General features: G+C 36.6%; 100 protein-coding genes (2 of these 100 running past the window's edge). 24 read left to right on the top strand and 76 right to left on the bottom strand.

All coding sequences use genetic code 11. The annotated features are described in order from the left end of the window. The 4 genes from MYP_RS09315 to MYP_RS09300 all read left to right on the top strand — a co-directional run. Positions 1–16, top strand: partial view of a PorP/SprF family type IX secretion system membrane protein gene (locus MYP_RS09315; protein ID WP_045461991.1) — the 3' end only. Its footprint begins 974 nt before the window's first position; 16 of the gene's 990 nt are visible here — the last part of the coding sequence; the start codon falls outside the window, past its left edge; the stop codon is at positions 14–16. A 25-nt stretch (positions 17–41) separates the two neighbouring features. Next, a complete protein-coding gene (locus MYP_RS09310; RefSeq protein ID WP_052430056.1) occupies positions 42–2,105 on the top strand; it encodes an OmpA family protein in 2,064 nt (687 codons plus the stop codon). Between the two features lie 229 nt (positions 2,106–2,334). After that, positions 2,335–2,877: a hypothetical protein gene (locus MYP_RS09305; protein ID WP_045461988.1), complete on the top strand. Its 543-nt coding sequence runs from the start codon at positions 2,335–2,337 to the stop codon at positions 2,875–2,877. 2 nt (positions 2,878–2,879) lie between these two features. Then, positions 2,880–3,746: a glycerophosphodiester phosphodiesterase gene (locus MYP_RS09300; RefSeq protein ID WP_045461986.1), complete on the top strand. Its 867-nt coding sequence runs from the start codon at positions 2,880–2,882 to the stop codon at positions 3,744–3,746. Between the two features lie 78 nt (positions 3,747–3,824). Here MYP_RS09300 and MYP_RS09295 read toward each other — a convergent pair whose 3' ends face one another. From MYP_RS09295 to MYP_RS09285, 3 genes are read right to left on the bottom strand one after another with little or no spacing between them, the layout of a single operon-like run. Then, positions 3,825–4,286 (bottom strand): hypothetical protein, encoded by a 462-nt coding sequence (locus tag MYP_RS09295; protein ID WP_052430055.1) that lies wholly within the window; start codon positions 4,284–4,286, stop codon positions 3,825–3,827. A gap of 56 nt (positions 4,287–4,342) precedes the next feature. Further along, positions 4,343–5,014, bottom strand: a complete 672-nt coding sequence (locus tag MYP_RS09290) for a response regulator transcription factor (RefSeq protein ID WP_045461984.1) — start codon at positions 5,012–5,014, stop codon at positions 4,343–4,345. A 30-nt stretch (positions 5,015–5,044) separates the two neighbouring features. After that, positions 5,045–6,868 carry a sensor histidine kinase gene (locus tag MYP_RS09285; protein WP_045461981.1) on the bottom strand — a complete coding sequence of 608 codons (1,824 nt, stop codon included), beginning with the start codon at positions 6,866–6,868 and terminating at the stop codon, positions 5,045–5,047. A gap of 125 nt (positions 6,869–6,993) precedes the next feature. Between MYP_RS09285 and MYP_RS09280 the strand changes: the two genes are divergently transcribed. Further along, positions 6,994–7,851: an urease accessory protein UreD gene (locus MYP_RS09280; protein ID WP_045461978.1), complete on the top strand. Its 858-nt coding sequence runs from the start codon at positions 6,994–6,996 to the stop codon at positions 7,849–7,851. A gap of 68 nt (positions 7,852–7,919) precedes the next feature. On the opposite strand, the gene MYP_RS09275 is transcribed toward MYP_RS09280, so the two are convergent. The 18 genes from MYP_RS09275 to MYP_RS09200 form a co-directional block, all read right to left on the bottom strand. Further along, the gene (locus MYP_RS09275; RefSeq protein ID WP_045461975.1) at positions 7,920–9,545 is read right to left on the bottom strand and encodes a T9SS type A sorting domain-containing protein; all 1,626 of its coding nucleotides are present in this window, start codon (positions 9,543–9,545) and stop codon (positions 7,920–7,922) included. A gap of 250 nt (positions 9,546–9,795) precedes the next feature. Then, positions 9,796–9,951 (bottom strand): hypothetical protein, encoded by a 156-nt coding sequence (locus MYP_RS26065; RefSeq protein WP_156140453.1) that lies wholly within the window; start codon positions 9,949–9,951, stop codon positions 9,796–9,798. 289 nt (positions 9,952–10,240) lie between these two features. Continuing rightward, a complete protein-coding gene (locus MYP_RS09270; RefSeq protein ID WP_045461972.1) occupies positions 10,241–11,872 on the bottom strand; it encodes a T9SS type A sorting domain-containing protein in 1,632 nt (543 codons plus the stop codon). A gap of 195 nt (positions 11,873–12,067) precedes the next feature. Continuing rightward, on the bottom strand, positions 12,068–12,802 hold the full coding sequence (gene ureG / locus MYP_RS09265) for an urease accessory protein UreG (RefSeq protein WP_045461970.1): 735 nt from the start codon (positions 12,800–12,802) through the stop codon (positions 12,068–12,070). A 15-nt stretch (positions 12,803–12,817) separates the two neighbouring features. Next, positions 12,818–13,510, bottom strand: a complete 693-nt coding sequence (locus MYP_RS09260; RefSeq protein WP_045461967.1) for an urease accessory protein UreF — start codon at positions 13,508–13,510, stop codon at positions 12,818–12,820. 16 nt (positions 13,511–13,526) lie between these two features. After that, complete coding sequence (gene ureC / locus MYP_RS09255) at positions 13,527–15,239, bottom strand: urease subunit alpha (RefSeq protein WP_045461964.1); 1,713 nt, start codon at positions 15,237–15,239, stop codon at positions 13,527–13,529. A 6-nt stretch (positions 15,240–15,245) separates the two neighbouring features. Then, entirely contained in the window at positions 15,246–15,995 is a 750-nt protein-coding gene (ureA, locus tag MYP_RS09250; protein ID WP_045461961.1) for an urease subunit gamma, read from the bottom strand. 3 nt (positions 15,996–15,998) lie between these two features. Beyond that, positions 15,999–16,706, bottom strand: coding sequence for an urea ABC transporter ATP-binding subunit UrtE (gene urtE / locus MYP_RS09245; RefSeq protein ID WP_045461959.1), 708 nt, complete (start codon positions 16,704–16,706; stop codon positions 15,999–16,001). A 27-nt stretch (positions 16,707–16,733) separates the two neighbouring features. Then, positions 16,734–17,480 carry an urea ABC transporter ATP-binding protein UrtD gene (gene urtD, locus MYP_RS09240; RefSeq protein ID WP_045461956.1) on the bottom strand — a complete coding sequence of 249 codons (747 nt, stop codon included), beginning with the start codon at positions 17,478–17,480 and terminating at the stop codon, positions 16,734–16,736. A gap of 4 nt (positions 17,481–17,484) precedes the next feature. Then, positions 17,485–18,588 (bottom strand): urea ABC transporter permease subunit UrtC, encoded by a 1,104-nt coding sequence (urtC, locus tag MYP_RS09235; protein ID WP_045461953.1) that lies wholly within the window; start codon positions 18,586–18,588, stop codon positions 17,485–17,487. Between the two features lie 20 nt (positions 18,589–18,608). Beyond that, complete coding sequence (urtB, locus tag MYP_RS26365; RefSeq protein WP_197060045.1) at positions 18,609–20,240, bottom strand: urea ABC transporter permease subunit UrtB; 1,632 nt, start codon at positions 20,238–20,240, stop codon at positions 18,609–18,611. Between the two features lie 154 nt (positions 20,241–20,394). Next, the gene (gene urtA / locus MYP_RS09225) at positions 20,395–21,726 is read right to left on the bottom strand and encodes an urea ABC transporter substrate-binding protein (protein WP_045461950.1); all 1,332 of its coding nucleotides are present in this window, start codon (positions 21,724–21,726) and stop codon (positions 20,395–20,397) included. 25 nt (positions 21,727–21,751) lie between these two features. Continuing rightward, positions 21,752–22,288: a HupE/UreJ family protein gene (locus MYP_RS09220; RefSeq protein ID WP_045461946.1), complete on the bottom strand. Its 537-nt coding sequence runs from the start codon at positions 22,286–22,288 to the stop codon at positions 21,752–21,754. A 110-nt stretch (positions 22,289–22,398) separates the two neighbouring features. After that, a complete protein-coding gene (locus MYP_RS09215; RefSeq protein ID WP_156140449.1) occupies positions 22,399–23,787 on the bottom strand; it encodes a hypothetical protein in 1,389 nt (462 codons plus the stop codon). Positions 23,788–24,377: 590 nt separating this feature from the next. Beyond that, positions 24,378–25,433, bottom strand: a complete 1,056-nt coding sequence (locus tag MYP_RS09210; protein WP_081990456.1) for a T9SS type A sorting domain-containing protein — start codon at positions 25,431–25,433, stop codon at positions 24,378–24,380. A 145-nt stretch (positions 25,434–25,578) separates the two neighbouring features. Further along, positions 25,579–26,247: a YceI family protein gene (locus tag MYP_RS09205; protein ID WP_052430054.1), complete on the bottom strand. Its 669-nt coding sequence runs from the start codon at positions 26,245–26,247 to the stop codon at positions 25,579–25,581. Positions 26,248–26,320: 73 nt separating this feature from the next. Beyond that, positions 26,321–26,692 carry a hypothetical protein gene (locus MYP_RS26060; protein WP_156140447.1) on the bottom strand — a complete coding sequence of 124 codons (372 nt, stop codon included), beginning with the start codon at positions 26,690–26,692 and terminating at the stop codon, positions 26,321–26,323. Between the two features lie 357 nt (positions 26,693–27,049). Beyond that, the gene (locus MYP_RS09200; RefSeq protein ID WP_045461938.1) at positions 27,050–27,544 is read right to left on the bottom strand and encodes a VOC family protein; all 495 of its coding nucleotides are present in this window, start codon (positions 27,542–27,544) and stop codon (positions 27,050–27,052) included. 223 nt (positions 27,545–27,767) lie between these two features. Between MYP_RS09200 and MYP_RS09195 the strand changes: the two genes are divergently transcribed. Then, positions 27,768–28,772 carry a GlxA family transcriptional regulator gene (locus MYP_RS09195; protein ID WP_045461935.1) on the top strand — a complete coding sequence of 335 codons (1,005 nt, stop codon included), beginning with the start codon at positions 27,768–27,770 and terminating at the stop codon, positions 28,770–28,772. On the opposite strand, the gene MYP_RS09190 is transcribed toward MYP_RS09195, so the two are convergent. From MYP_RS09190 to MYP_RS09105, 18 genes are all read right to left on the bottom strand, one after another. Continuing rightward, positions 28,759–30,126, bottom strand: coding sequence for a T9SS type A sorting domain-containing protein (locus tag MYP_RS09190; RefSeq protein ID WP_045461932.1), 1,368 nt, complete (start codon positions 30,124–30,126; stop codon positions 28,759–28,761). The genes MYP_RS09195 and MYP_RS09190 overlap by 14 nt on opposite strands. A 126-nt stretch (positions 30,127–30,252) precedes the next feature. Then, positions 30,253–32,502, bottom strand: a complete 2,250-nt coding sequence (locus tag MYP_RS09185; protein WP_052430053.1) for a glycoside hydrolase family 3 N-terminal domain-containing protein — start codon at positions 32,500–32,502, stop codon at positions 30,253–30,255. Positions 32,503–32,544: 42 nt separating this feature from the next. Then, positions 32,545–33,516 carry an aldo/keto reductase gene (locus MYP_RS09180; RefSeq protein ID WP_045461929.1) on the bottom strand — a complete coding sequence of 324 codons (972 nt, stop codon included), beginning with the start codon at positions 33,514–33,516 and terminating at the stop codon, positions 32,545–32,547. Positions 33,517–33,561: 45 nt separating this feature from the next. Further along, positions 33,562–34,473, bottom strand: a complete 912-nt coding sequence (locus tag MYP_RS09175) for a TolB family protein (protein ID WP_045461926.1) — start codon at positions 34,471–34,473, stop codon at positions 33,562–33,564. 127 nt (positions 34,474–34,600) lie between these two features. Further along, entirely contained in the window at positions 34,601–35,611 is a 1,011-nt protein-coding gene (locus MYP_RS09170) for a sugar phosphate isomerase/epimerase family protein (protein ID WP_045461925.1), read from the bottom strand. An 8-nt stretch (positions 35,612–35,619) separates the two neighbouring features. Beyond that, a complete protein-coding gene (locus tag MYP_RS09165) occupies positions 35,620–36,768 on the bottom strand; it encodes a Gfo/Idh/MocA family protein (protein ID WP_045462534.1) in 1,149 nt (382 codons plus the stop codon). Between the two features lie 143 nt (positions 36,769–36,911). Further along, entirely contained in the window at positions 36,912–37,859 is a 948-nt protein-coding gene (locus tag MYP_RS09160; RefSeq protein ID WP_370568869.1) for a sugar phosphate isomerase/epimerase family protein, read from the bottom strand. Between the two features lie 26 nt (positions 37,860–37,885). Beyond that, positions 37,886–39,163, bottom strand: a complete 1,278-nt coding sequence (locus tag MYP_RS09155) for an MFS transporter (RefSeq protein ID WP_045461921.1) — start codon at positions 39,161–39,163, stop codon at positions 37,886–37,888. A 621-nt stretch (positions 39,164–39,784) separates the two neighbouring features. Further along, on the bottom strand, positions 39,785–39,988 hold the full coding sequence (locus tag MYP_RS09150) for a hypothetical protein (protein ID WP_156140445.1): 204 nt from the start codon (positions 39,986–39,988) through the stop codon (positions 39,785–39,787). A gap of 301 nt (positions 39,989–40,289) precedes the next feature. Next, positions 40,290–41,315, bottom strand: a complete 1,026-nt coding sequence (locus MYP_RS09145) for a J domain-containing protein (RefSeq protein ID WP_045461916.1) — start codon at positions 41,313–41,315, stop codon at positions 40,290–40,292. Between the two features lie 3 nt (positions 41,316–41,318). Continuing rightward, positions 41,319–42,425 carry a DNA alkylation repair protein gene (locus MYP_RS09140; protein WP_045461913.1) on the bottom strand — a complete coding sequence of 369 codons (1,107 nt, stop codon included), beginning with the start codon at positions 42,423–42,425 and terminating at the stop codon, positions 41,319–41,321. Positions 42,426–42,545: 120 nt separating this feature from the next. Next, complete coding sequence (locus tag MYP_RS09135) at positions 42,546–43,880, bottom strand: sugar MFS transporter (protein ID WP_045461911.1); 1,335 nt, start codon at positions 43,878–43,880, stop codon at positions 42,546–42,548. Between the two features lie 455 nt (positions 43,881–44,335). Beyond that, on the bottom strand, positions 44,336–45,103 hold the full coding sequence (locus MYP_RS09130) for an SGNH/GDSL hydrolase family protein (RefSeq protein ID WP_045461909.1): 768 nt from the start codon (positions 45,101–45,103) through the stop codon (positions 44,336–44,338). A gap of 28 nt (positions 45,104–45,131) precedes the next feature. Continuing rightward, on the bottom strand, positions 45,132–47,138 hold the full coding sequence (locus MYP_RS09125) for a hypothetical protein (protein ID WP_045461908.1): 2,007 nt from the start codon (positions 47,136–47,138) through the stop codon (positions 45,132–45,134). 187 nt (positions 47,139–47,325) lie between these two features. Further along, positions 47,326–47,517, bottom strand: a complete 192-nt coding sequence (locus tag MYP_RS09120) for a hypothetical protein (RefSeq protein WP_045461906.1) — start codon at positions 47,515–47,517, stop codon at positions 47,326–47,328. 21 nt (positions 47,518–47,538) lie between these two features. Next, the gene (locus MYP_RS09115) at positions 47,539–48,060 is read right to left on the bottom strand and encodes a GNAT family N-acetyltransferase (RefSeq protein WP_045461904.1); all 522 of its coding nucleotides are present in this window, start codon (positions 48,058–48,060) and stop codon (positions 47,539–47,541) included. Positions 48,061–48,150: 90 nt separating this feature from the next. Then, complete coding sequence (locus tag MYP_RS09110; RefSeq protein WP_156140443.1) at positions 48,151–48,651, bottom strand: hypothetical protein; 501 nt, start codon at positions 48,649–48,651, stop codon at positions 48,151–48,153. A gap of 230 nt (positions 48,652–48,881) precedes the next feature. Then, positions 48,882–49,181, bottom strand: coding sequence for a hypothetical protein (locus MYP_RS09105; RefSeq protein WP_045461900.1), 300 nt, complete (start codon positions 49,179–49,181; stop codon positions 48,882–48,884). A gap of 317 nt (positions 49,182–49,498) precedes the next feature. On the opposite strand from MYP_RS09105, the gene MYP_RS09100 reads away from it, so the two are divergent. Further along, positions 49,499–50,425, top strand: coding sequence for a PCMD domain-containing protein (locus MYP_RS09100; RefSeq protein ID WP_045461898.1), 927 nt, complete (start codon positions 49,499–49,501; stop codon positions 50,423–50,425). Between the two features lie 84 nt (positions 50,426–50,509). On the opposite strand, the gene aspS is transcribed toward MYP_RS09100, so the two are convergent. Further along, a complete protein-coding gene (gene aspS / locus MYP_RS09095; RefSeq protein WP_045461895.1) occupies positions 50,510–52,273 on the bottom strand; it encodes an aspartate--tRNA ligase in 1,764 nt (587 codons plus the stop codon). A 241-nt stretch (positions 52,274–52,514) separates the two neighbouring features. On the opposite strand from aspS, the gene MYP_RS09090 reads away from it, so the two are divergent. From MYP_RS09090 to MYP_RS09080, 3 genes are read left to right on the top strand one after another with little or no spacing between them, the layout of a single operon-like run. Continuing rightward, a complete protein-coding gene (locus tag MYP_RS09090) occupies positions 52,515–53,147 on the top strand; it encodes a hypothetical protein (protein WP_045461892.1) in 633 nt (210 codons plus the stop codon). Beyond that, positions 53,147–53,596 carry a nucleoside deaminase gene (locus MYP_RS09085; RefSeq protein WP_370568868.1) on the top strand — a complete coding sequence of 150 codons (450 nt, stop codon included), beginning with the start codon at positions 53,147–53,149 and terminating at the stop codon, positions 53,594–53,596. Before MYP_RS09090 ends, MYP_RS09085 begins: the two co-directional genes overlap by 1 nt. A 52-nt stretch (positions 53,597–53,648) precedes the next feature. Beyond that, positions 53,649–54,275, top strand: coding sequence for a superoxide dismutase (locus MYP_RS09080; protein WP_045461886.1), 627 nt, complete (start codon positions 53,649–53,651; stop codon positions 54,273–54,275). A gap of 77 nt (positions 54,276–54,352) precedes the next feature. Here MYP_RS09080 and MYP_RS09075 read toward each other — a convergent pair whose 3' ends face one another. Then, positions 54,353–55,087, bottom strand: coding sequence for a hypothetical protein (locus tag MYP_RS09075; protein ID WP_156140441.1), 735 nt, complete (start codon positions 55,085–55,087; stop codon positions 54,353–54,355). A gap of 530 nt (positions 55,088–55,617) precedes the next feature. Between MYP_RS09075 and MYP_RS09070 the strand changes: the two genes are divergently transcribed. After that, positions 55,618–55,875 carry a hypothetical protein gene (locus tag MYP_RS09070; protein ID WP_045461880.1) on the top strand — a complete coding sequence of 86 codons (258 nt, stop codon included), beginning with the start codon at positions 55,618–55,620 and terminating at the stop codon, positions 55,873–55,875. Positions 55,876–56,219: 344 nt separating this feature from the next. On the opposite strand, the gene MYP_RS09060 is transcribed toward MYP_RS09070, so the two are convergent. Together MYP_RS09060 and MYP_RS09055 are read right to left on the bottom strand one after the other, a co-directional pair. Next, a complete protein-coding gene (locus MYP_RS09060) occupies positions 56,220–58,679 on the bottom strand; it encodes a bifunctional UDP-N-acetylmuramoyl-tripeptide:D-alanyl-D-alanine ligase/alanine racemase (RefSeq protein ID WP_045461872.1) in 2,460 nt (819 codons plus the stop codon). A gap of 3 nt (positions 58,680–58,682) precedes the next feature. Further along, the gene (locus MYP_RS09055) at positions 58,683–59,981 is read right to left on the bottom strand and encodes an MFS transporter (protein WP_045461869.1); all 1,299 of its coding nucleotides are present in this window, start codon (positions 59,979–59,981) and stop codon (positions 58,683–58,685) included. 30 nt (positions 59,982–60,011) lie between these two features. Between MYP_RS09055 and MYP_RS09050 the strand changes: the two genes are divergently transcribed. Further along, entirely contained in the window at positions 60,012–60,506 is a 495-nt protein-coding gene (locus MYP_RS09050; protein WP_045461866.1) for a regulatory protein RecX, read from the top strand. A 53-nt stretch (positions 60,507–60,559) separates the two neighbouring features. Here the strand turns inward: MYP_RS09050 and ribH are convergent, their stop codons facing one another. From ribH to pdhA, 3 genes are all read right to left on the bottom strand, one after another. After that, positions 60,560–61,036: a 6,7-dimethyl-8-ribityllumazine synthase gene (ribH, locus tag MYP_RS09045; RefSeq protein ID WP_045461863.1), complete on the bottom strand. Its 477-nt coding sequence runs from the start codon at positions 61,034–61,036 to the stop codon at positions 60,560–60,562. A 78-nt stretch (positions 61,037–61,114) separates the two neighbouring features. Then, complete coding sequence (locus MYP_RS09040) at positions 61,115–61,813, bottom strand: tetratricopeptide repeat protein (RefSeq protein WP_045461861.1); 699 nt, start codon at positions 61,811–61,813, stop codon at positions 61,115–61,117. Between the two features lie 72 nt (positions 61,814–61,885). Further along, positions 61,886–62,917, bottom strand: a complete 1,032-nt coding sequence (gene pdhA / locus MYP_RS09035) for a pyruvate dehydrogenase (acetyl-transferring) E1 component subunit alpha (RefSeq protein WP_045461859.1) — start codon at positions 62,915–62,917, stop codon at positions 61,886–61,888. Between the two features lie 178 nt (positions 62,918–63,095). Between pdhA and recF the strand changes: the two genes are divergently transcribed. Continuing rightward, a complete protein-coding gene (gene recF / locus MYP_RS09030) occupies positions 63,096–64,205 on the top strand; it encodes a DNA replication/repair protein RecF (RefSeq protein WP_045461857.1) in 1,110 nt (369 codons plus the stop codon). Further along, the gene (locus MYP_RS09025) at positions 64,198–64,524 is read left to right on the top strand and encodes a DUF721 domain-containing protein (RefSeq protein WP_045461855.1); all 327 of its coding nucleotides are present in this window, start codon (positions 64,198–64,200) and stop codon (positions 64,522–64,524) included. Before recF ends, MYP_RS09025 begins: the two co-directional genes overlap by 8 nt. A gap of 7 nt (positions 64,525–64,531) precedes the next feature. Here MYP_RS09025 and MYP_RS09020 read toward each other — a convergent pair whose 3' ends face one another. The 5 genes from MYP_RS09020 to MYP_RS09000 all read right to left on the bottom strand — a co-directional run bounded on the left by MYP_RS09020 (position 64,532) and on the right by MYP_RS09000 (position 66,723). Then, positions 64,532–64,933 (bottom strand): response regulator, encoded by a 402-nt coding sequence (locus MYP_RS09020; RefSeq protein WP_045461853.1) that lies wholly within the window; start codon positions 64,931–64,933, stop codon positions 64,532–64,534. 172 nt (positions 64,934–65,105) lie between these two features. Further along, a complete protein-coding gene (locus tag MYP_RS09015; protein WP_197060044.1) occupies positions 65,106–65,378 on the bottom strand; it encodes a DUF983 domain-containing protein in 273 nt (90 codons plus the stop codon). Positions 65,379–65,625: 247 nt separating this feature from the next. Beyond that, a complete protein-coding gene (locus tag MYP_RS09010) occupies positions 65,626–66,018 on the bottom strand; it encodes a response regulator (protein WP_052430052.1) in 393 nt (130 codons plus the stop codon). A 32-nt stretch (positions 66,019–66,050) separates the two neighbouring features. Then, positions 66,051–66,464, bottom strand: coding sequence for a response regulator (locus MYP_RS09005; RefSeq protein ID WP_051312866.1), 414 nt, complete (start codon positions 66,462–66,464; stop codon positions 66,051–66,053). 1 nt (position 66,465) lies between these two features. Then, positions 66,466–66,723 (bottom strand): acyl-CoA-binding protein, encoded by a 258-nt coding sequence (locus MYP_RS09000; RefSeq protein WP_045461847.1) that lies wholly within the window; start codon positions 66,721–66,723, stop codon positions 66,466–66,468. A gap of 245 nt (positions 66,724–66,968) precedes the next feature. Between MYP_RS09000 and MYP_RS08995 the strand changes: the two genes are divergently transcribed. Both MYP_RS08995 and MYP_RS08990 read left to right on the top strand, forming a co-directional pair. Beyond that, positions 66,969–68,171: a THUMP domain-containing class I SAM-dependent RNA methyltransferase gene (locus MYP_RS08995; RefSeq protein ID WP_197060043.1), complete on the top strand. Its 1,203-nt coding sequence runs from the start codon at positions 66,969–66,971 to the stop codon at positions 68,169–68,171. A gap of 29 nt (positions 68,172–68,200) precedes the next feature. Continuing rightward, entirely contained in the window at positions 68,201–69,184 is a 984-nt protein-coding gene (locus tag MYP_RS08990; RefSeq protein ID WP_052430051.1) for a diacylglycerol/lipid kinase family protein, read from the top strand. A gap of 8 nt (positions 69,185–69,192) precedes the next feature. On the opposite strand, the gene MYP_RS08985 is transcribed toward MYP_RS08990, so the two are convergent. Together MYP_RS08985 and MYP_RS08980 are read right to left on the bottom strand one after the other, a co-directional pair. Then, complete coding sequence (locus MYP_RS08985; protein ID WP_045461844.1) at positions 69,193–70,368, bottom strand: metallophosphoesterase; 1,176 nt, start codon at positions 70,366–70,368, stop codon at positions 69,193–69,195. A gap of 80 nt (positions 70,369–70,448) precedes the next feature. Further along, complete coding sequence (locus tag MYP_RS08980) at positions 70,449–71,972, bottom strand: FAD-dependent oxidoreductase (protein ID WP_045461841.1); 1,524 nt, start codon at positions 71,970–71,972, stop codon at positions 70,449–70,451. An 85-nt stretch (positions 71,973–72,057) separates the two neighbouring features. Between MYP_RS08980 and MYP_RS08975 the strand changes: the two genes are divergently transcribed. The 3 genes from MYP_RS08975 (at position 72,058) to MYP_RS08965 (ending at position 73,253) form a co-directional block, all read left to right on the top strand. After that, entirely contained in the window at positions 72,058–72,447 is a 390-nt protein-coding gene (locus MYP_RS08975; RefSeq protein WP_045461838.1) for a VOC family protein, read from the top strand. A 77-nt stretch (positions 72,448–72,524) separates the two neighbouring features. Beyond that, positions 72,525–72,857 carry a DUF427 domain-containing protein gene (locus MYP_RS08970; protein WP_045461835.1) on the top strand — a complete coding sequence of 111 codons (333 nt, stop codon included), beginning with the start codon at positions 72,525–72,527 and terminating at the stop codon, positions 72,855–72,857. Positions 72,858–72,998: 141 nt separating this feature from the next. Next, complete coding sequence (locus MYP_RS08965) at positions 72,999–73,253, top strand: hypothetical protein (RefSeq protein ID WP_045462515.1); 255 nt, start codon at positions 72,999–73,001, stop codon at positions 73,251–73,253. A 225-nt stretch (positions 73,254–73,478) separates the two neighbouring features. Here the strand turns inward: MYP_RS08965 and MYP_RS08960 are convergent, their stop codons facing one another. Continuing rightward, positions 73,479–74,876, bottom strand: a complete 1,398-nt coding sequence (locus MYP_RS08960) for an MBL fold metallo-hydrolase RNA specificity domain-containing protein (protein ID WP_045461832.1) — start codon at positions 74,874–74,876, stop codon at positions 73,479–73,481. Positions 74,877–74,971: 95 nt separating this feature from the next. On the opposite strand from MYP_RS08960, the gene thpR reads away from it, so the two are divergent. Together thpR and MYP_RS08950 are read left to right on the top strand one after the other, a co-directional pair. Then, a complete protein-coding gene (gene thpR, locus MYP_RS08955; RefSeq protein WP_045461829.1) occupies positions 74,972–75,517 on the top strand; it encodes an RNA 2',3'-cyclic phosphodiesterase in 546 nt (181 codons plus the stop codon). A gap of 559 nt (positions 75,518–76,076) precedes the next feature. Beyond that, positions 76,077–76,811, top strand: a complete 735-nt coding sequence (locus tag MYP_RS08950; protein ID WP_156140439.1) for a hypothetical protein — start codon at positions 76,077–76,079, stop codon at positions 76,809–76,811. Between the two features lie 376 nt (positions 76,812–77,187). Here the strand turns inward: MYP_RS08950 and MYP_RS24895 are convergent, their stop codons facing one another. The 10 genes from MYP_RS24895 to MYP_RS08900 form a co-directional block, all read right to left on the bottom strand. Beyond that, the gene (locus tag MYP_RS24895; RefSeq protein WP_052430050.1) at positions 77,188–77,775 is read right to left on the bottom strand and encodes a CAP domain-containing protein; all 588 of its coding nucleotides are present in this window, start codon (positions 77,773–77,775) and stop codon (positions 77,188–77,190) included. Beyond that, positions 77,772–79,223, bottom strand: coding sequence for an ArnT family glycosyltransferase (locus MYP_RS08940; protein WP_045461824.1), 1,452 nt, complete (start codon positions 79,221–79,223; stop codon positions 77,772–77,774). Before MYP_RS08940 ends, MYP_RS24895 begins: the two co-directional genes overlap by 4 nt. Beyond that, positions 79,220–79,762, bottom strand: a complete 543-nt coding sequence (locus MYP_RS08935; RefSeq protein WP_045461821.1) for a gamma carbonic anhydrase family protein — start codon at positions 79,760–79,762, stop codon at positions 79,220–79,222. Before MYP_RS08935 ends, MYP_RS08940 begins: the two co-directional genes overlap by 4 nt. Before the next feature lie 113 nt (positions 79,763–79,875). Next, entirely contained in the window at positions 79,876–81,354 is a 1,479-nt protein-coding gene (locus MYP_RS08930) for a glutamate synthase subunit beta (RefSeq protein WP_045461818.1), read from the bottom strand. After that, positions 81,347–85,903 (bottom strand): glutamate synthase large subunit, encoded by a 4,557-nt coding sequence (gene gltB / locus MYP_RS08925; protein WP_045461815.1) that lies wholly within the window; start codon positions 85,901–85,903, stop codon positions 81,347–81,349. The genes MYP_RS08930 and gltB overlap by 8 nt, the downstream gene beginning before the upstream one ends. A 593-nt stretch (positions 85,904–86,496) precedes the next feature. After that, positions 86,497–87,792 (bottom strand): hypothetical protein, encoded by a 1,296-nt coding sequence (locus tag MYP_RS08920; RefSeq protein WP_045461812.1) that lies wholly within the window; start codon positions 87,790–87,792, stop codon positions 86,497–86,499. Further along, positions 87,789–89,045, bottom strand: coding sequence for an outer membrane protein assembly factor BamB family protein (locus tag MYP_RS08915; RefSeq protein WP_045461809.1), 1,257 nt, complete (start codon positions 89,043–89,045; stop codon positions 87,789–87,791). The genes MYP_RS08920 and MYP_RS08915 overlap by 4 nt, the downstream gene beginning before the upstream one ends. A gap of 400 nt (positions 89,046–89,445) precedes the next feature. Next, positions 89,446–92,559, bottom strand: a complete 3,114-nt coding sequence (locus tag MYP_RS08910; RefSeq protein WP_045461806.1) for an ATP-dependent helicase — start codon at positions 92,557–92,559, stop codon at positions 89,446–89,448. 234 nt (positions 92,560–92,793) lie between these two features. Continuing rightward, complete coding sequence (locus tag MYP_RS08905) at positions 92,794–93,414, bottom strand: hypothetical protein (RefSeq protein ID WP_156140437.1); 621 nt, start codon at positions 93,412–93,414, stop codon at positions 92,794–92,796. 57 nt (positions 93,415–93,471) lie between these two features. Further along, positions 93,472–93,687, bottom strand: a complete 216-nt coding sequence (locus tag MYP_RS08900) for a hypothetical protein (protein WP_045461801.1) — start codon at positions 93,685–93,687, stop codon at positions 93,472–93,474. A 170-nt stretch (positions 93,688–93,857) separates the two neighbouring features. Here MYP_RS08900 and MYP_RS08895 point away from each other — a divergent pair, with 170 nt between their 5' ends. Both MYP_RS08895 and MYP_RS08890 read left to right on the top strand, forming a co-directional pair. After that, the gene (locus MYP_RS08895) at positions 93,858–94,775 is read left to right on the top strand and encodes a mechanosensitive ion channel family protein (RefSeq protein WP_045462509.1); all 918 of its coding nucleotides are present in this window, start codon (positions 93,858–93,860) and stop codon (positions 94,773–94,775) included. Positions 94,776–94,785: 10 nt separating this feature from the next. After that, positions 94,786–95,616: a glycerophosphodiester phosphodiesterase family protein gene (locus tag MYP_RS08890; protein ID WP_045461799.1), complete on the top strand. Its 831-nt coding sequence runs from the start codon at positions 94,786–94,788 to the stop codon at positions 95,614–95,616. Positions 95,617–95,722: 106 nt separating this feature from the next. Here the strand turns inward: MYP_RS08890 and MYP_RS08885 are convergent, their stop codons facing one another. The 6 genes from MYP_RS08885 to MYP_RS08860 all read right to left on the bottom strand — a co-directional run bounded on the left by MYP_RS08885 (position 95,723) and on the right by MYP_RS08860 (position 105,110). Further along, entirely contained in the window at positions 95,723–97,393 is a 1,671-nt protein-coding gene (locus MYP_RS08885) for a 3-coathanger stack domain-containing protein (RefSeq protein ID WP_045461796.1), read from the bottom strand. Positions 97,394–97,440: 47 nt separating this feature from the next. Beyond that, positions 97,441–98,493, bottom strand: coding sequence for a hypothetical protein (locus tag MYP_RS24890; protein ID WP_052430049.1), 1,053 nt, complete (start codon positions 98,491–98,493; stop codon positions 97,441–97,443). 423 nt (positions 98,494–98,916) lie between these two features. Continuing rightward, a complete protein-coding gene (locus tag MYP_RS08875; RefSeq protein ID WP_045461793.1) occupies positions 98,917–101,574 on the bottom strand; it encodes a T9SS type A sorting domain-containing protein in 2,658 nt (885 codons plus the stop codon). Positions 101,575–101,642: 68 nt separating this feature from the next. Then, positions 101,643–102,695 (bottom strand): DUF4200 domain-containing protein, encoded by a 1,053-nt coding sequence (locus tag MYP_RS24885; RefSeq protein WP_052430048.1) that lies wholly within the window; start codon positions 102,693–102,695, stop codon positions 101,643–101,645. An 888-nt stretch (positions 102,696–103,583) separates the two neighbouring features. Next, positions 103,584–104,444 carry an SMP-30/gluconolactonase/LRE family protein gene (locus MYP_RS08865; RefSeq protein ID WP_052430047.1) on the bottom strand — a complete coding sequence of 287 codons (861 nt, stop codon included), beginning with the start codon at positions 104,442–104,444 and terminating at the stop codon, positions 103,584–103,586. A 135-nt stretch (positions 104,445–104,579) separates the two neighbouring features. Beyond that, positions 104,580–105,110: an RNA methyltransferase gene (locus tag MYP_RS08860; RefSeq protein WP_045461790.1), complete on the bottom strand. Its 531-nt coding sequence runs from the start codon at positions 105,108–105,110 to the stop codon at positions 104,580–104,582. 270 nt (positions 105,111–105,380) lie between these two features. On the opposite strand from MYP_RS08860, the gene mutS reads away from it, so the two are divergent. Beyond that, on the top strand, positions 105,381–108,008 hold the full coding sequence (mutS, locus tag MYP_RS08855) for a DNA mismatch repair protein MutS (RefSeq protein WP_045461787.1): 2,628 nt from the start codon (positions 105,381–105,383) through the stop codon (positions 108,006–108,008). Positions 108,009–108,105: 97 nt separating this feature from the next. Here the strand turns inward: mutS and MYP_RS08850 are convergent, their stop codons facing one another. From MYP_RS08850 to MYP_RS08825, 6 genes are all read right to left on the bottom strand, one after another. Beyond that, entirely contained in the window at positions 108,106–109,089 is a 984-nt protein-coding gene (locus MYP_RS08850) for a radical SAM protein (RefSeq protein ID WP_045461784.1), read from the bottom strand. 55 nt (positions 109,090–109,144) lie between these two features. After that, the gene (locus tag MYP_RS08845; RefSeq protein WP_045461782.1) at positions 109,145–110,614 is read right to left on the bottom strand and encodes a PhoX family protein; all 1,470 of its coding nucleotides are present in this window, start codon (positions 110,612–110,614) and stop codon (positions 109,145–109,147) included. 218 nt (positions 110,615–110,832) lie between these two features. Further along, positions 110,833–111,762: a DUF6929 family protein gene (locus tag MYP_RS08840; protein WP_045462497.1), complete on the bottom strand. Its 930-nt coding sequence runs from the start codon at positions 111,760–111,762 to the stop codon at positions 110,833–110,835. A 7-nt stretch (positions 111,763–111,769) separates the two neighbouring features. Further along, a complete protein-coding gene (locus tag MYP_RS08835) occupies positions 111,770–113,518 on the bottom strand; it encodes a protein-disulfide reductase DsbD family protein (RefSeq protein ID WP_052430045.1) in 1,749 nt (582 codons plus the stop codon). Further along, on the bottom strand, positions 113,506–114,177 hold the full coding sequence (locus tag MYP_RS08830; protein WP_081990454.1) for a protein-disulfide reductase DsbD domain-containing protein: 672 nt from the start codon (positions 114,175–114,177) through the stop codon (positions 113,506–113,508). Before MYP_RS08830 ends, MYP_RS08835 begins: the two co-directional genes overlap by 13 nt. A 33-nt stretch (positions 114,178–114,210) precedes the next feature. Beyond that, a protein-coding gene (locus MYP_RS08825) for a dipeptidase (RefSeq protein ID WP_045461775.1) crosses the window boundary here: on the bottom strand, positions 114,211–115,343 show its 3' portion. It continues 235 nt past the right edge of the window; the window shows 1,133 of its 1,368 coding nt (coding positions 236–1,368); its start codon lies beyond the right edge, outside the window; it ends in the stop codon at positions 114,211–114,213.

The raw sequence follows: 115,343 nt of genomic DNA, 5'->3' as shown, positions 1-115,343 counted from the left end.
TTGCGATAGATATTAATTATTAATTATTTAAGTCACCGTTCATGGTTACCTTTAATACTTTCAGACCCGGCATAAGCAGAACATTTTTATCCTTGATGCTTTGTGCATTTTTTCACCTTACCATTTTCGCTCAGGTGGACAAGGACATTAGCCAAAAAAAGAAAAAAGACCGTGCAAAATATGCAATGGAAACAGGCAACGTTTATACTGCCCTTTTTTATTACGAAGAAATTACTAAAAACGATCCTAAAGACTTAGAGTCAAGATTTCAACTTGCAGAGGCATATCGACTGTCAAGAAATTACAAAATGGCATCTGAATCTTACGGCATTGTCTATGATAAAGCACCAACTTCATACCCTACAGCCTTATACTATAAAGGTCTTATGCTTAAAATGCAAGGGAAATATGAAGATGCTAAGAAATGTCTTGTGGATTTCAAGAAGATTTTAAAAGATCTAAATGACAAAAATCTAAGCAAGCTTATTAACAAAGAAATTGCAGGCTGCGACAGCGGAATGGTGTATCGCGATTTTCCTGAAAATACAGATCTGCAAAATGCAGGTAAATCTGTTAACCAGCCTCACACAGAATTCTCCCCATTTCTGCTCGACAGCATGAATATGCTTTTCGGAACATTAAGAGAAGATTCACTTAGATATTACGAAGTTGAATCTGAACATCCAGACAAGCAACCATTGCGTCAGATTCATAAAGCAGAAAAAGTGAATGGACAATGGAAAGACAAAGGGTTATTTGATATCCTTAATGATCCGAATGTTGATATGGGGAACTTTGTGTATTCTCCTTATACTGACAAATATTATTTTTCCAAGTGCTTTAAAAACGAAAAAGGTAAAGTCACCTGTAAACTTTATATTAAAGAAAGAGAGAAAGCTAAGGGTGCATGGAAAGATGCTTCAGAACTTCCATTTCCGGTAAATATGGAGGGTTATACATCTACACAACCTACCGTTGTGTATGACACCGCAACAAAAAGGGAATTGCTATACTTTGTATCAGACAGAGCAGATGGGAAAGGTGGTTTAGATATCTGGTATACTTCTTTCAATGCCAAAAAGCAGGAATGGGCTGAACCTAAAAACGGAGGTATCATGAATACCACAGAGACTGAATGTACACCGTTTTATCATATCCCATCTCAGACCTTTTACTTCAGTTCAGATGGACATGGATCGGCAGGAGGACTTGATGTTTACAAAACATACAAGGACAAAGATGGTCGCTATGTAAAACCTCAGAATTTATCATTCCCTATCAACTCACCGCAGGATGACCTTCATTTTATGCTTGAGAAATCAGGGAAAAACGGAGTTGTAGTGTCTAACAGACCAGGAGGAACACCTTTCTTTCATGAAACCTGCTGCGATGATATTTTCACATTTCATATCAATGAAGCAAAACCATTTAACTGTACCCTTGAAATAGCGATTGCTGATCCGGATACTATACGTAATAAATCCAGACTGCTTAAAGTCACCTCTATTGATATGAAGACCAAGCAGGAGAAAAAAGACACAATCAGACTTAAAGACAATAAATTTGTTCTTCCGTTAACGAAGAACCACCAGTATACTTTCAGAATAGATCAGGATGGATATCAAAAAGATAGTCTTGTAGTTGAAACCAGAGAAATGGCATCTTCTGATATTATCAAAAGAGAACTTACACTAAGACCAGTTGAAGTTGAAATCATTGCTGAAAAGCCTGTCGAAGATAAACCATTTGTTTTAAAGGATGTAACTTATGGATCTGATGAGTTCACTCTTAATGAAGATGCAAAAGCTGCCCTCGACTCATTGTTAATTCCGTTTTTAAAACTTCATCCTAAACATAAAATTACCATAGGTTCTCATACAGATGACCAGGGCGCACATAAGTATAATATTAACCTTTCGCAAAAAAGAGCAGACAATGTTGTTAAATATTTAATTTCAAAAGGTATTGAGGCATCCAGGATTACTGCTAAAGGTTATGGAGAAACAAAACCAATTGCCCCTAATCAAAACAGTGACGGCTCAGATAATGCAATAGGCAGGGCGATTAACAGAAGAACTGAATTCATGCTTGAAAAAGCTAAATAAAAAATTTACTAAATATCAAATCATTAAAGGCCTGGTTTCCCAGGCCTTTTTTTATCCATTTATACAATAAAAAGTAATCTTTACTTTTCATTAGATTAACCCTCAAAATAAAATTGGTGATTTAATACCACTTACCAAAATAATAAGTAAACTATCCTTAGTATTTAAATCATTTAATAACAAATTAGTCATTGAAGGGTTTAGCTTACTACACCTTTTCTTGTCTTATATGAGACATCTCATAACATTTTTACTTCTCTTTTACACCCTTGCTACAAAGGGACAGGACATTAACGAAAAGGACAAAACTCTATTTGGAGTTTCTGCATCTGCTAATTATTCCTTTTCAGGAATAAGCATTATTCCTACTATTGACATTGTTCTTAATAAACATATTATTTATCTGGGACCCAAATTTCTTACAAGTATGAATTACCTGCCCAATAAAGGCCCATGGGGAATAAATCTGGGATACAGACATGAATTCAGAAATACAGAAGGTAAGAAGCTTAGCTTTTTCTTTCTCACAGATTACCAAATGATTTCTGCCAAAAGCTTCTCAAGAATCAAAGACAGCAAAAAAAGAAATTATTATCACGAATTATTTATCGGATATGGAATGCAGTTACGTTTTTTTGATCATCTCTATATAGGAAATGCAATGGGAGTGGGCGCGCATATGGAAATATTCAACAATGCTGACCTGGAACTTAAGGAAACTTTTCTGGGCTACAATAATCTTTTCAGAATTTTTGTTCACTACAGATTTTAATAATGAAAAGGGCCATCACCATATTGTTCTTCCTTCAGGTTTTCATTTTTAATTCCTGTACCAAAATAGACCTTGATACTATTTCAAATCTTAACAACGGCAAAATTGATGTAATAGGACACGCAGGAACCGGATTTCAATCATTGATCAATCCTTATCCCAGCAACAGCTTTGAATCTATCAAACATGCTGTAAATGGATTGAATGCCGATGGCATCGAAATAGATATAGATTTAAGCAAAGACTGTACAATTGTTCTATATCATGACCAGACACTGGAAAAATCTACTAACTGTTTCGGCTGTGTAAATCAATATAATGCCTCCGAGCTTGAAAATTGTGAATACTACAATCAATATGGCGCCCAACTTCTGAATGATGTGAGAATTATCAGATTAACCAAAGTATTGGACCATTTCAAAAACAGAAATATCAAACCCCTCATATACCTCAATCTAAAAATCGCTTCACCATGCCTTTCTGAAAGTGAAGAAAGAGAAAGGCTATGGGTTAGTAAGATTTCCCAAACAATCCAAGCCTACCAGGCTCATGACTGGGTTTACGTATACGATGGTGACACCTCTCTACTAAAAAGATTTCGTGCAGCTGACCCTGAGATTAATATCATTTATAACGCACAATCATACGGTGATGCAATTGCAGTATGTACCAAAGCAGACATTGGTGCATTCGTGATCTCTAATAGCGATATAACGAAAGAACAGGTTAAGGATTCTCATTCTAAAAACATCAAAGTTATTATTTGGGGAATTTTAAAAAGAAAAGATGTTGTAGAGGCCATTAACAAAAGTCCTGACGCACTTATGACTGACAATATACCCTTAACACAGCAATCTTTGCAGAAATAGGAATTAAATAAAATAACGCCAGATAAAATCCGTATTATTCTTAGATAAATATCAGCAAACAAATAGCGATAAATGATTCTACTCTATTACCAGCTTACTATCTGAATCAATATTTGTTCGTTTGTCAAAATGGAATTCAAGGAATCTGGCATCGTCTGCTTTTCCTTCAACGGCAAGCTTTACCCTGCCCATCTCCTGTCCTTTAACATCAAATGCTTTTGCAACCAGAGTGCCTTTAAATTCATTATTAAAAATCACATAGACTACAAGTAAATTATCTGAGCCTAAACTATCACTGGAAATTATCTTTTTACCAAACTTTAAACCCTTAGCCTGAAGCGCTTGTGAAAGCTCTAAATTTGGCTCAAAAGTCTTTTCAACACCTGAAGATACTCCGGAGGAAAATTCACCAATCACCTGGCCTGTAACATCTCCGGATTTGTTAATACCTTTCTTAATCCCATCCTTGACTTCATTAGTAGAACATGAGGACAAATACAGTGTAATTATAAACAATGGTAAATAAAAAAAATTTTGCATTCTCAACATGTGATTAATTTATGATCCTATAATTATTTGTTTCTTAAAAAAACTCTTTATTCTTCCTCATTATACTTTTCGGTAACCTTTAATACCTCATCAAGATTACTGGTCTTGAATTTTCTTAACATATTGAGCCTGTGCGTTTCAATTGTACGAACACTTAAACCAAATGCCTCAGCAATCTCTTTATTCGTCTTCCCTATACGGATCATATTAAGAATTTCAAGCTCCCTTTTGGAAAGGCTGGGCAGACTGAACGATTGATGGACTATATCAGGAATACCTTTTTCCTGCTTAAGTTCTCTGTATTTTTTAACAAGTACATCAGACACCTCACTAGTAAAAAAGAACTGGCCATTAGCCACAGCCCTTATTCCATTCAGAAATATTTTGTTACTTGTATCCTTTAATATGTAACCATGAGCACCCATTTCAAGAGCTGAAATAACGTAATCTTCCCTGTCATAAAGACTAAAAAAAATGATATGAACATTACTACCGGATTTAATTATATTCTGACTCGTCTCAAGGCCATTTAAGCCAGGCATTCTGATATCCATAATAACCACATCCGGCTTTACCTCCTGTATGGCACGCATTGCTTCTTCCCCATCAGAAGCAGTACCTGCAACTTCCATATCCGATTCATTGGTAATTAGTTGTTTTACCCCGTCACGAAAAATCTCATGATCATCAACCAGAAAAACTTTTATCTTTTTCCCCATTTATTATAAAATATTATAGAAACTACTGGTTTATAACGGTATTTCCAACTGTACAATTGTTCCCTTTCCAGGTTCCGAAGTTACATTAAAATTTCCTCCCAGCAATTCTGCCCTTTCTTTCATATTACGCAGTCCATTAGACTTTCTCACGAATTCCCTGCTCAAAATCCTTCTTTCATCAAAATAAAAACCTTTTCCATCATCCTGGACCATCAGATGAACACAGTGTACATCACTGCTCACGTGGACAAAAATCTTTGAACCAGAGGAATGCTTAATGGCATTATTCAATGCTTCCTGAAGTATACGGAATACCCCAATTTCCACCTCCCTGGGTAATTTGGTTTTCGCCAGTTGATCTTCAATCTCCAAGTCCATGGTAGAAGAACTTTCACAAAGTTTCTGAAGCTCCCTTACTGCAGCACTAAGTCCGAAATCATCCAATACACTTGGCAATAAATCGGAGCAAATTTTCTTTGTCTCATTAATAATAGATTGAAGCAAATCATTGATTTCCGGAAGATCTTCGGAAAGACCTATATTCTTTTGTTCAATCATTTCAAGCTTCATCCGCATACTTGTCATCATCTGACCAATACCATCATGGATTTCGGCAGCAATCCGCTTCCTTTCTTTTTCCTGACCATTTAGAATAGAATAAGAGATGATTTTCTGTTCTACATCTTGTCTTCTTATTTTTTCTTCAGTAAGTAAAGTCAACTCACGTTCTGTATTCTTTCGTTTGGTAATATCAGTACAAATAACAAGATATTGATACAAACTACCCTTATAGTCAACGATAGGCATAAGTGTGACATCAAGCCAAAAACCTGTGCCATCGGAAGCATGATCAAAAATTTCTCCCTGCCATACCTCCTTCCTTCTTAAGGGATTTCTCACGTGCTCATAGATAATACTTTCCTTCCCACCCATATTATTATAAAATAAAGGCTTTCCTAGCAATTCCCCCATTGTATATTTTGTAACGTGACAATACTTATCATTGGCATATATGATACGACCATCCTGATCTGTCTTTACAAGATAAGTAGCTTTTTCCAAGGCAAAATTTACTTCTCTCAGCTCTTTATGAGATTGTTCCAGCGTATCATTGGTCTCTTTGAGTTTGTTTGCCAGGTTTTTCGCATTTGTCTCTGAAACAACCAAGTCTCTGATATTCTGGCGCACGCGCAAAGCAAGGGGATAAAAGATAAATACTGCCTCCAGAACTAGACTTAGTAAAACTATAAATAATAGGATGTATTCAATTTCTTTCAGTTTGTTAACGCCATTCCTCGAAAATCTGTCATAATCAAATACGATAAGCTCCATTCCTAAAAGATAAATTTTTTCATTTTCAAAAATAGTTGTTATATAAGGCTTTAAGTTAAGAGAATCTAACGGTTTAGTACTATAAAGCTCTTTGATCATTTCATTGGAAGCTCCTAAAATTTCCTCATAGGGATCTTCAATGATTTTGAACATCTGACTAAGTTCCTCTCTGTCATTAGCTGGCAGATTTAAAAAATCGCTTCCTGATTGTAGCGCTTCATGTGATCTTTGCCACTGTCTCAGAGTATTTACAAAAGCTTTTCGATTTGTTTCTATATCCCGTCCAGACTCAATAAGCAGCGCATTTTTGCTCAGTGTCTGACTATAAGTACGTTGCCTGGCTGCAATATTAATTATATGAGAGTCATGTATTTGACTACTTAAGTATTGTTGAATCAAAACCTGACTTAATATGGAAATGACTGCAATTAAAGAAAGGGCAATGGCATACATGACTGCTGAATATTTAAACAGCCTTTGCTCCTGCCCTAAAGTATTGAGTTTATTTCTAAAAAGACCCATCAAAAACGCTTAGAAGTGAAGAAGAAATTTAATTTAAAATAATTAAAAGAATCCAATACATGGCAACTTTTCCCATAATTATTAGTAATATTACTTAAGTAATTTCAATTTTTTCAAGAAATGCTATGATTAAGGACATGACCAGATCGGCAGTAGAAATATCCAGAATAGACAATAAATCCATTTTAACAGGGTCAAAAATCTTTCGTCCTTTAAAAATTTTTTCCCTTCAAAAAGGAAAATCCTGCCAGATAGTATTTTCAAACTATGGGGGCGGATTTGTAGAAGGAGATCAGATATTTCTTGACATCCACTGTAAAGCTGGCACTACAACTGTCTTTTCTACTCAGGCCAATACAAGAATATACCGCTCCGAACACGACAAATCAAGTTTGCAGGAAATCAGAGGGAAAGTCGGCAGAGATGCATTAACAGTGTTCATGGGGGACCCGATAGTTCCACATCAGGAAAGTATATTCGAACAAAGGATAAGATGGGAACTGGAAGAAGGTTCAGCACTACTATTTCTTGACTGGTTTGAAGGTGGAAGAATATTGAATGGAGAACGATTTGCCTTCAAATCCTTTTTTACAGATCTTAAAATAAATGTATCTGAGAGGACAGTAATCTGGGATCGATTTAAAATGGATCCTGAGCAAAGCAATATGAACTCTCCCGGTGCTTTTCTTAGCCACTCAGGTTATCTCAATATATTTCTTGCAGGTAATGAAAATCTGGAAAAAGTAAAGCTGATTGAAACCCAATTACACTTTCTGTCAAGAAAATATCTTTATGATGAAAAAGGGCACGATGTCAGCAAATGTGAAATCATTGGCAGTGCATGTAAAGTAAATGAGCATGTATTTATGATCAGATGCTCTGCAAAAAACAATCATGCCTTGCAACCCCTGGTTAAAGAACTAGCACAACTACTTTCAGACAAAGACCTGCTCGGCTTCAATCCAATTGAAGGAAGAATATAAAATACAGGCCTCAGATATATTATTTAAATGAGACCTGTATAGTAAATGAAACTATAATTGAATAGTGATTAATTATTTAGTATTAATCTCTTTACAATTGACTTCGAACCTGAGGTGAATTTGCAGAAATAAACACCGCTCGGCAACCCATCCGCATTCCAGTTAAATTCAATTTTTTCGCCCTCTCCAGCTGTACCTTCGAAAACTTTAGCCACCAATGCTCCATCAACTCTAAAAATTTCGGCTGTTGCATTTCCATTCGAATTGCTCATTATACTAAAATTAAACAAAGCATCAGAAGGATTGGGAAATGCAGTAAACTCAATTATAGATTCTTCGGAAGAAGCTGTCCTGAAACCTGAAGTAGAGGGGTCATAAACGAATAATTTCATTGGACATGAAGGACAACCACCAGCTAACGGATAATCATTATAGGTTGTAAAAAATAGTTTGCGATTTACCTCTGTCAAATTATTAGAACCAACATAGGATGTACCGAAAATACTTTTTAATGTGCTTGTATTTGAGGCCTCCAGCCCGCTTTGAAACAGCTGAAAGTAATTAGCGGAATCTTGAGGTAGTCCTCCATAAGTTTCTTCAGTATGATCAATAAAGAAAAGTAAGTCTCCCACAGCTATGTATTTTCTTGGGTATTCATTGAAAAAATGTAAAAAGTAAGGGCCTGAACCATTCGCGTCAGTAACTTTCAATGTTTCTAGCCAACTCTGACTTTGCCCATTATATACAAGATGGTTATTGACCACTATAAGATCAGACATACTTCCGTCATTATTCAATGTCACGACATAAGTAGTTCCTGACTCTGTCCCATTACTTTTGTATAGATTATCAATTCTTGCTCCTCCATCAAAGTAATACTTAAAATACAATGTATTATTGAACTTAATAAGTTGTTCGATTCCGATAAGGTCAAATATATCATTAGTATATTGTTTTACCAGAACGGTTCCCTGTGTTGTTCCATTTGTTTTCCACAATTCAGCATATTGGTTATTATTTACCATGTAATTTCTGGAGAAATAAAGCGTTGAGCCAACCTCTGTTAAAGATTCATAAGAACCTGTAAATGGGAGATTAGCTGCTATCTCGGTTACAGAGGTTCCGTTTGTTTTCCAAATATCAGATCCGGTAACCGGATGATTTCCTTTAAAATATAGTAAACTGTTAAACACTACAATTTCATTCCCAAGGCCTGAGCCCACACCAGGATATACATCTTTAACCAGACTAAAGGCATTTCCGGAAGTTGCTCTCCAAAGTTCATATCCATGAACTCCATCATCTATCCCTAAATAAAGGGCAACATTATAAGTCAGGAGAGGCTTGATAACATTGGCAGATCTTATTTTAATAGTATTATTGGCATATCCGTTACTCTTCCATAACGCAGTTTTACCGCTGGCTTCTTTGGTAGTAAAATAAAAGAAACTTCCAACTGTAAGATTTGTAAATTCTAAAATTGGTTCTCCAATACTTTTGACGAAGGTTGTACCCTGAGCTGTCCCGTCTGAACGATAAAGATCTGTCCCGGAAGTGAAGTATAGTTTTCCATTTGCGCTAATGAAATTCGTACTATTGGTAGGCACATTCCTAATAAATACAGGTTGGCAATAACCCATGACTGCAGTAAGGACTAATAGAAAAAATAGTCCTGTCATTTTCAGATTTTTCATGTGTTGAATGGTTTAGGTTAAAACATCCCGCTAAAACCAATTCAAACTGAAAATGTTTACAGAAATACTGGAAAAATTTGATTACTCCTGTATGAAAATCAAATGTATCGTTCAGAAATAAAAAAGACCCGCAGCACTTGCAGGTCTTTTGTATTGTATATTAAAAGACTAAAAGGATACATATATTAACTTTCATTACCAAAACGAAGAGAAAACTTGGTCGATTTCTCAAGAGCAAGCCGCTCTTGCATCAGAATATGACCAATAATGGTTTCAATACCAAAACAACCTTTAGCTTTTGCAAATTAAAAGGGCTCTCCACACACATCTTCTTTGCATCACGCTCCATTACTAATAAATCCACATTTACCAATGGAGCAAGATCGATCTTATTAATGACAAGCACATCTCACTGAGTAATTCCTGGTCTGGTTTTTTTAGAATCATATACCCACTGGAACTTCAATCATATATTAAAAATACACATTTGATGAAAAGGGGTACGATATCAGCAAATGTATTTATAGTAAGAAGTTCATCAAGAAACAAGCATATCTTGCAACCCTTGGTTTAAGAACTTGCACAACTACTTTTAGAGCTCGGCTTCAATCCAATTGAAGGAAGAATATAAAATACAGGCCTCAGATATATTATTTAAATGAGGCCTGCATTATATAATGACTATTGAATAGTGATTAATTATTTAGTATTAATCTCTTTACAATTGACTTCGAACCTGAGGTGAATTTGCAGAAATAAACACCGCTTGGCAATCCATTAGCGTTCCAGTTAAATTCTACCTTTTCGCCTTCTGCAGTTGATCCTTCGAAAACTTTAGCTACCAAGGTTCCATCAACTCTGAAAATTTCCGCCGTTGCATTACCATCAGTATTGCTCACTAAACTAATGTTAAACAATGCATCAGAAGGATTGGGAAATGCAGTAAACTCAATTATAGATTCTTCAGAAGAAGCTGTCCTGAAACCTGAAGTAGATGGATCATAGATAAATAATTTTTTAGGGCATGAAGGACATCCTCCACCTATCGGATAATCATTATAAGTAGTAAAGAACAACTTGCCACTTACCTCTGTCAGATTATCCGAACCGACATATGATGTACCAAAAATGCTTCTCAAAGTAGCAGTGTTAGCTGCACTTAAACCACTTTGATATAGCTGAAAGTAATTTGCAGAATCCAGAGGTAAAGATCCATAATTTTGCTCTGTGTGATCCACAAAGAAAAGCAGGTCCCCAACTGCTATATATCTTCTTGGATTATAACTATTAAAAGGATGCAAAAAATATCTATTAGAGCCACTTGCATCCGTGACAATCAAAGACCCAGGCCAACCTTGGCTTTCTCCTGTATATACAAGATGATTATTTACCTCCAGAAAATCACTCATGCTTCCATCTATATTCAGTCTCTCAACATAGACCGTTCCCGCTTCTGTACCATCAGTTACATGCAAACCTTCAAATTTAACTCCCGCATCAAAGAAATATTTAAAGTATAATTTGTTCTTAAATTTGGTGAGTTGTTCGATACCTATATAATAAAAGTCTCCCTCATTTGTATACTGCTTTACAAGGCCTGTTCCAGATGTTGTTCCGTTTGTTTTCCACAATTCAGCATATTGTACATTATTCGCTGTGTAATTCCTGGAGAAATAAAGCGTAGAGCCTACCTCTGTTATAGATTCATAAGAACCTGTAAAAGGGAGGTTCACTGCTATCTCGGTTACAGAGGTTCCGTTAGTTTTCCAAATGTCTGATCCGGTGGCAGGATGATAACCTTTAAAGTACAAAGCATTATTAAAAAGTACTATTTCACTTCCAAGACCTGATCCTGAACCCGGATATACATCTTTAACCAGACTGAAGGCATTACCGGAAGTAGCTCTCCATAGTTCATATCCATGAACACCGTCATCTATCCCTAAATAAAGGGCTACATTATAAGTAAGAAGAGGCTTGATAACATTGGCAGATCTTATTTTAATAGTATTATTGGAATATCCATTACTCTTCCATAAGGCAGTTTTACCGCTGGCTTCTTTGGTGGTAAAATAAAAGAAACTTCCAACAGTGAGATTTGTAAATTCTAAAATTGGTTCTCCAATACTTTTGACGAAAGTTGTACCCTGAGCAGTCCCGTCTGAACGATAAAGATCTGTCCCGGAAGTGAAGTAAAGTTTTCCATTTGCGCTAATGAAATTCGTACTATTGACAGGCACATTTTCAATAAATACTGGTTGACAATAGGCCCTGACTGCAAATAGGACTAATAAAAAAAGTAGTCCTGACTTATTCAGATTTTTCATGTGGTAAAGTTTAGGTTAAAACATCACGCTTAAACCAATTCAATCTGAAAATGTTTAGAGAAATACTAAAAAAAATTTGATTATCCCTTGTCGACAAGTCAATTGTACCGTTCAGAAAAACTGAAGACCTGCAGCAATTGCAGGTCTTTAATATTATTTGTTAAAAGGCTTAAAAGATAAATGTTTTAACTTTCATCACCTCATTCTAATGGAAAATTTGTTCGATTTTTCAAGAGCTGCAGCTCTTGCATACAGAATGTGATCAATAATGGCTTCCATGCCAAAACAATCTTTTGCTTTTGCAAATACAAAAGGACCCTCTCCCCGCATCTTCTTTGCATCACGTTCCATTACTGATAAATCAGCATTTACCAATGGAGCCAGATCGATCTTATTAATCACAAGCAAATCAGATTGAGTAATTCCCGGTCCGCCTTTTCTTGGAATCTTGTCACCACCGGAAACATCAATGACATAAATTGAAAAATCCACCAGTTCCTTGCTAAAGTGCGCAGCGAGATTATCACCACCACTTTCTACAAATAGAAGTTCTATATCCGGAAACCTTTTCATGAGCTCTTCAAGAGCATACATATTCTGCGAAACATCTTCTCTTATGGCCGCGTGGGGGCATCCTCCGGTTTCAACGCCAATAATTCTGTCGGCAGAGAGGGCTTCATTTCTCGTAAGAAACTCCGCATCTTCCTTAGTAAAGATATCATTGGTTACCACAGCGATATTCATTTTATCTCTTAAAGCTTTACAAAGTTGCAGAGTCCAGGCTGTTTTACCTGTACCCACAGGACCTCCGACTCCAACGGTAAAGGCTCGCTTCTTGTAGTTTCTCCGCTCATTAGTGAGTTCCCGATGATGAAAGTGACCAGGACCATCATGGTGCCCCATATGTCTGTACATGTTTAAAATTTTCATAGCTAAACAATTTTATTAATTCTGAAATAATTTTGAATAAACTTTGTCGTGAGATAGCTGAGCTATCTCCAATAAATAAGCAGACTTATAAGCATGCTTATGTGAAACCGGAACATATAGACTAATCTGTTCTGCAAACGATTCAAGAATGTATCTCAATTCTATATGTGCCCTTGAAGGACCAGCTAAACCAAGACGTATAAGCGCGCTGATCTGGTCTCTGAGCGCCATATAAAAATAAAGGTACAATGCTCTGTGATACGATACATTCAAAATTTTAATAGTCATTCCATATACTATTGGAAAATCATAAGACAGGTTTTTATTAGAAAATATCATATCCAGTTCTTCCAGCTTGATGGTGTCAGAAAGCTGCTTACTGATTCGGATCCAGTTCCGGCCTATTACACAGCTCGACTTCTTTATCATGGGATTCATCAGCATTGCATCGTAGTTCCCAAGTAGTTTTTTTAAAGAAGCCAAAGAATCCTTATCGGCATCAAGCCCAAAAGCATCGGAAACAAATGGAAAGTCAAATGAGATCAGTTGTTGGGAAAATGTAATAAGGTATTTTCTCAGATCTTCTTCACTCTTTATGAAACCCTGCTTAGCTGCAGACTCCAAACCGTAGGAATAGGCAAAACCACCAACTGGAAAGGCAGAGTCAGCAAGCTGGAATAAGAGCAGAAGATTATGATCTGAGCTCATATGTTGATTTAAAGATTTAAAACAGGTTATACAACTGCGCTAAAGGAAGCTTGCTTGCCGGAAGACAGGTTATCCATTCTCCATCAACTGTCACCTTATATGTTTCAGCATCAACTTTAATATCCGGCAGATAATCATTAAGCTTCATATCTTTTTTCTTCACCGACCTGCAACCTGATACCGGGGTTATTGATTTGTTAAGTTCATATGACTTAACAGTTGACAATGATGCCTGTGAAACAAATGCAAGAGAAGTTCTTCCAATAGCAGCTCCCCTTGCACCGAACATTGGTCTGGAGAAATATGGCTGTGGAGTAGGAATAGAAGCATTTGGATCACCCATCTGCGCCTGTACAATTACACCACCTTTTACAATCAGCTCTGGCCTGCTTCCGAAAAACTTAGGATGCCACAAGACGAGATCCGCCAATTTACCAACTTCCACAGAGCCTATTACATGCCCGCAACCATGAGCAATAGCAGGATTAATAGTATATTTCGCTATGTATCTTTTTATTCTGAAGTTATCAGATCCGGATTCCAAATCCTCCCTCAATGCACCACGTTGTTCTCTCATTTTATGAGCTGTCTGCCATGTTCTGCAAATTACTTCACCAACCCTTCCCATAGCCTGTGAATCTGAAGAAAGCATAGACAAAGCTCCCATATCATGAAGTATATCTTCAGCAGCAATAGTCTCTCCTCTGATCCTGCTTTCTGCAAAAGCAATGTCTTCAGGTATATTCTTGTCAAGGTGATGGCAAACCATCAGCATATCAAGATGTTCATCAATTGTATTTACTGTAAAAGGCTTAGTAGGATTTGTTGAGGAAGGAAGAACGTCAGGGTCTCCGCAAAGCACTATAATATCAGGAGCATGTCCACCACCTGCTCCTTCTGTATGATAAGTGTGAATGGTACGACCTTTAAAAGCCGCTCGACTGGATTCTACAAAACCACTTTCATTGAGCGTATCAGTGTGTATACAAACCTGAACATCATAATTTTCAGCTACAGCAAGACAATTATCTATTGCCGCAGGAGTTGTTCCCCAGTCCTCATGCAGTTTCAGACCAATTGCTCCAGCCTTTATCTGTTCTTCAATTTCTCCAGGATGAGAGGTATTTCCCTTTCCAAGAAAGCCTATATTCATAGGGAAATTGTCTGTAGCTTTTAACATCATCTCCAGATAAAAAGCTCCCGGAGTGCATGTTGTGGCCTTCGTACCGGTAGCAGGACCCGTACCTCCTCCTATGAAAGTAGTTATGCCGGAGGCGAGCGCCTCTTCCATTTGCTGCGGACAGATGTAATGGATATGGTTATCTATACCTCCAGCTGTTATGATCATTCCTTCTCCAGCTATCACTTCAGTTGTTGCACCTACAATCATATCAAGGTCAACTCCCTCCATGATATGAGGATTGCCACCTTTTCCAATAGCCTTAATATATCCGTTTTTTATTCCGATATCAGCTTTATAAATTCCTGTATAGTCAATTATCAGAGCATTGGTAATAATCAAATCAAGTACCTCAGAAGAATTATAACCAGAAGCCTGTCCCATACCATCCCGAAGAACCTTTCCTCCTCCAAACTTGCATTCTTCTCCATAAACGGTATAATCTTTCTCAACTTTAATGACAAGATTGGTATCTCCTAATGTTAACTTGTCTCCCGTTGTTATGCCAAACATGTCAGCATAACTCCTTCTTGAAAATTTATACGCCATAAATATTTATGATATAAAACCTTTTTCCATCATTCTATCCTTTATCAATTCAATACTGTCATGATCAATTTTCCCCTGAATAAGATTATTTCCCCCGAAGACAAGTTTTTGGCCTGCAATCTCTACCAGAGGCACTGTTTTCTTTTCACCAGGTTCAAAGCGGACTGCAGTCCCCGCTGGAATATCAAGTCTAAATCCTATTGCTTTAATCCTGTCAAACTCCAGTGCATTATTTGTTTCAGAGAAAATGTAATGAGATCCTACCTGAACAGGTCTATCTCCTTTATTGATCACATCTATGTTAATGGCCTTTCTTCCTTTGTTTAATTCAATATATCCCTCAGGAACATCCAATAAACCAGGCTTTGAATTGACAATATTATCTATAACAAGTTTTTTATCTGCCGCTACCAGACCTGATCCATAAAGTGCAAGACCATTGTTTAGGCCTTTATTACAAACAGGATTATGAACAGTTACAAGCTTTGTTCCATCAGGAAAAGTACCTTCAATCTGTACTTCATCCACCATATCAGCAACCCCTTCCATTACATCATCAACACCAAGAAGCTGTTTCCCTTTATCCATAAGCTCTGCAACACTATTTCCTTCTCTTATAAACTCAAGCAACTGAGCTGAAATAAGAGCAATTGCTTCGGGATAATTAAGAAGAATACCTCTTGCATACCGCTTTTGCGCCAGAAAACCCGCGTTATGCAACATTAGCTTTTCAATATCTTTCGGAGATAACTTCATACTTTATACTGATAGATGTTTTTTGATTTCCTGATGCTCCAATTCTTCCTTACCTCCCTCCATCACCATTTTACCTCTGTCCATGAAATAATAATAGTCTGTTAGCTGTTTGGCGAAATCAATCTTCTGCTCCACCAACAACACTGAAATATTTTTTTCTCTTGCAAGATTCTTAAGTACCTGAGCAATTTCCATTGCGATTGAAGGCTGGATCCCTTCTGTAGGCTCATCCAGAAGAATAAGAGACGGATTGCTGACCATGGCTCTCGCCAATGCAAGTTGCTGTTGTTGCCCTCCACTGAGATTTCCACCAAGTCTTTTTCTAAAGTCTTTAAGTATAGGAAACAGTTCATAAATCACCTCTTCAGGCAATTTGCCTTTCTTGTTCCCCAAGGCTTCCATGCCCAATTTTAGATTTTCATAAACAGTTAATTTAGGAATAATCTCTCTGCCTTGCGGGACATAACTTATACCCATTCTGGCCTTCTTATGCGGGGGCATTGCACCTATTTCTTCTTTCTGAAATTTTATACTTCCATCTGAAACTTTTACAAGTCCCATAATGGTCTTAAGCAAAGTGGTTTTCCCCACTCCGTTTCTTCCCATTATAGTTGTAATCTTGCCTTTAACAGCTTTAAAATTAACGCCCCACAGAATTGTGCTCTGCCCATATGCTGCCTGTAAATTATTTGATTCCAGTATTATCTCCATGATGATTCAATTTTTATTAAACACTGGTTATTCTAGTTGCGTATTCGTTCTTCCCAAGTAGCAGTCTATCACTCTCTGATCATTTCTGACTTCAGCAAATGAACCTTCCATCAATAGTTTACCTCTCACCAGAACACTCACCAAACGATTAGCAATTTGTTCCACAAAGCTCATATCATGCTCAATAACAATGACACAATGATGTTTGGCAAGATCTGTCAGCAATTCACCGGTCCTATAAGTTTCTTCATCAGACATTCCAGCAGCTGGCTCATCAATAAGCAATAACTTTGGGTCCTGTAACATTACAATAGCTATCTCCAGCCACTGCTTTTGACCATGTGACAAGTTTCCTGCAAGCTTACTTAAATGAATGTCGAGCCTTACCATTTTTGCCACCTGATATATTCTATCTTTAAGTTCCGATGAAATCTTAAAGAACATGGATTTGAATATTCCTTTTGGCATTCTGGCTGCCAGAAGCATATTATCATATACTGTCAGACTTCCGAATATGGAAGGCTTTTGAAATTTCCTTGCAATACCAAGATTGGCGATATCCACTTCTTTTCTTCCTAGAATAGGATTTCCATCAAAGACTACTTCTCCATCATCAGCCTGAGTTTTTCCGCAGAGAATATCAAGGAAGGTTGATTTGCCTGCCCCATTAGGGCCAATGATAACTCTAAGCTCATTCATACCCACACTAAAACCATGAAGATCAAGAGCCTTCACACCACCAAAGGCTACATTTAGATTTTTTACATTCAACATAATATCAGACGTTAGCTTTTAAACTTTCACTGCCTTTAACAGGCGACCATTCGGTCAGCTTTGCCTCCAGCATTTCAATCAATCCCCAGAAACCTTTTTCAAAGAAAAGGACAGTAAGGATAAATAATATTCCAAGGATATATAACCAGGATTCAGGGAACAGACTAGTACAAACACTGTAAAGATAGTTAACCAGCAATGCTCCGATTATAGCACCTTTCAATCTTCCTCTTCCACCAAGAGCAACCCACATCACCATTTCCACGGATGCTTTCACATCCATCCGACCGGGAGTGATGATTCCTGTCTGCGGCGCATACAACACTCCTCCAATTGCTGCGAGGATTGCAGCAATGACGAATACTGCCACCTTATAGTTTACAACATTGTAAGCAGTAAAACTCAATCTGGACTCGCTGTCCAGTATACCTACCAGCACTTTTCCAAACTTGGAATTAACAAGCCACCTGCAAAATAAATATGTACCGCAGAGCGTGAAAAAAGCAAGAAGGTAAAGACCAAGCTTAGTTCTCGGACTTGACAATTCAAACCCCAATAAACTTTTAAAGTCTGTTAATCCATTTGTTCCTCCAAGCATCGTTTCATTTCTAAGGAATATGAACCACACAGCCAATGCCAAAGCTTGAGTGATGATAGCGAAATAAACCCCTTTTATCCTGCTTCTGAAAACAAAGAACCCAAACAGGAAAGCAAAGAGTGCTGGTAATGCTAATGCCAGCAACAAAGAGAGACCGAAAGAATGAAATGGCTCCCAGAAAAACGGGAGTGTCTCTACCTGGTTCCATACCATAAAGTCTGGAATAGCAGCGCTGTAAACACCTTTGCCAGTTGCACTGAGCAACATGTGCATCGCTATGGAATAACCTCCGAGACAAAAGAAGAATGCCTGGCACATTGATAAAACTCCTGTATATCCCCAGATCAGATCAATGCCTAAAGCTGCTATGGCGAAACAGAAATAACGCCCCCAAAGGGAAATTGTGTTATTGGAAACAAATCCCAGGATATTTCCCAATGGGAGCACTATGAGAAATATGATTATTAATAATATATAGAATAAAGAATCTGCTGTTAAATATTTCTTCATACCGGTAAGTTTAAAGTTGACTAATCTTCACCAATTCTTCCTTTATCAGGAAACAAGCCTTTAGGTCTATACTGAAGGAACAATATGATCAGAGTTAGTATGAGTACCTTTCCATACACAGCCTGAAAGAATGATTCCAGCATTTTAAACAGAAACCCTATTCCAAATCCTGAAACAATTGAACCTGCAATGTTGCCAACACCTCCTGTCACCACAACAAGGAAAGAGTCAACTATATAAGTCTGTCCCATATCCGGAACCACATTACCTATGAGTGTCATCGCTGCTCCTGCAAGGCCGGCCAGACCAGATCCCAAAAAGAATGTCATAGCATCAAGTTTATTGGTTTCAATTCCCAGACATGAACTCATTCTTCTGTTTTGTGTAACTGCTCTTATCTGTAATCCCAATCTTGATTTGTACAAAACAAGATAAGTGGCCGTAATCATAAATGCACTAAGGAAAATGATGAATAACCTGTTATAAGGAAGAACAAGATGCTGTACAACCTCCCACCCACCTGAAAGAACTGAAGGAGTTCGGACTGCAGTAAGGTCTCCAAACAATGATCTGGCTATCTGAACAAGTACCAAACCAACCCCCCAGGTAGCCAGCATACTTTCCAAAGGCCTTGAATAAAGGTGTCTGATAATTAATCTTTCTATCACGAAGCCCCAGAAGCCTGAGACCAAAAAAGCCAATGGAAGCGATATCCAGAAAAAAAGATCTGAAGTCGGACTCATGATATTTTGGACGCAATAAGTAGTATAAGCTCCTATCATAAGAAATTCACCATGAGCCATGTTGATTACGCCAGCAAGCCCATAAACAATTGAAAGCCCCAGCGCAATCATAATAAGAATACTTCCAAGACTTAATCCACTGAACAAATTCTGGAACATTCTTAATCTTTCATGCTTTGATTGTAACTCCTCAGCTTTTTCTGAGGCAAAGTTCTTTAACTCTGGATTGGATTGAATCGCTGCGTACTGCTCAAGAATAGATTGAGTGTTAGGTCCCCAATTCAATGTAAGACTATCAGTCCACATTTTATGAGAAGCTTCCGGTGAAGAGTTCAATTGTATTGAAAATATTGTTTCCCTTCCCAATCTTAATATTTCCTGATGCTTCTCATGAGCAAGCGCAGAATATAACTTTGGCAGGATAGACTTATCCTTTAAACCCTGAAACTGAGAATAGGCAAGCTTTCGCTTTTCAACTTCAGGACTTAATAAATTCAGATAAGGAGTTATCGGAGCAAGCAATAATCTGGAACTTCTGCTAAACTCAACTTCTTTTAATTCTGATATAGGAAGGTATAAGGATTTTCCATCGTTGGAAGACAACTCCTTGAACTCTGGATAAACCTCTAATAGCTTAAATTTTTCGGTACCATCATCTGATGTTTGCTTTTCTCCAAGTGTGATCAGAATGTTATTATACATAAATAACTTCTTATCATTAATTGCAGAAAGCAATGGATACACTTCAGTTTTCTCAGATGATATTAGACTATTAATTACAACAGCCTTCAGTGAATCTGATCCAGAAATAAGAGTATTCACTTGTGTCTGAGTATCGCTTACACTAGACTCTGCGAGCAAACGCAATGGTAATGCGAAAACCAACAGAAAGTAGAAAATATATTTCATCTGGTTAATTATTAAATCAAACACAACTAATAGCAATCGTATTCGAAATCCTTTTTAAAACCGGCTGCACTTGGCTTTTGAGTTCCTCATACAGCCGGTAAATCTACCTTTACAAGTCATCAGAGTTACTGATGACTATTTACTCAACTAACAATTAATCATTAAGAGTATATGTACCACCATGACTTACGTGATCGCAATCTTTGTCAGGGGATGTTAGTTTAGACCATGGTTCTGGCTCAACAAGACCATCTGTTTTCCAGATGATATCAAACTGACCGTCGCTTCTTATTTCTCCAATCATTACAGGCTTAGCAAGGTGATGATTTTTCTCACTCATTTTAACAAGGCCCCCTGGTGATTTGAATTCAAGACCATATAATGCAGGCCGCATTTTTTCTATTTCAGTAGTACCCGCTTTTTCTACAGCATTTTTCCAAAGATAGATATCAGTATAAGCCCAGCAGATAGGATCGTCAGTCACACGGCTTTTGCCACCTGGTAATCCTTTTTTCTCACAGAATTTTTTAAAGTTCTCCACAAAAAGTTTGTTCTCGGGAGACTCAACAGACTGATAATAATTCCATGCAGCTAAGTGGCCTACAAGAAATTCTGTATCCATTGAACGCAACTCATCTTCTGCAACAGAGAATGCCATGATAGGACACATCGCTGCAGTAAGTCCCTGATTTGCGAATTCTTTATAGAATGGCACGTTAGAGTCACCGTTTACAGTACTTAATACACATGCTTTTCCGCCAGCTGCAAACTTCTTCACTTTAGAAACAATAGTCTGATAATCCTGATGATGAAAAGGAGTATATTCTTCGATGATATTTTCTTTAGGAACCCCTTTTGAAAGAAGGAATGCTTTAAGGATTTTATTAGCTGTTCTAGGAAACACATAATCTGTTCCTAGCAAATAGAACTTCTTATATCCACCGCCTTTTTCACTCATAAGATATTCAGCAGCTGGTATCAACTGCTGGTTTGGAGTAGCACCTGAATAGATTACGTTTGCAGAACATTCTTCACCCTCATATTGCACAGGATAAAACAAAAGACTGTTATGTTCTTCAAATACTGGCAACACAGACTTTCTTGACACTGAAGTCCAGCAGCCGAATACAGCAGCCACCTTTTTGTCAAGTATAAGTTCTTTTGACTTTTCCGCAAATAGATCCCAGTCAGATGCAGGGTCTACAATAACAGGCTCTACCTTTTTACCAAGCACACCACCGGAAGCATTGATTTCCTCCACTGCCATTTCTATAACATCTTTAAGAGAAACTTCAGAGATAGCCATAGTACCACTCAATGAGTGCAATACTCCGATTTTAATGGTTTCTCCTGATGCAGCTTCTGCTGATTTTTCTTGTTCCGATGCGGAGTCTTTCGATCCTGAACATGAAGAAAACAAGAGGCCAGCAGCCAGCATGAGCGACAGAAACTTATACAAAGTCTTTGATTTAAATGGTGTTTTCATACGAGTCGTTGTTAGAGTTAGTATTTTAGTAAAGTTGTCCGATAATTATTTTGATACCATAGATGAATGAACAAGCAGCAATAAGACATGAAAACCATGTCAGATACCTGGGATGTAAAAACTTTAGTCTTGTGATGGAAGCTGCAATAATTCCCATGCCTACTATTGTACCTAGTCCAAACAGCATCAGGAAAAGTATTTGCTCCTGTCGGTTCTCAGCAAGGCCTGCGAGCATGGCAGCGATAGATCCACTACCAGCAAGGCCGTGAACAACTCCAACATTGAAGAACAAAGTCTTGTTACCTGAAGAGTTCTTTTCCTTTCTTTTAAGAATATATAGGCGATAGATTCCAATCAATACCATCATCACTCCTACAAAAAGTTCAAAAGAAAAATGCTCGGGAAAGGCAATAAAGTTTTTAACAAATGATATAGAAAGAGCCCCGATGATAACAGAGCATGTATGACCCAAACCCCAGGTTGCGCCTAATATCGCTTCTTCCCGGAAGCTTCGTCTGATTTGAACAAGATTACCAACAGCCACTACATGATCTGTTTCCATTGAATGGCTTAAGCCTATAAGTAAAGGTGTTATCATATAAGAGCTAATGGATTGCTTTATCTTGATTCATTCCCCCTAAGGGGACATTGGATTATTAAGTTTTGAAATCTTTAGAAAATAAAGAACTGCAGCTGGCACCACAACTGTCCATAAGTCTTGTTGGAAATTTCTCCTGAATCCTGTGGAACTCCTTTTGTGAATGTCGTATAAGACAATCTTACGTTTGTACCATATCCATTGAAGAAGTAGTTAACACCACCGCCAAATACAGTTCCACCTTGAAGTTTGTTGTATGTAGTCGTATTTCCTTCGGCCTGTTCTTTAGTAGCACTTACTGCCTTATTCTCAAATCTGATCCATGGTTGAACCTTTATGTCTTTAAAGTAGTAGCCAAGTTCAAGGAATGATACAGTTTGCTGAGGGATCATTTTAGCAAAACTATATTTCGTATCTGTCTTAGAACCTCCGGACATGTAGGTAAATGCAGAGTTAAGCGTTACAGAACCTGCTTTTGAAACGGGCACATCAACAAACAAGTCCGCTCCCACATTATAATATGTAGCCTGAGCATCAAAACCTGCACCAAGCGCTACAGTCTTACCGGCTCCAAGTTTAGTTCCTGCATAGTAGTAGTCCTGCTCCGGATCAAGGAAGTTATAAACGACTCTACCGACAGTTCTAAAAGGAGCTTTATCGTCAAATCTTCTTCCTGAAAAAATACCGAAACGATACTCTAGCTTTTTCTTCAGGAAAAATCCTCTCGCATTCAATCCAAGATCACGACCAAAGTTTCCTTGCAGCGGGTCATTTGCAAAGAGATTGTATGGGTATTGATAATAAGTAAAATCATTGGCCATCAGAGATGCTGCTCCCTGAAGCCCGTTCCTGTTATGAGACACAAGTTGCATACCAGCTACAAGCATTATATGCTCATTGAAAGTATGCTCATACTGTGCATCAAGTATTATGGGTGATACTTTTACATTTTTAGTGCTTGAGTCTAGTCTTACTCCTATTGGTGAAGGAATATCCGTTTCAAGAAAGAAAGCTCCTTTTTTTGAAAGTTGTCCACCGACAAGTACCCTGGCTCTGTATAAAGTGATTCCCTTATTCCAGTCGCTACCAGCTTCACCATAGTTGGTGTTTGATCCAAACCCTGTCTGTTGCGAAGATGCAAACATGTGAACAATAGAACCTACACTTATAGATGGTTTAAAGGGTACTGAATCAGCTTTCTCTTCTTTATCAGTCCTAAAATAATGAGAAGGCATTTCTCTCATAATAAAAGTATTGACAGGTGCCTTTTGAAAATTACTCCCGGTAGGGATTCCTGTCTTTTTTCTGAAAGGACCGGAAACTGTAGAGTTTACATCCGTTCCTGATGAATTTTTTTCTTTTTCTTCAAAATCTTCTCCTTTTGAAAAAGCGCCAGTGTTTAACCCCAGCGACAGGGCAGCCATGCAAAAAGCTGTCGGTAAAAGTTTAATTGTTTTCATCATTTGTGTCCTTATTTAATTGTTCAACTAGAATACTTACGTATTTTAAACAATTATATTAAAGTACTTACGTATTTCAAAATGACTTTAAAAAATTCTATAATAATTCATATTTATACTTTTTTAAATAATACTAGTACAAATATTGACATAAATTAAGGAACAATAACAATTAATAGAATCATAAAATACTTTCATGAACAAAATAAGGAATATCTATTGAGCAAACTACTTACGTTCATAAACGTAGTCAATTATTTATCATGAAAATTAAAATTTTAACAAAAAAAAACTAAAACAGTCTAAATTTAACACCTATTTGCAAAAAAGATACATACAAATTAAATAATAATGGAATCATAACGACTTAAAACATCAAACTAAAGTTGGAAAATTAACACCCCATTATACCTGGCCTTTATACATACAATCAAAAAGTATGGATCTATTGGGTAAGGAGAAAAGCGACAAAAAACTTTTTTTAGATAAAACACAAAAAACAACCTGCCTAAGAGCAAGACACAAAAAATGAGACTATAAAAATAAAGGAGCCTCTGAATAATTTCCAGAAGCTCCTTTAATCGTAATTCTGATTATTTTAATACTTCACAGCGAGCGGTCCCCATTCTGTTTTTCCCAATTATCTTAACAAAATACTGACCATTGGCAACATTGCTTAAATTCACATTTACAATATTCCTTCCAGAAGAAAGATAAACAACAGAAGGATTTACAACATTTCCATACATATTTACCAACTCAATTTCAGCCATTCCTGGAGTATCATTTTCTATTTCCAGAGTAAGCTGATCAGTTGATGGTACAGGATAAGCCAAAAGTTTCTGGAAAGACGAACCAGAAGCTTTAACACCAGCGATAATATTATTAAGAGCAACAACTTCTCCGTCAGGCAAAGCAGCATATAAAGCTAATGCTGGCCCATCATTGTTTTGCAAAGGATTCAGAAAGCCGCTTGCAAATATCATAATTGCTTGTCCTGCATAGCCACTTAGGTCTGCAGAAAATGCACCTAAAGTATCTTCTTTATTATAAGTGCTGGTAAGATATATATTATAACTGCCAGGGCTGAGGACATCATAATTTGCATTAAGGTTATATCCAATGGATTTCACTAAGGTGTCACCATCTCCCGTTACAACATTCAATACAGGAGTATCTGTGCTGCCATGCCAGAAGTTAACTTCCACAGTAGAAGGATCGGTAGCTATGTCTTTGGCGGCATTAAAGACCTTTAGAGTAAAAGCAATGTCTTTATTTTCAGGGTTTGGCGCAAACCCGGTTCCTACTACACCAGTTGCCATAATGATATTTTTTGTACCGGGAGCCAGAGTAACTGTAGTACTATAAATAGCATCGGCAGAGCTTGTACTGTTTGCAGGAGCGATATCAATTTTAATGGGCACATCGGCAATAACAGTTTCAAATTCACTCGCCTGCCTGAACTGAACATTGTCAGCCCATAATATGTCACTGAGATAGACGTCGACTGTAAGAAGCTGAGGATCTGCGGCATTATGAATTACCTGAACTAATGCAGTAGAAAACTGAGCATACAAACACCCTGTAGGAAGGAGAACAGATGCAAATACAAAAATCACTTTCTTTAATTGAGTAAAGTTCATTCTCATAGCGTAAATTAATAAAGATTATCAATGATTAAGAAAAACAAACCAGCAGGAATGGTTTATGTTATGAACTTTCAAAAATGCCCTGAACAAAAAAATCCTCCGGTTTTCCCAGAGGATTCATAAAGGAATAATATTTTCTTTAAAACTATTTAGTTGCTTTAAGGTCAAACTCAATATCTACTTCATCATAAATTGCTTTATCTCCTAAGTTTTCAAAAAATTTACCGGAGCCGTAACGAATATCCCATTTAGTTCTGTCAATAACTGTAGTTCCTTTTGCTGTTAACTCATTTCCTTGGTGGTTAATTTTAACCGGTACACTGATTTCATCAGTTTTTCCTTTTAAAGTCAGCTTTCCGGTAACTACCTCTTCTTTCTCCGCTTTACCAGCGTCTAATCTTTGGATTTCAAAGGTAGCAGTCGGATGTTTTTCTACATCAAAGAAATCAGGAGATTTTAAATGTCCGATAAGCTTTTGATTGCTCTCTTTATCTGTTAAATCTTCGTTCTTAATTGATTTCATATCAATTGTAATTGTTCCACCGGTGATTACATTATTAACAACCTTTAATTCACCGCTTTGAATTTTGATCGAGCCGTTATGTTTACCGGTAACTTTTTTACCTGTCCATTTTATGCTGCTATTTGCAGTATCCACTTTATAAACAGCTTCTCCTTCTTGAGAGACTGCATTGCCACCTGTAGCTGTTGCTGTCGTGTCAGAAGTTCCGGATTCTTGTTTCTTAGTTTCACAGGAAAAAAGCAATACAAGAGAAAAGATAAAAAGTAATTTTAAGTGAGATTGTTTCATCATTTTGTGCCATTTTTTTGTTGAAACAAGACAACTTAAAAGTCTAGAAAATGTTTGAAAGAAATCGGAATTTTACCTAATTCTTTGTAACCAACATTCTACCTATGATACTGCCAATCCAACAAAGATTAAAAGAAACCAAAACCATAAAAAGCAAATACTGGGTAGTCAATGCTCCTGCCAGAACAAGCAGGCAAATCAAAAAAATAAGTGTTGTAAAAGAAATTCCTATGGAAGTAAGCCTGGAAACATTCCTTGAAAAGCCATAGAGCCATGTAGCCATTAAACCTGTAAATAGGGGCACTATGCCAAAGACCGCAAATCCAAAAATATGACCAAAATAAATCAGCAGGACATATAACCCACAATTTACAATCAATGTAAATGCAATAGTCAACCACCATCTCTTGGTATCAGACAATAGCGAAATTTTTTCCAGGATATTCATCTATTCTTCAGGAAGGTACCCCATTCAATACCACAACCGAATTCTAAGATACTATATAATTTCATAATTAAAGGAACAATCATTCAGAAAACATCAACTCCAAAATTTAAAAACCTGCTTAAGTACTACTTCCCATGCCCTTCGTCCGGTGACTTCTTGATTTAAAAAAGAACCACAACATTATTGTGGTCCGGTTCTATTATCAAATAAGTCTATAAGTTTAACTTTTGATAGCTTTCTGAAAGAGCATTTTGTTCAAAAAAAGGCTTCCATAATTAACAGAGTTGTTAATTCAACAAAATAGAGAATTTCAAAAGCAAAGATCTACAATTCTCTTTTATTAAGCATAAATTGATATTAAACCCCTTCAAATGCTTTCTCCAGCAAACTTATATCATACTTCTTCATTTGCAGATAGGCATTCATTACCCTTTCCCTTTTGCTTATATCAGGATCTGTTAACATCTTTTCCAAAACCTTTGGTACAACCTGCCAGGATAAGCCAAACTTATCCTTTAGCCATCCACATGGTCCCTCTTCACCATCCTTTGTCAGCTTTTCCCAATAATAATCTATCTCCTCCTGAGAATCACACATCACCTGCAGAGAAACTGCTTCTGAAAACTTAAACAGGGGGCCGCCATTTAGGGCATCGTATCTCTGCCCTTCGATTTCAAAAGAAACAACCATAACTGAACCGGCCTCTTTCTTATGAAACTCATAACCTGCTTCACCATAGTAGGAGATATCCGTAATTTTTGAATTCTTAAAAATAGAAGTATAAAACCTGGCGGCTGCTTCAGCCTGATCATCAAACCATAAGCAAGGTACAATTCTGTTTACTACACTCATCTTATTTAAAATTTATGTTTTGAAAATATATATAAAGCTTATTTAGAAATCATTCTGCCTATTAAGAAGAAAGGAGGATACATGTTTAAAATAATCATAACAAACAACCAGACAATTATTCCTAAGAGAGTACCAATTAAAGACCATTATTTTAATTTAATCTCCTGAAAATGCGACTATTTAAGGGGTAGATCGCGACAAATGAACCTTGTACATTTATGGAATGAAAAAGATTTCCATTCTGGTACCAATAGGAGCTGTTTTGGGCAGCATTGAAGGGCCTCGTCAGGTTTTTACAGAAGTAAATAAACACCTTATCCGCCTTGGAAAGGAGCCGATATTTGAAATAAAACTTACTGCCCTAAGCAAAGAAGTCTCTATCGCTAATAATCTATATAAAATCTATCCTGACAAATTGATCTTCGATATTGATAATACAGATCTTATCATCATCCCTGCCATTGATGGAGATCTAAAATCAATCATTGATTTAAACAGAGATTATTATCCATGGATAAAAGATCACTATTTTAAAGGTGCGGAAGTAGCAAGCCTTTGTCTAGGTGCTTTTTTACTGGCATCAACAGGACTATTAAAAGGAAAAAGTTGCGCGACACATTGGCTTTCTGCAAATGAATTTAAAAAGATGTTTCCGGATGTACGTCTGGTAGAAGATAAAATCATTACGGATGAAAACGGGATATACTCAAGTGGTGGAGCATTCTCCTACTTAAACCTCATACTTTATCTGATTGAAAAATATGCAGGAAGAGACATTGCTATATTCATGGCAAGAGCATTTCAGATCGATATTGAACGTCGAAGCCAATCACCATTTACAATATTTAATGGGCAAAAAGATCATGAAGACATAATTATTAAAAAAGCCCAGGAATTGATAGAAAGTAATCCGGCAGAAAAGTTTACAGTAGATCAGATTGCACTAAAATTTGCGTTAGGCAGAAGAAACCTTGAACGCAGATTTAAAAAAGCCACTTCCAATACCATCATAGAATATGTGCAACGAGTAAGAATAGAAGCCGCCAAACAATCCCTGGAGACAACACATAGCAATGTAAATGAAGTTATGTATGGCGTAGGTTATTCAGACCCTAAAGCTTTCAGAATGATATTTAAAAAATATACAGGAATGTCGCCAATACAATACAGGGCTAAGTACAATAAAGAATATTCTATGAATCTTACTGATAAACTTAATGACTTATAACTAATTTCTTAACAACAGAAGATTCAGGGCTTTCCAATTTTAAATAATAAAGACCATCTTCAAGAGAATTAACAGGAATTACCTCCTGATCAGTTTTAATTATTCCATTAAGAATTACTGAACCATAACAATTGATAAGCTCATAATCCGCCCCTTTAGCATTTTCTATATTGATATACTCTGATGCCGGATTAGGTAGGATCTCTATCTTAGAATTCACTATCGCCGGTTTAGTGTCCAAAATGATAGCCAGCAACTCATCACAATTCCCCAAAACTTTATCTCCTTTATTGAAACAGACAGTAGTCAATTTATACTGATTCAGTCCACCACCCCAATCAGCATTATGATACGAAGTAAGTCCAATTCCAGGGAAATAGACATAGTAATAACTACTCTCAAAATTTGTAATGGATTGAACTATCAGCGAATCATGTTTAATATAAACCCTATATTGAAAAGGATCATCAAACCCAATTTCATATGTAAGAAGGTCAAACATATCAATATAATATTCAATCGTCTCCTTTCTGTATTGCTCCAGAGATAGCGTATCAACCGTGGTTTCCCGAAAAAATTTATTCCTTCTAACCCTCCGAATTTTGTAATCATAAGATGAACTCCCTTCAATTAACTCTTTTCCAATAACTTCATAATAAATGTTACCGCTTGGTAAAAATATTGGTCTTGGGTATAAAGCATCTTCTTCCTGCTGTCCCCACCTATCACCCACTTCGAAATTGTATATATTTTCCAGAGTGGCAAAATAAGAACCTAAATTCAATTCCTTTATAGCATCAAGTTTATAAGAAAAGAAATTCACTGAATAAAAACTTCTTTCAGCTAAATCATTATATTCAAAGGGAGTTTCGGTACTATAAAGACCAAAAGATTTTGTAATCTTAATTTCTTTTCCATCGCTCAATCTGATGGTAATCAAAGAATCCATAAGATCAAAAACTTTTTCATAAGTTTTTGAAAGAATTATTGCTTCGAGATTCCTTCTTTTGGAAAAAGTCCAGGGTGTGTTTAGTGGTACATTCAGCTTTAATACTAATGTATCTTTTGACAATGTAATAAATGAATAAACCTTATAAGGAGACTTAATTATTTTTCTGCCCAAAATATTTGAATAACATTCTCCATTCAAACATCCAAAATACTTCTTATCCAACTCGAATATAGAATCTGATCCAATCGCATATACAGAATCAAGCCTCAGAGTGAATAATGTATCTCGATTAGCTGTTGCATATTGATAAGTTAACCCCTTACGCAAAGGATTATAGTCCTGTGCAAAAAGTACATTTAATGAAAGGCATAGGAATATACAGAATGTTGTAAAAAATTTCATATTGATAAAAAAGTGTTTTAACAAAAATACAAAAAAGAGAGAAGGCCGCAATTTTGAATATTTTTTAATAATAAAGAGGCCTGATTACGTCGAACAAGCCTCTTTATTAAAGCTTTAAGAAAAAACTTATTGTCTTCTATAATTTAGCAGAACCTTTAAATCTCCAACCATTATATCAAAAGCCCCTGGCTCAGTGATCCATTTCATGTCTTCTCCTACAAAAGCCAGATCACTTGCGGAAATTTCATATTCAACAGTCTTTGTTTCTCCCGGCTTCAATTCAACCTTTTTAAAACCTCTCAAACGCTTTACAGAAGGTGTAACCGAAGCAAAATGATCTCTTGAATACAACTCTACCGTTTCTTGACCACTTTTCCTCCCGGTGTTCTTAACATCCACTGATACCTTGATTTTAGAATCTCCTGTAAGCTGATCATTGCTTAACTTAAGATTACTCAACTCAAAGCTTGTATAGCTCAATCCGAATCCAAAAGGATACTGAGGATCAAATTCGTAAAAATATTTATATTCAGGTTCTACAATCTCTACTGCTTCATCCAGCCACTTGTGATCATAAGTCATAAGCTCTCCTGAATACCGAGGATATGTAAAGGGCAGTTTGCCACTAGGATTATAATCTCCGTACAATACATCCGCTACTGCATTACCTCCTTGTGAGCCTGGCCAGTAAGCCATTAATACTCCCTTTGCATGAGGTTCTATTTCTCTGATAAGCCTTGGTCTACCTTCTGTGAGTATATATACTAACGGAATAGTAGGATACATCTTTACAATATTACGAACTCCTTCAATGTCCTCAGATGGAAGTTCAAGTGACTTTGTATTCCCTGGAGTTTCTGCGTATGCATCTTCACCTAAAGTGACAATGATGTAATCAGGTTTAACATCTGAAGGGATCTCTTTAAAATCCTTCTTGTAGACAATATTCGTCTCTCCAACCTTTCTTTTCAAGGCTTCAAGAATTGTAAGATCAGTCTTTGGGAAATACTCAGGTTTGCGCCCTTGCCATGTGTAAGACCAGGCCCCGTTCAAAGCTGTCAGTGAATTCGCATAAGGACCAACGACCAGGACCTTTTTATTCTTCTCCAATGGCAGCACCTGATCAGCATTCTTTAGAAGAGTAATTGATTCCCTTGCTGCAGCCAAAGCTGCTTGCTTATACTCCGGTAAACCAAAATTTTTAACTGCTTCCTTTTCTACATATGGTCTTTCAAAAATTCCCAGATCAAATTTCAGATCAAGGATTCTCTTTACAGATTCATTAATGCGCTCTTCTTTTATCCTGCCTTCTTTCACTAATGCTATCAAATCCTCATAAAAGCTGAAGTCAAAAGGAACAATACACATATCAATGCCTGCATTTACAGAAAGATAAACAGCCTCTTTATGATTCTCTGCTACCCTGTGACGTTCTGTAAGTTTTTTAATATCCTCCCAATCTGTGATGATAATGCCTTTGTAGTTCAATTCATTTCTCAACACATCCGTAAGTAAATATCTGCTGGCATGTACAGGAGTTCCATTGACCTCACCAGAGTTTACCATAAGCGTATGTGAACCCGCATCAACAGCAGCTTTGAAAGGTGGAAGAAAATACTCTCTCAGATTAATTTCCGGTATATATGCAGCTGCCCTGTCTTTACCATTAGCTGGAACAGAGTACCCAACAAAATGCTTCATGCAGGATGCGACACTGGCAAAATCGTTAAGGCTCTTTCCTTCATAACCTTTTATAGAAGCCACACCCATTATTGTTGATATAAGCACATCCTCCCCAAATGTTTCAGGGAACCGGGGCCACAAGGGTTGTCTGCCTACATCAAGGACAGGAGAGAAATTATATCTGATGCCCGAAGCCCTTACTTCCTTTGCTGTAATCTCCGCACATAACTTTACAAGCTCAGGATTTCTGGTAGCTGCAAGACCAAGATTGTGTGGGAACAATGTAGAATTAAGAGTAAAGTTTGTTCCATGTACGGCATCAATACAATATAAGAAAGGAATCTTAAGTCTTGTTTCAGTTAAAGATACTTTCTGTATTTCGTTAATCAACTTATGCCATTCTTCTAGACTGTAAGCATGCTTTACTACATTCTGAATAGAACCCACATGATGCTTTACTATAACATCCCTGAGCTTTACCGGATCAACCTTAAGCGGATTATCAGAAGGATCAGTAATGGCAGAAAGTGTAAGGTTAGTCATCTGACCAACCTTTTCCTCCAAAGTCATCTTTGAAATAAGCTCTGATACAATTTTGCTTTTGTCTCCTTTTTGGCCAAACGATGCAAAAGAAGTAACTAAAGAAAGAAATAGACAACAGAATTGCCTAATGAATTTTTTATTTGGAAACATACAGTCGTGTTATAAAAGTTTGGTTTTACTTTCAATGCAGAATTACTGAGACCATGAAGTCGGCACTCTGTCCCAGCGATGTTGCTTTAACTTTTCCAGCAACTCCTCTGAAAGGCCTTTCCCGTCACTGACAGCAAGATTACTTTTAGCATGATGGAGCTTACGCATACCAGGGATGGTAGTGGCTACTTCTTTATTGCTAAGAATAAACCTGAGTGCCATTTCAGGCATAGTCATATCAGAAGGAACCAGGGGCTTTAATTTATCAGCATGCTCAACACTTGAATTAAGATTTTCTGGAACGAAATAAGTTGCTCTCCAGTCTCCTTCTGGAAACTTGGTTTCCTTTGTAAGTAATCCGGTAAGTGTGCCTTCGTCAAATGGGACACGGGCAATAACACCTACATTGTTCTCCTTACATACAGGAAATAACTCATCTTCGGGGTTCTGATCAAAAATATTATAAATTACCTGTATCCCATCTATTAAACCTGTTTTAATAGTGTTAATGCAATTTGCAGGTTCCCATCTGTTAACACTTATACCCATCGCTGCTATTTTTCCTTGTCTTTTTAACTGTTCAACAGCCTTCTGCCATTCTTCCTGCTGAGCCCATGAATCCTCCCAAACATGGAATTGCTGAAGATCTATCCTTTCCACACCAAGGTTTTTCAAACTCATCTCAGTGTATTTGATAATATGCTCGGCTGGGAAACATTCCTCTAATTTGTAATGGCTTTTAGAAGGCCATTTAAAATTTTTAGGCGGAATCTTTGTAGCAACGTAAAGCTTTTTAGAAGAATTTCTTTTCAGCAAATCTCCAAGGATTCTTTCACTAGCCCCTTCTCCATACCCCCAGGCAGTATCAAAAAAATTACAACCTGCTTCTACAGCATAATCAAGTGAGCTTAAAGTTTCCTTATCATCATTGCCAGTCCAGCCAGCAAGTCCCCACATACCATAACCGATTTCACTGATCTTCCAGCCGGTACGTCCAAATGTTCTGTATTGCATCGTTAACTTTCTTTAATTGTTTTATTTTAATATTTAGAAAAGATTTTATTTATTCATCAGCTTGTAGCTCACAAAAGCAAACCTTTTGCTATCAGGTGACCATGAAGGAACATTGATAGTGCCTTGACCACCAAACAACTTTGTCAACACTTCAGGTTTACCGCCGGAAAGAGGCATTAGCCTCAAACGAACATATTTATTGGCAGGATGCCCATCTACATTTTTATCGTATGAAACAAAGACTAACCACTTTCCATCAGGAGAAGGGTGGGGAAACCAGTCGTTATAATCATCGAATGTCATTTGAGTTTGCTCGCTGCCATCAGGCTTCATTCTCCATATTTTCATTCTGCCAGTTCTCACAGAATTAAAATAGATGTATTTCCCATCATAAGAATAATCTGGACCATCATCAAGGCCCGTTGCAATAGTAAGACGGGTTTCTTTTCCTCCATTTACAGGAATAGAATAGATATCAAATTCACCATTCCTCTCGGCACAATAAGCCAAGGTCTTCCCGTCTGGAGACCAACCATGCCAGTATGAAGGACCAACAGGAGTAACAGCTACAGGATGTCCTCCGGCTATAGGACAAGTATAAATGATAGAATTCCCTGTTTTGCTTTCGTGATGACTTATCACCAATTGAGAATTATCCGGGGAAATGCCATGGTCATTGTTACAGTTTGTGGCAAAGCCGGTATTGATTAATTCAGGTTTGCCATCGAAATTAAATTTATATATTCTACCCTTGCTGTTGTAAACTAAAAACTTCCCATCTCTTGACCAATTGGGCGCTTCAAAATGTTCATCTGATTTATAGACCACGCTCCTCTTTCTTGTTTCCAGATCATAAATCTCCAGAAAGCTTTCAACCTTTTCTTCCTGATTCTTCAGCACAAAAGCAGAAGCCATAATGAGGATACAAAATCCGACAAAAAGAAATTTCTTTTTCATAAAATCATTAACTAGTAATTATAACTCAAAAGCCCACTTCTCAAACCCTCCTCATAAAGCAGAAAGGACAAGTTCTGAAATTACTACAGAGCCTATTACTTTTTACTTTCTACTTTATACTTTAAGCTTATTTCGCGAAGTCATCAAAACTACGCTCACTTACTTTTATAATATTTTTACTAATGAACTCAGCCCCTTCTTTCGCTCCATCCAATTGGTTTTTAAGGCAACATTCCCATTCAAGAACTGCCCATCCCGAAAAATCATATTGAGCAAGTTTGCTAAATATTGATTTGAAATTTACTTGTCCATCTCCCAGGGACCTGAACCTTCCTGGTCTGTTTATCCATTCCTGATATCCACCATAAACACCTGATCTTCCTGTAGGATTGAACTCCGCATCTTTCACATGAAACATTTTGATATATTCATGATAAATATCAATATAATCAAGATAATTGATCTGCTGTAACAACAAGTGACTTGGGTCATACAGAATATTTACTCTTTTATGATTTCCTGTAGCCTTTAAAAATTTCTCAAAAGTAATACCATCATGCAAGTCCTCACCAGGATGTATTTCATAACAAAGATCAACACCTGCTTCTTCAAAGGCATCCAATATAGGATTCCACCTTTTCGCGAGTTCTTTGAATGTCTCTTCGACCTGGTTTGGTTTTCTCTGCGGCCATGGATAAACAGTATGCCACATAAGTGCTCCAGAAAATGTAGCATGAGCATTCAATCCTAAGTTTCGACTCGCCTTTGCTGCATATTTTAATTGCTGAATTGCCCATTCAGTTCTTGCTTGATAGTTCCCTTTAAATTCTACTGGAGCAAAACCATCAAACTGATCGCTGAGAGCAGGATTTACTGCAACGAGCTGGCCTTGTAGGTGTGTAGACAGTTCTGTTATTTCTAAACCAGCAGCTTTAACTATGCCTTTTAATTCATCAGCATAGGTTTTACTTTCTGCTGCTTTTTTAAGGTCCATGCATCTAGTATCCCATGTCGGAATCTGTACTCCTTTAAAACCTAATTTTGTCGCCCATTTGCAACAATTCTCCAATGAATTAAAAGGAGCAGCGTCATCCATAAACTGGGCAAGAAAGATCCCAGGCCCCTTAATTGTTCTCATCTTTTATTCTATAATTTTACCCACTGGGCATTTTTACGTCCTGATTCAATAACAGCTTCAATAAAGCGCATCCCCCGGACTCCGTCTTCAATATCCGGAAAATCAAACTCATCTTTCCTTCCCTCTTGCGATCCTTGAATTGCTCTTGAAAACTCCCTATAGATATTTGCAAGGGATTCAATGTATCCTTCCGGATGACCTCCCGGAAGTCTCGTTTCTCTTAGTGCCGCTTTTGAAAGATAGCTCTTATCCACTCCGGTCCTATATACTTGAACAGGCGCTCCATTCATCTTAACTAATAGACTATTAGGTTCTGACTGCAGCCATTCCAAACTACCCATTTCACCATAAATTCTAATCTTCAATTCATTTTCTTCACCTATAGCGATTTGACTTGAAAATAAAACTCCTTTGGCACCATTTTCAAATCTTAGCAAAACACTTGCATCGTCATCAAGCTTTCTTCCTTTTACAAAAGTGGATACATCAGCACTCAGCTCAGAGATCTTTAACCCAGTAATATATTCGGCGAGGTTTTCGGCATGCGTACCAATATCTCCGACACAGCAACTTATTCCTGCTTTATCAGGGTCTGTTCTCCAGTCTGCTTGCTTCTGACCTGATTCTTCAATCCTTGCCGCAAGCCAACCTTGCATATATTCAGCAATTACCTTTCTAACTGGACCGATCCTTCCACTATTAACAATCGACCTGGCTTCCTTTACCATTGGATACCCAGTATAATTATGCATTAGCCCAAATAACAAACCAGAATGTTTAACTTTATCACGAAGCGCTTCAGCCTCAGAAGAAGAAAGCGATAGAGGTTTTTCACATAAGACATGAAAGCCATTTTCGAGAGCCAGGATCGCAGGTTTAGCATGGAGATAATTCGGTGTTACAATGGAGACAAAATCCATACGAACATCTTTCGGCAAAGCCCTTTCTTTATTAATCATTTCTTCAAAAGAAACATAAACTCTGTCAGGAGATAAATACAGCGCAGCACCGGAAGCTTTTGATTTACTTTCACTACTGCTAAATGCCCCGCAGACTAACTCAATTTCCCCATCCAAAGCTGCTGCCATTCGATGGACTGTCCCAATAAATGCATCCTGCCCTCCACCAACCATCCCCATTCTTACTTTTCTTTTCATCATGAAATGACTTAATTAAAACTCACAAGACCTCGTCCCCTCTCCTGAGGGAAAAAGGGAACAGTCTACAATTAGTATTAGGATCAATTTACACTTGGAGCTTCAAGCTTTGAACTTAATATCTGAAACTTACCACTTATAACTTATCCCAGCTCTGCTCTCACTCTCTCCAGCAACTTCTTAGTAGTTTTTATGCCAGTATATTCATCAAGTTTTTCTCCTTCATATTCAATACCTATGTAGCCTTTATAACCAGAGGACTTGATAAGTTCAAGCATCTTTTTATAATCAATATCCGGTTCATTCCCTTTTGAATCAAAATTGAAAGCTTTAGCGCTGACACCCTTTGCATAAGGTAACATCTCTTTGACCCCCTTGTATCTATCATACCAATCTACACATGGAGATTCCCAAAGGTCGCCCTTTTCTCTTCTCATACAAAAATTCCCGAAGTCAGGCAAGGTCCCGCAAAAAGGATTGTTGATTTGTTTTATTACTTCAGCCAGTAAAGCCCCATTTGAAGAATGCTGACCGTGGTTTTCTACGATGACATTCATCTTATATTTTGCCCCAAATTCAGCAAGTGTGCCTAATCCATCAATAGAAGCAGCTTTCCATTCTTCATCAGAACCTGCACCGTGCAGGTTAACTCGAATAGAATGACATCCCAGAAACTTTGCTGCTTCAATCCATTTATAATGATTCTCAACTGCAGTCTTTCTTTCAGTGTCTACTTTTGAAGATAAAGAACCTTCATTATCTACCATTATAAGTAAACTTTTTACTCCATTGTCTTTCGCCCTTTGTTTTAAACTCTTTAGATATTCCTGATCTTTTGCTTTATCTGCAAAGAACTGATTCACATATTCAACCGCATCCAGTCCGAACTCTTTTTTTGCGACTGAAGCAAAATCAAGCGTTGTGAGTTTTCCTGAAAACATGGCTTTGTGAAGGGACCACTGAGCCAGGGAGATTTTAAAATCGAATTTATCTGCTGCAAATAAAGCTGAAGGAAAGGAAGAAAGTAATGTAATCCCTCCTGCCAAAACTCCTGCTTCTTTTATAAAAGTACGTCTGTCTTTTGTCATCATTGAATCTGGAGACTATATCAATCTTCTTAATCCTTTTGGTATAATGTATAGGATGATGCCTTCTTTTTCATAAACTGAAAGAGCCATCCAAAAGCAAAGATCAGGAAGAATGGTAAAAGTGAAATGTATTTTAATGTTGTTGCTCCTGCTATAAGTCTGGCCTTAGCCAGCATGAGAAATTCGGGAGTATCGTTCGAAAATTCTTTTAATTCAGCCAGGTTAGCTCCATCAGGTAGATTTGCAAGCGTCTGAATATCATAAAATGCACCCATATATGGAAGAATAAAAGCTACAGACAACATACCTGCGCCGCCCATAATAGAAAGGCCAAGCTCACCTGTACGTGGTAAATATTCTGAAACAAATCCCAGCATGGTTGGCCAGAAATAACATATACCAGATGCAAATACAATAGCAGAAACAAAAAGCATATAACCTGAAGACTGACTTAACAGATATAAACCGGCTGAAGATAGCACTGCAGATGCCAGCAATATACCTGCCGGAGAAAGCAGTTTTTCCACTGGTCCGGCAAATGCCCGTCCTAAAGCCATTAATCCATTAATCAAAACCAAAAGGAGAATAGAAGGTATTCCAGCATTGCCTAGTAATTCTGCTACCCATTGGTTTGTGCCTAACTCAGTCGCTGCGGTGAGAAACATTCCAAAGACCATAAAAATAAAAAGCGGTGTTTTACATTCAGCCACCATTTCTTTCATGGATATGCCGGATGATTTTCTCTCAGTTGCAGGGAACTCCTGATCTAAAAAGAGTATACCATAACAAATAGTCGGGATTAAAATAACTGCAAGTTGAATTTGCCAGCCGAGGCCCAATTGATCTAAAAAATATGCACTGAGCCCACCAAGAACAATTCCTCCGGGAAACCAAAGGTGAAACTGATTCAATCTTTTAGTTTTTTCATCTTTATACAAAGTTGCAATCAAAGGATTACATGCTGCTTCTACAAGCCCGTTTGCAATGCCTATTAGCAGAGTTGATATAAATAATGAAATAAAACCAGTTGAAAATATAGTAAGTAAAACTCCTGAGATATGGCCAATAAAAGCACAGTAGATCAACCTGCGCATTCCCAGAATATCACAAAGGGGACCGCCAATAAAAATGGATAGTGTGAAACCCCAAAAAGCAGTTCCTACAACTATGCCCATGTTTTCTGATGATATGGCAAACTCTGCCCCAAGCTTTCCTATGAGGTTTGCACGAATGGCAAAAGTCATTGCGGTCGCAACTAATGCTATTCTGCTTGCAGTAAATAATCTTAAGTGATTAGGCTGATCCATTTTTCTTTTCTAATCATCTGAATTTGGAGACAAAAAGCACTCATTAAGTGCCTCAACTCTTCAAAGTTGCTGATATCTGAGTAAAATTGCAAGACAAAACACTATATATCAGAAAGTTAAACAAATGCCTTTGGCGCATAAGACTCATTTAGGTAAAAATTAAAATCCTTGCAATACAAAAAGATAGAGCAGTATATACTATAGAGGAAAAAAGTATTGAGGCATGTGAGTCCAATTCAAAATTCTTTAAGAGAATATCATTTTACCATTAAAATAAAAATCCCAACACATGGGCTGGGATGATTTATAACATAAAGAATAAAATTTGTACGATTTTACCCTCACCATCTTATCAATGCATCATAACATAATATGATCACATTATGAAAATAGTAGGAAATCAGTTCGTCATTCCCAATTAAAATTCAAACAGGAAAATCTCGAAGATGTACCCTATGCGGCAGTAGACAATGATGACATTAACAGGGAGGACTCACTCTATGATGCAAACAATCCTACAAGTGACCGTTTCTTTCATTTAACCAATGTACTAATAGAAGTAATTAAGGGTTGATGTATTTATCAATGTTGCAGTATTTATATATTACACAAATACCTATATCATACATTCAACTCCCACATTACTTTGTAGAAAGTACTTTCAGCGTTTGAAATAGGGAAAACACTGATGATGTTAATTTTGGATTTATCAATTTTTCTTCCGTTGAAGAATTCGTGCTTAGAAATAAAACTTTTCAGAGAAAGCTCAAAATCAAACTGATTTATGCTGTTGCCCAGGTTAGTTATAAATGATGTCTTTATCATGGCTATTTGTCTTTTTCTTATTAAACCTTCCCGAACAACATAAGGTTTTTGCACCACTTAAAAGCCCATTTATAAAAGTGCTAGTGGAATAGATCCAATAATTGACCAAATCAATGTTCTATTGTCAGATGAAACATTAATATTAAGGCACTTCAACAACTTTTAAACTATCAAATACAGATAATGACCTATAAAGCTAAGTGGGAACTGAAATAAAAAAATATTTTTATCGATACCTCTAAACTTCTATTTAATGGTTATTTAAGTATATCAAACATTTGAGCCTGCTTGGAAATTTAATCTAATCCATAAACTCATCATACCCTCCAAGATACGAGGCAATAAAATATTTCAGATAATTTTTGTCATTTTGCAACACAAACATCTGATGAACAAGGGCATCATTTCTTTCACTAAGTTCATTAGTCACCTTTCTCAAAAACTTTTGCTTATTGGAATTCTTCATGCACATTCCCCTGTAGACAACTTCATTTTTTATCTTTAGCAGATGGAGATTGTGTTCAAGGTCTTTCTTTTGTTCTGTGAGCACCTCATTGTATACTTTCAGCTTATCATCCGCTATTTCTCTTATCCTTGCTTTATCAGAAATCAAAAGGCTTGTTTCAAATTCCAGCAAGGCAAGGAGATCGTTTTTCTTATACGCCTTGGTAATCTCTTTGCTAATCTCTTCTTTCTCCATCTTTGCACCTTCATCCATCTCTTTATCCGGATGGAATACCTTTATTAAGCCCCTGTAAATCTCCTTGATAGAACGTTTCCGAACTTCTTCTTTAGCTGCTTGTTTTGCTGCTTTTTTCTTTTGTCCTGCATTTTGATAACTCCCTTCGTCTACAAAACCATTTCCTTCTTCATCTCCCAGAAAACCATCAAAAAAATTATTAAAGGCTTCATCAAACTCTGCTTCAGCCTTTCGTTCTTCCTTTGTGTAACCCGCATTCATTTGAATCTCAAACTCATCAAGCCACTTCCTGACCTCCTCATCACTGTCACCATATGCAATCAAGCTTTGGCACTCAGTAATTAAAACCTCAAGCAAATCCCTTTTCAAAGCTTTTGACAGCTTTTTGTTCCAATAGTAATCGGCTAAAATACGAAGACGTTCTTTTGTAAGACCGATAAAGTCATTCTGCAGTGGGATTACCTTCTTCTTAAATTCTAGCTGAGCAATTTCAAGAGCTGCAGATAGCTCTTCCAGCTCCTTCTTAAGACTTTTTATTTCTTTTACCTTTTTGTTAAAGGAATTTTGCTCTTTTGAGAGAGATTCTCCTCCTTCCAGATTCCCGTCTATTTTTAGTATATCTCCCATACTTTATTTGCTTAAATAAAAATCTTTTGAGACCATCTCCTTTCCGTTGATCACTAATGAAAGCTTATGTTCTCCCCGATAATGCTTTCTTGTAGTAAGGTCCCGAAAGGATTGCTTGCGCTTGAAAGCGTGCTTTACATCTGAAGCGTACATATTTTCAGTAATCTTAAATATCTTTTTATTCTGCTTACCGTTTGCTTTCATGTAGTAAATACAATACTCTATGCGGAGCTTTAGCGGTTCTTTTTCTTTATGAATTAACTCAAAAGAAAAACATAAATCATCGTTAAGAGCAATATCGCAATTATCTATTTTAAAATTCTTTACTGCAATTGTTTTGGCAGAAATCAGCCCGAAAAGTGACAAGGCATCAGGATTTGCTTTCTTTAATAAAGTCCGGCTACCATGCTTAATGATCCAATCTGTCTCATCGCACTTACCCTTCCATCTCAAAGCGATCTCCAATACCTTTTCAGGATGGTCTTTAGCTATATCGTTCAGGTTGTTTGCAACACTTCTCCTGACAAAATCAGAAGAATCTTTTTTTAAATTTTCAAGAATAGGAAAAATCGGAGATGGATTTTTCTTCAATGCAGGAATAGCCATTGCCCAAGGCAATCGAGGCCTGCAGCCTTCGCTGGCTAATCTTCTTACATGATGACTCTCATGCCTTGACCAATCAAGCATTGTTTTCATCATTTCCTTAGGATACTTTATTATGAAAGGTCGTATTGCAAATTCACAACTGGTGATCTGAGTAATGAACTCCATGCCTTTAACGGAAACCTCAAGATGATCAATGCCATATTGCTCAATGATTTCAGGGAAGAACATCAGTTCTACACTAGATTGTTTTATATTTTTCTTCTTTAACTCTGCAATCAGCTTACATGCAGCCGCAATGCATTTATCATAGTTTGCAGGAAGGAACTCTTTTAATACAGAAGCAATGTGCTTCATCCGTTGCTTTAACTCTCTTTGTTCCCATTCTTTGTCATAGATTTTTTTAAGAAAATCTTTTTTGTCAAAATCTTTAATGACTGTGCCTGTAATATCACAGAACTGGTCAAAGAATGCTTTATTATAAATATTTTTAAGTAAGTCAGCCATTAATGCAATAGGGTATTAATTTCTTTAAGTGTTACTCTTTAAGATATTTAAAAATCCTATAATAGAAAAGGGATAAGTATTGCTGCTTATCCCCTTCTATTATTAAATATAAAATTCTGATTAATTCCCAGCAGCCTTATGACCTTTAAAGCCGAAGAATGAGATGTATAAATAACAAATAATTGGGATAATCAATGCAAGTTTAAGATTACCGCCTGTCTGGTCAGCAACTGTAGCAAATAACAATGGAAGAATAGCTCCACCAACAATTGCAGTACACAATAAACCAGAAGCCTGGTCTGTATATTTTCCAAGACCTTTAATCGCAAGGGTAAATATAGTTGGGAACATTAGAGAATTGCAAAAGCCAACTAACAACAATGACCACATTGACAATTCACCATGAGAGAATATAGATATTGCAATAAGAGAAATTGCAAGTAATGCATAGGTACCTAACACTTTGCCAGGATTGAATTTTGCAAGGATAAGTGTACCAAGGAAACGGCCAACCATTGCTCCACCCCAATAATAAGAGACATAATTTCCGGCTTCTTTTGCAGACATTGCCATAACATCTTTCATCTCAAGATAATTGATAATATGACTTCCTATTGCAACTTCCGCACCAACGTAGGTAAAGATTCCTATCATTCCGAGGATAAGGTGACGGTATTGCCATACACTGCTTTTTTCAGCAACCCCTTCAGTGCTGATTTCTCCTTCACCATGGCCTATAGCTGGTAGTTTCATTATAAACAAAACTCCACCAATAACTAACAAAACAGCAGCAATACTCAGATAAGTACCTTGCAGGTAAATAAGTTTTGTCTGTTCAAGAAGATTATTAAGAAGGACATTAAGATTTTCCGGAAGATCAGAGTAGGATTTCAAGCCTTTTAACTCTAAAGGCATTTCAGGAAGATTGGAAAGGATAATGTAAGTACCTACTAGTGGCGCAATTGTAGTTCCAAGAGAATTTAAAGCTTGAGTAAGTGTAAGACGAGCTGAAGAAGTGTCCGGTGAACCCAATACAGCTACATAAGGATTACCTGCAACCTGCAATAGTGTTATTCCTGTAGCAAGAATAAATAAAGCCCCTAAGAACAATCCGTAGATCTTCATTTCAGCAGCAGGATAAAAAAGTATACAACCAATCGCAGCAATAACAAACCCAGTAATCATTATTGCTTTATATCCATACTTCTGGACCAGTTTGCCTCCTGGGATAGACATAACAAAATAGGCCCCAAAAAAACATAAATTTATCAGGTTAACCTGGGTATAATTAAGTTTGAATATAACCTTCAGATATGGGATTAATATATCATTAAAACAGGTAATAAAACCCATCATGAAAAACAGAACCATGAGGGAGCTAAGGGCAGTACCATATTTCTGGTTGCTATCAAGATTGGCGGAAGATATCTTCCCCGACGGTGCGCTAATTGCCATTTGGAAATTTGTGTTTGTTATTTGTTAAATAAAGACCTTAAATATAAAACTTTTTACCGGCTTATTATAATTCCCATATTCAAAAACTTTTCATATATGAGCCATAGAACACTGACAAGCAACACCTTACCCATAACTAGGTATAAAAACCCCACGGATCTATTCCGTTTAGATAATTAATCCTATAATTTTTACCAATTCTAAAATCTGCCTCTCCTTTAAGAGCCGAGTTGTTCAGAAAAAGCAGCCTGGGTCTTCTTACATCAAATCCATTAGGCTACAAAGAAAAAAATTGAATTGTAAAGAGCTCTAATTACTTAACCCTGAGCTTCTTATTTAATGTAATATTAAAACACTAACAGTGTTATGGAAGCTGGATTAATTTGAATTAAAGAAATTGTTGAAAGTCCATATTGAAATAATCTAAGCTAGTTGAACTTGTCATTTGTACTTTGTTATATCAACTTATTTTTTAACACATATTCCCCAATCTCTTTTCCCCATAGTTCATAAGACAATTTAGAAGGATGAACACCATCACAGAATAAGTCATTTACTGTTAGTCCCGGATCAATTCTGGGAGACCAGTTTTTATAATTGATTTCCTGATTTATAAAATAAACCTCTTGATTATTTCTGCATATACCCTTCATCGTTTTGGAGTAAAGAAACACCAGTCCACCGAAAATACATCTAAACAAAATGGAAAAGACCGGGCAATACCTGAGCGGTGGCATTGCTGCTATTACTATAGGACAATTAATATTTCTATTTCTTATAGAGACAATTATATCGGTGATTCCTTTCTTCCATTGCACCGGACTTTTCAATTCAAAAGCATCGTTTGCTCCAAGACCAATGATAATAAGATCAATAGGCTTAGAGGGTAAAAGAGGTATCAGCTTCTTATTTACTGCATCTGCTGAATATCCTGAATTGGCAAAGACATCCCAGTTAATTTTTTTACCAGTAAATTCTTGCAGTGCTTTAGCAATATTTCCTGTAAGACCTTGTTCATGATCATCCACCCCAACTCCTGCTACTGTTGATTCTCCTATTGTAACAAGGTTAATAGCATCACCATTCCCAATAAAACCAACTCTGTTTTTTTCCGCTTCTGGCAAAACAGGTATCTTTCGCTTCAAAATTTTTCCCTGGATAATTATTACCGGAAGCAGTGGAATACCCAGCAAACAACCAAAAAGATATATTCCCTGATACATCTGAATTTCTTTATCTCTTATTAATCTATTATAAAATTAAAACCTTATAGTCACTATAAGGAGCATTTTCACCCATAAAATTTGAAAACTTAACTGCATAAGAAAACTTACTATCCGAAGCTACAACGATTCCCAGTGGATAACCTGCTCCGTCAACAACAACAGCTCCCGAATCACCATTTTCTGCGGGAGCAACAATGGTTCCATCGACTTTGTACCTTACTATTGAAAAAAGATCTTTCAGCATGTAATTATTACCATCTGCATACAATATTGATTTACTCACCTTATCATTATAAATAACAGCACTCTGCTTAAAGGATCGTTTGCTTACAAAGAATACTTCTGTTTCATTCATTGCATCTGAGACAGTAACCATTCTCCATCCTCTAGATATGTTTTGTGATTTATTAAAATCAGAATAACTTTCTGGAGAACTTAATTCACCTATTCCGATATCAAAATTATCAGTTAAAGCACCATCAACTAAATAACCTATTATATCATCATTTCCGTTTGCAATCAGTTCAGTTTTTCCGGTATTTGCCCTCCATATTGTATCTCCTTTGAGAACATGCCAGCAAGAAAGAAAAAAGATTTTATCAGATTCATTCTTTCTTAAAAGGCAACTCACTACACCAAACCCATTTATCCTTGTCAGGTTTCCGACTTCTGCTCCTCCTGCCAGATCATTTGTTATGGGTTCTTTATTGATTATATAATTGACAGGCAGAGATTTAAACTCCTTACCTAATTTATTTTCTGCATTCCTCTGAACGGATATGTCCTGAACATTTACTTCAACCGCCTTAATCTTTTCTGAGCCCGATTTAATATACCCAAGCCCCACAGACCAAACACCAGCAATTGTTTGCAATTCCTTCCTTGCCTCTTCTGCCACATCGGGAATTATGGGATTATAAATTTCATTCAAAACATCATTGGAAGGACGGAAAAAATTAGTTGACTTTTCCTCTACCTCGAGTACTGGCTTCTTCTCCGGCTTAACTCCAGCCCCTCTTATTGACACTACCTTTTTCAGTAAATCAAACCAAAAAGGTGCCCCAAGTGATAGTGCTATTGCTGTAATTACCAATCCCCAAAAATTCGAACCCAAGGGATTAAGGGCATGATAAGGCAACTTAGCTTTTAATGTAAATCGCCAAAATCTTATTTCACTATCCGGAAGATTATCCCAACCAATACCCATCACCATATTTGCACTATCAGCTTCGGCCAGCAATGTCTTGTATTTTGCGGGTTGGGAGTCATAAAATTTACTATTTAGAATATAATCTGAAGACTGAGAAGAATCACGGGACTGCAGTGCCATTGATATCACTTTATCCCTTGCAGTCTTATCTGCAGAAAGCTTTCTGGTAATCGCGATACTGTCAACATTAAACATGATGGCGATAACAAATCCGACAAGGAAAAGTATCCATTGAATCTTTCGTTTGTACCATCCACTTGCCCTGTCCATAGTAGCATCAAACCAGCTTTCAAGCTTCTTCTGAAACAGAAATTCATCACGTCCGGAATCATTGTATAAATTGGTCAATTGCTTCAACGTCTCCTGCTGAATCTGACAGGTGTTAAATCTGAAAGAATAATCAATCTGCTCTGAAACTGAAGTTCCTGCACCCCTCTCCTTCAACATATTAATGATAGTTGTTGCAAAATTCTCAGCACTCAGATAAGAAGGTAGCTGGCTTTCTGTAAATTTATGTTTTACTGCTTCAAGTTTTGACAGGTATTTTATTGAGGGATACTGATAAAATTTCTGAGCAAATGTGGCAAGCTTGTTCTTTTCCCTTCCTAAAATTTTCCTAATCAGCAATTTAATCTTAACTCCTAAAGATTCATTCTTAACAAAGTTATCCGTCAACATTCTATTGATGGCTTTATAGAGCACTTGTGATCTCAGGCCGAGCCAGGTAGATACTATTTCTCCAATTACAGTAACAAGGAGACTGTATAATAAATATATGAACACCAGGCCGAGAACTACATCTAATGCAACTGAGTTAAACATTTGGTTGAAATTTAAAAATGTTAAAAATTATTTTAAGGACTTGTTAAAAATAGCACTGAACTCTATCGCCCCTAATACGCTCAAAATCAAGCTTAAAATAAAGAAAACTTTAAGTATTTACAAAAAAAGATTTATAAAAATAATTACTTATTCCTCCAAAATATTTTACAATGATTCGTCCCTAAAATCAATTCAGCTTTGCAATAACTTTTCTTATATAAAACATATTTGCCCAGAATATCCCCAAGGCAAGTAAAAAGCCACATACAGCCTTTGTTGTAGAAGAACTCAATAATAAAGATGTTACGGGAGAGATAAGCAACATATCTCCGATAAGGACTATGGGGATAAGAAAGAATATCCTATTGGATTTGTTCATACAATGATCTGTTTTTAAAAACTACTCAGTGAAAACACCAGGATACTGTACCATTCCTGCTGCATCATTTAAGGCATTTTCTTTTAATTGCAATGCCATAAATACTTCATTCGGCACATCAAATGGACATTTAATATTCCATCTTGAAGCATCCACAAAACCAAATTTTTTATAGTACTTCGGATGTCCTAAAACTATAACGGATTCAAAATCTAATTCTTTTGCTTTTTCCAGACCATATTTCATAAGCCTTGACCCGATGCCATGGTTCTGCACTTTGGGGAGCACTGAAAGCGGAGCCAATGCGAGTGATTCTTTAGTTATATTCCCCTCAATTTTCACTTTGGTAAAGAGAATATGACCAACTATTTGATTGTCTGATTCAGCAATAAGTGATAATTGAGGAACAAAAGCCTCTGTGTACCTGAGCTTATGCACAAGTATATGTTCTTTTTGATTAGAAAATTCAGCATTGAGAAAAGCTTCCTGAATAAGATTTTCAGTAACTGAATAATCATCTTTAACTTCTTGTCTGATATTCATACATACAGAGGCATATCATTTCAGCAAACAAGCTACAAAAAAAGCACGAAAATTTCGTGCTTCATTCCATAATGATAAAGTCTGCAGAGATTATTTTACAGCTTCAATATACATCAAGTCATTTTCTGTATCACAGATTACAATAGCTTCCATATGACCATTGGATATGATCTGATAATAACCATCAGAGTGAAAAACATTATAATCCCTTCCTGAGCCATATTCCAGGGCTTTGGTACGAATGTCTTCATTGAGGCTTCGTTCCGGGTTGAAAATGATGGGTCTTCCATCAAGAAACTTGCTTTTCTCAATTTTAGTAAGTTGCTTTAATGACGCCCTGCTGATCGGTAAATTATTCTGAAGCCTGAAGCCATTATTAGGTATTTTCACAATAGCTATCATGTGCCTTACTTTTTCTGTCGTCTTATACTCCTGATAGAATTGATAAACAACATCGTACTTCTCATTAAAATTGAACGCTTGTAATATCTTGTTATCAGGTCTTTTCAACTTTGTAATGCCCTCATTTTTAAATGAACATCCAGTGAGAAGTATTAGAAATAAATAACTAATTACAAAAATTAACCTCATATTAAACACCATAACCAAATCCATACTAAAAATGGCTGCCGATTCCTGCGTACACAATTACACCATGCATACTACATTCATGAGCCAGTTAACGCTGATTAAAATAATAATTCTGCCTCGCAGAGCAAGTTTAAACGGTATAGCTCAACCTAAGTTTCACTTAAGATTGTATATACAGATTAAAAGACGTACAACAAATTGAGGCAGTACATATTCAATTGATTATTAGTCTATTTTAATTCTAGCAGTTTCTTATAAACCGTGTTGGCTATTTCATTCTGTCTGGAATAAAACTCATTAATTTCCAGTTTGCAAAACTCTTCCACACATTGAACATAAAGATCTGCAACAGCTTCACTTTCTGTCTTTGTAAAATTCATCAAATCAAATATTGCAACATATAGGTCTGTATAATAATAGCCGGAGGTAAAACCAGCCTCTTGCATACAAGCAAGTAATTTATTTGCTCTTAAGTCCGCTTTTATTAAAAATAGTATAAGATTTTCAGAGTCAGAAATCAATGTATCCATAGCTGTTGTAAAAAATACTGATACAAATCTAAAAAAATATTTGAGACAACAAAGTTTTAAAATTTAATTTTCAACTAATTAATTCTTTTTTTACAAGGGCACCCAAAACAAGAGGACGTTAATCGTGAGAAAATCTCATTTATACAGGAGAACTTTCTCGCAATTAACCATAAATTCTAATCAAGAAAATAAAATATAGCAATCTGAACACAAGTTGATTACCTTCATGTCGGGCTGAAGCCCTTGCCCCTCCTTATAAATTTCCAAGTATCCCATTCATTTTTTTGTATATTAGCAAGAACAAAAATTAATAATCTATGAAATATATCTACGCATTAATTATTCTATTTACATCGACAAGCATATTTGCTCAACAACAGTTCTTAAACAGTGATTTTGAAAATTGGACGCATTATACTCTGAACCCTCCATATACATCTTATGACCAAGTTAATAACTGGGCTTCAGGAAACGACCTTTTGACTTTCGCTCCTGCTGTTCAGGCTCCTACAGAAAAAACAACAGATGCTCAGAGCGGGACTTATGCCGTTAAATTAACTTCAAGAAGTGCTAATACCTTGTTTGCACCAGGCAACTTATTCCTTGGTACCTTTCAACTGGATCTCATGAATATCCCAGGCAGCGCTAAATTTGGAAAACCATATACAGACAAACCATCTGGTTTTAATTTATATTACAAATATAGTCCTGTAAATGACGACTCTTGTTCTATAGAGCTTTATCTGTTCAAATGGAATTCTGTAAGTAACCAAAGAGATACCATTGGATCTGGCTATTTTAAGACAAACCAAACAACTAGTGACTATACCTTACTTTCGGTACCGGTAACATATACATCTGAAGTAACCCCTGACTCTGCTACAATGATATTCTCATCAAGTGCGGGATATAAACAACTTAAAGGCCAGGCTGGAAGCACCTTATACATTGACAATCTATCACTTGATTTTATAACCCTTTCGACAACAAGTCCACTGGCAAATACAGGAGCAACTTTATTTCCAAACCCGGCAAAAGATATGATTCAGTTAAACAATGCTCCTTTCACATCTGGCACAATGTATTTCTATAACAGTCAGGGGGCAATAGTTTCAACCAAAGTTTGGAACAGTGCATCCTCCTCCTCAATTAGCATCTCTGACCTTGCTCCAGGATATTATACCTGCAAAATTGTAAGTGAGGAACAAAAATCATTTTCAACAAAGCTTATTATTACTCAGTAAATAAAAGAGGTTTAAATATGCCTATAAACAAAGAACTCCGGCAAGCCGGAGTTCTTTGTTTATCACATATAATAGCACAAAAAACTATTTCTTCAGATCTTCAGCTTTTACTCCAATGTGCAACTCATTTAACTGGGCATCACTGATAGGAGATGGAGAATCGATCATTACATCTCTTCCTGCATTATTTTTTGGAAATGCAATAAAGTCTCTGATAGAATCTACACCACCAAACAAAGAACATAATCTGTCGAAGCCAAATGCAATACCACCGTGAGGAGGAGCTCCGTATTCAAATGCGTCCATCAGGAAACCAAACTGAGCTTTTGCTTCCTCAGCAGAAAATCCAAGGATCTCAAACATCTTTGCCTGAAGATCTTTATTGTAAATTCTGATAGACCCTCCGCCAACTTCAACTCCATTGATAACCATATCATAAGCATTTGCACGTACCTTGCCAAGATCTGACTCCAGCAATCCGATATCCTCAGGTTTTGGTGACGTGAACGGATGGTGCATTGCAAACCATCTCTTCTCTTCTTCTCCAAATTCAAGTAATGGGAAGTCTATTACCCAATGGCAAGAATAAGTATTTTTATCTCTCAGGCCAAGTCTCTTGCCCATTTCCAGTCTAAGCTCACTTAATGCAGATCTTGTTTGTTTTGCGTCACCTGATAATATCAAAAGGAGGTCACCCTTTTGAGCATTTAATTTCTCCGCCAAGACTTTAAGATCTGCTTCCCCATAAAATTTATCTACTGACGATTTTATAGTTCCGTCCTGATTAAGTTTCACATATACTAAGCCCTTAGAGCCGATCTGAGGTCTCTTTACAAATTCTGTTATTTCATCCAGTTCTTTTCTGGTATATTCTGAACAACCCTTTGCTGCAATTCCTACGATAAGTTCAGCCTGGTCGAATACATTAAAACCCTTGCCTTTTGCTACGTCTGTAAGTTCAACAAACTTCATTTCAAAACGTGTATCAGGCTTGTCATTTCCATAGTATTTCATAGCATCCGCATATGTCATTCTTGGAAATGGAGGTAAATCGATGCCTTTAACTGTCTTAAACAAATGTCTGATCATTCCTTCAAATGTATTCAGAATATCTTCCTGAGTGATGAAAGACATTTCACAATCTATCTGGGTAAATTCCGGCTGACGGTCAGCTCTTAAATCTTCATCTCTGAAACATTTCACAATCTGATAATATCTGTCAAACCCCGAAACCATCAATAATTGCTTGAAAGTTTGTGGGGACTGAGGCAGTGCATAAAACTCACCAGCATGCACTCTTGAAGGTACTACAAAATCCCTTGCTCCTTCCGGAGTCGACTTGATAAGTACGGGAGTTTCAACTTCAAGGAAATTAAGACTGTCCAGGTATTTTCTTGCTTCAATCGCAATTCTGTGTCTTAGTTCAAGATTTTTTCTGACGATATTCCTTCTAAGATCCAGATAGCGATATTTCATTCTTAGATCCTCGCCCCCATCAGTTTCGTCCTCAATAAGAAAAGGAGGTAATTTCGCAGGGTTTAAGATATTAAGATCAGAAACTTTTATTTCAATATCTCCAGTAGGCATTTTGTCATTTTTAGCAACACGCTCTACTATTATTCCTTTAGCTTCCACAACAAACTCTCGCCCCAGATTCCTTGCAGCCTCTACAACATTTTTATCAGATTTACCTTCTTCGAGTATCAACTGTGTAATACCATAACGATCTCTAAGATCAATCCAGATCATTCCACCCTTGTCTCTGATTTTTGCAACCCAACCGGTAAGGGTAACCTCTTTTCCCACATCCGATATTCTTAACTCTCCGCAAGTATGAGTTCTAAGCATAAGAAATATATTTTTTATTAAGCTGCGAATTTAAAAATTAGTTTGTTCCTTTTTAAAGGTGCAGGTCATTATTTTCAGTAAAGGAGTTAAAATAGACCTCCTTGACATTTCACATTACACCCTCCAATCCAATTTCTCAGAAAATTATTTTTGTGATAAAATCATTATCACATAGAAAAGTAAACTAATCAGGCAAAAATTACCGTTAATTTTTAACTTGCACCAAGTTTGTATAACCCATATGAAAATCTTCTCATTTCTATTAATTGCTCTGGTTGCCGGATTTACCGGAAAAGAACAGAAATTGGTTCAGACCAAGCTGGTTGATGGTATCTCTATCGGCCTTCCTAAGGACTTTTATGTAATGACTGACGATGATATTGCTACCAAATATCCTTCGACCAAAAAACCGCTTGCGATGTATACCAACATAGACAGATTGGTAGATTTTGGCCTTAATGTAACCAAATCGAGGATTCCGGGGACTGATCTTTCTGTGATTAAAGATTTTTATAAAGCTACCATACTTCAGACATATGACAAGGTGACTTTTATACAAGATACAATACTTCCTGTCAATGGCAAACGATTAATAGCATTTGAATTTGTTTCAGTATCCGAAGGCACTAAAAAATATTCTTTCATACAATATGCCCTTGTAAATGGGTTTATTTACATATTCAACTATACTGCGCCTGAAAACCTCAGAGCACAATGGCAGCCTATAGTAAGAGAGTCTATGAATACTATTCACATAGAGCCTAAAAAGCTTTATGATGTAGAGCCAGCAAATCCTAAAGAACCTGTTTTAAGGGGAAAGGATGCTAAAGAAGTGCTTAAAGATCAAAACGCAAGAAAGAAAAAAACAAAATAGTGGAGCTTTCGGTTTATAGTGACGCCCATTTTATGAAAGAAGCCTATAAGGAGGCTTTACTCGCTTTTGAAGATAATGAAGTACCAGTGGGCGCGGTAGTAGTCTGCAAAAATAAAATCATTGCTCGTGCTCACAACCAGACAGAAAGACTCAGCGATGTAACTGCACATGCAGAAATGATTGCGATTACTTCAGCTCAAAATTTTCTTGGAAGCAAATATTTAAATGAATGCGAGCTTTATGTAACACTTGAACCTTGTGTTATGTGTGCAGGAGCACTATATTGGAGTCAGATGAAGAAAGTTATAATTGGAGCATCAGATCCAAAACAAGGCTTTTTAAAAACCGGGATAAACCTGCTTCACCCTAAAACTGAGCTGGTAAAAGGTATTATGGAAAAAGAATGCAGCGGACTGCTTGTTGAATTTTTCAATAAGCTCAGAAATTAAATTAAATTTGAATTAACTTAATCAATTAAATAACCTTAATAAAATAATTAATATGGCATTTGAACTTCCGGCTTTACCATATGCACCAGAGGCATTGGAGCCACATATTGACAAAGCTACTATGGAAATCCACCATGGAAAGCATCATCAGGCTTATGTTACAAACCTTAATAAAGCTATTGAGGGTACTGAGCTGGCAACTAAATCTTTGGAAGAAATTCTGAAAAATATCAGCAAAGCAGCTCCAGCAGTTAGAAACAATGGGGGAGGACACTATAACCACTCTTTATTCTGGAAACTTCTTTCTCCGAAAAGTACAGGCAAACCTTCCGGTGAACTGGCAGCTGCAATTGATAAAAAATTCGGTTCTTTTGATAAATTTAAAGAGGAATTTAACAATGCAGGAGCTACAAGATTTGGTTCAGGATGGGCTTGGCTTATCGTTACTGATGGAGGTGAGCTAAAAGTAACTTCTACTCCAAACCAGGATAATCCTTTAATGGATGTTGCTGAAGTAAAGGGATTCCCTTTATTAGGACTTGATGTTTGGGAACATGCCTATTATTTAAAATACCAAAACAGAAGACCTGATTATATCGGAGCTTTCTGGAATGTGGTAAACTGGGATGAAGTAGCTAAAAGATTCAGCGAAGTTTCTAAGCAGGTAGCTGTGAAATAATTAATATATGATCAAAAAAAAAACAGAGGCTTACCGCCTCTGTTTTTTTGATAAATAACCCTGAGATTCAACCTCTATCACTTCGCTTCCTTCATCTCAATTAGCTCAGAATTATTTATCTCATCTAAATTGTCAAACTCCCCGTCATAATAAACTTTAGCCTCCCCGTCTTTCTTCTTCTTCACTTCCATGGCTTCAGTTTCCGTCTCATAGAAATAATCAAACTTGCTGTTGTCTTTCTTCCTTTCATAGTTATACCCTTCCAAATCATCAGCATATTTGACTTTTTTCTCATCCTTCCCTGACTCTTCAGATTTAAACCTTAGATTCTTATCTTTATACTTAACCCGTTTGTTATCTTTATGAGTTTCAGACTCATACTCCAGCTTTCCTCCATTCCATTTAACATGATCATCTTCAGACGCTTTGAAGCTATAAGCATCTTCATCTTTAAGGTAATCCGGTTCAACTATCTGGGATGACTCGTTTTGTAAATACTGTTTATTTTTCAACGAATCTTCGAAAACACATTCGTTAAGCGAAGAAACTACCGTAGTATCACCGCCATATACATAAGCGTATGTCTCCGCATAAGGGTCGACATCACTTTCAGTTCTTACCTGATCAATTGCTCTTGAATAAGCATGATCACTCTCAAGGTAGTCCGCTTCACCTTTTTGCCGAAATTTGCCTCCGGAATTTTCAACCCCTTCAATATCGGCCCTTTTCACCATTCCTTCCGGACAATCCTGAGCGTAAGAAATTGACAGAAATCCCAAGGAAACTGCACAAACCAACAATTTTTTCATCATTTCTATCTTTTATCTCTATCTAATTAAAGAAACGGAACGGAGCCAAATATGGTTCATTCTTTCATATTATATTACATTCCTCAAATGATTTAAAACACTCAAATTTAAGCATTTTTAAAACTTAAAGAGCCAATTTAAAGACTTTGCCTGAGTGAATATTACATAAAAATATCACCTCGAAAAAAAATGGCTATCAGGGAACCGGAACAAAATGGGAGGTCAAATGTTCTAGATGCATCTGCTTTAATTCATTTATTTACAGTTTCAAATTTGCCGGGAAGTTTTAGGGATCTTCCCGGCTTTATTTTTACTCAATGTTAAATTTTTGTTAAGAAATTCTGAAGCGTGTTAGTTTTCCGAATATTTTTAATCAAAGCTGTGGATAATTTTGGCTGAAAAAATTCTCCGAATGCAGAATGTGGACAATTAAGTGGATAAACAACCGCCAAAAAACATGTAACAAGTAATACTCACTTTTAACCATTTTGTAGCATAAAATCTTATACTTTTAAGAAAAATTATGCTGCTTTATGGAATTAAAAGCTACCCTTAAAGAATTGATGGATACTGCAGGAAGCAAGGCTTCTGTTGATGTGGTCCTGAAAAACGGCAACATACTCTTGCGAAATTTCCACATTGTGGAGTTTGATGAAATTAAAAGTTTAATAAAAGGAATAACGATGCAGGAACAATATACTTCCTTAAAAGAAAAACGGAACCCTGTCTATTGCTTTTTCAGAATTAATGAAATTAAAGAAATTGAAATAGCAGAACTAGTGCGAGTTTAATACTTCTTGAATCTTTCCAAAATTATATTACCTCCTCCATTGAGTACCATAAATTGATATGATCTCCTGGGAAAAGCTGTAATATTCATTGAAATAGAATTACAACCCTCTTTCAATTCTTTCCAGAAAGAGGATCTGGTTTCTCCGATAATATTTACAATTCTAAAGTTTACCATACGAACTTCAGAGACTTGAAATTCTATTTCAATTAAGTGATTCCCAAAAATACTTTTACTTAATATCAACTCTGATCCTTTTACTTCCCTAGAAAGATATTTTATGTTAGTAAATATGATCAGAAATCATTACCTCATTATTCGAGTACCATTAAGATTGAATAATTTCTATTCAGAATAAAAAACACGTTTTACCCGCTGCCCTACACTGGTTAATATTTCATAAGGAATCGTCCCTATACCTTGGGAAAGATCATTTAAAGATGGTTTTTTACCAAAAACCACCACTTCATCTCCTTCTCGCGCATTGGTGTCTGTAATATCTATCATACACATATCCATACAGACATTCCCAATTACAGGACATAGTTTATCCTGAACTAGCACCTTTCCTTTTCCGTTGCTAAAGCGCCTGTCATATCCATCCGCATAGCCAATTGCTATTGTACCTATACGAAGATCTCTTTCTGCACGGCCTTTACGACCATATCCAACAGTTTCCCCTTTTTTGACTTCTTTTATCTGGGAAATAATGGTTTTCAGTGTACCGACTGGCTGTAATTGGTCTTGAAACAATCCTCCCGCTTCAATTCCATAAAGTCCTATGCCTAACCTAACCATATCCAATTGAGCTTCAGGGAAACGTATGATACCAGCACTGTTCAAAGCATGTCTCAAAAAATCATAGCCTAACTCTTTCTTCAAATGTTCAGTAAAAGCTTTAAATTTTCTGATCTGAGATTGAGTAAACTCATCGTGAACTCCTTCATCTGCCCCTGCAAGATGGGTAAAAACACTTGCTATTCTCACATTTGTCGTATTCTTCAGCAATAAGACAAGATCCTTAAGGTCCTTTTCTTCAAATCCTAGCCTTCGCATTCCCGTATCCAGTTTCAAATGTATTTTTGCTGCAATATCATTGGCTTTAATAAAGTCAAGATATTCTCTGAGGATCTTGAAGCTATATATCTCCGGTTCAAGGTTGTATTGAAATAATTTATCAAAAGTACTTAGAGAGGGATTCATTACCATTACAGGTAAACTTACTCCATGTTCCCTCAATGCTACTCCTTCATCAGCATAGGCAACCGCCAGATAATCCACTCTGTGAAACTGCAATAGATTGGCTACTTCATAGCTACCACTACCATATGCAAAGGCTTTAACCATTACCATAATCTTGGTACCATGGCTCAATCTTGATCTGTAGAAATTCAAATTAGAACTCAAACTGTCCAGGTTGACCTCAAATACAGTACCGTGAACCTTTTGCTGAAGTTTTTTAACGATCTCCTCAAACTTGAAAACCCTTGCTCCTTTTACAAGAACTATTTCTTCACTGAAATCAGCAGATTGCATATCAGAAAGGAAAGAAGCCGTATCCAAGTAAAAAGAGGATTTAATTCTTATAAGATCTGCATTTCTGCTGAATGTTGGCCCAATACCTATCAACTTCTTAACTCCCTTACTTAATAACAAATCGCCGATTGCTGCATATAAATTTCTTTCATCACGACCAGTTTCCAGCAAATCAGAAAGTATGACTGTCTTTTCTTCTTTCTGCTTCTGCTGATCTAGAAAATTTAAAGCAATGGTTAATCCGGCAAGGTCATTATTGTAAGTATCATCTATAACATAACAACCATTAATTCCCTCCTTGAGCTCTAAACGCATCTCAACTTTCTGAAGCGCATTAAGCCTTGATTGAATCTCTTCTGGTTTCACGTCCAGATAAAGTAATACAAGGATACAATGCATTAAATTTTCGAATGAAGCCTCATCGGAAAATGGAAGGACCAGATTTAGGAAAAGTTTATCATAAACTGCCTTAATCCTCATATTGCTACCGTCAGCTACAAGATCTTTGATTACAAAATCACCAGTGCGTTTATTTGACCAGGTAATATTTTTAACCTCTGGCAATTCTGTCTTTATAAGATTGGCAATATCCTTATGATCCGCACAAGAAAATATTACCTTTGAATGTTTAAACAAGCTCAGTTTTTCCCTAATCTTCTCTTCTCTCGAAGAAAAACCTTCGTCGTGGGCCGGACCAATATTTGTAAAAATCCCCAAGGTTGGTTTAATAACAGGTTCAAGACGTCCCATTTCTCCAGGACGAGAAATTCCCGCCTCAAATATTCCAAACTGGTGCTGTTCATTTATCTCCCATACAGACAAAGGCACGCCTACTTGTGAATTATAACTTTTAGGACTTTTTACAACATTGTAATCCTTGCTTAAAAGCTGAGTAAGCCATTCCTTAACAATTGTTTTTCCATTACTACCTGTAATTCCAATAACAGGCAATGTAAACTCATTTCTATGAAATTCAACTATCTGCTGCAATGCACTTACTGCATTATCCACTAGTATAATATTACAGCCCTGAAAAAGAGTTAAGTCTTGAGGAACTTTTTCAATAATAAAATTTCTAATTCCCTTGTGGTATAATTCCCCCAAAAATTTATGTCCATCGTGATGAACACCTTGAATAGCAAAAAATAAGGAGGAAGAAGGAATACTAACCTTTCTACTGTCCAGAAGGAGGTAGTCAATAATAGAATTTTCAGAGTGGCAAATTAATGAACCTGCCACTACATCCAGAATTTGATTGATTTTGAGCATATCTTAATGAGACAAAGTCCCAACTTCCGAAATTCGTTCCGTCAATCTCAAAATTCTTTTATATAGGAAAATTAAAACAATGCCAGCAACCATTGTAAAAACACCTAGGATTAAGTAGGCATAAACTACATTCGACCCTTTTGAGAAAAAGGGGAATATAAAGGTGATGATAAAAACCATCCTGAATATGGTACTGATCACATTAAACATACTATTCACTCTTCCTGTCAGTTCATTTGGAATTAAATTGAACAAATAAGAGACCCTGAATATTCGTGAACCTGCGTTTGTAAATCCTGTAACCATAGAAATGCCCAAAAACACTAATACACTTTGTGTATAGGAACAAACAAAAAATGCAACTGCAGTCAGAAAGGTTAAGATTATTATAGATCTGGGAATAGGCATTCTGCTCAACAGAGTATTAATAATGATACCTGAAACAAGGGAACCTGAGGCATACAGTAATTCGGAAAGACCAAGAATATCACCTCCTTGCTGCAAATGATGACTGATATAAAGCGGCCTAAGGCTGAATATTTCAACAAGAGTAACTATAAATATAGAATAAGAACACATCCCAAATAATAAAACCAATTTATTACTTACAAGATAATCATATCCGGATTTTAATTTCTCTTTCAAGTCCCCTTCTTCCAGATGAGTTATATCTCTGGAAGGATTATGCTTGATAAAGAGAATCATAATAAAAGAAACCATATAAGTAAGACCATCCATCAGAAAAATTTCGTGGAGCTCCCATTTCTCAATGTGTATTGGAATTTCCAGGTTCAGGAATGGAATAGTCTGCACAGTATCAATACCTTCAAGTAATAAGGCTCCCAATGCTGCTGCACCTATGGAAGTAGATTGTCCTACAATTTCAATATACGATGTAACTTTTGTATAATCCTTGGGATCCGTTATTTCCTGAGCAAACGCATATAAATTGGGGTAGTGAATATGATACCCGAAAAAAGTAATGGTAAATACGAGCATGATTAAGGCTCCGGGCAAAATACCTTCCTTAAAGCCCAAAGAGGCAACAGAAAGAATAATTAAACCTTCAATGAAGTTTGTGCCAAGGAAAACGTCTTTCCTGTTAAATCCATCAACCAAAGCTCCTGCATATAATCCCCAGAATAATGACCCCAATGTTACGGCAGCGAAAAATGCAATAAACAAGGATGACTGATTTTGCTGAGTAAAATACCAGGGAATAGAGAGCATGGATATACCCTGTGCGAACCCTGAGATTCCATTGGAAATAAAGAGTAGGGTTAAAGCTTTCTTATTTTTCAATTTTTTAACTTAATTCGTAAAATTAGAAAAATGGGTATCACAAAAAAAGAAAAAGAGTTCGGTCTTAACGAAATATTTCAGAAAGTTTCTTCTTTTTGTGCCTACCGGGAAAGATCCAAACAGGAAGTTCTTGACAAATTATACGGGTTAGGTGTTTCTCCGGATATAGCGAATATAATAATTTTAAGATTAATCGAAGAAAACTTCCTTAGCGAAGAGCGATATATTCGCAGCTTTACAGGAGGAAAATTTCGACTAAAAAATTGGGGGCGAAACAAAATTAAGTTTACGCTTTCAGGAAAAGGTATTTCAGAATCAGAAATTGAAAAAGCCTTAGACGAACAGATAGATGAAGCTACCTACAGAAAAACCTTAAAAAAACTTCTGGAAAAAAAATTTATGTCGACAAATGAGCCTGATTTTTTTAAAAAACAACAAAAAGTGGCTCGGTATGGAGTTTCTAAAGGATATGAAGGCGAATTGGTTTGGGAAATGGTGCGTGAAATAGCCTCTGAAATTCTTTGACTATTATATTCCTGAGTCTTCCTTGAAATTTGAAAAACCCAGGAATAATTTAATTAAAATCCCAACATTTTAATTGCAGTTATCGCCGCTTCGTCCCCTTTATTTCCATGCTTTCCTCCTGCCCTGTCCAATGCTTGCTGCTGATTGTTGGTTGTGAGCACTCCAAAGATTGCAGGCTTATTGTATTTCAAACTCACTTCTGTTATTCCATAAGCTACTGCATCACAGATAAAGTCAAAATGCCTTGTATCTCCCTGAATAACACATCCTAATACAATCACTGCGTCAATCTCTTCATGCTGGGCCATCCATTGGGCACCCAGACTAAGTTCAAAAGACCCTGGAACCAGCTTTTTAATTATATTCTCCCTTTTTGCTCCATGCTTCAGCAAAGTGTCTAAAGCACCTGCATAAAGCGACTCTGTAACTTCCGAATTCCATTCTGCCACTACCACTCCAAATTTTTTACCTGAAATGTCTGTAATATTCTTTCCTGTATGACTGCTAAGATTTTTAAGTGAAGTTGCCATATTTCAAATGATGTTTTTTAAATTAAAAAGGGATAAGACGAATGTCCTATCCCTTTAATACTTTTATTATTGAATAAATTATTTTGCAAGTTCCAGATCTTGTTCAAAATATTTCTTAGCATCCATTACCTCAGAAGATTTAGGAAAATCCTTTATAATCTTCTCATATTGTTTAGCTGCATCTTCGAATTTTTTTGAAACTTCATATGCCAAAGCCAATTTCATTAGATATGAAGGAGTGTACTGCTCATTCGGCTTATAATCTGAAGCTTTTTTATAGTAAGTAACAGCATTATCGAAATCTTTAAGTTCCATGTAAGCATCACCGATAAGGCTGTATGCTCTTGCCTGAACCAATAAATCATTCGCATTGAATTCTTTCAGATAAGAAATTGCATCCTCAAACTTACCCTTTTTCAAATAAGCAACACCTACATAGAAATTAGCAAGATCTCCGGCATTAGTTCCGCTGAATTCATCAGCTACATCAAGAAGACCCGGGGCATTTGGACCCGAACCTTTAAGAGCTCTGTCAAGAGAATCTTCTTCAAAAGCAAGAACGGAAACGAACATAGCATTTTGCGCTTCTTTATTCTCACTGCTTTTCTGATGATTGTAAAAGAAATATCCGGCACCTGCAAGTATAGCTGCACCAACTATCCCGAATAAAACGGTTTTGTATTTATTTAGAAAATCTTCAGTCTGACCAAACTTGTTTGATACCAATTCCGGATTTTCTGCTACCGGCTCACCTTTGCTTTCCTTTAACTTTGCCATTATTTATATATTAGGCTGCAAATTTACTGTAAAATATTTGTAATGAGGAAGTTTTTTGACCCTTTTCTTAAATTATTCAATTATGAATGGATAATTAGGCTCCACGTAAACATCTTTAAATGCCTCGTCCTCAGAAGGGAACGGTGACTCTTCTGCAAATTTTACGCTTTCTTCAACGATTTCTTTGATTTTTTTATCGATTGCCTCAAGCTCCTGCTCTGTAGCATATTTGTTTTCAAGTATGGTAGCCCTTACCTGCTCAATTGGATCTTTTGCCTTGTATTCTTCAAGTTCTTCCTTGGTTCTGTATTTAGCAGGATCTGACATAGAGTGACCTTTGTAACGGTAAGTTCTGAACTCAAGCAAAGTCGGGCCTTCGCCATTTCTTGCTCTTTCCGCAGCTCTCTCAACAGCAAGGTGTACTTCTTCCACACTCATTGCATCTACCGGCTCAGATGGAATATCATAAGATTCGCCAAGTTTGTATAGTTCCGTTACATTACTGGTTCTTTGTACAGAAGTACCCATTGCGTAACCATTGTTTTCAATAACAAAGATTACAGGTATTTTCCAGGTCATTGCCATGTTTAAGGTTTCATGGAATGCTCCTTGTCTGACAGCTCCATCCCCCATATAACACATACAAAGGTTCTTGGTTCCTTTATACATTTCCGCAAATGCAATGCCTGCTCCCAGTGGAATCTGACCTCCAACTATACCATGACCACCTGCAAAATTTCTTTCTTTATCAAAAATATGCATTGAACCACCTTTTCCTTTTGAACAGCCTGTTACTTTTCCGTATAACTCTGCCATTACTGCGTTTGGTGATGTGCCAAGCGCTAAAGGTATACCGTGATCACGGTATGCTGTAATCCAGTGGTCATCTTTTGTAAGGGCAGTAACCGCACCAAGAGCACAAGCCTCCTGACCTATATATAAGTGGCAAAATCCTTTTATCTTTTGCTGTCCATATAACTGACCTGATTTTTCTTCAAATTTTCTAAGAAGTACCATCTTCTCATACCAGAACAGGTATGTTTCCTTTGAAAATTTTGAAGAGGCGTTTACTTTTGCTTTTGACTGTTCTTTAACACTTGCCATAAATCGTTATAGTTCTAAACGTTCGGATATGCGAAATTAATAAAAACATTCAATTTTCAATAAATAAAATTTACAGGTTGATTATCAAAATTCTACAATTGCATTTCACAAATAACAATCTAAAAACCAGTTTTTTTAACGCATATTGTTTTGACAAAAAAGGAATAACGAAAGTTTCATGAGGATTAAAAATCTAAACTTGTTGAATTTCAAGAATTACGAAGAGGAATCTCTGGAATTTTCTGATGGTGTAAATATCCTGACGGGAAATAACGGATCAGGAAAAACTAATTTACTCGATGCCATTCATTTTCTCAGCATGAGTAAAAGTGCATTTCATAGCTCAGATAATCAGTCACTCAAAAGGGGAGAAAGTTTTTTTTCCGTTTTCGGAACTTTTAATAAAAACAATACCGATTACCTTATTTCAACTTTATTTCAGGCAGGAAAGAAAATATTTCAGGCAGATAAAAAAAATTATGATAAAATCACGGACCACATAGGTCGGTTTCCCCTGATACTTGTAACACCCTATGATACTGACCTGATCAGGGAAGGTAGTGAAGAAAGGAGAAAATTTTTTGATAGTCTTTTTTCTCAAATCGATAAAAATTACCTTCTTTCTTTAATAAGATACAACCATTTCCTCAAACAAAGGAATAGCCTTTTAAAACAATTTGCTGAAAAAAGGTATACAGATTTTGATTTGCTCGAATCTTATGATGAACCTATTCTGGAAGAAGGATTTAAAATTTTCTCTTGGAGAAAAAACTTGATTAAAGAGTTCCTTCCTTTGTTCAACAACACTTATGATCTTCTCACTCACCGAAAAGAGAATGTCTCGCTAACACATCAATCAGATGTGGCGGATCCTGAATTTAAAATCACCTACAAAAATGCCATCCAAAAAGATCTGATTCTGGAAAGAACCACTAAAGGCATTCATAAAGATGATTATCAGTTTCTTATTGAAGGGCAGTCAATCAAATCTACTGGATCCCAGGGTCAACAGAAATCTTATGTACTTGCGTTAAAACTAGCCTCTTACCATCTGTTGTCAAAATACTCCCATACCAAACCATTACTTTTATTAGACGATATTTTTGACAAACTGGACGAAGAGAGGATTATCAGTCTTCTCAAAATGATCGATGGGGACGATTTCGGCCAGATTCTAATTACAGAAGCAAAACTGGAAAGAAGTATGGAATACTTTAAAAACATAAAGAAACAAATCCGTATATTTAACATCTCCAAAGGAAAAATTCTTTCTATTCAGAATGTATAAGAAGCCTGAAAAAATAAAAACTCCTACATCAAGAAACTCTGATGTTGCATCTTTAAAAGACTGCATCGATGATCTTATTAATGTATACAAGCTTCGAGGCAGACTGAGTGAAGCAGAAATTACCGGCAATTGGGAGAAAATCATGGGTAAAACTATCTCCAGCCGAACAGAAGAAATTTATTTTAAAGACAAAAAGTTATTTATAAAAATTAACAGTGCCCCACTGAAAAATGAACTTTCCTTTTCTAAAAATAAAATTATAGAAAAGATCAACGAAGCTGTAAAATCAGACGTTGTTTCTGAAATAATATTTTTATGAATTATTATTAAATAGTCGATACTACTTCAAGTAATTTTTCCTCAGTAAGGGGTTTAGTCAAAAAACCGCTTATCCCCAGCTCTTTCATTCTGGCTTCTTCTTTTGGATTAGCAGTAGCAGTAAGTACGACTACTTTCATTCTGTCCTGAGTACTGATATTCATAGCCTTCAGAGATTCCAGAAATTCAATTCCTGTCATTTCGGGCATATTATTATCCAATAAGATTAGTTCCGGAAAGTATATATCATCAAAAGTACAACAGTGCTTGGCAAGGTAAAGAAGAGCCTCTTCTCCATTGGTTGATTTTTTAACTTTATTTGAAAATTCAAGCTTTTTAATCACTCTTTCGGACAAATAATTAGAGATTTCATCATCATCCACCAATAAAACACAATTCACCTTTTCCATGTAAATTCCCTATTTCTGATAAATTTAAATTTACTTCAGAACATAGCCCATTAAAAATTGGTTTGCTCCTCCATCATTTTTCTGTACCGATGTTGAAAATGCCTGCAGCAACTTCTGAAAAGTTGTAAATGAATCAAATGTCGAAAATTGACCTTATTAAAAACTAATCCAACTATTGATTTTTACCCGCATTGGGATCATATCGAATAAATAAATAAATATATAACACCCTCGCATATCTGAAAACCAGTGGCCATAATAAAATAAGAATTAAGGTATTAACAACCAGAAATGAGTACTCAGGTAGTTTAAGTATAAATTCAGTTAGAATAAAATTAAAGCCGCAAATTGCCACGCATAAACCATAACTCATATACATAGCTCCATAATAAAATCCAGGTTCTGGCTCTGCAGGTTGCCCACAAACCGCACAATTCTTATTCATTTCAGCCATTTTTTTTAACTTATAAGGGTTAGGATCGACAAAAAGATCTCCCTTATGGCACTTGGGGCATTTACATCTAATAATGGACAATAAAACTGACATAGGCTTATATTTTGCATGCAATAATATAAAATGAAATGGCCCTTAAAAAGTGAATGAAATAAATTGCACTAAAATGAAGAATTTATAGCTAGAATATTAAAGCGAAAACTAATCCTGTCGGACAATTCCGACAAGATTAGTTTTTTTATCTGGCAATTAAATCTTTCTTAAGAATTTTGAGCAACTTCTCTTCTGTAAATGGTTTTATCATTATATCCTCAAAGCCAAGACGAGAAATTGAAGATTCCTGACCTGGACTAATGACGCTCGTGAGCAGCACCACCTTAATGTTCTTTTCCAAAACCATCTTCTTAAAATTCTTAAGAAAATCGATCCCATTCATTTCAGGCATATTAACATCCAGGATGATTAGTTCCGGAGTACGATTGATTTGCTCTGTTAAAAAAGTCAAAGCTTCCTCGCCATTCCGTACAGTTTTAACTTCCCTGGCGATATTGGATCTTCTTAAAGTTCTTTCTGTAATAAAGTTGTTGACAAAATCATCATCAACAAGCAGAATTGTGTTAAAGTAGGGCATCTTAGTTCTAGGTCAATTTCTAAAAAAATAACCTAGTTTGTACTAAAAAGTTTTAACACATTCATTAATTTTTCTTCAGTTAAAGGCTTGATGATAAAATCGTTAAACCCTATATTCTTCAATACTTCCAAGTCCTTAGGACTGAATGAAGAGGTATAAATTATAATCCTGGTTTTTTTCTTATCGAGATTTAGTCTTTGAAATGTTTCAATAAATTCGAAACCGTCCATTACAGGCATATTTATATCAAGGAATATAACTTCAGGGAAATCATCGCCTGCAGATTTCAAATATTTAAGAGCTTCATCTCCATTTCTGCAAAATGTAAGATTTTCACAAAGGTCAAGCTTCGTTAGAAGATGGTCTGCAATAAAATTGCTTACATAATCATCATCTACCAGTAGAACATTTTTGAATTTTACCATTGAATCAATTAATGAATCCATTTTACTTTCCTGAAAGATCTTTTACTAATGCAATATACTTTTGCTTTGCCTCGTCCGTACTCATACCCTTAAGATCGCTCCAGGTATTGTATTTGGCAATGCCAGCCAAATCAAAAAAATTGGTTGGTTTCTCTATATTTACATCTCCTTCAGTCGCCTGTTTGAATAACCCATAAAGCTTTAACAGGTTCTCATTAGACTGAGCAGGAAGCAATCGTGATTGCTTAACTGCCTCTTCAAATTCTACTTTTATATCCATGACTTAAAAAAATTTTATTTCTTAATTCAAAAATCATTCTCAAAATATCCGTCTCCATTAATTATGCATTAACTGATTTATGCTTTAATAGTTATCATTTAAGGAAAAAAAATATCAAAATCTTTACAAATAAATTTTCTCGTTTTATACCAAATCATTAATGGAATAATATCTATCTTATAAATTTCTTATCTAAAATTCCCTCTGTTAAAATTATTCCCTCTATTTTTGAATAAAAAACTTAAGTGAAAGGAACTGAAAATATTTTCCAGCAGGAGTCTACCATTCTTGTCACCTGTCCCAAAAGAATAGGTAAATATCTGGCCGAGGAAATAATCGCAGCTGGCTATCCAATTGAGAGTGAGATGCAAACCGGCATTTCAACTAGGGGAACTTTGATAGATTGCATACGCTTGAATCTTGTGTTAAGAACTGCGCATAAGGTGCTGTTTCATTTAAAAACATTCCGTTGCACTCATCCCGATCAGCTTTATTCTTCGACAAAAGACTTTGCCTGGGAAAAGTATTTTTCTACAGAAAGCTATTTTACCATAGTTGCAAATGTTGAGAACGAGACCATCACTGATTCCCGTTTCGGTTCTTATAAAGTTAAAGATGCAATTGCAGACAGGTTTACTTCTCTGTTTAAAAAACGTCCGGATTCGGGACCTGAGAAAAATAAAATAGTGATATATCTGCACTGGAAAAATGATGAAGCTTCTCTATACATAGATACAAGCGGGGAAACCATTGCCAAACATGGGTATAGAAAAAAACCTTTTAAAGCCCCTGTACAGGAAAGTCTTGCCTCTGCATTGATTTACGCCAGCAGGTGGGATAGAAAGTCTACATTTATCAATCCTATGTGCGGAAGCGGTACGCTGGCTATACAAGCCTGCCTAACTGCCTTAAACAGATATCCAGGTCTTTTCAGAAGCAATTATTGTTTCATGCACCTGAATGCTTTTGAAATGTCGTATTATGACAAAGCCAAAGAAGAAATAAAATCTGCAGTACTCAGGAAAATGCCAGCACGTGTTATTGCAACAGACCTTGATCCTCTTGCAATAGAGGCTGCGCAAAATAATGCTGCTACCGCTGGCGTCGATCATCTGATTGAATTTCGTGTATGTGATTTCAGAGAAACCGAAGTGCCTGAAGATGCAGGTGTGATAATGATAAATCCTGAATATGGAGAAAGATTGGGGGTAGACAAAGATCTTGAAGAAATTTACACCGCAATCGGTGACTTTTTTAAGAAAAAATGCACAGGCTACCTTGGATATGTTTTTACAGGGAACCTTGAACTTGCCAAAAGGATAGGTCTTAAAACAAAACGCCGTATTGAATTTTACAATGGCACCATCGATGCCAGATTACTTGAATATGAACTATATAGCGGAAGTAAAAAAATTAACCCGCAACAATCGGACGCTCCGACAAGTTAGTTTTTTAATTCAGCAACTGTAAGGTTGAGATGCTTGAGGATGTCGCATTTTCTGATAAATTATTGACATCTATTGTTCTTACTACATCATCCTGCAATGCTGAAAAGGAGAAACTGCGTATGGAGCATAGCAACTTGCTGTTTGTAATTAATCCTCATGCTGGAGGTAAAAATAAGCTTGAAATAACTTCAGAAATAAAGCAATGCTGTACTGGAAAATCATTATTTCCTTATCTGTATGAAACAACTGGAATTAATGATAAAGAAGAGATTCTGAAGCGGATGGATCATCTAAAACCTGAAGCTATAATTGCTGTAGGCGGAGATGGCACAGTAAATCTTGTCGGAGACTTACTGCTCAATTCAGAGACTGCATTAGGCATTATTCCGGCCGGCTCTGCTAACGGATTAGCGAAAGACCTGAATATCCCTGTAAATTTTGAGGAAGCCCTGGATATTGTTCAGGATTTTTACACCACAAAAATTGATACTTTAAAAATCAATGGTAAAAACTGCTTTCATCTGAGCGACCTGGGGTTTAATGCAAGAGTGGTACACCGATTTGCAGAAAGCAGTTTTAGGGGAAAAATCAGCTATTTCTGGTATGCACTGAAAGAGTTTTTCTCCTATAAATTCTTTGCATATAAGATAAACTCCTCTGAACTGAAAAAAGAGGGCAAAGCATTTATGATGGTACTAACCAATGCCAATAAATTCGGTACAAATATTACAATTAATCCTATTGGCATTATCAATGATGGCTATTTTGAAATAAGTATTATCAAGCCATTTCCCAAAATTTTCGCCCCTTTGATTCTGTTCCGACTGATCAGTAATACAATATCTAAGTCAAAATACTTTATCGTACTAAGGTTGAAGAAAGCAACAATCAGCAACTCCTGGAAAGAATTCTTTCATATAGACGGGGAACCTGTCACTGAAAGAAGCGAAAAGCTGGAAGTTGAAATTATACCTAAAAGTCTAAAGGTCATCCTTCCTGAAACCAGACAATGATTCAATTGTTAGAACATTTTTTTTCTGAATACCAGAAGTCCATCTTCTTTTTTCTTATGCGGTTCAAAAACTTCTAGCCATGTTTCGTTCTCATAAAATGAAAGTTTGAAGAAACCTTTGTGTGCATGAGTAAAAATGGCATGGGAAGCTTTTTGCACATGATTCACCTTACTTCCTGCCCCGCTCACAATAAAGTGCTGATTGTTTTTATAAATATACTGCAGATTATGATCATGACCTGCTGCATAAATAAGGTTGTCGTATTTCTTAAAAATGTCAATCAATCTCCTCCTTAATCTTTTATAAAGAGGGTGTGACATATCTTCTTTAGATCCGATATACCTTCGGTAAATAGGATATAAAGATCCTGCAACAGGCAATGGCAAATACAATTTCTTATTGGCATCTGTAAGAGGAAAAAGATGCTGCTTCATAGAAAATCGGCCTCCATGCACTGCAAAGCTATAAAGCGGATGATGCCCCAATACAACAATTCTTTTCGAACTATTCCTGGCAAGAAGGTCCTCCAGAAGAAGAAAAAATTCATGCTCATTATCTACAAGACAACCTTCCCTTTTCCCAAGAGGTTTATGCCCTCCATGGACCCACCATTGGGTATTTAGAACTATGAATGTTAGTTTATCATTAACCGAAATTTCATATGGACCAGGACATCCATTTCGTGGCAAATAAACTTCTTTGCTGCTAAAAAAACTTTCAACATATTCTTGTTGCCTCATCATTGTTTGAAAGCCGCCTTTCCTGCCTTTCTTCCAGTCATGATTCCCGGAAACAAATACTTTTAGACCCTTGTGATGCTCTACCACATGTAATTGTGCAAGTAATCTTTTTTCTGCAAGCGGAAAGTCTTTATCATTGCTCTCAGGCAAACCTGTTGGATATATATTATCCCCCAGAAAAAAAACACCTGCAGCATCCCCAGCCTCCTTCAATTTTCTTTCCAACAAAGCTAGGGTTGGATCAGGATGTAAAACGGAAGGAGCTCCAGCATCACCAATCAGGAACAATGAATAAAATGGAGGGGCAGAGCTTTCAGGAAAATTTTTCGTCCAGCCATGATGCTTTAATTGGATATGTGGCCGCTTTCTATGTTCTATTGTGAGTAGATAAACCAAAACGGAGGAAAAAATAATAAGGCTTAATATAACAATTATCCAGGTCATGTTGAATTAATAAAAACCATAAATAAATATCAGGGAAAAGAATACAAAGCATGCACCTATTCCCTGACTACCCCACCACATTATTTCTTGTCTTCTGCAACCACTACAATCTCCTTTTTCTCTAAAGGATCTACGGCCGGACCATATACGACTGACCCATCTATGGAAAACCTGCTACCATGACAAGGGCAATCCCAGGTTTGTTCTGCATTGTTGTAGTGTACATTACATTTCAAATGAGTACATACAGGAGAAACCGCATAAACTTCACCATTTGCATCTTTAGCCACAGCAACTTTCTCCCCATTCAGATTCAATATTTTGCCTTCTCCTGGCTCAAGATGATCGGGAGACTGTTCAGAAACATTTCCGAACTTATCAGCAACTAATGAACGGACATTATCTATATTCTCCTTAAAAAAATCAGCCATAGAAGCAGCAATAGTGATTCTTGTAGAATCATAAGCATCATAATACCTATTTGTTTTGCCCTGAATCAGATCACTTATTATCAAAGCTGCCAGCGGACCATACACTAAACCATCTCCGGCAAATCCTGTAGCTACGTACAGTTTTTTTGAAAATGGACTTTCACCAATAAAAGGAAGTCCATCGGCAGATTCAAAAAATTCAGCAGACCACTTAAAATCTACTGATTTAACATTAAACTTTTTACGAGCATAAGATTCCAGCTCTGTAAACCTCTTTGATGTTTCCTCTACATGACCTACCTTATGATCTGCTCCGCCTACTATCAGATATTTCCTGCCATTGAATTCAGTACTTCTGATATAATGATATGGCTCATCCATATCCCAATATAAATTTCCAGGAGTATCTCCTTCTATTGTAGCAGCTATCACATAGCTCATATAAGGGAAAGCAAGCGTTTGAAGTACATTAAAAAATAAAGGAATATGAGTAGCCATTACAACTTTTAAAGCTCTGATAATTTTACCATTGGCCGACACTGTAAAGATTCCTCTATCTTCTCTGATATCTGTTACCCTCGTATTTTCAAAGATTTCACATTTACTGTTCACGAGATGTTCAGCAAGACCATTAATAAATGACTGGGCATTAAAAACTGCCTGGTTACCAAACTTCAGAGCTTTAGTAACTGAAAAAGGCAAATCTATGTTATCTGTAAGCTCTACAGGTAGATCAACGTAACCCGCATATCTATATTCCGCCTCCAGATCAGCAATTTGTTCAGGCCTATCAGCATACTGATATCCGGTAACCCTTTTAAAGTCACAATTAATATTTTTACTTTTAATTAGTTGCTCAATAAAATCTATCCCTTCAGCCCGACTTCTTGCAACCAACTCTGTAATTTTTTCCCCAAAATCTTTGTATATTTTTCTATACTGGGCATCGATTTGAGTTGTAAGGTGACAACTGGACATCCCGGTAGTTCCGTTACCTATGTGACTTGCCTCAGCAAGTACAGAATGTATTCCGGCATCATTCAGAAGCGTTGCTATTGTTAGCCCAGTAATTCCTCCTCCAATGATTAACACTTCTGTCTCAATATCCCTTTCAAGGGGTTTAAAAACCGGACATTTGCCACTTTCTTCTTTCCAGATTGAGTCTGTATTCATATAATCCCTTCTTTCTATTCTAATATACTTTTAAACCAATCTTTACTACCAATTAGTTTATATTATTGAACACAATGCTGACCAAATGAAACTTAATCAGATAAAAGAGACATGTCTTTATGTAAATGATCTGGAAAAATCCAAAGCATTTTATAATGGTTTACTGGGACTTCCGATAATTGGATATCACAAAGACAGGCACCTGTTCTTGCGTGCAGGAAACTCTGTACTACTTTGCTTTCTTCCAGAAAGTACCAAACACGAAAAAGAGTTGCCACCACATTATGCCTATGGCAAAATTCATGTTGCTTTTGAAGTCCCTGAAGGAGATTATGAACCATGGAAAAAGATGATGCTTGAAAAAGGTATTAATATCATTTATGAAAAGGAATGGAATCATCATCTAAAATCCTTTTATTTTGAAGATCCGGACGGAAATGTGCTTGAAATTATTCCACCAGGCCTATGGCACTAAAACCTTATTAAGGTTATATGTTTTAAACAAAAAAAACAGTTGCTGGTTGAAATTATATACAAGCACAATTTTAATCAATGAAAGCAATCTGGAATGGAAAAATCATCGCCAAATCTGATGATGTAGAAGAACTGGATGGAACATACTATTTTCCTATTGACTCTGTTAAGAAATGTTATTTTATTGAGAGTAGTAAAAAAAGTGTTTGTCCTTACAAGGGCAAAGCACATTACTTTCATATACATGTAGATGGAAAAACTAATGAAGATGCAGCCTGGTATTATCCGGAACCTAATGAGTTTTCTTATATGTTGAAAAACAAAATTGCATTTTGGAAAGGAGTCAAAATCAAAGAATCCGACCACAAGATAAATCTGGAGCTTTTAAACGTGCTTAACAGTTTTTTTTAATTGTTATAACACTGAAAGTCAATTTGATTTAATGGTATTTTTGCAAGTTTTTTTCGATTTAGCCACTTTTTACTTAACATAAAATTTTATTAATGGCCTCTAATGGATAATTTAGCGACAGTTTATCTTTATTCATTAGACATGAGAATAATTGCAGAGATACCACACCACGATTTCAGAATTACTATTTTCGGATGGAATAACAAATATCTCATCAAATTTGAAAAGGGGTCTTATGAACAAACTTACAAAGTAAGTGAAATGGATGTTGCCGGTGATGAAGAGATTAAAAAGCTTTTGGAAGACAAGGGATTTGTAGATAGCGTAATTTCCCGATTCCTTGAAATGAACAAATCTCTTAATGCTGCATTAAACAGACTTGACGGGCAACATTAATTTCAAGTCTTAGTTTAAATATTACCTACAGCCTGCTCTGCTCATAGTAATGCTAGCGATATCTGAAAAACATAAATGGTTCTTTAAATTAAAGGAAGAATCATTTATCATTTTTAAAAATCCTTTTACTTTTAGTCTATACTCTAGAATATAATTGCTGAATACACCATAGCATGTACATGCATGTATTAAAACATTTTTCAAATTAACAGCATAACTATACTCCTACAATATATAGGTCTGTCCCCTTTCAGGAATCTCAACTTTATATCCTTCACTACTAAGTCTTTTGTCAAAGGCTTCCATATTGCCAAGATCTCCGTGAACTAGAAACACTTTTTTTAAAAGATCTTTGGGTTGATACTTCACAAAATTTAATAAATCATCTGCATCTGCATGCCCACTAAAGATATCTGTTCTTGCAATTTTTGCATGTACTGGAATTTCCTTCTTATTCATTCTGACGCTTTTGGCTCCGTTGATCAGTTTATGACCAATAGTTCCTTCTGCACAGTAACCAATAAAGAGAATGGTACTATATGCATTTCGGAGATTGCTGCGGACATGACTTTTAATCCTTCCACCTGTGATCATACCTGAAGAAGCAATGATAATACAAGGCTCCATAAAATTTGCCAATGATTTGCTTTCCTTCTCTGTTTCAATCTGTATCAGATTGTCAAAATCAAAAAGTGAATTATTAACTTTATAAAAGTCTTTAGCTTCATCATTAAGCTGATCCAGATAATCATCATAAACCTTGGTGGTTCTCTTCGCCATCGGACTGTCTGCAAATACTTTAAGTGTTGGAAGCTTTCCTTCCTTGCTTAATTTATTTAACAGGTATAAAAAAGTCTGAGTCCTTCCAATACTGAAAGCCGGGACAATCAGTCTTCCACGCTTTTCAACACAACATTCATATATAATTTTCTCAAGAAGAGTTTCTGGCATATCTTTTCCTTCATGAACCCTGCCACCGTAAGTGCTTTCACAAATCAGAAAATCAACATGAGGCAAAGGTATTGGATCATTCAAAAGCGGCGAGCTTCTCCTGCCTAAATCTCCTGAGAAAGCAATTCGCTTTATCATGCCTGCCTCCTTATATTCAAAAACAGCAGAAGCTGCGCCAAGCAAATGCCCTGCAGGAACCAGAGTTACTGATAAATTATCATTGATAACAAACTTTGTGTTGAAACTTATTGAAATAAAACGATCAAGGCATTTCTCAACTTCTCCTTTTGAATAACCAGACTCATTTTGCCTTTCAGTCTTGTGCTTGAAAATAGTTTTTCCAAAGCTTTTTTTCTTTTCAACTTTGAAATCCAATATACTTGCAGAGTCTTTTAATACAAGTTCGGTTAGGGCAATTGTAGGAGAAGAGCATAATACCTGTCCTTTATACCCACTTTTAAATAACAGGGGAATGTTACCACAGTGATCATAATGAGCGTGAGTCAACAATACCAGATCAAGATCTGAAGGGTTGAAGTCAAATATTTCTACCCCGGGATTTTCCAGATCTTTCCCACAGTCAATCAAAACTTTATATTTATTTTCTAACTCCAGAAGATACATGCTTCCGGTTACTTGTTTTGCTCCGCCGTAAAATGTAATAGACGCCATCCCGCTTATGAATATCTTTTAAATAAGTTTTATGAAACTTAGCCCCTTATCAGGCGGTTGAAATTGTGTAAATAATTTTAAAAGAAAAAATCAAAATGAGTGAACACAGACTGTTCGTCGCCCTTCCTCTGCCCGATCAGACTAAAAAGCTGATAGGTGAATATCAAGCAAATCTCCAAACGCAAATCAAATGGATTCCTAGAGATAATCTTCATATCACACTTGCTTTCATTGGTGAGACATCTTTTGAACGTATTTCAGGAATCAATAGTGTCTTAAAAAAAGTCAGTGATTCTTTTCCCATATTCAGTTTAACAATTAATAATATAAGGGCAGTAAAAGGTTCTTCAGGAATGATCTGGGTAACTTTTGAGGAAAATCAATTCTATACTTCCCTTGCAATATCTCTCAGGGAGAAATTGAATTTAAATGAAAAAAGAAAACCTCTTCCTCACATAAACCTGGCAAGGTTGAAAAAACCAACCTATAGAGAACCCTTGTCTGAAGATCCGAAATTTGAAGCTCACACTATACATTTTACAAAAATCGAGCTATGGAAGAGTGCATTAACACCCACAGGTGCAGAATACAAGGTGATTTCTTCTTTTCCCTTAAAACTAAATGGGGACCATTCTCATTAGTAATGATTTTTCGATAAGTTCTTTTAAGGAGCCTTGAATAGCTATTATCTCAGTTTTATATTGGATAAACCACTATTCTCTGTTTACTTGATGCACTCTACTATCCTTCTTAATGAATTTAATCACGGGTACCTTAGTAATTGAACGAGAAATGACTCCAAGATAGCAGAACATCATTTCAACAGTAATTAGAATAAATTCCAGAATTAACTACCTCATAATTATGAGAAGTAGCATTTAGAAGTTTCGTTTACCACTGATAGCTTTTGATTCACCTTTATTCAATACATATCCAGAATGGCTTATAACAGATGCATGACTTAGGTTTACGAAAACTTTCGCGCATGCTTCTTTAGATAGATGGAATAACTTTTATCTGTACCTGCTGCATTTTATGCAGTAGCTGATGTCGGAAACATTAGACCATGAACAAAGGGGCTCTCATTTAGAGCCCTCATTTCTTTAATTTAGAAGGAAAAATTCGCCCTCAGGAACGCTCTTTTTCTCAATGCTGTTTTATTAATAATAGAATGGAATGGAACTTAAAGGGAAGAAACGTATGAAAAAGGTATTTGTGTTAGTTCTGTTTGCTGTTTTTGGTACTTACGTTGTAAATGCACAGGATGACTCAGAACGAGAGGTAAAGAAAGAGAAAACCGAAGTCAAGTCTGACGGAACTGTCAAAGAAAAAGACGAGGTGGTAACAGCAAAAACTGAAAAGGAAAAGGATCATAAATCTTATGAAGATCGGACCCGCGCAGGCCAGACTGTTGATAATATAGGTCACGGGACTGTTCAGGGTATCCGAGGAGCTGGTAAAGGTATAGGTAATGCCGCAAGTTGGACCTGGGAGAATACAAAACATAATAAAGTAACTAAAAAGATTTTCGACCAACCTGAAAATGCTGAGGAAAGACAACTTAAGATTCAGAAAAAGGCCATGAAAAAAGAACATAAAAAGGCTGAAAAAGAAGGCTTGAGTGAAACTGCATCTTATCAGGATGATGATCAACATGTTGGCGAAAAGGCTAAAAAAGATGTAAAAAAAGGTGCTGAAGAAACAGGAGATGCTGCAAGCAATGCCTGGGATAAAACCAAACATAATAAAGTTACCAAAGAAGTTTTTGACCAGCCCGGTGATGTAGATCAAAAGGATCATGGATCTAAATCCACTAAAAAAGAGGTAAAAACTAAGGATGGCAAGACAACTACCACCAAAGAAAAGAAAACAAAAGTGGATGATGAGGGAAATACTTCAGTAAAAAAGAAAAAAGAAACTAGCAGTAGTAATTAAATTTGATACCATCAAAATAGGCTCGGAACAAAACCCTGTAATTCAAATGCAGGGTTTTTTACATTTTAAAATGCACCGAAATTGTATTAAAAAAGGAGTCAGATTATAAAATCCAATGATAATCACGCCCTTAAAACTTTTTTTATCAATGTGGATATATTCCTTGTATTAATTGTCTTTTTCATATAAAAAATAGTATATTTACCTCAATTCTTAATTGGTCGGGAGCGTCATTAAAGACCTGAAAAGCAATAAATTCTGCTTTTATATTTTTTAACATTTTCCTGTTAAAATTATTATTTCAGTACCTGTTTGAGTTTAAACAAGGGAAAATACTTCTGCACTAAAAAACCAAAAATACATTTTTACTACCACCTTAGTGAAAATCAAGTACTGCACAGGTTCCTGTCTTAGGATGGGAACCTATTGCAGTACCCAATTTTGTCAAATTTCCCAGGCAAATCTTGCGATGTCCCAGAGATTTTATCTTTTCATCAATCAATAACTGCATGACTATATCCCGCCCAGTATCCATTCCATATGAACAGCATTCTCCTTTATATGTTAACTGACAACGTTTTCTTTCATGACCCATCTTACCCGATTTGGCTTGTTCTTTGACAAGACATAAAGCCTCTTTATACATCTCTTCGTCAGCAAAAACAGGGGATAATGGCTCCATTTTCCTTAACTCTTTCAGAAGCGATTTTACATAAGGCGAATTTTTAAGATAATCACCATATTTCGCAGGTGGGGTATAATGCTCTACTTCAAGATCTGCAAATTTTGCAGGATATAATCGGGCAAGGTTCAGTGAAAGAAAAACATCCTTTTCAACCTGTGACAAATAACCTATATCCTTTGCAGTGTTAGCCATTGCCAATTCCTCGTCTGTCCACCCAGAATTTCTAAAGGAAAAAAGACTAAACACAATAAATAATAACCAAACAGATAAATTTTTCATTTTCTCAAATAAATAGAACCACTATAGCCACCTTTCTCAAGATTAGATAGTATTTCACGATTTCCAGATTTTGCAAGCTCAGACCTGAAAATTGCAATTTTCCTAAGATCTCCCATATTGACGTAATATTCCGTAATCTCTCCATTCTTTGGCTTCATCACATCAGCTGAAATAAGGAAATTATACTTATAATCCAACCTATGTTTTCTTTCTCTAGACTCCAACGTATCATACTGATCAAACAGTTGAAAATCCGAATTATTTTTTTTAACAGAATAATAATAAAGTGCATCTCCTACCACTTTGCTTCCAGGTGGAATATTTTCTCTAATGAAAGTATCCGCTAACCGAGGATCTCTTACTTTTCTGCTTACCAATACCTGATCTGCTTTTATAACAGAATAGGAAAGATTAAAAATTAAAACAAAGAAAACAGGCAATGAATAAAGCACATTTAAACCTTTTACACTTGGAACTAGTGACCAGCTATAAAATATAAGAATATAATAAAATGGAATAATAAAAACGGAATAAGGTCCCCAATCATGCACAATCAGATAAAATGAAATAATTGCGATAAGACTTATTACCACAAGCAGATTAAAATAAGTCTTCCCTTGTTTTATCAATCCAAAAGTCAATGCTATAAAAGCAACAAAAATAAGAGGGTATTCATGTCGTGGAATATATAAATTGGGACCTATGTAATGTTCATTGGCTGAATTTGTGACTCCATTAATTGTGAGGTAATAATTGATAAACCCTCCAACTCCTCCAAATCCGGCAAATACCCATATTGGATATATCAATAGAAAAGGCAAAGCCCAAAGAAGAGCTTTTTTAAAATCTTTCCTTTTAAAAATATCTATCAGGAGAAGCACGACTAAAGGTAAAAGTACGACGATTGCTCTGGGAGTTGTTAATAATGACAATACACCTGCACTGCCACTTAAAAGAATATTATTAATCCCTCCCTTCAAAAAGTAAAATATTGCAATAAGACAAAAGCATAATGCGGTAAGATCCATTCTGCCTTGATGAAATGTCAGACTGAAAAATGGGTCTGTAAGAATAGCAATAATCAGGACCTTATATTTCCATGATTCAGCTGGGAAGCTTCTTTTAACAATCAAATAGGTAAGTCTTATACAAAGTAGCCCTGATAACAGACCGACAATTCTGAATTGCCCGATACCAAAGCCAAAGAACTTCATTGATAAACCTGTGAGAAAAAAGTAAACGGGTCCATAAGTTAATGCCGGACGATCGTTTCTCGCATAGGATGCTATCTCAGGAATAAAACTTCCATTAGTTATAAAATTATCTGCAATACTTGCAAAATAAACTTCATCGAACCATGGAAGAGGCTGTATTTCCAGAGTAAAAAGATGATAGGCAATTATTATTAATAAAAAGCCAAAATATAAATAATTGGTAAGACGATTCATTTCTCTATAGAAATATCTTCACTGCTATCTTTATACCAGCCTGCATATTTAATGTAGTTGTTTGCTATCCGGTTAATTATACCTTCCACATGTTCACTACCGGCGTCTTTTACCTTCTTTGCCGGCACTCCCGCATATATGCTTCCAGATTCAATTCTTGTATTTTCCAGGACCACTGCTCCTGCAGCTATGATAGAATTTTTCTCGACATATGCATGATCCATGATTATTGCTCCCATACCAACAAGAACATTATCTTCGAGTGTACAACCGTGAACTATGGCATGATGGCCGATTGAGACATTATTTCCAATGGTTGTTGCTGCCTTCTGATAGGTACAATGAACGCATGCTCCATCCTGAATATTCACTTTGTTTCCTATTGTGATTGAGTTTACATCACCTCTAATTACTGCGTTAAACCATACGGTGCAATCATCCCCCATCTTTACATCCCCTACAATTGTGGCATTTTCGGCTATATAGATATTCTTTCCGAACTCGGGTTTTATTCCATTCAAAGCTTTTATTACAGGCATATTGTCAAATTGTGATTTTGATTAAATATATAAAAAGAAAGTAAAGAGAATAAAAAAACCTTCGGCTTACACCGAAGGTTTTCATATCATAATCAATTTTAAGTTATAGGATATTAAAGACTGTTAACATTAAGCATTGAGACATCTTTAGCCTCAAGCTTAGATTCACCCATAAGGAAAGTGTCCACGTGTCTTGCAGCTTCTCTACCTTCAGAGATAGCCCAAACTACAAGCGACTGACCTCTTCTCATATCTCCTGCAGAGAATACTTTTGGTACAGAAGTCTGATATTTCTCATTACACTTTACATTTCCTCTTTCATCGTACTCAACACCAAGCTCATTAAGCATACCTGAATGTTGTGGATGTAGAAATCCGATAGCAAGAAGCGCCAATTCACAAGGAATGATCTTTTCAGTGCCCGGCACTTCCTGATATTTTGGCATTTTGCCATCTTCAGGAGTACTCCAGCCCATCTCAGCGATTTTTATGCCGGTAAGCTTACCATCACTATCTCCAATGAATTCCTTAGTGAATATTGCCCAGTTTCTGTCGCAACCTTCTTCGTGTGAAGTAGATGTTCTCAGAATCATCGGCCAGTTTGGCCAAGGCATTGTTGCGTCTCTTTCTGCAGGAGGCTTAGGCAATAATTCAACCTGAGTGATTGATTTTGCTTTATGTCTGTTAGATGTACCGACACAGTCAGAGCCTGTATCACCACCACCGATAACAACAACATTTTTTCCTGTTGCCCAAATTTCTTCCTCAGGCTTAAAGGTTTTTCCGCTTACACGGCCATTTTGCTGAGTAAGGAATTCCATGGCAAAATGAACACCTTTAAGATTTCTTCCGGGAATAGGTACATCTCTTGGAATTGTAGAACCACCGGTAAGAACGATAGCATCAAAATCCTTCAATACATCTTTTACCTTCACGTTCTCGCCAACATTAGAGTTTGTTTTGAAAACAACACCCTCTTCTTCCATCAGCTTTACTCTTCTTTCCACGACCCACTTCTCTAATTTGAAGTCAGGAATACCGTAACGAAGAAGTCCACCAATCTGATCAGCTCTTTCAAAAACAGTAACAGAATGTCCTGCTTTGTTCAGCTGAGCAGCAGTTGCAAGACCAGCAGGACCAGAACCGATCACCGCTACCTTTTTATCTGTTCTTTCTTTTGGAGCCTTAGGTTTGATATAACCTTTAGCAAAAGCAACCTCAATGATATTTTTTTCGATTTCTTCGATCGTCACAGGAGGTTTATTGATACCTAATACACAGGCAGCCTCACAAGGAGCCGGACAAATTCTTCCTGTAAATTCAGGGAAGTTATTTGTAGAAAGAAGGATTTCAGCCGCTTCCTCCCAGTTCTTTTCATAAACTGCATCATTGAATTCAGGTATAATGTTGCCAAGCGGACAACCACTGTGGCAGAAAGGTACGCCACAGTTCATACATCTGGAGGCCTGAGTTTCTACCTTCTCAGTTCCGAATTCCAAATACAATTCTTTGTAATCACCGATCCTGTCTTTAGGATCTCTTTTCTTTGGCAGTTCTCTGCCGAATTCCATGAATCCCGTTGGCTTACCCATGTTGTACCAAGACCTCCTTGTCTGTAGTTCCCTTATTTAATTGTTGTTTTCTTTTCAGTAGGACAGCTTTGTAATCTGTAGGCATTACTTTTACAAAGTCTGCAAGCGCACTGTCCCAGTTATTTAATATATTTTCAGCTACATCACTTCCTGTGAAAGTGTGATGATTTTTGATCAGTTCTTTCAGAGAGTCTGCATCTTCGTCAGACATCTTGTCAAACTCCACCATTTCCATGTTGCATCTTGCAGGGAATTTCTTTTGCGGATCGTAAACATAAGCGATACCACCGCTCATACCTGCTGCAAAGTTTCTTCCTGTTTCTCCAAGGATGACAGCGATACCACCAGTCATGTATTCGCAACCGTGATCTCCAACACCTTCGACAACAGCTTTAGCTCCTGAGTTACGCACGCAGAAACGCTCGCCAGCTTGTCCACGGATATAAGCATCTCCGGAAGTTGCTCCATAGAAGCAAACGTTTCCAACGATGATGTTATCGCTTGGATTGAATTTTGAAGATTTATCCGGGTAAAGAATTAAGCGACCTCCTGATAGTCCTTTTCCAAAGTAGTCATTTGACTCACCTTCCAATTCAAACTTGATACCAGGCGCTCCAAATGCTCCGAAGCTTTGACCGGCAGAACCTTTAAATTTATAATGAATAGTTCCTGCTGGTAGTCCTTGTCCATTATATCTCGTAGAGATTTCGTAAGAAAGCATTGTTCCCGCAGAACGATCAATATTGGTAATATTGAATTCACCTGTTACTGGTTTTTGAGCATCCAATGCAGGTTTAGCCTGCTTGATCATCTCAAGATCAAGGATTGCATCAATACCGTGATCCTGCTCCATCTGCTTGTAGATACCCACTTCAGGACCTGCAGGTGCTTTGAATAGGATTGCAGAAAGATCGATGTTCCTATGCTTCCAGTGAGTAATGTTGTCACGCACTTCAAGCTTATCTACCTGACCAATCATTTCATTAACCGTTCTGAAACCAAGTTCGGCCATTATTTCTCTTAATTCACTAGCCATGAAAGTGAATAGATTCACAACATGCTCAGGTTTTCCAGTAAATAAAGCTCTAAGTTCTTTGTCCTGAGTTGCAACACCTACCGGACAGGTATTCAGATGACATTTACGCATGATAATACAGCCAGTGGAAACAAGTGCGGCAGTTGCAACACCCCACTCTTCAGCTCCGAGAAGGGCAGCAATTGCAAGATCTCTTCCGGTTTTCATCTGACCATCTGCCTGAACAACGATACGGCTTCTTAAGTTATTTTTTACAAGTGTCTGGTGAGCTTCAGCAAGACCAAGCTCCCAAGGCAGACCTGCATGTTTGATAGAACTAATTGGAGAAGCACCCGTACCACCATCGTGACCAGCGATAAGAACTACGTCTGAGTGAGCTTTAGCAACACCTGCAGCGATTGTTCCAACACCAGCTTCAGAAACAAGTTTCACGTTGATTCTTGCTTTCGGGTTCGAATTTTTAAGGTCGAAAATCAACTGAGCAAGGTCCTCAATAGAATAGATATCATGGTGAGGCGGGGGAGAAATAAGACCTACTCCAGGAGTAGAATGTCTTACACGTCCGATCCAGTCGTCCACTTTATGACCAGGAAGCTGACCACCTTCTCCAGGTTTAGCACCCTGAGCCATTTTTATTTGTAACTCATCGGCATTAGCAAGATAATAGCTGGTAACGCCAAATCTTCCTGATGCAACTTGTTTTATAGCAGATCTTTCCCAATCTCCATTTGCCTTTTTCTCAAATCTGATTTCATCTTCTCCGCCTTCTCCGCAGTTGCTTTTTCCGCCGATTCTATTCATGGCAATCGCAAGAGTTGAGTGAGCTTCATGAGAAATAGAGCCAAAAGACATTGCACCGGTAGCAAAGCGTTTGAAAATGCTTTCCATCGGCTCCACTTCACTCAAAGGAATAGGATCGTTACTTGATTTGAATTTTAATAAGCTTCTTAATGTTGCAGCTTTATCACTTTGGTCATTGATCAGTTTAGCATATTTCTTGTAAATCTGATAATCTCCGGTTTTTGTAGCCTGCTGTAATAAGTGAATTGTCTGAGGGTTGAATAAGTGGAATTCACCTCTACGTTTCCACTGATAAATACCACCAACCTCTAGCTTCGGATTGTAGACAGGAGTTTCAGGGAATGCAGTTTCATGCTTTAATAAAGCCTCTTTTGCAATTCCGTCTAAAGTAAGACCACCAATTCTTGAAACTGTATTAGTGAAATATTTGTCGATTACTTCCTTGTGAATACCAAGCGCTTCGAAAATCTGAGCTCCCTGATAAGACTGAAGTGTTGAAATACCCATTTTAGAGAATACTTTCAACAAGCCTTCATTAATAGCTTTGATGTAGTTATAGAACAGCTTCTCTTCTGGAAGATCCACTTTAAGAATACTTTTCTTCTTAAGATCTACGATACTTTCAAAAGCAAGATAAGGGTTAACAGCAGAAGCACCGAAGCTGATAAGCGTAGCAAAATGATGTACTTCCCATGCATCTCCGGCTTCAACCACGATTCCTACTTTTCCTCTAAGGCCTTTTCTCATCAAATGGTGGTGCACTGCGGCAGTAGCAAGAAGAGAAGGAATTGCAGCATGGCTGGTATCTACACTTCTATCAGAAAGAAGGATAATTGAGAATCCATCTTCAACCGCATCAGCAGCATATTGGCAAATTCTGTTAAGCGCTTTTTCAAGCGTTCCAGGTTTGTCTTCTGCTTTGAAGAATATATTGATTGTTTTGGTCTGGAAGTAAGCCTGATCCAAATATCTTAACTTCTCAAGGTCCTTATTTGTAAGGATTGGCTGGCTAAGCTCCACTTGTCTGCAATGAAGGGGAGACTCTTCAAGAAGGTTAAGGGAACCACCAACGTAAGACACCAATGACATAACCATCTTTTCACGGATAGGGTCAATTGGAGGATTCGTTACCTGAGCAAACAATTGCTTGAAGTAGTGAGACAAGTGCTGGCTCTGATCAGAAAGGATGGCAAGAGGAGCATCGGTACCCATAGATCCGATAGGCTCTTTTCCCGTTGCAGCCATTTCTGCAATAATTGTTTTAAGATCTTCCTTGCTGTAACCAAAAGCCTGTTGTCTTTTTAACAAAGTACTTTCGTCAGGCTGATGGAATGTTCCAAGAGGCTCCGGAAGGTCTTTAATCTTGATTTTATTTTTAAGCCACTCTTTGTATGGCTTGCTAGTACAGATTTCCTTTTTCAGGTCTTCGTCGCTGATGATTTTACCTTGCTCAAGGTCAACAACGAACATTTTACCAGGCTGGAGTCTTCCTTTTTTAACGATTTTAGCAGGATCTACATCAACAACACCTGCTTCAGATGCCATAATTACAATGTCATCTTCAGTTACGCACCATCTGGATGGTCTTAATCCGTTTCTATCAAGTGTAGCGCCAACTATTTTACCATCGGTGAAAGAAATCGAAGCTGGTCCATCCCAAGGCTCCATAAGCGCGGCATGATATTCGTAGAATGCCTTCTTCTCTTCAGTCATGTCTTTATTGCCGTCCCAAGCTTCAGGAACAAGCATCATCATAACATGAGGAAGGGATCGTCCGCTAAGAACCAAAAGCTCAATAGCATTATCCAGATTAGCAGAGTCAGAAGCGGTAGAATCGCAGATAGGCAGTATCATATCCAGCTCTTCTCTGGTAAAGTATTTGGATTCAAATCCGGCTTCCTGAGCTCTCATCCAGTTAACATTGCCTTTTACAGTATTGATCTCGCCATTGTGAGCAATATATCTGAAAGGCTGCGCAAGTCTGAATGATGGGAATGTGTTGGTAGAGAATCTAGAGTGAACAACCGCAATGGCAGATACTACTCTTTTATTCTGAAGATCAGGGAAGAAAGATCTTACCTGAGCAGTCATCAACTGACCTTTGTAAACAATTGTTTTGTATGACAACGACACAATATGGAAAGCGTCATTGATATTAGGCAGCTGAAAAGTTTCCCTTACGATTCTGGTAGTATAATTTCTAAGGATAAACAGCTTTCGCTCAAAATCGTCGCTTGTTTTGATGCTGTCTGGCTTTTGAACAAATACCTGTTCCATAGTCGGCTCTACAGCTATAGCGCTCGGTCCTATGTCTGAATTGTTTGTAGGAAGTTTTCTGTAACCAAGCAAAGTCAATCCCAATTTCTCAATATTTCTATTCAGAATTGCTCTGCAATCTTCACGAAGCTTCTCATCTTTTGGGAAAAACACAGTTCCCACACCATACTGTCCGAATGGCGGAAGTTTAATTCCGATCTTGACACACTCGTCTACGAAAAACTCGTGCGGAACCTGGATAAGAATACCCGCTCCATCACCCGTGTTATTTTCGCAACCACATGCCCCCCTATGCTCCATTCTTGCAAGCATTTTGAGAGCATTATCAACGATCTCATGGGATTTTCTTCCCTTCACGTTGGCGACAAATCCGATACCGCATGAGTCACGCTCAAAGCTGGAATCGTACAATCCAGAAGTTTCTTGTTCTGCCATTAACCTGAAATTATTTTCCAATAATCTGTATTATGATATTTCTATTTTTAGTGGGGATCTACTTAAATAAAAGCGAGTTAATCTTTACCTGAATAATCGAAAATTGGTTCCAAATCCCATTTCAGGGTGCTGAAAATGGGTCTTTTTATCAAAGTTACCTCAAATTATCCAAGAAAAGACTTACAAATCCCCCCGATTTCTTACATCTATCTTTTGATATCTTTTATCGGCCTGATCAAACAATTTTAAGGCAGTTTTTTTCAAAGACGACTGATTAAATATAAAAAAAAAAAGTTTAAAAAACCAGCAATTTTGGATTATTAAAGCCAGGAAATTTATTTATTCGAAAACAAACAATCTTATTTTGGATTATTCTAATATTTTTTTTAATTATAGTGGCAAGTAAAGCCAGGCTATTAGTCTATTTATTTTATAGGATATGGGGCAAAAAAAAGCACTTTTACAGCAACAAATAAGATCGCGCTTCTATTAAAAAATAGGGCAAAAATTGATTGAAATCTTAAAAATGTTATAAATTTTTCTTCACTACTTACAATTAAAACCCCTACAACAAAGAAAATCTTTTATGAAAATCACATGGTTAATAATTTATGAAAATGGTTATAAGATTTAATGGTTTCCTCGCATTGCATCAGATAGAACTCCAGGACACCAGTAATTGGTCCTGATTTAATTTCAGAAATCTTATCAAATGATATTTGATTTTCTCCATCAACAGAAATAACAATCAGGTTAGAAGATGGTTTAATGGACACCTTTTGAGCAGCTTTACCGGAAATTTTCCTTACTGTATTAAATTCCATATCCAACAAGTATACTTCTTTCTCTGAAACTCTTAGAGAAGGGTTTGAAAATTTAAGCGTTGAAAGATATATCTGCTCCTCCTCCTTTAGTCTTTTTCTGGCAATATTCCATGCACCTGTCTGGTTAAGAGACAGGTTATATTTAATAGATTTTTCCTCCAACTTCGAAGTTTTATTGCCTTTTACCTTGCCAGCTGCTATGTATTCTACCTGATTTTGCAGAAGTTCTTCTCTATAAGGTGTAATCAGGGTTTTAAAGCTTCTTCCTTCGTTATTAGATAAGACAAGCTGGTAAATCTTATTTCCATGGTCTATAAGTTTCAACTGTGTTTTGGTCCATAAAACCTTAAATGCCCAAGAATTCTTCCTTGGATCGATTTTATCATTATTTCCAATATATGCCCACTTGAGGTCCTTAAAATCTTTTAACTCCGGATAATCATCCTGGTCAATTTCTAGGTCAAAAAGAAATAAATCTTCTTTACGCATCCTTACACTAGAGACATATTTTTCATCTCCCACCTCAAAAGCAGTTAGCTTTTCTTTTGAATAATCATTTGAATATTGCCAAAGAAGATTCTCTGTATCAAAATGATAAAACCCATAATCGGAAGTTAGTGGTGCAGAAGCAGTGTATTTTAAATCAATTTTACTTCCTGCCGCAAGAAATACGGGTTTATTTCTAACGAATGCTTTAATTTCAATAACTTCTGCAGTTTCAAGGAGTCTTTCACCTGTCGAATCATAATTCATTGGAAGACCACTTAAAAAAATATCTGCAGCGTTGTCTAGTTGTCTATATTTTATTAATACTCTGTCATTAATCAATTCACCATTTTTATCTACAAAGGCTTTTGCAGGAATGATAATTTTTGTTCCTCTTTGAGAAATGAACTCTCCACCTTCTTCCCCATATATTTCGAAAGTCTCATAAGGTACATTTACTTTTTCAAAAGGTCCTATTATCACCGGCGTCTCTTTCTTTACCAAGTAATAAAAAACTCCGGCCCAACCTAAAAAGGCGAGCAACAATAATAGATACCAATTTCTGACTACTTTTTTCATCTTTTAATCTGGTAGCAATACAAATAACCATCATAACTGCTTATAAGCAGCTCCTTTTTATTATCTCCGTCAACATCGACAAACAATGGAGAGCACTCTGAACCCTTAGAAAAGGAAAATACCTTCTGAATACTTCCATCTATACCCAAAAAAGCAAGTTTACCAGATTCCATGGGCACTATGACCTGACTAACTCCTTTTTCAAAGGCATCCTCAACAATCGGGGTTGCCGTAATTTTCCCTTCTATGGCAGAATACTTAATGTCTCCTGTATCAAAATTCAATACACTTATTCCATTTTCATGACAAACGATCAGTTTATTATCCGGAAGTACTACCGGAAGCGCATCTGAAATCCAATGTGAAAATGCAAACTCAAATTGCTTTTTGCCTGCCTTATCTAACAACAGGATGGATTTCCCTGAAGTTATTCCAAAGTAATTCTTTCCTCTGTATTTAATATTGACAGGTGATTGAGTAGTGCCAAAGAAAAATGTGTTGTATTTCCAAAGCTCTTCCCCGTTTGATCCGTCTATAGCATAAACAATACCATCTTTGGAGGTTACTAAGACATCTAAAACATCATCATTGTCTATATCATAGGTAAGCGGCTTGCACATAAATCCTGAACCATTTTTAAAATGAGCGGCAATACGAAACACAAATCTGTTTTGAGTTTGCTCCCATCCGTTAAAGCCTTCCTGCTTGAAACTCCAAAGCTTTTTACCGTTTACTCCATTATAAGCTGCAATTTCTCCAGTTTCTGTAGCAAAAACAGGATCTTTGACATGGTCGTTATTTATATTGATCAAAGCAGGGGCAGATTCTATGTCTCCAGATGCAGGCATACTCCATAATAACTTTCCGGCAGTGGAGTAACAAAAAATTTCATCATTGTCATTTCCAAAGAAAACTCTGCCATTATGAATCGCAACTCCATTTACGTCTTCATCCCCAAATCCCTCCTTTTCTATATGCTTTAAAATGCTCCCAGTTTTAGCGCTTAAAAAATAAACTCCATTATTCTTATCCGTTACAGAGTAATCTGCATAATGCATTCCATTTGAGCCAACTATTATATTTCCATTATAATAAGTGATATTAGTCCTGTAAGAGGTCCCGCCTATGAATCTTTTCCATTTTAAGGCAAAAAAATCGTTTAAATCCTCAAGCCTGTTAAAGGACGTTTCATTACTGCTTAGCTGAGTAAAAAGGAGTAATAATAAAACCGTTACAATGAGATTCTTTCTCATAGGAGGATTTAAAAAGCCTAATATACTAATTATAAGATAATTATAAAAAACACCCTGTATTTAACCTATTCCTTTTACGCTAAAAAAAAAATCCGGTTTAGAATACCCCAAGTAATTTGCTCTGAACAAGACTATTTGCTCTTGGAATAAGCCTATTATTCAATTCTGGATTTTAAAGATAATAAATTCACGTCACATCTCCTGACTCCTTTGAAAGGGACTTTTCAATAAATTATCCATAAGAAACCCACAATTCCATACCCTTAATACTCCCTCCAACCAGAAAGTCACTTATTAACCTCGAAATGAAAAGAAAATTCACTTAAAAGTACAAGAAATATTTGTTAGGAGCATTTTAAGAGACCTTTCCTATTTAAAAACTCAAGAATAAAAATATTGTTTATTCGTCCATTGCTGAATCCGGAATTTCAGTTCTGTAATGATGCTTTACAAAATTGCACCAATAGCATTCATCTTTATTACAACCTTGCGTAAATTCGAGATTCATAATTTTATCATAGGTACTTTTTATCTGACCTTTAACTATTTCAATATCTTCAGGGAGGACAAAAAGCTTTTCCTTTATAAACTCCTTTTTACTATCCTTCTGAAGGAAATCTATTTCACCGGAAAGCATTTCATAGTTTTTGGATTTATCACTGTCGAGCAGAATTCTGTAAAAAACAATTTGTCTCCAATAGTCTCCTCCATTAGGATCTTTTTCTGATGGTCTGTTTAATTTCTTTTTGCCATTTTCAGGATTGCCTGTCTTGTAGTCTACCACATTTACTTTCTTACCATCAAATTCAATTTTATCAAGCGCTCCGGTAATAGGAACTCCGCTAACTTCAGCATTATTAATTCTATGCTCCACAGCTACTATTCTATTCCATTGACTAACATATTTAGCATAATAATCATATAAAAGCTCCTTCCCAAATTCCAGTCTGCGCTCATACTCTTTGTCTGTAAAATGAGATCTGTGGTTGTACATTCCCACACAAAAGAAGGAATAAAACTCATCTGCTGTCGGGAATTCATTATTTCCGGACTTGCTCATCTTTGAAAACAACATATAAAGGGCACTGTGCATCGCATTTCCAAATCCCATACTTTCACTCCTTGCCGATGGAACTCTTAAAACATTCTCAAAATAAAATGAAAGAGGACAGGACAAAAACTTATTCAAATGAGTAACACTCATTTTGTAGTTTTTCAAAGAGTCTTTCATAAACTCAATATCGGAAAGACTGAGCTCTGCGGGTCTTTCGCTTGCAAGAAGGGAGAACTGATAATCTGAGATTGACTTCTCATTGAGCTCCGGATGCTTCACATTTATAACCTCAGACTCCAGAACCTCTGCAACAAATCTGGACATTTCAAGCTCCTTGCCTGCATTGTCACGAGCGGCATAAGAAATATAAAGATATTCCTTTGCTCTTGTCATGGCAACATAAAAAAGTCGTCTCTCCTCTTCTGTCTTATCTTCCGTATCTGCTTCTGTAAGTGTATCAGGGATTTTGTATGTCTGAGATTTGGCTCTTTGCTTTTCCCAATTAGAGGAGGTACATGAAATTAGAAATACGTGTCTGAACTCCAGCCCTTTTGAAGAATGAGCAGTTACAAAGTTAATACCCTTTTCAGCCTGTATAACTTTGTTGACAGTAAGGGAAATTCCGTTTTCCTTCATTTCTTTCAGAAGACTTAGAAAGGAAGGTAAGTCAAGAGAAGGATTCTTTGCCGTTTCATCTTTTATAAAATCAAAAAATGTATTAACAACCTGCATCAACCAAATCTTATCAGAACTATTCATGATATAACTCATGATACCTCCTTTGATAATGATCTTCTCAAAAAGAGTCTGTAAAGTAATATTGGGAATTTCTTTTATCCAGTAGGACAAATTTTCTTCAAGAGCAGAAATATGTCTGGCAGACTCCAAATTCAGCATAAAAAGTTTTTCTCTGCTACTGATTACCTCTCTCCACGATTCTTTACTCTCATAACATTTGCGTGCAATACGAGCTATATCTCTTGCATTGATAGAGAAAAAATTGTAATGCATGATCTCATACAGAAGGAATTCTGCGGAATGAGGTTTTGCATATTCTTCTGACAAATAAGTAAGAAGAGAAATCAATGATTCTACAAACGGGAGTGTCAGTATATTGGTCTGCTGTCGCACGTTTAATGGTATATTCCTTGTCTCCAGCATGCGTACAAGGTTATCCACTATTTTGTGACTTCGATAAATTACTGCCACTTCACTAAGATCTTCACCTTCTTCATACAGCTTTATCAATTGATTCAGAATGTCTGACTCTTCATGAATCACATTATAATATTCAAGGATATTAACTTCTACTTCAGAGTTCGCAAAAGATCCTTTAGCAAAAAGATCCTTACTCAATCCGTTAATCTTCCGCACCAGCCTTTCCTCATTGAAATTGATAAGCCCAGCAGATGAGTTAAGAATATTCTGAGATGATCTGTAGTTTTCAGTAAGGACTATTGTTTTGACATCTTCTTTAAAGCGATCATAAAAGTCTATAATATTCTTTACACTTGCGCCCTGAAATCTATATATAGACTGATCATCATCCCCAACAGCAAATATGTTCGGCTTGTCCCAATATCCTGTAAGAATATTAAGAATTTCATTTTGTGCGCCATTTGTATCCTGATATTCATCTACAAGGAAATACAAATATTGCTCCTGATAACGGCGAAGTATTTCTTCATTCTTCCTAAAAGCCTCTAAAACCCAAAGAATCATGTCGTTATAGTCATATCGACGCTTCTTACGCATCATGCTTTCAAATTTGGGAAATTCCTGACAAGCAGCTCTTAACAATTCCAGTTTTGCTTCTTCTTCCCTGATCTTATCTTTCTTTAAATCTCCGGCTTTAATCCCTTGTTTAGCATTTGCGCGCTTGTATATAAAATCTTCCCTGAAAGGAAGGCTGTCCAGATATTCTTTGATTTTTTCCTCGATCAGTTCAGGAGTCCAGTTTTCCTTCTTCATCAGGTTAAACAAAACCTGAAGTCTTCTTACCTCATAATAAGCATCACCTGTATAACGCTTTAACGGATTCTTTGGGCCAAGATCATCAATAAGTTCTTTGAATAACAGAATGGACTCAAGTTCAGTAATAGGCTGTAAATCCCTAAAACCAAAATAATCCAGATTTTCCTGAATTACCTGGTTACAAAAAGAATGAAAGGTATGAATGTGTACTTTATATGCCTCCGGGCCAATGAATTTCAGAAGCCTTTTGCGCATAGCAATTGTACCGGCGTCAGTATATGTAAGGCAAAGAATATTGTGAGGACGAGCCTGTGTATCAGCAGAACTGAGGATATATCCGATTCTTGCGGAAAGAATCTGAGTCTTCCCTGTACCAGGTCCGGCAATTACCAGAACAGGTCCTTCGAGATGCTCTACCGCACTTTTCTGAGCCTCGTTTAATTTAGAAAGTTCATCCTGAAAAGATTGATCGAATTGACTGGCCATATACAAATCTAAGCCATATCCATCTTTAAACCGGAATTAAACATTAAAAAAATTTATAATTGTCCAATCGGTTTCATCAATACAAATAAAGAAATTGGTTTAAAAGAAATTGGTTTAAGTGATTAACAATATTTCTAATTGGCCTATGACTTTTTTCAACAGAAAAAATACAAAAAAGGAAAGGTTGCAGCCTCTCCTTTTCAAAATTTACAACATAGTATTTTTTGGAAACTATTAATATATTCCTCCTTCATCTGTAGAAACATTTGTCTCTATATGAACATCTTCGGGGTTAATTTCCTCATCAGGATTACCGAATTTATAATCTCCTTCAGTGGTGGTTTCCATGTCAGGACAGTAACATTGTGCCTTTTCAAAATCATACGGTTCACCGAAAGATTTACCATCAGACCTTTCTAACTGACTACATATCTCAGAATTCACTGTATTTTCACCTCGTTCCTGATCGCCTATCTGAGAAATATCTTCATTTGACTTATCTTCATAATTTTCGGGCCTGTTATATGCCTTAGCCTCTTCTTTTTCATTTGCCTCGCATTGAGGTGTACCTTCCAACTCCAGAGGCTCAATTCGATAAAATTCTTCAGAAGCATTCTCTTCCTGCCCGGGAGATTCGATTATGTTTTCTTCCATGGAATAAATGTCACCCTCAGGAGTAACACCCTGCTGAAACGTTTCATCGAAAGCAGGGTCATAATCAGAATAACAACTAATAGAATTCTCATCCACCTGATAACAAATGAAGGAATCCTCATTTTGTTCATCCTGCGGTGTCTGAGCAAAGGAATTAAATCCCAACCCCAATACAATAATTAATCCCAACAGATATTTCATCAGCATCAATTTTAGTTATCTCATTCCTAACCCGTGAGGAATTTTATAAGTTCCTCCTTAGGATTCCAGATCAGCCCGTTCCTTATCATACATCAGCTGGTCTTCTTTTGCCAGCTCTTTTATCTTGCTCGTTTCACCCAAATAAGGAAAATATTTTGCGCTATAACCAAAAACACCCAGAAAAGCCGCAATTCCTGCACCCTTCCAGACACTTTTACTAGAGCCATATTTGGATATCAACGATTTGTTAGTGGATTTGCCTTTTTCTGCCATAACACATAAATTTTATTCTACTATAAAACAAAAATCCAAAGTTCTGAATTCCCTATGAATAAGGGAAAGAACTAGTAGCCAATTGAATTTTTTCGAATAAAATTTTGTTTTTTTTGTTGTCTTTAAAATCAGTAATTTTAATGGTCGGTCAAACCATCCTAAGCAAAGAAATGAGAGATATTATATTGGATATTAGCCTTTATGCCGAGGCTTATGAAATGATTTTTAAGAAATTGTTGTCGTGGGTTCGGGCTTTTGCACTGATGATTCCAAATTTTATCACAGCAATTCTTATCTTCATAACCTTTAGCCTTATAGCAAAGTTTGTCAAAAAGGTATTACACAGGATACTTTTAAGGACCAGCATTTCAGAAGACATCATTATAATACTTACAAGAATTGTAGCTGTAATCATTATCCTGGTAGGAGTATTTTTCTGTCTCGGCATTCTTCAACTTGAGAAAACAGTTACCTCCCTCCTTGCTGGTGCCGGTATCATTGGTCTGGCCCTCAGCTTTGCTTTTCAGGATCTTGCAACGAATCTTATATCAGGATTTATAATCGCTGTGAAAAAACCTTTTAAAGTTGGGGACCACATTGAAACTAATAACTTTATAGGTACTGTTTCAGCAATTGACATCCGGGCAATCCACCTAAAAACATTTGATGGACAAGAAGTCATTATTCCCTCCAAAGATGTCCTTCAGAAACCAATAAAGAACTTTCATACCTTCGGTGAAAGAAGAATTGAATTTACTATAGGAATATCCTACAACGAAGATCTGGAGAAAGTCGCCAATCTGGCACAAGCCACTCTCGAAAAGGTAACTGGAAGAGATCCCAACAAAAATGTTGAAGTATATTTTGACACCTTAAACGAAACCTCTATTAATCTTATCCTCAAACTTTGGGTGAATCTTGCAGAGCACAAAAATGTATTTCTTGTAAAACATAATGCTATAATAGATATACAAAAGGCTTTTAAAGAAAACGATATCGCCATACCGTTAACAGCAAGAGTTCGTGAGGAATTCTTAGCTTCCATCAATCAAGCTCCTGTATTAAAACTGGAAAAATCTAACCTGTAATCGTCATCTAATGAAATTCGACTTTTTTGATTTTGAAGGACACAGAGGCTGCAGAGGGCTGATGCCTGAGAATTCTACTCCCGGATTTTTAAAAGCAATAGAACTGGGTGTAACGACATTGGAAATGGATGTAGTGATCAGCAAGGATCAAAAAGTTGTGGTGTCACATGATCCTTTCTTCTCTCACGAATTTTGTCTTAAGCCTGACGGATCAGAAATTAAAGAGGAAGAAGAAAGGAATTATAAGTTATTTGCAATGACTTATGAGGAAATCAAAACTTTTGACTGCGGAAGCAAAGTACATCCAAGATTTCCCAAACAGGTAAAAATGCCTGTATACAAACCGCTACTGGAAGATGTAATTGATGCAGCAGAAACATATGCTTCATCACTGAATCATCCGAAGTTATTCTATAACATAGAGATCAAATCTACCATAGAAGGAGACAATACCTTTCACCCACCATATGAAGAGTTTACTGATCTTCTGATAGAAGTTCTTCAGAAGAAACATATTCTGAACAGAACAATCGTGCAGTGCTTTGATCTGCGTCCTCTTCAATATCTTCATAGAACTCGCCCTGATATAACCTTATCCTTTCTTGTTGAAAACACTTTAAGCTTTCAGGAAAATCTTTCAATGCTTGGCTTTATTCCTGCTATTTACAGCCCCGAATATATATTGGTAGATCATGAATTGATGAAGTTTGCAAAGGAGAATAATATGAAGGTTATTCCGTGGACTGTGAATGAAGTTGCTGAAATGAAAAAGCTGATGGAGATGGGGGTTGATGGGTTGATATCGGATTATGTGGATAGGTATAAGGTGATAAAAAATTAATTTAATAAAAGAACATTGAAAGTTTTCATCTCGCATTAAACCTATAGGGTTGTCTGGCTTAAGAACAACCCTATAAGAAAAATTCAAAGATTTAATTTGACGAAAATTATTGGATCACTACTTTTTTATCATATTGATCATTTCCATTCTTAATATTTAAATAGTATAGCCCTTTAGCATAGCCTTCCATATTAACATTAAGCATATTTCCATTGAACATTCCTGATGTGATTGTCATAACTGATTCTCCCCGGCTATTGCTTATCATACCGTAGACATCTTCGGTTAAATCAAAATTACACTGAATAGAAAAAACTCCTGATGTGGGATTTGGCGAAAGTACTAAACCACTCGGAACCGCAACATCAAAAGATTCCTCTGCTATTCGATTGGTTGGAGGACAAGTAACCCAATCAGGAACTTCTGGAGTCCAGCATTCTTCGACAAATGCTTCAAAAGTACTACCATATTCGGCTTCAAAGCCAGGGTTTAATTCAATTGAACCACTGGCTACAAATAAAACTGAGGTTCCTGTATTAACTACTACAGACCCCAAAGTTTTTATCTTCTGATAACCAAAATATTCACTCCAAAGATTGCTTGATGGAATAGGATTTGCCGAATTAAGGCCAGAAAGAGTTATCCATCCAAGGCACTCAGGCATATTAAAAGGATTAGAATAATCAACTCTATCATTCTGGTCCACAAGAGTATAAATGCCCCCTGATATGGGATTTGGAACTGTAATTGTTTTTGTAATCGAAGGGCTCGCAGCTTCCGGATCAAATCCTTTCAATTGTGTTCCATTCGAAGCATAGATGTAACCATCATATGCAAGTTCAAGCTGAGAAAGTCCAAGACCAGAAGAACCGGCGACTTCAGAGACCGAATTGTCTAGCAAATTAAACTTGTATATCTTATTGGTTATTCTTTCAGCGCCAAAAACACTAAGACCATCTCTTGAAAACTCTATACCGGAAAATCCTCCATCCAAAAGACCTGGTATTGAATAATCCTGATATATGTTTTCAGATTTAACTATACGAATTATCGGTTGATTTTCAAATCCAAATGCTACTCCTCCATTTCGAGTAACCTCCAACTCATTAGCTTTACCTCCTCTAGTATCTGATAAATTAAAATCAGACTTTGTAATTCCACTACTAGAAACATCATAATCGTCAATGGCATGTGTCGAACCATCCATTAAAAATAAAACAGAATAATAAGTATAATTATCGTGTCCATGCTTCTTATACCAGTAAGGCGACACAGCAAAAGAAGCATCAGAAGGATCATCAATTGGTATATAATCTCCAGGAGTTGAAGTCCAAGTTCCGTTGGGATTTACTGAAATTTTAGAATAGGTTAAAAAATACTGAGTAACATCCATCCCGTTCTTAATCCCATGCACGACATCATACCCCAAGACATAGTAACTATTACATTCTCCAATTATAGGAATAATCAAACCTTCCTTAAGAAACGGGCTGAAATTCAAAGTTCCCGTTTGACCGGTCCTGCCTTGAATGTCATTTCCCATAATATAAAAACTCAGGTCACCAGCAGTATTGTGTATTCCGTTTGATGCCTCTGTTTTAGTAAGTGCTCCAGTACCTATCAATGAAACGGTAGGAGTTGATGTCGTAAAATCAACCTTATATGGAGGAAAATACCAATATGGATTCTGAACCTGCCCTAATGAGAGAAAGCTCTGGAACGTAAGTACCGCAACCAAGAGGTAAAACGGTTTATTATATATATATCTATTTTTCATAGTGCTTTTCTTTAATATTTTATATTAAAAGTTCGTCTTTACAAACACTATTTCTGAAGCAATTCAAGCTCCTTCTTCATTTCTGCATTCTCTTTCTTAAGCTCAATCATATAAAGAGTCAACTCTTCGATCTTCTTTAATAGTATTGCATCCATCTCTGCTACATCAATACCCTCTTCTTCTACTTTCTTTGCTGATGGAACTTCTGGAAGATGTTTGTTCTCTTTAATAAATTGCTCTACTTCTGCTAGTGGCTTTAACTTATAAGTTGGCTCAAAAACATAGTCTGCCCATCCTGCTGTTGATAGATCACATTTTAATCTCTCGGCTCTTACTCCTCCTCCTTTAACATAAAGACCGAATTCATTCAACGTCTCGTAATTAGATACACTCGCAGGATCCCCGATGAATACTTTACCATTAGGATTTATTGACATTCTTATTGAACCAGCAAGTTGTGATGTAGATGCCCATTGAATTCCCGTAGCCGCCCCATGAGCTCCGCTCTTAAAGGTTATAAAATTAAGACCTCCTTTTATTGTTCCTGCAATGATAGCTCCTCCATTATTGGTACCATCAGAATTTATACCTATAGCATTATCTGTTTGACGCAATGCATTAAAGCCTATATAACCAATACCCCCAGCCAATGAAGCAGCAGAACTGTATGCACCCGGCGCATCACCAAATGAACTAACGCCAAGTGACCCTATTCCCACCCGACTGGAGTTTTTATCAACCTGAAAAGGAGCAGTTATATCTGAACCCGTAAAGTTACCAAAGCCTGCGAACCCATATTTATTTATGGCAAACTGAGGCTTCCATGTAGTTCCATCATATTTTGTAAAATAGTATCCAAAATATGATGTTGTCTGGGTTGGATAAATGCTAAATGACAAAGAACCTGATCTGCTTGCATCATCTTTTCCATAAAACTCGATACCAGGACCATCTGAACTTCCAGTATTACCATAGATCCTATATGCTCCGGTGGTCTTTCCCGCAGCAATATTTGATCCAGGCGTATAAGATGGGGACTGAGCAAATAAACTGCCTGAGCATAAGCATAAAGCTGCCGCTAGAAATTTGATCTTTTTCATTTTGTTTTTTAGTTTAGTTTGAATAATACTTGATAGAATTCATGCACACATAAAAAATTTTCCCTATTTACTTTTTTAATATACCTAATGGAATGATTGGACGATATGGACAGATTTCCAAACTAATTTGCAATTTTCATTTTCAATCTCAAGACAGTAAGACAATTCAAAATCTTAACAGCTTCTCACCCAAATCTTCACTTGCAATCAACTACTTATTTTAGGGATATAAGATTGATAGGAAAAAATTATGTGGACCGAATATTACTTAAATTTTAATGGAAGTATAATTTCTCAACTTATAACCAAAGACTGCTCTAATATACCTTTGCTTAAAGCACTCTTAATTCTAAGGTTAAATTAATTTTGAATCATTTACCTCAACAAAAGTTGAGGCTGCCTTAATCGGCAGCCTCTCAAATGTTAATTGACTTTTACAATCTTTTTATTTACCGTACCCATAGTTGTTTTAATATTTAGCATGTAAACACCATCAGGTAAAGAAGAAATATCCATTTTTGCTTCCAATGAATTTGCAGATTTTATAGATTGTTTAATCTGGCCACTCATATCATTCAAATGAACATCAAGTATCAGACCATCCATTGAACGCACATCAACCATTTGATTGGAAGGAACCGGAGAAACGATGATCATAGATTCCAGGGCATTCGTTGTATATGGATGCTCATGATCATGATCGTCACCCAAAGAAGCATATCTGAAGCACCCAGTATTAAATTCTTCAAGATGGATCTCTGATTCTTGCAAGGTTTCTGTCACCGCTATTCTCGGACTAGACAAAGAGCAATTTGTCTGAATTGTTCCTATCTGAGCTGTAAATGCCCCAGTTGAAGCAGCTACAATATCGGTGTTTAGAAGAATCTCAATATAGTCTCTGGCAGTTATGGTAATATCAGAAGCAAGATTTGCAGTTGCATTGCTAATGATAACGCTTCCAAGGTACTTATAATCACCAGGAGCAATTACACTTGTAAGCGGACCAGACCCTTTCCATACTTCACTATGATATGTCAATGTACCAGCAAGTAAAACATTATTTGTATTCTTAATACATAATTCTGCTGTTGGCTGAACTGTAAAAAAGGTTGGACCAATATTTAATTGTGCAGTTTCATTAAACTCAAGATATGCCTCATCTGCCACAGTGAAAGGGCTAGCCTGAGCAACCGTCAGAGTTGAACCGTTTTCAAAAATAACTTTTGAATTATCTTTAATATTTACAATAGAGGTCATCTCTGTCTGAACTACTGCACCGGATTTTACTGTTAACAAAGTAGGATTAAAAAATTCACCATTTAATTTTGTTATCCTATCCGGTGTGCCAGTTCTATCAATTGTAAGAGTCTTTCCGCTTTTAACCTTTAGATCTATAGCTGCATCCGGAATATCATTAAGTACTAGGTTTCCTGACAATCTTTGATCCCGTTCAATATCAGTGTCATTGTATTTCACTTCAACTGTAATATTTCCACTTCCATCTTTACCAGTAAACTTAATGGAAATACCGTTAAGGTAAATCGGACTCAAAACTTCATTTGTTTGATCATACGTTTGAATATTCGTAACTGCAGGATTATAGCTCATCCCAACCTTTTGATTAAGAATATTACCAAAAGCCATCTGAGAACCTATCCAGTGATCCATATCATAAACGCCACTTCTTTTCCAAACAGCCAAATCCTCACATCTCTTATTGCCTGTTTCTGTGGTACTATTATTATACGATCTAATATAGGTAATTTTATTAGGGTCACTCTCAGTAGGATAATTATCTCTTATACCTGTAATATCATTATGCTGTCCAAAAGGATTGGCAGTTAAGGTATAATCAAAGTAATTATTACCCCATGAGCAAGTTGTTGATGCAGACCCCGTTCTTAAATAATCATAATTTCCAGCAGCATGAAGAGACTTGGTTTTATTGCAATATGAAGGGCTTAATGCGCTCAAAATTGTATTTCGGCTAAATGTCATGTCCTCAACAAACATTAAAACTCCTTGGGGTGACGGATCGGAAGGATTACTACATCCATCATTGTGGAATGCAAGCCGTTCCTCGAAAGGATTCGTTTTAATATGATTTTCCACCCACAGTCTTTGACTTGTAAATGGTAAATCTATCACCATAAAATCACCTGTAGTATTAAAATCCGTTAAAGTATATGTTCCATTCTGGGCTGCAGATGTAATATGCTTTCCTGTTGGAATATCCAACCAACCCAAATACCACTTTTCAAAGGCGTTTGTACTAAAGTTTATGTTATTCTCCATAAAGCCCCATCCTCCTCCTGCAAACAGCATAGATCCATGCACATTGTTTGCATTATTTAAGTGGGGATAGTTTATAAGAGTGTGCGCCAGTTCGTGAATAAACAATCCTTTAACACCATTTTCTACATCACCAAATAAGGCTTTATCCATGGTAAATCCGCAATTACTAACAACTGAAAAACCGGTTCCGGTATAGTTGCCAACTGAAGCATACCCTGCACTACCAAGCTTTCTATAAATGACAACTACATAATCGATTTTTCCATCACCGCTGCCCCAAGTGCTATAATCATATTTGAAATCTGGACTATTTATCCTGTTATCATAACGTGACCAATTAAAAGTGGGATCAGTCAGTTCAATTTTCTGAAACACTTTATAATTATCTGCACTAGTGCCTGAGATACTTACCCTTTTAGGATAAACCTCACCAACAATCCTTAACGGACTTCTGGTAGGATTTAACCTTGAAGCCTGATAAAAGTAATTTGATAATGTTTTATCTGTATTACCAGAAGCAAAATCAGTGAAATCATCGTAAAATAAGTTACTGGCAAATGATGGCAAAGCATCACAGTTAGTTCCTAGGGGCCAAGCCGAACCACCGTTATTCTGATCATTTGAACAATCTCCTTCAAATCCTGCATAGATCACCAGAACCCGCAAATCACCTGAAGGAGTGAATGGCCCTCCATTGGGAGCGTATGATGTCTGCCCATTTGCATAAATTGATGCCAGCAAAAGCATAGTCAGCATCAACATTGAGCTTTTTATAGTTTGATACATAAGTTTAATTTTTAGAAATGAAATTCCTTAAAAAGTTAGAAAAGATTTTGAGTATGAAAATCTTTCATTTATTTCTGAAGCAATTCAAGCTCCTTCTTCATTTCTGCATTCTCTTTCTTAAGCTCAATCATATAAAGAGTCAATTCTTCGATTTTCTTTAATAATATTGCATCCATTTCTGCAACATCAATCCCATCTGCTTCTACTTTCTTTGCTGATGGTACTTCCGGAAGATGCTTGTTTTCTTTAATAAATTGTTCTACTTCCTCAAGTGGCTTTAACTTATAAGTTGGCTCAAATACATAGTCTGCCCAACCGGAAGTTGAAAGATCACATTTGAATCTTTCGGCTCTTACTCCTCCACCTTTTACATAAAGGCCGAAGTCATTTAACGTCTCGTAATTAGATACACTCGCAGGATCCCCGATAAAAACTTTACCGTTAGGATTTATTGACATTCTTATAGAGGCAGCAAGTTGTGATGTAGACGCCCATTGGGTTGCCGTAGCCGATCCATAACCTCCGCTCTTAAAGGTTATAAAATTAAGACCTCCTTTTATAGTTCCTGCAATGATAGCGCCTCCATTATTGGTACCATCAGAATTTATACCTATAGCATTATCTGTCTGACGCAATGCATTAAAGCCTATATAACCAATACCTCCTGCCAATGAAGCAGCAGTACTGTATGCTCCAGGAGCATCACCAAATGAGCTCACACCAAGGGTACCTATTCCTACTCTACCAAAGTTTTTATCGACCTGAAGGGGTGCCGTTATATCCCAACCTGCGAACTCACCAAAGCCGGCAAACCCATACTTATTTATAGCAAACTGGGACTTCCATGTAGTTCCTGTATACTTTGTAAAATAATAGCCATAATGTGATGATGTTTGGGTTGGATAAATGCTAAATGCTAAGGAACCTGATCTGCTTGCATCATCCTTTCCATAAAACTCGATGCCAGGACCATCTGAACTTCCAGTATTACCATAGATCCTATATGCTCCGGTGGTCTTTCCCGCAGCAATATTTGATCCTGGTGTATAAGATGGACTCTGAGCAAATAAACTGCCTGAACATAAGCATAAAGCTGCTGCTAAAAATTTGATTCTTTTCATTTTGTTTTTGGTTTTAAAAAATATTATTGATTGAAATTAAAAACATAAAAGATACTATTGTCTTAAAATATTTTATAATAAAAACCTTAAAAGCTTAGACTAAAAGATAAAATAAATAGACAATAATGCCAAAATTATACATTAAACTACATCACTCCAAATAAAGTAAAAATAAATCATACAAAACCTAACCTTCATCAGAATCAAATTGAATGTCAATACCTATTACCTAAATTATAGTGCGGAGCAAATGATAACAAAATTTTTTGTGTCCTATTGCTATGCAAGTATAATCTTAGCCAACGAAAACCATTTACATTGAAGGAACAATGCTCGTAACTAAAAGTATTAAATCAATAAAGAATTTACGCTCAGCATAAAAATGAAAAGTTCAAGTGAACATGTCAATAACCAATATTGGTAATTTGCTTCAATAGCTCCTGAAATCTAAACGACCCCTATATAAATAAACTTTGTTTAAAATCCATTTAAAACATCAAACTGCATATTCTTGTGATACAATAAAGCTTATATTGAAAAGGTATCGAGGTGATCTAAAACTGTAGAAGTTAAAGACATCATAAAATTATAACTACACTTTCGCTATCCATGATCAATAATTGGGGCCAAAATTATTCATTATCTAAAGTTTTCGTTTAAAAATAATAAATGCTTATGCAATCATGCTATTATTCCCTTAAACTTAGACTCCGGATTATAATTTCGTTCCCGATTAAACTCAAAAAATTTCCCTTCTGAATAATCTTACTGGTTTTAAGGAAAATAGAGCTAAAAGTTATTTCCAGTATCAGAGGAACTGGCAAAAAAAATTTTAATAAATCAGAGCACAAATACAAAATTTATAATTGTGCTCTGTTCTAAAACATTTTACTTGTCAATAAAAGTATATGCCACCAATTTATTCCCAAAGAAAGTCGGAACTAATACCAACTTTTGCTGAGGGACATACCAGATGTCAGCAGCATTAATTTTTTCATCTTTTGTATCAAGTAACTTGCTGACCGTTTTACCTTTAATATAATTGACCTCCCCGTTCCAGTTCGAAATCAAATAAGCACCTTTATTGATTTCAACGATACCATCTCCTGAAGGAATATTCTCAGCGATTACTTCAGTATTTTTCTTATCATAGGAAACATTATAAAACTTACCACCTTTCATATCAATAACCCTTAAGCCATCTTTAAGTGCAAGCAAACCATTCGGCTTTTCAAATACATTGTTTTCAAGCCATAAGCTTGTAGTACCATCTTTTAGAAGATAAATCTTTTTATTTGAAGAATCAGAAATGTATACATTGCCAGAGATATCTGTGGTAATATCATTCAAAAAAACAGCTCCTTCAATGGTAAAAGATTTTTCAATCTTACCAGATAAAATATCTATAACAACAACTTTATTTATATCCGAGACATATAATTTATTTTCAACAATTCCCATTCCTTTAGGCGCATCAAGACCTTTGACCCACTCAAGTTCCGTAATCTTCCCGTCTGTACCGAGCTTGGTTATAAAGCCATTGCCATCATGAACTGATCCGTCTCCATTGATATTGGCAACATACAGCACATTTCTTTTCGCATCAAAGATGACTGATTCAGGAGTTTTCAATACCGCTTCCGTTTCCCATTTCTTTTGAAGAGTTGGCTCTCCGGATCTTGAGTTTACGGTAAATGACGCTGCAACAAACAGCACAAAAGGCAGGAATAATTGTCTAAGATTGAGCATATTAATTTATGTTTAACATTTTCGCCAATCTAAAACATATTTTATGAGAATGCATTAACTTCTCTAAGGCACCTTCATAATTATTTTTTTCCTACAGATAATAAAATATTAAAAAAGTTAAATTATACATATCTTTTATAAAATCACTTTTGCAGCATAATCCCATAATACAATTCCCATTGTCACTGACACATTAAAACTGTGTTTTGTCCCAAACTGCGGGATTTCAAGGCAAATGTCAGTCAGCGCGACCACATCTTCTTCTACTCCAAACACTTCATTGCCAAAAACAAATGCATACTTAGCATTTTTATCAGGCGCAAAATCCTGAAGCATCTGACTGCCTTCTGCTTGTTCCACAGAGGCAATTATATAGCCCTCCTCCTTAAGCCTGATGATGGCATCTGAAGTTTTTGCAAAATACTCCCATGCAACGGAATCTTCAGCTCCTAAAGCACTTTTGTGTATTTCTCTGTGAGGAGGCCTGGCTGTTACTCCACACAAATAAAGCTTTTCAACTTTAAAGGCATCCCCGGTTCTGAATCCCGCTCCAACGTTGTGCATGCTTCTGATGTTGTCAAGAACCAGAACAACAGGGTGTTTGTCAGAACTTTTATACTCATCCACGCTCAGGCGGTTCAACTCATCTAGTTTCAACTTTTTCATATTAAATAATTTATGAGGACACAAAAATAGCCGGGGATTAAGCATTATAAAAATTTCACAGCCAATCAACTCCATATAAGTTAACTTTAAGTGATTGATTATAGTGATTAACAAGCCTTTTCAATGACCAATGATAATTTGGAATAAAAAGTTATTCACAATCAGGAGAGAAAAAAGGAGGAAAACAGCAAAAACCGTAAATTTAAGATTGGAACAGCAAGACCTTTGAGGTTTAAACTGTTCTCCAGCATTGATTTAAATAATTTTACTATGAGTGAAACCAAATCGTTTTCAGAGACACCTCTGATGAAGCAGTATAATGCTATAAAGGCAAAACATCCGGGAGCTTTATTACTTTTCAGGGTTGGTGACTTTTATGAAACATTTGGAGAAGATGCCATTAAAGCAAGCAAAATCCTTGAAATAACGCTGACTAAAAGAGGCAATGGAACAGCTTCTGAAGTAGCACTTGCCGGATTTCCTCATCATTCTCTTGATACATATCTTCCAAGGCTGGTTAGAGCAGGACAACGTGTAGCCATATGCGACCAACTTGAAGACCCGAAAATGGTCAAGGGTATTGTGAAAAGAGGCGTAACAGAACTGGTAACCCCAGGTGTATCTTTTAATGATCATGTACTAGAGGTTAAAAGGAACAACTATCTTGCTTCTGTTCAATTCGGAAAGGACTTTACAGGGATATCATTCCTGGATATTTCAACGGGAGAGTTTCTGACAGCTCAGGGAGATAATTCTTACATAGAAAAGCTTCTGATTAACTTCAACCCATCAGAAATAATTTATTCCAAGGCAAAAAAACAATTGTTCGAGCAACATTTCGGAGATAAGTATAACACTTATTGCCTGGACGAATGGGTTTATTCTTACGATTATGGATACGATCTTCTCACCAAACACTTTGGCACTTCTTCATTAAAGGGATTTGGAGTTGAAAACCTTCCGGAAGGTATCGTTGCTGCCGGCGCTGTATTTTATTATCTCGCAGAAACAGAGCATAAAGAAGTAAAGCACATTGTAAATCTCTCAAGAATTGAAGAAGAAAAATACATGTGGCTCGACCGCTTCACAGCAAGAAATCTTGAGCTTGTATATCCGCAGAATGCAGAAGCAATCCCTTTAATCCAAATTCTTGATAAGACACTTACTCCCATGGGAGGAAGAATGCTTAAGAAATGGATGCTTCTTCCATTGAAGGAGAAGAAACCGATTGAGGAAAGACTAAATGTGGTTGATGCCATGGTTAAGGATGAAGACCTGTTAAAAGGCCTTACCCAGGAGCTAAGACATATTGGAGATCTTGAAAGACTCATTTCAAAAGTAGCAGTGCGCAGGGTTAATCCCAGAGAAATGCTACAATTGAAAAGAGCACTCGAGCACATCAGGCCGGTAAAAGCAATTCTTGAGCAAAGCAGTATTGAAGCTTTAAAGAAACTGGCTGAGCAGTTAAACAACTGCGAACTGCTTACGGAAAAAATAAGCAAAGAAATCAAGAACGATCCACCTGTTGTTACTAACCAGGGAAACATTATACAGGATGGCATAAACCAGGAGCTGGACGATTTAAGAAAAATTGCCTTCAGCGGAAAAGATTACCTCATACAGATTCAGCAAAGAGAAGTAGAACGTACAGGTATCAGCTCTCTTAAAATTGCTTACAACAAAGTATTCGGATATTACCTTGAAGTTACAAATGCTCACAAAGACAAGGTTCCTGCTGACTGGATCAGGAAGCAGACACTTGTAAACGCAGAAAGATATATCACAGAAGAGCTGAAAAATTACGAAGAAAAGATCCTTAATGCCGAAGACAAGATCTTTCAGATTGAGCAGCGTTTATTCAATGAAATGGTGATCTTTGCAGAAGATTATGTACTGCCGGTTCAGCAAAATGCAAGGGCTATAGCTGTGATTGATTGTCTTGCTTCATTTGCACAAACTGCTGTTTCAAATAACTATGTAAAACCAACCATAAACGAAAGTAAGGGACTTGTAATCAAAGAAGGTCGTCACCCTGTAATTGAACAGCAACTTCCTCCGGGAGAGTCTTATGTTCCTAACGATATTTTTCTTGATGACTCAAGTTGCCAGATCATCATCATTACAGGACCAAACATGGCGGGTAAGTCTGCTTTGCTAAGGCAGACAGCCCTTATAGTATTACTTGCTCAAATCGGAAGTTTTGTGCCTGCTTCATCAGCGGAGATTGGCTTGGTTGATAAAATATTTACACGTGTAGGCGCTTCCGATAATTTATCTAAAGGGGAATCTACCTTCATGGTGGAAATGACAGAAACAGCAAGTATTCTCAATAACCTTAGTGAAAGAAGTCTCGTGCTGATGGATGAGATCGGAAGAGGTACAAGCACCTATGACGGGATATCAATAGCCTGGTCAATAGTCGAATACCTTCATAGCCATCCGAAATATAGGGCCAAAACTTTATTTGCTACACACTACCATGAGCTGAATCAACTTGCTAATGATTTCCCGAGAATTAAGAATTTCAATGTTTCAGTAAAAGAAGTCGGCAACAAAGTCGTCTTTATGCGCAAACTTAAAGAGGGAGGCAGTGAACACAGCTTTGGTATTCATGTAGCTCAAATGGCCGGTATGCCAAACCCGGTTGTATTAAGAGCAAACGAAATTATGCACCACCTTGAGAAAGAAAAGGTGAGCAACAATAGTGACGATAAAATTAAAGACATTCCAAAGAACAACTTTCAACTACAACTATTCGAGCCCTCAGATCCGGGATTTGAGAAAGCAAGAGAATTGCTTAAAAAAATAGACATTAATACTATTTCTCCAGTGGAAGCGCTATTAAAGCTTAATGAGATTAAACTCATGCTGACAGAGAAAGAATCAAGTATAAAATAAATATATGACCTCATTCTCTTAGAGATCCCAGCCTGGCGCCTCTAGGAGAATTGTTTCCATTTTCAATACTTTTAACTTGCAGCTTTTTGCTTTCGGCTTAAAGCTTAAAAAGTTTTTTCCAGGTTCCTTTAATCATATTATACTTCAGGGTACTGGGCAAAGCCATCCAGAAATATCGAGTTACATCAACTGCAAAAGATGGCTGCATATAACAATTGATTGCACAGCCTTCGCATTGTTCATACCTGCCTTCTAATTTTACGAGCTTCTGCACCCTATCAGATGTATAGAGGTTGTACAGGTTATCTTCAATATCCAGAGCTTCCATTCCCAGGTGATAACAAGGAAGTAGAAGTTTATTCTCGGGAGAAATTACAATGGTAGTGCTGGCAGCTTTGCAAACAGGATCATCAATATGATTACCTCCATTTTTCCTTAAAGCAATGAATGCCTGATTGAGATAAATTAATTTTTCTGATGCAATCTTTTCAAGACGATCCAAAGCATTATCCGACAGGCCTCCATTAGTATTTACCCCATTATACTCAAACACAGGATTAAGTATAAGCAAAAGGTCATTAGGCAGTGCAAACTTTTTATATACTTCCTCTATCTGATCTATATTTTTTTCAAATACCGTAAACAATATATCAGGCCTTTCACCAATCTCTTTTGCAATTTTTATAGATTCTACAAAGAAATCAAAACATGCTACACCTCTTGAGCTATCATGTTCTGCTTTATGAGAGGAGTCAAGGGAGAAGTGCAGCATATCTATGTTGCCTTTCAACCTCTCTGCATATTTGGGATAAAGAAGGGTATTAGTGGTAACAGTTGTAATAAACCCCATGTCTTTCGCAAGTGACAAAAGTTGATCCAGTTGCTGGTGTAGCAAAGGCTCACCACCAGTGAAATCAATTACTTTCACACCAAGTTTCTTAAGATCTCTGAAGTTAGCTCTTGCTTGCTCAAGTGTAACATATGGAGAAGGTTTTTCCCAGATATCACAAAATGTGCAACTTGCATTGCATCTATATGTGACATAGTAATTACACAAAACCGGATGTGAAATGAGCCTCACTTAAACTAAACTTTTGTATAAATTCTGAAATAAAGGTAAGAAACACAAAAAAAGGTTATCTTTTATTCTTTCCTTTCTTCAGAATTGGCCCTACCGCAATCGTTACAGATCTGTTAAATGGCTCAGGATTATCACTGTCAGGATGTTGGACATTGAGAAAATAGGTTGAATAATCCGGAGTAAAATAACCACCGGTCGTTTCTGCACCCACAGGAGCAATCAAAAATCTTTTTAAATCATCCACTACTGGATTTTTAATGCTTAAATCAAGCCACCAGATTTCATTCACTATTTTGTCTTTTTTTAGAAACTCTTCCGGGACTCTGCCTCGGGTGTTTTTAATGATATCTTCATTGATGACCAGATATGTTTTACCTTTTACCTTCGCATAGGCAATTCCATCCGGATTAGAAAAATGTTTATCTACATGTTTAAAACCTTTGCCACCCGTAATTAACGGCTTGATGGAGTTAGAATAAGGATTGAACTCAAGGACCGCACCATATGGATAATCATATGCACCTTTTTCATTTTTTGTGGCTTGTATATGATTTGCCCAAGTCGAGTTGATCATAACAGATTTATCCAGGTCAATATCATCCTGCCCTGTTTCAGATATATAAATCTTGCCATCAACAAGAGTAAGCCATTCCATTCGAACAAAACTTGTTGCCCCTCTCTGCAAGGCCACATTTCTTGAATCAATCAATGATTTCATATCAGAAGGAAGTCGTATCCATGTCCCTCCGTTTCCATTGGCATTTTGCTGATATGCAAACAACTTCCCTTTAGATAAGTCCCCTGCCCTATCAGCAATAAACTTATAAAATACTGAAGGAGTAAAATCATCTGTTAGGTAAACTGTAACACTGTCTGGCATTATCAAAATGCCTTCATGAGAACATCTGCCCATTGCATACAATTTTCTCAAAGCGGTTTTTGATACCGGATCAATCTCTACAACCCAGCCCATATTCTGATACCTTTTCATTCCATTAAAATCACTTGTATCCCTTGAGCCCCCGCCTTCATTGAAAAGCTCGGCATTAGAACCAGGAGGAAATTCTTCGGCGCTAAGAATGGTCCCCCAGGGAGTCAAAGCTCCGCTACAATTTTTAAATGTTCCTCCAACTTTCGAAAAATCTACAGCATTAAAAGAGCCTTTATTTATCCATCTTCCGTCAATTTTATTAATTTCAAAAATTGTGGCCCCACCTCCATCTCCCAAAGTAGAGTTCGTATCATTTGATTCATGAGAGACAAAAAGGAAGCCATCAACACCATTTTTTCCCTTTGGAATAAAGCAATTATAATCATGTTCGCCTTTTGAAATTGTCTTGGCTCCTTTCACATTTACTACAATTTCCCCTTCCCTGAATAATTGATCATAACGGATACCCTTGGGCAGAACAATACCCAAACCATCATAATCTTTTGCAAGCTGAAAACGCTGGCCTATAACTGGAAAAGAAGTTATCAAAAAAAGTAATAGATTAAGGCCTATTGATTTGTACGTGTTTAGCATTTTAATACTGGATTGAACTAATGAAAATGACAAATTATAAAGCAAATGTTAACCAGCAGTTAGTATTATGTTAATATTAGAAAACAAAAATCACCAAGTAGTAAAACAAGGCATTCAGAAAAATGTTTAATGCATTTCAAAAAGTGGATATAACCTACAATGATATTGATTTTGAACTTCTTTAATAAGAACCTATTCTTAAAAAAAAGTATATTTAACTAAAAACTCACTGAAATCATTAGTAATTCCGAATCTCCTGCATCATTGTCTGTAACTGCAATGGCAATGGTCTCTTTGGATGACTCTGCTTCAAAAATTGAAATAGATTCAATTTTTCCTTTATATAGCTGGCCGTTATCATCAATCTGACCGATCTGGAATTGATTTGGCAGAAGATTATTCATGCCTCCTCTCAGATAGTCAAACTCTCCAAGTTCTAATATCCCTAACAGACTTCCAGCCACCTCACCATCAAGGTAAGCATTGTCTGAATCTTCAGCGCTGGCAGTAAAGTAAAGCCTTTTCTCAAAAACGGAAGCTCCTGAAAAACCGGATGGAACACCTGCGATCTCAGGCAACTGATAGGACTTCACAAAGGGAAAGGGGACCAGTTGCGATCCTTCACACAAATAAGGAATAAACTCCTCCAGCTTGATCACCATTACAGCGTTGTTTCCTTTCCTGTTGGCCCTGTTGAACAAATACAAATGCTGTTCATCAGAAGCTGCAGCTTCCAGGTTAAGCGATTCTCCTCCTGTAATTTCATAATTACTTTGAAGCAATTTATAAAATTCAGTAAGATCAAACTGCTGTACAAAATGGTTCTTGTTATACTTCGTAGGCAGCTTTACCAGAAAAACTTTATTTCTTTTATCCGTAGAGCCAGAGCCGAAAATGAGTAGATGCTTAAAGTTGTTAATAGTCACAACTGTCATGCATTCAAGGTCTGGCTTTTCATTTTTAGGAATCTTATACTCTTCGTCAGATTTGAAAAGTTCAACCTTTTCAAGGAGTTCAAGATTATACTTCAGCTTAAAGAGATATTTGCTGTCATCACCGATGATATAAATCATACCATCCACCACTTCAACACCAGAAGCAGAAGGAATATTTTCAAGAACAGCTTTTTTAATAACCTTGGTTTGCATGATCAGATTACTCTTTTGGGTGATCTGCCCTGAAGTTTTTGATAGCTTCATGAAGAAAATCAAGGAAATTAGTAACGCTCGGATCATAAGCAGTTGGCTCTGCCAGCAGTTCCTCCGTAAACGGATCGATAAGCACATAGTATGGCTGGGCGTTGTTTTTGAATCTCATAACCTGCAATTCAGTGTTTTTTTGCCCCAAAGTTGTTTTCTTTTTACCATCCAAAATAGAGACAAACACATCTGAGGAATCAAGCTTAGTTCTATCATCTACGTATAATGAAGCAATAATGAAATCATTACTTAACAACTTCAATACTTCAGCATCTGCCCATACGTTTGCTTCCATCTCTCTACAACTCACACAGCCATGCCCAGTAAAATCAAGCATCAATGGCATATTCTTCTTCTTGGCACATTCTATGGCCTGCTCATATGTATAATAGCCATTAAGACCATGCGGAAGCTTTTTATTTGAACTTGCATATTTAGGCTCATCACAGATGTAGGCTTCGTGTGAGTTAGTGTACTCTCTTACAATACCAGGCAGATCAAAGTCATGAGTAGACATAGGGGGAAGATAACCAGATAATAATTTTAATGGCGCTCCAAAAAGACCCGGTACCAGATACATCGTAAATGAAAAAGCGAAAATCGCCAGCAGTAGTCTTGGAACACTTATCTTTTCCACCGGGCTATCATGAGGCAACTGATATTTACCCAAAAGATAATATCCCAGCAAAGCAGATAAAACTATCCAGATAGCAATATATATCTCTCTATCCAAAATTCCCCAATGATAAACCTGATCTGCTATACTTAAAAACTTTAGAGCAAGTGCCAATTCTATATACCCAAGAATAACCTTGATTACATTTAACCAACCACCTGATTTTGGAAGTTTGCTTAGCCAAGATGGGAATAATGCAAACAATGAAAATGGGACTGCAAAAGCAGTAGCATATGCCAGCATTCCTAGTGCTGGCCTAAGTATCTGTCCTTCTGCCCAAGCCATAACAAGAATATTCCCAACAATGGGTGCTGTACATGAAAAGGATACCAAAACAAGCGTTACCGCCATAAAGAAGACTCCATAATATCCTCCTTTATCTGCTTGCTCATCTGCCTTGTTAACAATTGATGCCGGCAAAGTAATTTCAAACATCCCAAGAAAAGAAAGAGCGAATACCACAAATACCGCTGAAAATATAACATTTGGCAACCAATGAGTACTCAACAAATTCGCTAGGGCAGGACCAAATAACAGTCCTATTATAAAATATAAAAGGATGATAGATAACCCATAAATAATTGCTTTTTTAACACCTTCCGATCTCTTCTGCTTACCTCCTGTGAAGAATGTCACAGTCATTGGAATCATAGGGAAAACGCATGGTGTGAACAACGCAATAAAACCGGCACCAAATGAAATGATTATGTATGCTAGCAAAGATAACTGCTCTGGACCACTATTACGTTTTTTTAACTTTCTCTCTAGCTTTTCAAGCGCTGTTGGTGCGGGAGACTTGTCAAGTGTTCTGGTATACAGACTAGAATCCTTTTTGGCTGATCCGCCAAGTTGAGACTTCAGCTCCTGAATTATCAGATTATTCAAACTATCTCTTTTAATGAGCTTTTCAATATGCTCACTGGTCTTCTTTAATTCTTCCTTTGATGGGCTGCCTTGCGAAAAGGATACGAGAGGAAGAATATATAGAAGAGAAAAAAATAATGCTTTAATAAATTTTAATTTCCCCATTTTCTCACAAATGTTTTCAATACTTCAATGGATTCGTCTTTACCGTCAGGGGTGCGCGTAATCAATTTTGATTTTTCTAATTCCAGCTCTGCAATTGATGAATTTTTATCCAAAGCACCTGTTGGCTTAACAGAAGTTTTAGGATTACTTGGTGTTGGAGAAGGTGGTGTTTCTTTTACCGGACCTGCAGTAACTTTTATGCCCTCAAAAGTAAAATCACCACTTACAGGCACGCATTTACCACTCACATCAGTACAAGCCTGCGCATTTAAAGACACTTGAATCACAGGATTATCTTTTAATATTTTAATTTTCTGCTTGAAAACACCTGTTCCTTTAAAGTATCTGTATTCTCCTCCCCACAGCGAATCGTATTTCTTTTTTGAATCTACTGATATAAGCTTACCAACTACTTCAAATGAAGGATTTTTTTCTATTTCAATTTCAGTTACATTCGGACCAAGATTCGGGTCAAAGTCACTAGAATACAAATACCATCCTGACTTTATCTGGGCTGTAAAAATCAATTCTACTATTTCACCTGCTTTTACTTCCTTTTTGGAAATTGAAGTACTCCATGTAACCGGCCTTTCTATCTGTGCAATCAGACTAGATGAAATTCCCAACATTAAAAAGAAAATTAAAATCCTGATCTTCATAAAATAATTGGTGCTGTAAATAAATCTCTATCCTTATTTTCCTTTGCTTATCGCACTAAAGTGCTTATAAAACAATGTAATCGTCTCAATACCTTTAAAATAATGATCCACTTTATAACTTTCATTCGGAGAATGGATGGCATCCTCATCTAGTCCAAATCCCATTAATACAGTCTTCAAGCCTAATACCTTCTCAAACAAACTAACTATCGGGATACTTCCTCCGTCTCTTGTCGGCAAAGGCTTTTTTCCCCAAACCTCTTCTATCGCCAGACTCGCAGCTTCATAGCCGGGAAAATCCGTTGGTATTAAAGCTGGCTCCCCTCCGTGATGCGGAAGTACTTCCACCTTTACTGATTTAGGAGCTATTGCTTTAAAATGCTCACTAAACTGCTTTGTAACTTTCTCAAAATTCTGCCCAGGTACCAAGCGCATTGAAATTTTTGCATAGGCCTTTGAAGGAAGAACGGTTTTGGCTCCTTCCCCAGTATACCCTCCCCAGATTCCGTTTACATCCAGAGTCGGTCTGATACCAGTCCTTTCAATTGTCGTATAGCCCTTTTCCCCCTCAATATCCTCAATGTCAAGCTCTTTTTGGTACTCACTCAAATCAAAAGGAATTTTATTCAATTCCTCCCGTTCTTTTGCTGATAATTCTTTTACATCATCATAAAATCCGGGAATTGTAATATGATTGTTTTCATCCTTCAACGAAGCAATCATTTTACACAAAGTATTGATCGGATTTGCCACTGCTCCTCCATAAATACCCGAATGCAAATCTCTTTTTGGTCCTGTAACTTCCACTTCCAGATAACACAAACCTCTCAATCCAACAGTGATAGAAGGACAATCTTCTGAAATGATTGACGTATCTGAAATTAAAACCACATCTGCTTTTAATTTATCCTTATTCTCTTTTACAAAAGAATCAAGATTATCCGACCCTATTTCTTCTTCACCTTCTATCAGGAATTTTATATTACAGTTTAATTCACTGCTTTTCAGGATGGTCTCAAGCGCTTTGATGTGCATATACATCTGGCCCTTGTCGTCACAGGAACCCCGCGCATAAACCCTGCCATCTTTTATGACTGGCTCAAAAGGCGGGCTGCTCCACAAATTCAAAGGGTCCGGAGGCTGCACATCATAATGACCATAAACCA

This window comes from Sporocytophaga myxococcoides (assembly GCF_000775915.1).
Classification (GTDB): domain Bacteria; phylum Bacteroidota; class Bacteroidia; order Cytophagales; family Cytophagaceae; genus Sporocytophaga; species Sporocytophaga myxococcoides_A.
Note: the sequence above shows the minus strand (reverse complement) of the source record. Positions and strands in the feature narration are given on the sequence as shown.

Bases quoted from the DNA above. Each gene is read 5' to 3' on its own strand.
- MYP_RS09310 (WP_052430056.1), top strand. From the start codon at position 42: ATGGTTACCTTTAATACTTTCAGACCCGGCATAAGCAGAACATTTTTA.
- MYP_RS09305 (WP_045461988.1), top strand. From the start codon at position 2,335: ATGAGACATCTCATAACATTTTTACTTCTCTTTTACACCCTTGCTACA.
- MYP_RS09300 (WP_045461986.1), top strand. From the start codon at position 2,880: ATGAAAAGGGCCATCACCATATTGTTCTTCCTTCAGGTTTTCATTTTT.
- MYP_RS09295 (WP_052430055.1), bottom strand. From the start codon at position 4,286: ATGCAAAATTTTTTTTATTTACCATTGTTTATAATTACACTGTATTTG.
- MYP_RS09290 (WP_045461984.1), bottom strand. From the start codon at position 5,014: ATGGGGAAAAAGATAAAAGTTTTTCTGGTTGATGATCATGAGATTTTT.
- MYP_RS09285 (WP_045461981.1), bottom strand. From the start codon at position 6,868: ATGGGTCTTTTTAGAAATAAACTCAATACTTTAGGGCAGGAGCAAAGG.
- MYP_RS09280 (WP_045461978.1), top strand. From the start codon at position 6,994: ATGATTAAGGACATGACCAGATCGGCAGTAGAAATATCCAGAATAGAC.
- MYP_RS09275 (WP_045461975.1), bottom strand. From the start codon at position 9,545: ATGAAAAATCTGAAAATGACAGGACTATTTTTTCTATTAGTCCTTACT.
- MYP_RS09270 (WP_045461972.1), bottom strand. From the start codon at position 11,872: ATGAAAAATCTGAATAAGTCAGGACTACTTTTTTTATTAGTCCTATTT.
- ureG (WP_045461970.1), bottom strand. From the start codon at position 12,802: ATGAAAATTTTAAACATGTACAGACATATGGGGCACCATGATGGTCCT.
- MYP_RS09260 (WP_045461967.1), bottom strand. From the start codon at position 13,510: ATGAGCTCAGATCATAATCTTCTGCTCTTATTCCAGCTTGCTGACTCT.
- ureC (WP_045461964.1), bottom strand. From the start codon at position 15,239: ATGGCGTATAAATTTTCAAGAAGGAGTTATGCTGACATGTTTGGCATA.
- ureA (WP_045461961.1), bottom strand. From the start codon at position 15,995: ATGAAGTTATCTCCGAAAGATATTGAAAAGCTAATGTTGCATAACGCG.
- urtE (WP_045461959.1), bottom strand. From the start codon at position 16,706: ATGGAGATAATACTGGAATCAAATAATTTACAGGCAGCATATGGGCAG.
- urtD (WP_045461956.1), bottom strand. From the start codon at position 17,480: ATGTTGAATGTAAAAAATCTAAATGTAGCCTTTGGTGGTGTGAAGGCT.
- urtC (WP_045461953.1), bottom strand. From the start codon at position 18,588: ATGAAGAAATATTTAACAGCAGATTCTTTATTCTATATATTATTAATA.
- urtB (WP_197060045.1), bottom strand. From the start codon at position 20,240: ATGAAATATATTTTCTACTTTCTGTTGGTTTTCGCATTACCATTGCGT.
- urtA (WP_045461950.1), bottom strand. From the start codon at position 21,726: ATGAAAACACCATTTAAATCAAAGACTTTGTATAAGTTTCTGTCGCTC.
- MYP_RS09220 (WP_045461946.1), bottom strand. From the start codon at position 22,288: ATGGAAACAGATCATGTAGTGGCTGTTGGTAATCTTGTTCAAATCAGA.
- MYP_RS09215 (WP_156140449.1), bottom strand. From the start codon at position 23,787: ATGATGAAAACAATTAAACTTTTACCGACAGCTTTTTGCATGGCTGCC.
- MYP_RS09210 (WP_081990456.1), bottom strand. From the start codon at position 25,433: ATGAGAATGAACTTTACTCAATTAAAGAAAGTGATTTTTGTATTTGCA.
- MYP_RS09205 (WP_052430054.1), bottom strand. From the start codon at position 26,247: ATGATGAAACAATCTCACTTAAAATTACTTTTTATCTTTTCTCTTGTA.
- MYP_RS26060 (WP_156140447.1), bottom strand. From the start codon at position 26,692: ATGAATATCCTGGAAAAAATTTCGCTATTGTCTGATACCAAGAGATGG.
- MYP_RS09200 (WP_045461938.1), bottom strand. From the start codon at position 27,544: ATGAGTGTAGTAAACAGAATTGTACCTTGCTTATGGTTTGATGATCAG.
- MYP_RS09195 (WP_045461935.1), top strand. From the start codon at position 27,768: ATGAAAAAGATTTCCATTCTGGTACCAATAGGAGCTGTTTTGGGCAGC.
- MYP_RS09190 (WP_045461932.1), bottom strand. From the start codon at position 30,126: ATGAAATTTTTTACAACATTCTGTATATTCCTATGCCTTTCATTAAAT.
- MYP_RS09185 (WP_052430053.1), bottom strand. From the start codon at position 32,502: ATGTTTCCAAATAAAAAATTCATTAGGCAATTCTGTTGTCTATTTCTT.
- MYP_RS09180 (WP_045461929.1), bottom strand. From the start codon at position 33,516: ATGCAATACAGAACATTTGGACGTACCGGCTGGAAGATCAGTGAAATC.
- MYP_RS09175 (WP_045461926.1), bottom strand. From the start codon at position 34,473: ATGAAAAAGAAATTTCTTTTTGTCGGATTTTGTATCCTCATTATGGCT.
- MYP_RS09170 (WP_045461925.1), bottom strand. From the start codon at position 35,611: ATGAGAACAATTAAGGGGCCTGGGATCTTTCTTGCCCAGTTTATGGAT.
- MYP_RS09165 (WP_045462534.1), bottom strand. From the start codon at position 36,768: ATGAAAAGAAAAGTAAGAATGGGGATGGTTGGTGGAGGGCAGGATGCA.
- MYP_RS09160 (WP_370568869.1), bottom strand. From the start codon at position 37,859: ATGATGACAAAAGACAGACGTACTTTTATAAAAGAAGCAGGAGTTTTG.
- MYP_RS09155 (WP_045461921.1), bottom strand. From the start codon at position 39,163: ATGGATCAGCCTAATCACTTAAGATTATTTACTGCAAGCAGAATAGCA.
- MYP_RS09150 (WP_156140445.1), bottom strand. From the start codon at position 39,988: ATGATAAAGACATCATTTATAACTAACCTGGGCAACAGCATAAATCAG.
- MYP_RS09145 (WP_045461916.1), bottom strand. From the start codon at position 41,315: ATGGGAGATATACTAAAAATAGACGGGAATCTGGAAGGAGGAGAATCT.
- MYP_RS09140 (WP_045461913.1), bottom strand. From the start codon at position 42,425: ATGGCTGACTTACTTAAAAATATTTATAATAAAGCATTCTTTGACCAG.
- MYP_RS09135 (WP_045461911.1), bottom strand. From the start codon at position 43,880: ATGGCAATTAGCGCACCGTCGGGGAAGATATCTTCCGCCAATCTTGAT.
- MYP_RS09130 (WP_045461909.1), bottom strand. From the start codon at position 45,103: ATGTATCAGGGAATATATCTTTTTGGTTGTTTGCTGGGTATTCCACTG.
- MYP_RS09125 (WP_045461908.1), bottom strand. From the start codon at position 47,138: ATGTTTAACTCAGTTGCATTAGATGTAGTTCTCGGCCTGGTGTTCATA.
- MYP_RS09120 (WP_045461906.1), bottom strand. From the start codon at position 47,517: ATGAACAAATCCAATAGGATATTCTTTCTTATCCCCATAGTCCTTATC.
- MYP_RS09115 (WP_045461904.1), bottom strand. From the start codon at position 48,060: ATGAATATCAGACAAGAAGTTAAAGATGATTATTCAGTTACTGAAAAT.
- MYP_RS09110 (WP_156140443.1), bottom strand. From the start codon at position 48,651: ATGAGGTTAATTTTTGTAATTAGTTATTTATTTCTAATACTTCTCACT.
- MYP_RS09105 (WP_045461900.1), bottom strand. From the start codon at position 49,181: ATGGATACATTGATTTCTGACTCTGAAAATCTTATACTATTTTTAATA.
- MYP_RS09100 (WP_045461898.1), top strand. From the start codon at position 49,499: ATGAAATATATCTACGCATTAATTATTCTATTTACATCGACAAGCATA.
- aspS (WP_045461895.1), bottom strand. From the start codon at position 52,273: ATGCTTAGAACTCATACTTGCGGAGAGTTAAGAATATCGGATGTGGGA.
- MYP_RS09090 (WP_045461892.1), top strand. From the start codon at position 52,515: ATGAAAATCTTCTCATTTCTATTAATTGCTCTGGTTGCCGGATTTACC.
- MYP_RS09080 (WP_045461886.1), top strand. From the start codon at position 53,649: ATGGCATTTGAACTTCCGGCTTTACCATATGCACCAGAGGCATTGGAG.
- MYP_RS09075 (WP_156140441.1), bottom strand. From the start codon at position 55,087: ATGATGAAAAAATTGTTGGTTTGTGCAGTTTCCTTGGGATTTCTGTCA.
- MYP_RS09070 (WP_045461880.1), top strand. From the start codon at position 55,618: ATGGAATTAAAAGCTACCCTTAAAGAATTGATGGATACTGCAGGAAGC.
- MYP_RS09060 (WP_045461872.1), bottom strand. From the start codon at position 58,679: ATGCTCAAAATCAATCAAATTCTGGATGTAGTGGCAGGTTCATTAATT.
- MYP_RS09050 (WP_045461866.1), top strand. From the start codon at position 60,012: ATGGGTATCACAAAAAAAGAAAAAGAGTTCGGTCTTAACGAAATATTT.
- ribH (WP_045461863.1), bottom strand. From the start codon at position 61,036: ATGGCAACTTCACTTAAAAATCTTAGCAGTCATACAGGAAAGAATATT.
- MYP_RS09040 (WP_045461861.1), bottom strand. From the start codon at position 61,813: ATGGCAAAGTTAAAGGAAAGCAAAGGTGAGCCGGTAGCAGAAAATCCG.
- pdhA (WP_045461859.1), bottom strand. From the start codon at position 62,917: ATGGCAAGTGTTAAAGAACAGTCAAAAGCAAAAGTAAACGCCTCTTCA.
- recF (WP_045461857.1), top strand. From the start codon at position 63,096: ATGAGGATTAAAAATCTAAACTTGTTGAATTTCAAGAATTACGAAGAG.
- MYP_RS09025 (WP_045461855.1), top strand. From the start codon at position 64,198: ATGTATAAGAAGCCTGAAAAAATAAAAACTCCTACATCAAGAAACTCT.
- MYP_RS09020 (WP_045461853.1), bottom strand. From the start codon at position 64,933: ATGGAAAAGGTGAATTGTGTTTTATTGGTGGATGATGATGAAATCTCT.
- MYP_RS09015 (WP_197060044.1), bottom strand. From the start codon at position 65,378: ATGAATAAGAATTGTGCGGTTTGTGGGCAACCTGCAGAGCCAGAACCT.
- MYP_RS09010 (WP_052430052.1), bottom strand. From the start codon at position 66,018: ATGCCCTACTTTAACACAATTCTGCTTGTTGATGATGATTTTGTCAAC.
- MYP_RS09005 (WP_051312866.1), bottom strand. From the start codon at position 66,464: ATGGATTCATTAATTGATTCAATGGTAAAATTCAAAAATGTTCTACTG.
- MYP_RS09000 (WP_045461847.1), bottom strand. From the start codon at position 66,723: ATGGATATAAAAGTAGAATTTGAAGAGGCAGTTAAGCAATCACGATTG.
- MYP_RS08990 (WP_052430051.1), top strand. From the start codon at position 68,201: ATGCTTGAGGATGTCGCATTTTCTGATAAATTATTGACATCTATTGTT.
- MYP_RS08985 (WP_045461844.1), bottom strand. From the start codon at position 70,368: ATGACCTGGATAATTGTTATATTAAGCCTTATTATTTTTTCCTCCGTT.
- MYP_RS08980 (WP_045461841.1), bottom strand. From the start codon at position 71,972: ATGAATACAGACTCAATCTGGAAAGAAGAAAGTGGCAAATGTCCGGTT.
- MYP_RS08975 (WP_045461838.1), top strand. From the start codon at position 72,058: ATGAAACTTAATCAGATAAAAGAGACATGTCTTTATGTAAATGATCTG.
- MYP_RS08970 (WP_045461835.1), top strand. From the start codon at position 72,525: ATGAAAGCAATCTGGAATGGAAAAATCATCGCCAAATCTGATGATGTA.
- MYP_RS08965 (WP_045462515.1), top strand. From the start codon at position 72,999: ATGAGAATAATTGCAGAGATACCACACCACGATTTCAGAATTACTATT.
- MYP_RS08960 (WP_045461832.1), bottom strand. From the start codon at position 74,876: ATGGCGTCTATTACATTTTACGGCGGAGCAAAACAAGTAACCGGAAGC.
- thpR (WP_045461829.1), top strand. From the start codon at position 74,972: ATGAGTGAACACAGACTGTTCGTCGCCCTTCCTCTGCCCGATCAGACT.
- MYP_RS08950 (WP_156140439.1), top strand. From the start codon at position 76,077: ATGAAAAAGGTATTTGTGTTAGTTCTGTTTGCTGTTTTTGGTACTTAC.
- MYP_RS24895 (WP_052430050.1), bottom strand. From the start codon at position 77,775: ATGAAAAATTTATCTGTTTGGTTATTATTTATTGTGTTTAGTCTTTTT.
- MYP_RS08940 (WP_045461824.1), bottom strand. From the start codon at position 79,223: ATGAATCGTCTTACCAATTATTTATATTTTGGCTTTTTATTAATAATA.
- MYP_RS08935 (WP_045461821.1), bottom strand. From the start codon at position 79,762: ATGCCTGTAATAAAAGCTTTGAATGGAATAAAACCCGAGTTCGGAAAG.
- MYP_RS08930 (WP_045461818.1), bottom strand. From the start codon at position 81,354: ATGGGTAAGCCAACGGGATTCATGGAATTCGGCAGAGAACTGCCAAAG.
- gltB (WP_045461815.1), bottom strand. From the start codon at position 85,903: ATGGCAGAACAAGAAACTTCTGGATTGTACGATTCCAGCTTTGAGCGT.
- MYP_RS08920 (WP_045461812.1), bottom strand. From the start codon at position 87,792: ATGAAAAAAGTAGTCAGAAATTGGTATCTATTATTGTTGCTCGCCTTT.
- MYP_RS08915 (WP_045461809.1), bottom strand. From the start codon at position 89,045: ATGAGAAAGAATCTCATTGTAACGGTTTTATTATTACTCCTTTTTACT.
- MYP_RS08910 (WP_045461806.1), bottom strand. From the start codon at position 92,559: ATGGCCAGTCAATTCGATCAATCTTTTCAGGATGAACTTTCTAAATTA.
- MYP_RS08905 (WP_156140437.1), bottom strand. From the start codon at position 93,414: ATGAAATATCTGTTGGGATTAATTATTGTATTGGGGTTGGGATTTAAT.
- MYP_RS08900 (WP_045461801.1), bottom strand. From the start codon at position 93,687: ATGGCAGAAAAAGGCAAATCCACTAACAAATCGTTGATATCCAAATAT.
- MYP_RS08895 (WP_045462509.1), top strand. From the start codon at position 93,858: ATGAGAGATATTATATTGGATATTAGCCTTTATGCCGAGGCTTATGAA.
- MYP_RS08890 (WP_045461799.1), top strand. From the start codon at position 94,786: ATGAAATTCGACTTTTTTGATTTTGAAGGACACAGAGGCTGCAGAGGG.
- MYP_RS08885 (WP_045461796.1), bottom strand. From the start codon at position 97,393: ATGAAAAATAGATATATATATAATAAACCGTTTTACCTCTTGGTTGCG.
- MYP_RS24890 (WP_052430049.1), bottom strand. From the start codon at position 98,493: ATGAAAAAGATCAAATTTCTAGCGGCAGCTTTATGCTTATGCTCAGGC.
- MYP_RS08875 (WP_045461793.1), bottom strand. From the start codon at position 101,574: ATGTATCAAACTATAAAAAGCTCAATGTTGATGCTGACTATGCTTTTG.
- MYP_RS24885 (WP_052430048.1), bottom strand. From the start codon at position 102,695: ATGAAAAGAATCAAATTTTTAGCAGCAGCTTTATGCTTATGTTCAGGC.
- MYP_RS08865 (WP_052430047.1), bottom strand. From the start codon at position 104,444: ATGCTCAATCTTAGACAATTATTCCTGCCTTTTGTGCTGTTTGTTGCA.
- MYP_RS08860 (WP_045461790.1), bottom strand. From the start codon at position 105,110: ATGAAAAAGTTGAAACTAGATGAGTTGAACCGCCTGAGCGTGGATGAG.
- mutS (WP_045461787.1), top strand. From the start codon at position 105,381: ATGAGTGAAACCAAATCGTTTTCAGAGACACCTCTGATGAAGCAGTAT.
- MYP_RS08845 (WP_045461782.1), bottom strand. From the start codon at position 110,614: ATGCTAAACACGTACAAATCAATAGGCCTTAATCTATTACTTTTTTTG.
- MYP_RS08840 (WP_045462497.1), bottom strand. From the start codon at position 111,762: ATGCAAACCAAGGTTATTAAAAAAGCTGTTCTTGAAAATATTCCTTCT.
- MYP_RS08835 (WP_052430045.1), bottom strand. From the start codon at position 113,518: ATGGGGAAATTAAAATTTATTAAAGCATTATTTTTTTCTCTTCTATAT.
- MYP_RS08830 (WP_081990454.1), bottom strand. From the start codon at position 114,177: ATGAAGATCAGGATTTTAATTTTCTTTTTAATGTTGGGAATTTCATCT.